Consider the following 115,343-nt stretch of genomic DNA (forward strand, 5'->3'; position numbering starts at 1 on the left):
CCAGCAGTTTGCCTCGGGCTTCCTTCAGATTCGCAGTCACCCGCGACACCCTTGCCTCTGGCTAACACTTCCCCTTGCCGGGTGTGTAGAGGACTTTCACCTCCAAGTCACCAGCGAGGCCACCACAGCCAAGCTGGTTGCGCTTACGCGCAACGCGCCATGCCTGGCGCACAAGCAGAACGCCCTTCTATATAGAAGAGCTTCCTCACAGGCAGCCACAACCCATAGCAGAGCCAAAAAACGAGACCACCGCGTACAGACGATTAGCCGGCCGCCAAAAAACAAAAAAGCACCCAAGGTGCTTTTTTGTTATCGCTATCAGCTGGACAAGGCCGCCACCCTCGCCCGCGCCGTGTGCAGCTTTTTATAGCTGTCGATCAGGCGAAGGTGCCTGTCGAGCCCTTCCAGTTTCATGCTCGTCGGCGTCAGACCATAGAAACGTACACTGCCATCCACGGACCCTATCGCCGCGTCCATCCGCTCGTTGCCGAACATCCGGCGGAAGTTGACCTCGTAGTCGCTCAGTTCCAGATCATCGTCCAGCTGCATTTCCAGCACGACGTTCACGGCCTGATAAAACAAGCCACGCTCGACGGTGTTGTCGTTGTATTGCAAGAAGGCTTCCACCAGATCCTTGGCCTGGTCAAACTTCTGCAAGGCGAGATAAATCAGCAGCCTCAGCTCCAGGATCGTCAACTTGCCCCACGGCGTGTTGTCGTCGAACTCGATGCCGATCAAGGTGGTGATGTCGGTGTAATCATCCAGCTCGCTGTTTTCCAGCCCCTTGGCCAGCGTTCTCAGGCCGACTTTGCTCAGGCTGTGCAGGTTCAGGATGTCAGCGCGGAACTGCAGCGCTTTGTTGGTGTTATCCCAGATCAAATCTTCTACCGGATAAATTTCCGAGTAATCCGGCACCAGAATGCGGCAGGCCTTGGCACCAATGTGCTCATAGACCGCCATATACACTTCTTTGCCCATGTCTTCGAGAATGCCGAACAAGGTCGCGGCCTCTTCGGTATTGGAGTTTTCACCTTGACCGGAGAAATCCCACTCAACGAATTCGAAATCAGGCTTGGCACTGAAGAAGCGCCACGAGACCACACCGCTGGAATCGATAAAGTGCTCGACGAAGTTGTTCGGCTCAGTCACCGCCTGACCTTCGAAGGTAGGCTGAGGCAGATCGTTCAGACCTTCGAAACTGCGGCCTTGCAGTAATTCCGTCAGGCTGCGCTCCAGTGCCACTTCCAGGCTTGGATGTGCGCCGAACGAGGCAAACACGCCACCGGTACGCGGGTTCATCAAGGTAACGCACATCACAGGGAACTCCCCGCCCAGCGATGCATCCTTGACCAGCACCGGGAAGCCCTGCTCTTCCAGGGCCTGGATACCGGCCAGGATGCCCGGGTATTTCGCCAGCACTTCCTGCGGCACATCCGGCAGAGCCATTTCACCTTCGAGGATTTCGCGCTTGACCGCGCGCTCGAAGATCTCCGACAGGCACTGCACCTGGGCTTCGGCCAGCGTGTTGCCGGCGCTCATGCCATTACTCAGGAACAGGTTTTCGATCAGGTTGGAGGGGAAATACACCACCTCATTGTCTGACTGGCGCACGAACGGCAGTGAACAAATGCCACGCTGGGTGTTGCCGGAATTGGTGTCGTACAGATGTGAGCCACGCAACTCGCCGTCCCGGTCGTAAACCTTCAGGCAGTACTCGTCGAGGATCTCAGTCGGCAGTTCGTCCTTCGGGCCAGGCTTGAACCAGCGCTCGTCCGGGTAATGCACAAACGCCGCATTGGCGATGTCCTCGCCCCAGAACTGATCGTTGTAGAAGAAGTTGCAGTTGAGCCGCTCGATAAACTCGCCCAATGCCGATGCCAGCGCGCCTTCCTTGGTCGCGCCCTTGCCATTGGTAAAACACATTGGCGAGTGCGCATCGCGGATGTGCAGCGACCACACATTGGGAACGATATTGCGCCACGAAGCGATTTCAATCTTCATGCCCAGGTCGGCCAGGATGCACGACATATTGGCGATGGTTTGCTCCAGCGGCAGGTCCTTGCCCACGATGTAGGTGCCCGCTTCGCCAGTCGAGTGCGGCATCAGCAACGCCTGGGCATCGGCGTCGAGGTTTTCGACCTCTTCAATCACAAACTCAGGCCCGGTTTGCACCACCTTCTTTACCGTACAACGGTCGATGGAGCGCAAGATCCCCTGGCGGTCCTTGGCGGAGATGTCCGCCGGCAATTCGACCTGAATCTTGAAAATCTGGTTGTAGCGGTTTTCCGGATCAACAATGTTGTTCTGCGACAGGCGGATATTTTCGGTAGGGATATTGCGAGTTTCGCAATACAACTTCACGAAGTACGCCGCACACAACGCCGACGAAGCCAGGAAGTAATCGAACGGACCCGGTGCCGAGCCATCGCCCTTGTAGCGAATGGGTTGATCGGCGATCACCGTGAAGTCGTCGAACTTGGCTTCAAGTCGAAGGTTGTCGAGAAAGTTGACCTTGATTTCCATGTGCGATTACCAGAATAACGAGCTAAACGATTTGGCCGCCATTATCCGGTTTTTCGGCACTGACCGTTAACTTTCCACTATTTATCGATCAACGCCACACCGCGCTCCTCAAGCAAGCGCACAAACATCGTCAGGCTCCGCGACACCGTCCCCCTGCGCCACACCAGCCAGGTGCGCAGATAGCGGAACGACTCCGACAACGGCCAGACGCTGACCGTCGTGCATCCAGGCATGCTTTCGAGCATGCTGCGGGGCATCAGCGCCAGGCCGGCACCGGCGCTGACGCAGGCCAGCATGCCGTGATAGGACTCCATTTCGAAAATCTTGCCGGGCACCGCCGCTCCATTGGCGAACCAGCTTTCGAAGTGATGGCGATAGGAGCAGTTGGAGCGGAAGGCATAGATGTTTTCGCCATTCACGTCCTTGGCCCGATGAATCGGCTCATGGTTGAGCGGTGCGATCAGAACCATTTCCTCCTCGAAAGCAGGCACGCCCTCCAGTGCCGGATGCAGCACCGGACCATCGACGAATGCAGCGGCCAGCCGCCCCGACAGCACCCCATCGATCATGGTCCCGGAGGGCCCGGTGGACAGGTCCAGTTCAACTTTGGCGTGCTTCTGGTTATAGGCGGCCAGTAGCTCTGGAATACGTACCGCTGCAGTACTTTCCAGCGAGCCCAGGGCGAAGGCTCCCTGGGGTTCTTCACCCGCCACTGTCGCGCGCGCCTCCTGAACCAGGTCGAGAATACGCCGAGCGTAATCCAGAAAGCTCCAGCCGGCCGGCGACAGGCGCAGACGACTCTTCTCGCGGATAAACAGATCCACACCCAGATCCAGTTCAAGCTGCTTGATTCGGGTCGTGAGATTCGATGGCACCCGGTGGATATGTTGGGCAGCCACGCTGATGCTGCCGTGCTCGGCGACAGCCTTGAAGATTTCGAGCTGAACCAGATCCAAGTCATTCTCCAAACGTGAACGTTATGCTCAGTATTATTCAGTTTCCAGAAAACATATAGCCCCATAACCTGAGCACATTCCTACCTTGCAGGACGGTGCCATGACCAACGTATCCAGCCTTACCCATGCCATTTCGATCAACCCGACCACGGGCGAGCAAATCGGCCATTACCCTTTCGAATCCGATTCGGCACTGCAGGCCGCACTGACGCGGGCCGCTACCGGATTTCGCGCCTGGCGCGGCAAACCGGTTGAACAGCGCGCGCAGCTGTTGATCAACCTCGGCCAAGCCTTGCGCAACAATGCCGAGGCCATGGCGAACATGATCACCCAGGAAATGGGCAAGCCGATTGCCCAGGCCCGCGGTGAAATTGAAAAATGTGCACAGCTCTGCGAGTGGTACGCCGAACACGGCCCCGCCATGCTGAGCCCGGAGCCTACCTCGGTGGACGGCGGCAAGGCGCGCATCGAATATCGCCCCCTGGGCCCGATTCTCGCCGTGATGCCGTGGAACTTCCCCATCTGGCAAGTCCTGCGCGGCGCGGTCCCCACCCTGCTCGCCGGTAATACCTATGTGCTCAAGCACGCGCCCAACGTCATGGGCAGCGCCTACCTGCTGCTGGAGACCTTCAAGCAAGCGGACTTCCCCGAAGGTGTTTTCGAGGTCATCAACGTCACTCCGGAAGGTGTATCCAAAGCTATTGCCGATCCACGCATCGCGGCCGTCACTCTCACCGGTAGCGTACGTGCGGGCATGGCCATCGGTGCTCAAGCCGGAGCCGCACTGAAGAAATGCGTATTGGAACTGGGTGGCTCCGACCCATTTATCGTGCTCGACGACGCCGACCTCGATGAGGCGGTGAAAGCCGCCGTGATCGGGCGTTATCAAAACACCGGACAAGTCTGCGCCGCCGCCAAACGCCTGATTGTCGAGCAGGGCGTTGTCGAGGAATTTACGCGCAAGTTCGTCGAAGCCACCCAACAATTGGTTGTCGGTGATCCACTGGCCACCACCACCTATATCGGCCCGATGGCTCGCTTCGATCTGCGTGACGAACTGGACCAACAGGTGCGCGACACACTGGAAGAAGGTGCGACGCTGCTGATGGGTGGAAAGAAGACGCAAGGCCCTGGCAACTACTATGAGCCCACCGTACTCGGCGAAGTGACCGATCAGATGACATCATTCAAACAGGAATTGTTTGGTCCTGTGGCCTCAATCATCACGGCCCGAGACGCCGCCCATGCGCTGGAGTTGGCCAATGACAGCGAGTTCGGCCTCACCGCCACCCTCTACACGCGCAATGCCGAACTTGCCCGGCAGATGACCAACGAACTTGAAACCGGCGGCGTGTTCATCAACGGCTATAGCGCCAGCGATCCGCGCGTCAGTTTTGGTGGCGTGAAGAAGAGCGGCTTTGGCCGGGAACTCTCGCACTTCGGAGTGCGCGAATTCTGTAATGCCCAAACGGTTTGGCTGGATCGGCGCTAAGGGGGCGTAGTGTTCCGAACTTGTTCAACTTGCCGACCGTTTCTCTGGAGTTCAGCCTGGCTGATCATTGCCTAGAGTGCACCGACCGCTCGCCTCAGCAATGCGATCCATTTCGGTAATTTATGGATATCGGCGGAACACTCGATAATCAGCTCAAGTGTCGCGACACGTTTTGCGGATCAACAAATCGTGTCGATCTCAATTAAGAACCCGGAACGGTGACCGGGTTCTGTTTTCATTCTTGAATGGGAAGGTCAGCTCGCAGCTCCTGCATGTTGAGCAATCCCTGTTTTCTGGGATTGCCGCACATCCAACAGGAACATACCTTCCCATGGTTTGCAAAAAGCCCGACGCTTTTCTCGCTGGTTGACCAGCTTTCATAAGCGCTTTGCTTTAAAGGAACCCAACTGAAACCTGAAGTCAGTTACTGCGGCTGAGTTGAACGTTCTGGGATGTACATTCGGTGGTGCTAACAGTACCCATGAAAGCATTCATCTTCACGGAGCACTTCTCGATATTCAAGCCATTACGTCCATCGCTTGAGATGTTGGTGACATATGGGCCCGCAGTTGTGCAGCCTGCCAAAACAGCGAGCAAGCCCAAGGCAACGATATTGAATTTCACATGAGTCCTTTCGAGCGGTGGCCTGAGCCAAATGGTTCGCCGAAAACGGCATTGAAACGTAGTCAAAAGCTTAGACCAACCCGAAAAAATCACCCACTCCTCTGTCTCATCCGGTTACGGTGAAGCCATGATTATCGCCATCGTAATGCCCCTCTACATGGCTTGGCTCATCTACAAGGGGTCGCGGCGATGACATCAGACTCGCTTCTTCCCCTTTGCCCAGCCAGCGACCATCAGGACCAACCCAGGAATCCAAAGGCCGGGCGCGGTGATCGCCAGACCGCAGACAACTAGCGGCAGTCCGGTTAAAAACAACGGATTTCGAAACGCCTTTTCCATAGCAACCACTCCATTAATAGTTCCTCTCATTAAACCATATGGCCTGCCGGCGAACTGCGAATAGTCAACGACACCGGAAAAGGCTCTTCAACGGTCGTCCCCTGCTACTCAAGCGACCAAGACACAGCGAGGCAGTCTTCTTGCGCCGTGACCTTGGGATGAGCTGAAGATTCCACCAGAAACGCGCCTACACTGAGATGCACAACGTTTGAGAGCACATGGAGCTCCACGCATGCGGACTAGCGCCCTTGTGATACTCCTTATCAGCTATGCCGTGCTGATGGTGGTTTTTTTCAAGCTAAATGCTCGAAACAATCGGCGCCGCAGAGAAGGTCTTTACGAAGCCTTTGAAACTACAATGCGACAGCATGGGATCAAGTCGTTCGAGATACTCAAGGAAAGTATTTATATCGGTAACAACTTTCGGCCATCAGAACTGTACCGAGTATTGTTGGACGATTCCGGGCACTACTTTCTTTACCAGCATGCCAGCAATAGGCAGCCAGTTTTCATGCCGCTGACCGAAGAGCGAGCGTTACAGGCTGCACAGGGTGACATAGGAATTCAGGCATAGATCATCGCAACTGTTGCCAAAATGTAGTGGATGCCGACCTGTGCCAGGGACACATGCAGCGTCTCGCTGGTGGCAGTAGGTGGCCGGATGAAGTGAACATTGCCCGCGAGCATCGCGTTACCGCCGATCGCGATTGAGGCATGGATGATCTTGCCCACCCATCGTGGACCTTTGCGCACAGCACGCGCAAGTTCGCCCACAAACCGTTCAGTCCGCAGGCGACTGCATTCCCCCCGAACCTCTTCACGCCATCAGTCACCTCTGGGGAGAGAGTGTGTGTAACGCAACTGGCGAGGCGAACCGCTAAATCATAGCTCACCTTCAAAGCGTCCCTACCACCTGTTGCTACTGATGCGACATTGACCCAGTTGCCGACGCAACGCTGACTCAATACCAATGGCAAAAATCCAGCACTGGTAACAGTTCACGAAGCATCAGCCTAGGTCAGTGAAATTTCGGCAACCAGGTCAATTTCGCATCAGCAGCAACAGGCAGCGGAGTGAATGCCGTCTGTGTGCACCCCGGCGGGATCAGTTCCAATATTGAGTAGGCCGGACGGCGGGTCAAGCAGGCGGGATTGGAGGAAGAACAGGTGTCGGCCAGCGCGGAAAAGATGCTACTCACCTCGCCGGAACATTGTGCTGCCGACATTCTAAAAGGTGTTCGACTCGGCGACCGCCGCATTCTCACAGGCAACAAATCAACCACTACGTTCTGGTTGGCAAGACTATTGCCAAACGCCTATCCAAAAGTATTGAGCTGGCTCAAATGCTTAGATCCGGACTGACCTGCGGTTAGCTTTCAGAGCCCTCCCCCTAGCAAATACTTTGACAATCCACACGGCATCTGCAACGATAATTTCGTCAGTGTACTGATCTAATTTGGCGCATTGGCACATGATTGATGGCACAGGCTGCATGTGCGACACGCTTCGTCTCCAGGGTCGATTGAAGGATCAGTTTGGTCAATGCACATAATCAGTATACTGACTAATATCATTGATCATCGAGCATGGGACGACAAAGCCGTGAGTTCTGAACCTTCCCAGAGGGCCTTACGATGGAAACGACACAAAACCGAAAAATAACCGTCGCAGAGCAAGCAGGCGCCCTGCTCTTGCTCACTACGAACCCGATGTTTGCCTTACCGGCATGAACCTCCCGGCCAGTGGAGGTGTTCCTGGTTGAGACCCGGCCAGTTGCTCCACGCCACAAGGATCAGGTTTCTAAAAACAACAACAAGAGTCAGATGCCATGCGAAAGATCGATATCAATCAATTGATAGACGGGGCACGTTTCAATCCCTTCCACTGGCGTGTGCTGTTCTGGTGCACGCTGATCCTTATATTTGACGGCTACGATTTGGTGATCTACGGCGTTGTACTGCCATCGCTGATGCAAGACTGGGGTTTGACACCCGTACAAGCTGGCACGCTAGGTAGTTTTGCGCTGTTCGGTATGATGTTTGGTGCGCTGATCTTGGGCCCACTTGCGGACAAGATCGGTCGTAAACCAATTATCGTAGGCGGAATCGCGCTATTCAGCACATTCACCGCGCTGACCGGTTTTTGCACGGACCCTACCCAGTTCGGTATCTGTCGTTTTATCGCAGGATTCGCCATCGGCGGCGTCATGCCCAATGCGGTAGCGCTAATGAGCGAGTACGCGCCGAAGAAACTTCGCAGCACTCTCGTGGCAATCATGTTCAGCGGCTACTCGGTGGGCGGGATGATCTCTGCCGGACTGGGCGTTGTGCTCTTGCCAAACTTCGGTTGGCAATCACTGTTCTACGTCGCTGCCATTCCATTGCTGTTGCTACCGATGATTTATCGATCATTGTCCGAATCCGTGGGATTCATGGTGCGTCAAGGTCGCACGACCGAGGCGAGCCGTGTCATACAACGGATTGAGCCAAGCTTTGTCCCACAGGCAAATGACGACTTCAGCACAGCGACGCCAAAAACTGCTGGAGCGCCAATGGTCCAACTGTTTCGCGAGGGCCGCGCGATTAGCACTCTGCTGCTCTGGACCTCGTGTTTCTGCTGCTTGTTGATGATTTACGCTCTGGGCTCCTGGCTGCCGAAACTGATGATTAATGCCGGTTATGGACTGGGATCAAGCATCATGTTTCTGTTGGTGCTCAATCTCGGCGCGATCGTTGGCGCAATCAGTGGCGGTTGGCTTGGAGACCGTTTCAACTTGCGAAATGTGGTGGTGGTGTTCTTCATCATTGCAGCGCTATCTATCAGTTCACTCGGCCTCCACCCGCCTACGGCCGTCCTCTACGCGCTGGTCGCGATAGCAGGTGCAAGCACCATTGGGACGCAGATTCTGGCGTGGGCCTTGGTTGCCCAGTTCTACCCGATGGGCATCCGTTCGACCGGCCTCGGCTGGGCGTCGGGCATCGGACGCACCGGAGCGATAGTGGGACCGATTTTGGGAGGCGTGCTGGTTGGTATTCAACTGCCACTGCAGTTTAACTTCATTGTCTTCGCCATCCCGGGAGCCGTTGCTGCATTAGCGATGTGCTTCGTTTACCAGCGCAAGTCCAAAGTTCAACCGCAGGCGTCAGCCCGTACTGCGCTGCAGGACTGAACCGCGACCTGGATGCCCTGTAGAAACTGCCGCCAGGCGGCTGTGCTCGACCACGTTTGCGGATCGATCACAGCCGTCTGACGGCAGTCAGTGGAGAGGACTGTTCTTGTAAAAGCGTGCACAAGAACGCCTCGCTAAAAGCCCCGGCAGTCGGCTTCATCACCCCAGTCGTCACTACGTAAAAACCCTTGCTGATTACTCTCTGCCGACAACGGTCGGCGGTCTACTGCATGGCGTGTGCCTGCAGACTTTGCATGATTTCCATAGACAGCGGGCGTGTTGAAGCGGACTTGGGCGCTACCCGAAAAACACCTGAACGCTAAAAAACATCTAATAAGAAGAAACCCCCATGAAAAAACGTGTCCAAAAAACATCCCCTCTGCTCCTGAGCATCGCCATTCTCCAGACGCCACTCTCGGCCCTGGCTGCCGGGGGTTTCATCGAGGGCTCCAGCGCGACCCTGCAGGCCCGTAACTATTACTTCAGCCGAGATTTCTCCGACCTCGTTGGCCCCAACAAACAGTCCAAAGCCCAGGAGTGGGGTCAAGGCTTTATCCTCAACGTCAAATCCGGTTATACCCCGGGTGTCGTGGGTTTCGGCGTGGACGCCATTGGCCTGCTGGGCCTCAAGCTGGACAGTAGCCCGGATCGCGTCAAGAGCGGATTACTGCCAGTGCATGGTGACGGCAAGGCCGCCGACGAATACAGCCGTCTGGGCCTGGCATTGAAGGCCAGGTTGTCGAACAGCGAATTGAAGATCGGTGAACTGCAACCCAACCTTCCCGTGCTTACCTTCAGCGATACCCGCCTGCTCCCGCCCTCCTATCAAGGTGCCAGCCTGGTCTCCAATGAGATCAACGGACTGACGCTGCAGGCCGGTCAACTGCATTCCACCAGTTTGCGCGACGAGGCAGGCGACGAAAAAATGCAGGCCATGGTCGGTTCAGTAGTGAAACGCCAAGCCAGCGCTGACCACTTCAACTACGCAGGTGTCGATTATGCATTCAATGATAAGCGCAGCAGTGTTGGCGCCTGGTACGCCCAATTGGAAGACCTCTACAACCAGCGTTTCTTTAGCCTCAAGCACAGCCTGCCTTTGGGTGACTGGACGCTGGGCGCCACCGTCGGTTACTACGACTCCAGCGCTGATGGCAAGAAACTGATAGGCGAAGTGGACAACCAGGCACTCCACTCTCTTCTATCGGCCAAGTACGGTGGGCACACAATCTCGCTGGGTTATCAGGCAATGTTCGGTGATCAAGGCTTCGCCCGGGTATTCGCCAACGTCAGCCCTCTGAGCAACGAGGTGATGACCTACGCGTTCGACTCCGCCGACGAGCGCTCCATGCAGGCGCGCTACGATTACAACTTCGCCGCGCTGGGCATTCCGGGCCTGACCACCATGGTGCGTTACGTCAAAGGTGACAACGTAAAGACTGTTGGCGACTTTGAAGGCCAGGAGTGGGAGCGCGATCTGGACATTGGCTATGTCATCCAGAGTGGCCCGCTGAAAAACGTCGGCATCCTGGCTCGCAATGCCACCGCGCGCTCCAACTACCGCTCCGATGTCAACGAGAATCGCCTGATCCTCAATTACACCCTGAGCCTGTTCTAAGAAACGCTGACGCGCCTCGTCACAGATGAGGCGCGTTGCTGACAGCTGCCCCCGTGTTTTTCGCAGAGTCCAAAAGCGCCCGGGGCAACAAGACCTTAGCGGACCCCACAGCCATGAACAAAAATCTGAGCTTCAGCCATAAAATCCTGCTGGCCGCCGCCCTCATCGTCATTACCGCCCTTGCCTCGTTCACGCTGTATAACGACTACTTTCAGCGCAATGCGATTCGCCGGGACCTGGACAATTACCTGCATGAGACGGGCAACATTGCCGCCAACAACATTCAGATCTGGTTGAGCGGACGCATTCTGCTGATCGAAAACCTCGCGCAGAACATCGCCCTCAACCCCGAACAGCCTGAAATTGCCAAATTACTTGAACAAAAGGCCATGAGTTCAACCTTCTTGTCTGCTTTCGTGGGCGATGCCCGCGGCAGTTTCATTATCCGCCCTGACGCGAAAATGCCTGACGACTTCGACCCGCGCGCTCGCCCCTGGTACAAGAGCGCTGAAAACAACGCCAGTAGCATCCTGACTGAACCTTATGTCGAAGCAGCGACACACCAGACGGTTATCACTATTGCCAGCGCGTCGAAAAAAGCCGGGCAAAGCGTTGGCGTGGTCGGCGGTGCCCTGAGCCTGCAAACCCTGATCGACAACCTCAAAGCGCTGAACTTCAGCGGCATGGGCTATGCCTTCCTGGTCAGCGCCGACGGCAAGATCCTGGTGCACCCGGACAAATCGTTGGTGATGAAGTCCCTGGGCGAGGCGTATCCGCAAAACACCCCGCGGATCAGCGGCGACTTCAGTGAAGTCGAAGTCGACGGCAAGACGCGCATCATGACCTTCGCCCACATCCAAGGGCTGCCATCGGTCAACTGGTACATCGGACTGTCCGTGGACAAGGACCAGGCGTTCTCGATGCTCAACGACTTCCGCGCCTCGGCGATCATTGCCACCACCATTGCGGTAGTGATTATCATCGCCTTGCTCGGCATGTTGATCCGCTTGCTGATCCAGCCATTGCACGCGATGACTCACGCGATGCAGGACATCGCCGATGGCGACGGTGACCTGACCCGTCGCCTGAACATCCAGAGCCAGGACGAGTTCGGCATTCTCGGCAATGCCTTCAACCGTTTCGTGGAGCGCATTCACCGCTCGATCCGCGAAGTGTCATCGGCCACCGAGCATGTCAATGAAGTCGCACAACGCGTTGTCAGTGCATCGAACGCGTCGATGTTCAACAGCGACGAACAGTCTAGCCGGACCAGCAGCGTTGCGGCCGCGATCAATCAGCTGGGCGCGGCCACCCAGGAAATTGCCCGCAACGCAGCGCACGCCTCGCACCAGGCCAGCGCTGCCCGCCATCTCGCCGAGGACGGTCAGCAAGTGGTGGATCGCAGTATCGCGTCGATGAACCAACTCTCGAGTCTGCTCAGCGCCTCCAGTACCCACATCGAATCGCTCAACAACAAGACCGTGAACATCGGGCAGATTCTCGAAGTGATCACCAGCATCTCCCAGCAGACCAACCTGCTGGCCCTGAATGCGGCCATCGAAGCGGCCCGCGCTGGCGAGGCCGGCAGAGGTTTCGCGGTGGTTGCCGATGAAGTGCGCAACCTGGCACACCGGACCCAGGAGTCGGCGCAACAAGTGCAGGCCATGATAGAAGAGCTGCAAGTGGGTGCCCGCGAATCAGTCAGCACCATGGATGAAAGCCAGCGTCACAGCCAGGACAGCGTAGAGATTGCCAACCTTGCCGGCAAGCGCCTGAGCAGCATGACCCTACGCATCGGCGAAATCGACGGTATGAACCAGTCGGTGGCCACCGCCACCGAGGAGCAAACCGCCGTGGTTGGTTCGATCAACATGGACATCACCGAGATCAACACACTGAATCGCGAAGGCGTGGAAAACCTTCAATCGACCTTACTGGCCTGCTCAGACCTTGAGCAGCAGGCCGCGCGTCTGAAGCAATTGGTTGGCAGTTTCCGGATCTAAGCCGCATGTGCCGGAAGAACCGGCGCGCAACAACCGCTGCGGCGCAAACAAGTCCCTGTAGCCGCTACGCTTCCATTTTCGCCTGCAGGCCGTCCACCGCTGGAGAGTGGACTGGCTCACAAGCTTGGTGAATGGTGGTCTTGCGGTATTTCAGCATCCCGCCACTGCGTTCATTGAGGTAGGCCGTGATCTCGCCAACAATGGCCAAGGCCACGCTCGCCGGGGTATCGCCCCCCAGATCCAGGCCGATCGGATAGTGAAGCCTGGGCAGGCTTTCTGGCAAACGGGCCAAAGCGCCCATCTCATCGAGCAGTCGTTCTGTTCGCTCTCGAGGGCCCAACTGCCCGACATAGGCAGGTGAACATTGCAGAACGTTTTCCAGCCAATGCCGATCCTGTCGGAAGCTATGGGTCATGACCACCACCGCGGCTCCGTCGACAGCGCTGGATAAGTTAAAAGGCTCGTGGATAGGTGCAACAATGACCTGGCTTGCTCCAGGGAACCGTTCCGGGCGAGCAAAGTGCGCACGCCCGTCCACCACCGTTACATGCCAGTTCAAATCCCTGGCGAACCGCACCAAAGGCTGGGCGTCATGACCCGCGCCAAAGATCATCAGTCGACGCTGTGGCGCGATGTATTCGAGAAAGACCTCGACTTCATCGGCACCGCTTCCGTAAATCATCAACTGAGACTTCCTGCGCGCAAGGGTACTGCGCAAATCACCCTGCAGGGCGTGTTGAAGCGCTTGGCAGCGGATGCCCTCACACGCGTTCATAAAGGCGTTCAGTCCCATTCGAGCACCGACTCGCACACGGGCTGTTCGGCCCGCGGCTATGACGGTCGCCAGTGCTGCCGGTTGACCGGTGGCCTTCACCCGTTGCAGCACATCGAGCAACAGACTCCGCTTGCCGGCATCATGCCGTTCCAGGAGTACATGCACGGTACCGTTGCAGCCCAGGCCAAACGTCAGCGCCGCGTCTTCATCATCGGCGTCCTCCTCTTCCTGGGCTGCCGTGCTGTAACGACGAACCACTGCCCCGCCGGACTCGGTCAACCACCAGGCCTTCCTGGCCAACTCCTGTTCCAGACAACCGCCGCTTATAGTTCCGACTGTCTGGCCAAACAGTGGAATCAGCATCCTCGCACCCGGACGCCGATAGGCCGAACCCTCGACCTTGACGACCGTGGCCAGTACAGCATCGATCTTTGTGCTGTTGGCTTGATCCAATGCATCGAGCAAGGAGTACAAATCAGACATGGCCACTCTCCCGGTTCAAATTCAGTTGATTGCTGCGCCATCGTCTTCAAGTGATCGGCCCCTCGTTTGCAGGGAAAAACAGCGTTGCCAACAACCCGCCTAACGCATTGAACGGGAGTACTATTCATTCCCTTGCATTCGTCGAAGAACAATGCGACATCGATCTAATGCATACGGTGAACGAGAAACCCCGGGGCGCCCAAAGAATCCCTTTGGCCGGAGTGCCCAGTTCAGAGACCGGTGGCGCACTACCACGGAATGTCATGTCATTTCCTAGCCATAAACATCGCTACGCATAATCGTCAAGGGCAACAGTTTGAACAAAAAAACAGGTATCAGAGCCCAGCAGGCCGACCAGACCAAGGCTCGTATTCTCAAGGCCGCGGTCAAGGTCTTCACCCGTGATGGTTATGCGGGCGGGCGGATCGAACAGATTTCCAGTGAAGCCGAGTCCAATGACCGGATGATCTATTACTATTTCGGCAGCAAGGAAAACCTCTTTGTACGGGTGCTTGAACACACTTATGAAGCATTCAACCATGCCGAAAGCATGCTGCGCCTGGACCTTTCGAACCCTGTGCAGGCCCTGCGTGAACGAGTGGCGTTCGTCTGGCATTACTACGTAAAGCATCCGGAATTCGTCGCTATCCTCAATATCGAAAACCTGCACGAGGGCAAGCACGCCAGGCAGTCCAGTGAGCTTCGTCGCTTGTCCGGTGCCACGCTGGGCGTGATCACACCGCTCATCGAAGCGGGTCAGCGGCAGGGGGTGTTTCGCCAGGACGTCGACATCAATCACGTTTACCTGATGATCGCCTCGCTCTGCTACTTCTATAACTCCAACCGGCACACCCTCACCTCATTTCTTGGTCAAGACCTGGCGGATCAAGGCCAGCAGCAGGACTGGCTGGCGTTCATCAGCGATCTGGTGGTGCGCGGTGTGCTGACACTGCCTGCGTCTCAGTGACTCTCTGATCAATGAGTTCCGGGATTGGCCCGCAAGTGCGCGACCTTCTGCTCCAGCCCTTGCCACGCAGGTTCAGCTGAGGCGAAGCGATTGCGCAGGTATGCCGTCAGTTCGGCGATCTGCCTGTTGGACAGGCTGTCCTTGAAACCTGGCATATAACCAAGGTCCGGCGTCGCCGGGTTGGAGATGCCTTGCAAAATGACCTTCAGCAGGTTGTCTGGCAGCGTACTGTGAAGGTTGGTATTAGTCGCCAACGAGGGACTGACACCAAACAGTTTCGGCCCAAGACCATCGGCGTGACAGCCTTGGCAGGAACCTTCAAACACCCGCCGACCATTGTTCAACGACACCTCTGTGACGCTGGGTTGCGCTACGGTTTCCGAGCTTGAGCGGGTCTGTGCTTGCACCGTGCCATCGAGCGACGCGAGGTAAACCGCCATCGCCCGTATGTCTGCTTTGGGCAGCTTCGCCAATTCGCTAACCACCGGCCCCATGGGGCCCGCCGCGACACCGTGGGCATCGGAATAACCACTGCTCAGGTAGGTGAACAATTGATCTTCAGTCCACGGCGTAGGCGATTTGGATAAGCCATTGAGCGCAGGTGCTTCCCAGCCATCGACCATGCCGCCCGCCAGGAAATTTTTACCGCCCTTCTCCGCGCCCATCAAGTTGCGCGGTGAATGACAAGCCGCGCAGTGACCCAGCCCATTGACCAGGTAGGCGCCACGATTCCACTGCTCGCTGCGTTGCGGCTGCACCTGGATTTCACCCTTGCGCAGGAACAACGCGTTCCAACCCGCCATCAGCGGCCGCATGTTGAATGGGAACTGCATGTCGTTGACCTTGGCTGGCTGGCTCACCGGGGCCTGTGACATCAGGTACGCGTACAGCGCCTGCATATCGGCGTCGTTGATATTTCGGAAGGCAGTGTAAGGAAATGCCGGATACAGATTCTTGCCATCGCGACTGATGCCATCGCGCATGGCCCGCTCGAACGCGGGATAGGACCAACTGCCAATCCCGGTTTTCGGGTCAGGTGTGATGTTGCTGCTGTACAGCGTTCCGAAAGGCGTCTGCATTGCCAACCCGCCTGCATTGGTCGCGCCGCCTGACGCTGTGTGGCACACCGCGCAATCGCCGACTGCCGCCAGCAAACGCCCTCGCTCCAGCGTCGCCGCAGACCAGGTGCCCGCGCTGGGTGGCGTGATCGGTGCGATTTCCGCACGCCAGGGCAAAGCCGTGGCAGCAACGCCAAGTATCGCGCCGAACGCTGCGAACAATGAGCCAAACAACCATTTCGAGCGCTTGGCCTTTGGCGAATCAGGGGGATTGGCATTCGCTTCGTCCGCCGAGCCTTTGAGCGCGGCCAGCACACGCTCAGCGGTGATCGGTAGTTCACGAAAGCGAATCCCGGTGGCGTCGTAGATCGCATTGGCTATCGCTGCCGCGCTCGGCACTGCCGCCGACTCACCCGCCCCCATGGGTGCTTCGTTCTGGCGCGGCATCATCAGCACATCGATTTCCGGCACCTGGGGGAATGTCAGGATCGGGTAACCGCCCCATTCCTTGCTGGCAACGGCGGACTCTTCAAAGGTCACGCGCTCCTTGAGCACGCGACTGGTGGACTGAATCACATTGCCGTGAATCTGATGCTGCACTCCGTCCGGGTTGATCATCATCCCGGCGTCATGACCGATCACGACCCGGGTGACTGACACTTCGCCGCTGCGCTTGTCCACCGCCACGTCCGCGACCCACGCAGCCCATGCAGCGCCAAAACCTGGAAATTTGCTGTGAATGTAACGGGCATAGGCAAAACCACGGCCGCGCAGGATGTTGTCTTGTTCCGGGATTTGCATCGGCTGCGTACGCGGCGTCCATTCGGCGCGGGCAGCCGTGGCCTTGACCAGATCCGAGGCGCGCTCATCATTCAGATAACGCAAGCGGTATTCGACAGGGTCGACGCCCGCAGCAAAGGCCAATTCATCGATATACGACTCATGGGCGAAAGTATTGGGCAGCGCCGACACGCCCCGCATCCACGAAGCCCGGACAATGGGTGCCATGTCATTTACGCTCACGCGCATGTGTTCAAAATCATACGGAGGGATCGAAGTGCGGTCGCCCATTTCGAACATCGCCGCTACCGGTTCGACACGCCCTGTCAGCAGCAGTGCCAGGGTCGGCGCACCGTTGGACGGGTAGCTGGTCTGGAAATCGTAACCGGCCACACCGCCATCGGCATTGATGCCTCCATCGACTTCCATCAGTTGCGCCGTGCCTTTGGGCTCCCAGACATGCTCCTGCTCGCGGGTCAGTTGCACCCGTACCGGCAGGCCGACGGCCCGGGACAGTAACACCGCATCGGCGCACACGTCGTCGGCGCAATTACGCCCGTAACAACCTGCCGCTTCCATGCGGATGATCTCGATCCGCTCTTCCGGATACTCCAGCAGCCATGCCAGGTCAGCGCGCAGTAAATGCGGGTTTTGCGTGCCGGACCAGACGCGAATGCCGTCCTCTTGATAGTCCGCCAGCCCGCAGGAAGGGCCGATGGAGGCGTGAAGTTGATACGGCCACAGGTAGGTGCGGGCCATGCGCTCGCTGGCCTGCTCCAGCGCTTGATCAACATTGCCCTTGTCCAGCACGACGCGCTGCACCCGGGGGTTGTCGCGAATGGCCTGCGCGATGTCATCCATGTTCGGCAATTTGTGGTTCCAGGCTTTCCAGGTGACTTTCAGTGCCTGGGCGGCCTTCGCGGCCTGCTCTTCACGCATGGCTACCACGCCGACAAAATCGCGAATCACCACCACCCGGACGATGCCGGGAATGTGCGCGATGGAGGACTCGTCCACCTCCAGCAGGCTGTTGCCGACAAAATCGCCGCTGTCGAGCCCGGCATAAGGCGGGCGAATCACCCGGCCATGCAGCATGTCTGGCAGCCGCATGTCATGCACGTAGGTCAGCTCACCGGTGGCTTTACCGGGAATGTCCACCCGCGCTGCGCCCTTGCCCACCAGCCGATAATCTTCCAGACGCTTGAGCGGCGCATCACCGGAAATCGTCAACTGGTCACGCTCGCCCTCCACCAGTTCGGCAAACGTGAGCTGGCGACCGTCTTCGCTGCTAACTACCCCGCTGTTTATCCGTATGGTGTCAGCTGCAACGGCAAAACGCTGGGCCGCCCGAGCCAGCAAAAATCGCCGGGCTTCAGCCGCGGCGTTACGCAAGGGGATGGCCGAAATCTGAATTGTCGCACTGGCGATGGTTGCGCCCTGGTTCGGCGCGCTATCGGTATCGCCAAGGACCATACAAACTTGATCCAGCGCCAGGTCCAGTTCTTCGGCGACGATTTGTGCCAGCGAAGTACGGATCCCGGTGCCCAGATCCACGTGGCCGTTGAACCCATAGACCTTGCCGTCGTCGTTGACCGCAATGAACAACGCCAGCTCCTGGGGTTTGATCACGGGTACGCCACCTTTGGCCACAGGACCGGACGGTGGCTGGATCTGATCGACGATCAACAAGACGCCGGACTTGGTCAACAGCTGAGCACGGGTGAGCGTTGCATGGGTCATGGTCATCAATCCGTTCAAGGCTTTTGACGGGCGGCACGCAGTACCGCACGAAGAATTTCGATATGGGTGCCGCAGCGGCAGAGATTGGCCGACAGTTCGTTGCGAATCTGTGCCTCGCTGGGGTGCGGGTTGCGATCGAGCAAGGCCTTGGCGGTCATGATCATGCCGTTCATGCAGTAGCCACACTGCGCCGCCTGCTCATCTATAAAGGCCTGCTGCACCGGGTGCGGATGCTCTCGGCTGCCAATGCCTTCGAGGGTGGTGATTTCCCGGCCCTCGGCGCCGGACAACGGAAACACACAAGCCCGCGCCGCAACGCCATCGATGATCACCGTGCAGGCGCCGCACTCGCCCAGGCCACAACCGTATTTCGGGCCGTTGAGCTGTAAATCATTGCGCAGCACCAGCAACAGCGGCGTGTCGGCCATGGCACAGACCGTAGTGGTCTGGCCATTGACGTGAAGCGTCACGGTCTTTTCCGGCGCCAGTGCTTGCTCACTCATGTCGCACTCTCCAGGTGTTACCGCTCGCTCTCTTGAGGTGCGGCTTTTTATTAAGTAATCACTACATGAAAAAGGCGTGACCGGTACCGCATGCGCAGGCTGCGCAGATCCTGCGCAGTGCCATGCGGGTTCTAGAGCTTGATGAGGGGGATGGCTACCCGACTCCTCACGTTACCCCTGACTACATTTTTTTCATGAAGCATCCACTTCATGAATCAGACGCAAGAAGAATGCCAGGGGCGGTTTCTTACTCGTCAATCGTCGGCGTCATCGATCATCTTGCGCAGCAGATACAGCATCGCGACACGCTCGGCCGGGTTGAGGTTACCCATGGTCAGTTCACTGACACGGGCAGCATGAGGCACGGTATCACGCACTAATTGATGGCCACTGTCGGACAGGCCAACGATGACTTTGCGCCGATCTTGAGGGTCTGGCTCCAGGGTGATCAGGTCACGCGCCTTGAGCCGCTCGACGATGCCTCGAATGGTTGCCTGATCCACCGCAGTGGCCTTGACCAGCTCGGTCAATGAGCTCGGCCCGCCATCACGCACGGCGCATAGCGTGATGAATTGCACGGCGGTCAGCTGCGAATCGTCGACGTTCTGCTGGAAGATCGCCATATTGCGTTGGTAAGCCTTGCGCAGCAAATGACCGACTTGCTCGGAAAAGGCATAGGGAGCGGTTGTCTGTGGGGTGTTGTCTGTCGTATCCGGCACGGCGGGCTCTATCAAAAAAAAATAAGTGGCGTTTACATTAACCTGCGAGGGGGATCAAGGTAACTCAATCGTGGTGGGTCACTGTCCCGCCCCCCTCTTTTATATCACCGCGCGATAGATGCCTGCGGCGCTACCACATCACCACCCAGGACCACCGCCTGATCATCGAGGTAGATATCGCAATGGCGTAGCGGGATGTCCAGGTGGCACGGGGTTTTTCGGGTACCGCCAACCTCGGTATTGGGCCCAGTGGAGAACAGGAAGTTGCCGTAGAACGCCCGGGCATCCATGCACATGCCGTCGTTTTTGTCATGCAAGCCCATGGCGGTCCACTGCGCACGCGGCTGCAAACCCCAGCCGATATGGGAGATGCCATACACCTCGGGGTCGTTGAAGTACTTCATGTAATCGCGCAGGTATTCGGCCTCGAAGCCACCATGAATCGAGGTAATGAAGCCCTTTTCGATTTCCAGGGTGATCTTCTCTCGCGAGTAATTCTTGAACGGCAACAGGATATCGCCGACGTCGATCACCAGTACGCCCTCGGCGGTTTCCTCGTTCGGCCAGGAGAATAGAAAACCGCTGGGCCAGTGATCCCAACGCCCCGGCTCATCGGCAAAACCGTACTCGGTGACCGCAGGGTATTGCCCGAGCAACGCCTTGAAATCACTGCCGGCCCGGGACTTCACGTGGATCGAGCGCGCCTGCTTCAGCAGCTTCTCGGCAGCCATCACCCGCTCTTTGTCCGCCAGCGTAGGCAGCATCCGCGCCAGCACTTCCGGTGGTTCGACTGCCAGCAGTATGCGCGTCCCGGTCTTGAGGATCTGCTCCTGCTCCGGCGAGTGCAGCAACATCATGGTGTCGACCACAAGGTCCGCTGCTTCCAGCGCCCGTTGCGCGGCGATATTGCCGGTCAGCGCGGTGTCGCCGCAGTAAGCGGTCATGTCATTGCCCATGGCCATAGGGTGATTGAATGACGGCAACTCGACCGCATAGACCTTGGCCCCAAGACGCTGCGCGGCGTCCATGGCCGCCCGCACGGTACGCGAGTCGGAGTAGTGGCTTTTCAGTACCGCGACGCTTTGAGTCGAGTCCACTTTCGACAGTTTCAACACGTGTTCAAACATCTGGGTCAGTTCGCAATCGCTTACCGGCATTTCTTGTCTTCCTCTTAACCTGTTGAGTTCGTTCGACGCCTCGCACCCTGTACACCAAAGCAAGGCGACGAGCCTGGCACCTGCGCGAATTTGAAGTGTATACGCTATTTATTGACGATAAAACATTAAATTGACGGACGTCTAAAGAGAAGAACAGAAACGTTACAAAGCAACACAACCCCACTAAATAATGGTTACTTAGCGTTACGCGCGCCGTTTATTGCTGATTTTATATTTTTCAAACGGGCTCTTCCAATTCAAAAACAATAGCGTATACACTTCAAATCGCGGCGAGACGACAACCCGATCTCACCAGCCACATATTCAAAACGAAGGAAAAGCCCCCATGCGAAACAAACAAAAAATCGCAATCGTCGGCGCCGGTCTAGGTGGCGCTGCTGCTGCCACGCTGTTACAGAAAGCCGGGTTCGAGGTCGATATCTATGAACAGGCCCCAGAGTTTTCCCGTATTGGTGCGGGCATTCACATGGGCCCGAACATCATGAAAATCTTCCGTCGCATGGGCATTGAACAGAAGCTGAGCGACATGGGTTCGCACCCCGACTTCTGGTTCAGCCGCGACGGTGCCAGCGGTGACTATCTGTCCCGCATCCCCTTGGGTGAATTCGCTCGCAAGGAATACGGCGCGGCTTACATCACCGTGCACCGCGGGGACCTGCATGCACTGCAAATGTCGACCATTGCGCCGGGCACTGTGCACTTCAACAAGCGCCTGACCGGGATCGAGGAAACCGATGAACTGGTGCGCCTGCACTTCGGCGACGGCAGCACCACAGAGGTCGATATTGTCATCGGCGCCGATGGCATCAACTCCAGAATTCGCGAAGAGTTGCTCGGTGCGGAAAGACCGCTGTACAGCGGCTGGGTTGCGCATCGCGCCTTGATTCGCGGCGAGGTGCTGGCCAAGTACAACATGGACTTTGAAAACTGCGTGAAGTGGTGGAGCGAAGATCGTCACATGATGGTCTACCACACCACCAGCAAGCGCGATGAGTACTACTACGTCACCGGCGTACCGCACCCGGCCTGGGACTTCCAGGGCAGCTTTGTCGATAGCAGCCGCGACGAAATGTACGACGCATTCCAGGGCTATCACCCCACCGTTCAAGCGTTGATCGAATCCAGTGAAAGCGTGACCAAATGGCCGCTGCTCAATCGCAACCCGCTGCCGCTCTGGAGCCGTGGACGGATGGTGTTGCTGGGTGATGCCTGCCACCCGATGAAACCGCACATGGCGCAAGGCGCGGGCATGGCCATCGAAGATGCCGCCATGTTGACCCGCTGCCTGCAGGAAACCGGGCTCACCGATTACCGCACCGCGTTCAAGCTATACGAAGCCAACCGCAAGGACCGCGCCTCGCGAGTACAGGCGGTGTCCAATGCCAACACCTGGCTGCGCACACAAGAAGATCCGGCCTGGGTCTACGGTTATGACCTCTACGGCCACCCACTGAAATCGGAAGTGGCCGCATGAGCACCTTCATTCAGGGCGGCAACGTTCAAGCCAATGGTATCCGCCAGCACTACCTGCGTTATGGCGGTCAGGGCAGCACCGGCAAACCGATAGTGTTGCTGATTCCCGGCATCACCAGCCCGGCTATCACCTGGGGGTTTGTCGCCGAGCGCCTGGGTCAGCATTTCGATACCTACGTACTGGACGCTCGTGGCCGCGGCCTGTCCTCCACCGGACCGGAACTGGATTACGGCACCGACGCCTGCGCCGATGACATCGGCGCATTCGCCAAGGCCATGGGCATCAATGCCTATCACTTGGTGGGACACTCTATGGGCGCGCGCTTTGCCGTGCGCAGCGCAGTGCGCAATCCAGCGGGCCTGCAAAGCCTGGTACTGATCGATCCACCCGTCTCCGGTCCCGGCCGGCGCGAGTACCCGAGCAAGCTGTCGTGGTACGTGGACTCGATCCGCCAATCACTGAGCGGGATGGACGCCGACGCCATGCGCGCCTTCTGCCCGACCTGGACCGAGGAGCAACTGCAAGTACGCGCCGAGTGGCTGCACACCTGCTACACACCTGCCATCGTCCGCGCCTTCAACGATTTTCATGACGTGGACTTTCATCAAGATCTGCCGCACCTGCCTGTCCCTGCCCTGCTGATCGTTGCCGGTCGCGGCGGCGTAATCCAGGCCGGGGACGAAGCGGAAATTCGCGACCTGCAACCCGCGATCCAGATTGCTCACGTTGAAAACGCCGGGCACATGATTCCGTGGGATGACCTCGAAGGATTTTTCGCGGCGTTTGGCAATTTTCTCGGCCAGCCCCTGACCTGAATTCAACGCACGTTGCAAAGGAGACAGCTTGTGATCAAGCCTTATCGTATCGGCCAGATTGTGCCGAGTTCCAACACCACCATGGAAACCGAGATCCCGGCGATGCTGGCAGCACGCCAATTGATCCGCCCCGAACGCTTCACCTTTCACTCCAGCCGCATGCGCATGAAGCAAGTGCGCAAGGAGGAACTGGCGGCCATGGACGGCGAGTCCGACCGCTGTGCCATTGAGCTGTCGGACGCCAAGGTCGATGTACTGGGTTATGCCTGCCTGGTCGCAATCATGGCCATGGGCCTGGGCTACCATCGCCAGTCCGAGAAACGCCTGCGCCAGGCCACCGCCGACAACGACGGTAACGCACCGGTCATCACCAGCGCCGGCGCCTTGATCGATGGCCTGAAGGTCATGGGCGCCAAGCGCATCGCCATTGTCGCGCCCTACATGAAGCCGCTGACCGAGCTGGTGGTCAACTACATCCGCGAGGAAGGCTTCGAGGTGGTGGATTGGCGCGCCCTGGAAATCCCCGACAACCTGGAAGTCGCTCGCCACAACCCGGACAACCTGCCCGCCATTGTGCGCGACATGAACCTTGAAGGCGTGGATGTGATCGTCCTGTCGGCCTGCGTGCAGATGCAATCGCTGGGAGTGGTCTCACAAGTCGAGGCCCAAACCGGCAAACCGGTACTCACCGCCGCCATCGCCACCACCTACGCAATGCTCAAGGCACTGGACCTGGAGCCCATAGTTCCGGGGGCGGGCGCGCTGCTGTCTGGCGCTTATAAATAGGAGCGTGTCATGAGCCAAGAACAAAGTGCCGACGCCAACTATCAGGGCGTGTGGGGCCAGCGCATCGGCTTTGGCAATAAGCCTGCGCTGTTGATGATCGATTTCATGCAGGGCTATACCCAAGAAGGCGCACCGCTGTACGCGCCAGGCGTGGTCAGCGCTGTAGCCGAGAGCGTCGAACTGCTAGCCTGCGCCCGGCAACATGAAATCCTGGTCGTGCATACAAACATTCGCTACCACCCAGGGCATTTTGCCGACGGCGGCATGTGGGTCAAAAAAGCACCCGTCATGAAAGACATGGTCGAGGGCAACCCACTGGCTGCTTTCTGCGAGCCAGTGCTGCCCAACCCCGATGAAGTGGTAATCAGCAAGCAGTACGCCAGCTCGTTTTTCGGTACCAGCCTGGCGTCGATGTTGCGCGCCCAAGGCATCGACACCGTGGTACTGGCCGGCTGCTCGACCAGTGGCTGCATTCGTGCGACAGCGGTGGATGCCGTGCAGCATGGATTGCGGACCATCGTTGTTCGCGAATGCGTCGGCGACCGCCACTCCGCACCCCACGAAGCCAACCTGTTCGACATTGATAGCAAGTATGGCGATGTGGTGAGCAAGCAGGAGGCCATGGAACACTTCAGAAAATGAGATGGCCATTGGTTTTCCCGGGCTGACTCAGTGTCTTCCCGGGCAAGCCTGCAACCTCCACGAATTCACGGTTTTACCGAATAACCGGCAGAAATGGATATCTGCCGTCGAACCAGGCCGTAGAGCACTGGTCGCCAAATACTGAGCAAGGGTCGACATCAAACCCTGCCCAGTCTTCTGACACTGCCTTTGGAAGCCGCCAACCGGTGCTACCAAAGCATTGATCCGCGGCTAAACAACAATCACAAAGTCACCGCCAGGAGACACCCATGCCCTCTGCAAATGTAGGTACATCCACTACGACCACCGTCGTAGACCCAGTCCAGGCGCTTTACCGCAAGATCACCTGGAAGCTTATTCCGTTCCTCTGCTTCTGCTATCTGGCCTCCTATCTGGACCGGATTAACGTCGGCTTCGCCAAACTGCAAATGCTCGAACAGCTGCAATTCAGCGAAACGGCTTTCGGCCTGGGCGCCGGTCTGTTTTTCGTCGGCTATATCATTTTCGAGGTCCCAAGTAATCTGGCCCTGGAAAAAGTCGGGGCGAAGATCTGGATCGCCCGGATCATGATCACCTGGGGGCTGCTCTCGGCCTGCACCATGCTGGTCACCTCTACCACGCAGTTCTACATCTTGCGCTTCCTGCTGGGCGCGGCGGAGGCCGGCTTCCTGCCTGGCGTGCTGTTCTACCTGACCACCTGGTTCCCGACCTACAGGCGTGGGCGCATCATTGCCCTGTTCATGATCGGTATGCCGCTGTCCAGCGTGATCGGCGGGCCCTTGTCCGGCTGGATCATGGGCCACTTCGACCACGCCGCCGGTCTTCGCGGCTGGCAATGGCTGTTCCTGATCGAGGCGGTACCTAGCGTGCTGCTGGGCATCCTGACGTTCTGGGCCCTGCCAAACAATCATCACTGCGCCAAATGGCTGAACGCCGATGAAAAAGCACTGCTGGAAAGCGAACTGCGCCTGGACGACGTCGAGGGCAAAGACAGCAAGCACAGCTTCCGTGACGGTTTCTTCAACCTGAAAGTGTGGATGCTCGGCGGTATCGACTTCTCGATCCTGCTCAGTGCCTACGCCATGGGCTTCTGGATGCCGACCTTCATTCGCAACGCGGGGGTGGCAGACAACTTCCATATCGGCCTGTTGACTGCCCTGCCCAGCGCTGCCGCCCTGATCGGCATGCTGCTGATCGGCGCCAGTTCGGACCGTCATCGCGAACGCCGCTGGCACATCATTGTCCCCTTCCTGATCGGCTCGGTGGCCATGGCCAGCAGCACCTTCTTCACCGATAACGTATTTGCCACGGTGGCGCTGTTTGCTATCGCGTCGGCGGCCATCATCGGTGCAGTACCGGTGTTCTTCAGCCTGCCAGCGACCTTTCTCAAAGGCCGTGCGGCCGCCACCGGCTTCGCCTTGGCCTGCTCGCTGGCGAACATCGCCGGCCTGGTCAGCAACTCCTTGATGGGTATCGCCATCGACCTGACCGGCAGCGGTGCCGGAGCACTGTGGTTCTTCGCCGGTTGCTTGATCCTCAGCAGCCTGCTGGTGATCGCCCTACCGGCCAAGCTGGTCAATCGCTAAGACACGTAAGCCAGGCGACTGCGTGTCCTGGCGTAAGTCGCAAGGGGGTCTCATACGGCCCCCTTGCGACTGATCCCACCGACGTGGTGCAGATCGAGCCCGGGCCGCGAGCCGCCGGCCAACCCCATGTTCAAGCCCTCCTTGCGGACAAGCCTTGGCTTCGTCTGACGGGAGACGCTATGCCCTGATTCCGGAGTATCAACAGCATGCACACTCCAGCACTGCGCAAAACCCATGCAATCAGCGGCGCCCTAGGCGGCTGCCTGACACTCGGCCTGGCTCCGCACCTGCTCGCCGAAGAAACAGGCTTCATCGAAGGCGCGACGGCCAACGTGCAACTGCGCAACTACTACTTCAGCCGCGACTTCTCGGACATCGTCGGCCCCAACAAGCAATCCAGGGTCGAGGAGTGGGCCCAGGGCTTTATCCTTGATGCCCGCTCAGGCTACACACAGGGCAGTATCGGTGTCGGCGTGGACGTGCTCGGCCTCTACGGTGTCAAGCTCGACAGCAGCCCGAGCCGGGCCAGGACCGGACTGCTGCCGACACACGACGACGGCAGATCCGCCGACGAGTACGGCCGCCTGGGTGCGGCGATGAAACTCAAGGTCTCCAGCACTGAGCTGAAGGTTGGTGAGCTGCGGCCCAACCTGCCGGTACTGGTCTACAGCGATCTGCGCCTGCTGCCGCCGACCTACCAGGGCGCTTCTCTGGTTTCCAACGAATTGTCCGGACTGACCGTAAACGCTGGCCAGCTGCACTCCACTAGCCTGCGCGACTCGAGTAACACCCAGGAGATGTATGCGCTGATCAATGACCCGATCAACCCGGCGCGTATCGCCAAATTCACCAGCGACCGCTTCAATTATCTGGGTGCCGACTACAGTTTCAACTCCAATCGCACCAGCGTCGGTCTCTGGCAGGCGCAACTGGAAGACATCTACCAGCAGCGTTACTACAGCTTCAAGCACGCCGAGCCAGTAGGTGACTGGACGCTAGGCATAAGTGTCGGCTACTTCGATGCCCGCGACGACGGCCGGAGCATCGCCGGCAAGCTCGATAACCATGCACTGTTCAACCTGTTGTCGGCGAAGCGCGGCGGCCATACCTTCTACCTGGGCTACCAGCAGATCGGCGGTGACGATGGTTTCATCCAGGTTGGCGCCAACACCAACCCGCTTGGCAATACCCTGCCTACCTACGAGTTCGCCGCACCGGATGAACGCTCCTGGCAAGTCCGGCACGACTACGACTTCGTCGCCCTCGGCATTCCCGGTCTGACCACCACTCTGCGCTACGTGACTGGAGACAACGTCACCACTGGGCGGGGGTTTGAAGGTCAGGACTGGGAGCGCGATCTGGATATTGGCTACGCTGTCCAGAGTGGAGTGCTGCGTGGAGTGGGTATCCGCATCCGCAACGTTACTGCGCGCTCCAACTACCGTAGCGATATTGATGAGAACCGGCTGATCCTCAGCTACAACATCAGCCTTTTCTGATAGCCGTACCCGCCGGAACTTTCAGGCAGAGTAAGCCAAGAACCTGGGCACCATCAGCGACGGTGCCCTGGAGCCGACGTGGCGAAGCAGAGCCTCAGCGAGCATCATCACCCACGGGAAGATCACCCCGTGGTGAACCGGCGGTTGAGGCGCCACTACGCAAGGACCCAACATAAATCAGTAGCACGCTTCGGGCAGACGCTACGCTTCCATTTTCGCCTGCAGGCCGCCCACCGCTGGAGAGTGGGCTGGCTCACAAGCTTGGTGAATGGTGGTCTTGCGGTATTTCAGCATCCCGCCACTGCGTTCATTGAGGTAGGCCGTGATCTCGCCAACTATGGCCAAGGCCACGCTCGCCGGGGTATCGCCCCCCAGATCCAGACCGATCGGATAGTGAAGCCTGGTCAGGCTTTCTGGCAAACGGGCCAAGGCGCCCATCTCATCGAGCAGTCGTTCTGTTCGCTCTCGAGGGCCCAACTGCCCGACATAGGCAGGTGAACATTGCAAAACGTTTTCCAGCCAATGCCGATCCTGTCGGAAGCTATGGGTCATGACCACCACCGCGGCTCCGTCGACAGCGCTGGATAAGTTAAAAGGCTCGTGGATAGGTGCAACAATGACCTGGCTTGCTCCAGGGAACCGTTCCGGGCGAGCAAAGTGCGCACGCCCGTCCACCACCGTTACATGCCAGTTCAAATCCCTGGCGAACCGCACCAAAGGCTGGGCGTCATGACCCGCGCCAAAGATCATCAGTCGGCGTTGTGGCGCGATGTATTCGAGAAAGACCTCGACTTCATCGGCACCGCTTCCGTAAATCATCAACTGAGACTTCCTGCGCGCAAGGGTACTGCGCAAATCACCCTGCAGGGCGTGTTGAAGCGCTTGGCAGCGGATGCCCTCACACGCGTTCATAAAGGCGTTCAGTCCCATTCGAGCACCGACTCGCACACGGGCTGTTCGGCCCGCGGCTATGACGGTCGCCAGTGCTGCCGGTTGACCGGTGGCCTTCACCCGTTGCAGCACATCGAGCAACAGACTCCGCTTGCCGGCATCATGCCGTTCCAGGAGTACATGCACGGTACCGTTGCAGCCCAGGCCAAACGTCAGCGCCGCGTCTTCATCATCGGCGTCCTCCTCTTCCTGGGCTGCCGTGCTGTAACGACGAACCACTGCCCCGCCGGACTCGGTCAACCACCAGGCCTTCCTGGCCAACTCCTGTTCCAGACAACCGCCGCTTATAGTTCCGACTGTCTGGCCAAACAGTGGAATCAGCATCCTCGCACCCGGACGCCGATAGGCCGAGCCCTCGACCTTGACGACCGTAGCCAGTACAGCATCGATCTTTGTGCTGTTGGCTTGATCCACTGCATCGAGCAAGGCGTACAAATCAGACATTGCCACTCTCCAAGGTCATGTTCAGTGGATGGCTGCGCCATCGTCTTCAAGGGATCGGCCCCGCGTTTCCGGTGCAAAAACCAACGTCACCCACAACCCGAATGCAATGATCGATACGGGAAACCACAGGCCAAAGTAAGGATCGCCATAGGCCACGTTCAGGGCCGAAACGATAAATGGCAACATGCCGCCAATCCAGCCCGCGCCCAGATGGAACGGCAGTGAGAGCGAGGTATAGCGGATGCGCGCGGGAAACAGCTCGACCATGAACGCCGCCATCGGCCCATAGATCATCGCCAGATAAACCACCAGCAAGAGCATCAACACGAACAGCATCGGCCTGTTGATCTGCGCCGGGTCCGCGGTCGCCGGCCAGCCAGCGCTCACCAATGCCCGATGCAGATCCTCAGCGCCAGGGTCTACCAGCCGTTGCTGGCCGATGGTCACGATGACCGTCCCGGTGACCTCGGCGGATTGAGCCCGATAACCTACCCCTTGATCGGTCAGGTAACTGCGGGTGCGATCGCAGGCGCTGACGGGTGCAGAGAACAAGCGAAACTCACAGCCATCGGCAGCAACACTGATGGGTGTTTCCAGAAAGGTCTCCAGGGCCGGATTGGCGTAATGGGTCAGGCCTTTGAAAATGGGATAAGTGGTCAGGGCTGCCAGCAGGCAAGCCGCCACCAGAATAGGCTTGCGCCCCCAGCGATCAGACAGCCAGCCAAAGAACAGGTAGAGCGGGGTCGCGCATAACAACACGCAGGCCAGAATCAAATGGACGGTCTCAAGTGGCAACTTGAGCGTGCGATTGAGAAAGAACATCGAGTAGAAATGCCCGGTGCCGAAAATCGCCCCCAGTGCGGCGGCCACACAAAACAGCATCAACACCAGGCGCAGGTTACTCCAGCGCAGGAAGCTCTCGCGGATCGGCGAGCGGGAAGTACGGCCAGTGGCTTTCATGCGCTGGAACGTAGGCGACTCCTCAAGTTTGCCACGCACATAGACCGAGATAGCCAACAGCACCAATGACAACACAAAGGGCAAGCGCCAGCCCCACGCGCGAAAATCCTCTTCATTGATAAACCCCTTGAGGCTGTAGACCACCGCCAGCGACAGCAACAACCCAACCCCTGCGGTAATTTGCAGACTGCTGGTGTACAACCCCCGACGAGCCATGGGCGAATGCTCGGCAACGTACGTCACCGCGCCGCCGACTTCTCCCCCCAAGGCCAGTCCTTGCAACAACCGCAACAGCACCAGGCAGATAGTCGCGGTGATACCGATGTGCTCAAAGCTCGGCAGCAAACCGATGCCGACGGTGGCCACCCCCATCAGTATGATGGTGACCATGAACGTACGTTTACGCCCCAGGCGGTCACCCATCTGCCCGAACAGCAAAGCCCCCAACGGGCGAACCAGAAAGCCCGCACCGAAGGTTGCCAGGCTGGCGAGAAACGCCGTCGTGGCGTTTCCGGGAGGAAAAAACAGCACGCTGAAGTAGCCGGCCAACGCCGCATAAATGTAGAAGTCATACCATTCAAGCAATGCCCCGAAGGAAGAGGCAAGAATGACCTTGCGCTCTTCACGGGTCATGCCGCGCGCCTGCGAAACCGTAGCATGGGTCGCATTGCTCATCGGCCGAACCAGCCTTTGATGCGATTCCAGATGATGCTCATCCCCAAGGCAAAGACATTCAATTTGGCCGGTTGCGTCGATGGCTTGGCATTGGGATCCATACGTCGTTCGACGTTGCGACCGAAGTCAAGAATCATCCGGGCCACGAAGTCCTTCACCAGGCCAGAGCGCGAAAATTGCGCCAAAGGCCCTTGCAACGAGTAGAGCATTTCGACTTCGACCAGCGTGGCCCCAGCGTTATCGGACAACACCCGGTAGGTAATCTCGCCATTGGCCCGCGATTGACTGATGGTGTCTTGGCCTCCTCCCTTGAGCATGCCCGAACGCTGTTCCTCGTTACGCGTCAAGCGTGCCGCCCCGGCGAATTTGGCAGCCATCGGGCCGAACTTGATGGCAATGAAGCCCTTGACCCGCTCGCCGTCGTTTTCTTCCAGGTTGGCACCGGGAAGACATCCGGCAACCGCTTCCAGGTCGGCCATGAAAGCCCAGACCTGTTCTGGCGGATAGCCGACACTGAAGCGTCCATCCATCCGGGTTCCGCCCTTGATTCCAGCAGGCGCACGCTCGCTCGAGGGTTCTGGCGCAGGGCTGGTGGAAGGCTCGACAGCAGGTGTCTGCGCGCTGTGCTCGGCGGTAAAAGAAGCGAAAGACCCGCCACTGGTTGGTATCGCAACGCCATGGCCCGCCAGGGCCTGTGCACGGGCGGACTCGATCACTGGATCGGGCTGTTCACGTAACTGCGCAAGGACGCTGCGAATGGCTTCGACGATGCCCATGTAGCCCGTACAACGACAGATGTTGCCGGACAGCTCGACACGAATCCGATGCTCATCGGCCTCGGGCAAGCGCAGCACAATGTCGCGGGCAGTGGTCAACATACCCGGCGTGCAGTAACCACACTGCAAGGCATGATGTTCGGAGAACGCCTCACGCAGGAGCGCCATCACCGGGTCTTGCTCAAAGCCCTCGACAGTTGTCACCTGCCGGCCTTCACAGGCCACCGCGAATGTCGTGCACGAACGTACCGGCTGGCCGTCGAGCAATACCGTGCAAGCACCACACACGCCATGTTCGCAACCCAGGTGAGTGCCGGTAAATCGACCCTCTTCGCGTACGAAGTCGCCCAGGTGCATTCTCGGCGCGACCTCACGCTCGAGCAGATTACCGTTGACGTTGATACGTACAGAAGTCATACCCGAGGTTCCTTGAATATTGAATCGAGACACCGGCGCAAGGCGGTGAGGCTTTGTTGTCGGTCTACTGCGTCTTTACCGGGTGTCACGCTTGCCACGGCTTTTGCCAACGCGGCAGGTTCAAGTGCTGCAGCTCCCTGTCGGGCGACCGCCACCGATAACTCCCCAAGCAGTGAAGGTGGGCCATCCAGCGCGCCGAGGACAATCCTGGCCAGGCCACGGTCCGGGTCAAACACCGCCGCGCAACTGGCTTCGGCGAACTCGCCGGTTTTTCGGCAAAGTTTGTGATAGGCCCAGGTGGCACGCGGCCCCAGACGCGGAATGCGCAGCCCGGTAATCAGCTCATCTTCAGCCAGCACCGTGGTATAGGCACCGAGCATGAACTCGGCCATGCTCAACCGACGTTTTGCGCGAACACTACGCAACTCCACTTCGGCGCCCAGGGTAAAAGCCACCAACACCCAGTCAGCCGCCGGGTCTGCATGGGCCAGGCTGCCGCCGAGGGTTCCGCGGTTGCGAATAGCCCTGTAGGCGATCTGAGGAGCCACTTCGGCAAGCAAGGTTCCACGCAGTGCGGCGAACACGCCATCTTCAATCTGCGAGTGAGTAATCGCTGCGCCGACCAGCAGCCACTCGCCGTCCTCGCTCACCTGTTGCATCTCGGTAAACCCGCTGACATCCACCACCTTGTTCGGACGTGCCAGACGCAGGTTGAGCATGGGGCCCAGCGACTGACTGCCGCCCATGACCTTGACGATACCCGCGGACTGATCGGCCAATGCCTGCAGCCCGGCCGACAGGGTTGCGGGGCGTAGATAATCGAACGCAACGGCTTTCATGCGGCCACCTCCTGCTTGTTGCTTGCTGCCCGGGCATTGGCCAGCGCCTGTAGCAGGCGGCGCGGCGTCAATGGGGTTTCGGCGACCTCAACACCAAGATCCGCGAGGGCATCATTGACCGCATTGAAGATGGCGGCAGGCGGGGCGATAGCACCACCCTCCCCCATGCCTTTGGCGCCAAATTCGGTATGAGGCGATGGCGTCTCCATGTGGTGAATCCGCAATCTGGGTACTTCGGTTGGACCTGGCAGGATGTAGTCCGCCAGCGTCGAAGCCAATGGCTGACCATTGACGTCATAAGGCGTTTCTTCGTACATGGCCGTGCCGATACCCTGGGCGATCCCGCCATAGGTCTGCCCCTCGACCAACATGGGGTTGATCATCGTGCCGCAATCCTCGACCACCACGTAGTCAAGGATTTCGACCTCACCGCTGTCGGTGTCGACGGCAACGAGTACCGCATGAGTGGCGTAAGTAAAGGCACCGGTATCGACGGCTGGCTTGAATCCCGTGGTGACTTCCAGCCCGGCAGGGTTAACGTCAGCCGGTAGCGTGTGGGGCCTGATGTACCAGGCCGCCCCTACGTCATCCAGCGACACCGAGCCTTGATCACACACCACCCTGCCGCCCTGCAGCTTGACCTGCGCATCGGGCACCCCCAGCAAAAAAGCGCCTATATGGGTCAGGCGCGGTAACAACTCACGACAGGCGCGCGCGATGGCGCCTCCCGCCATAACCATCGACCGCGACGCATAGGTACCGGTAGAGAACGGTGTCTGTCCCGTGTCGCCATGCAGCACTTTGATCCTTGCAATATCGATCCCCAGTACCTCGTGGGCCACCTGGGCGAAGCTTGTTTCCATGCCCTGACCGTGGGAATGCACGCCTACCCGCACTTCAAGACCGCCATCCGGCGTCATGCGCACAGTCGCCTGCTCGTGGCCGGGTATGACAGGCGTACCCCAGGTCGCGAACACCGAAGTACCGTGGGCCGACTGCTCGGTGTAGGTTGCGTAGCCAAGACCGATGCGGCGACCGTCCGCTTCGCCCAGACGCTGGCGCTCACGAATCGCCGACGCATCGATCAGCTCGGCAGCCTTGCGCAGGCTGGCCGGATAGTCACCACTGTCGAGATGCTTGTTGGCGACGTTGATGAAGGGCATTTGCTCAGGACGCACCAGGTTGTCCAGGCGCACGTCCAGGGGATCGCGCCCGACAGCTCGAGCCACCGCATCCATGGTCAGCTCCATGGCGAAGCAGACACCGGTACGAGCCACCCCGCGGTAAGGAACAAAGCCTGGTTTGTTGGTTGCCACGCATTCGGTGACGCAGCGGTAACCCTGAAAGGCATAGGGGCCTGGCAAATTGCCAACCGCCTGGCCCGGCTCCAGACCGATAGTGAACGGCCAGACCGAATACGCACCGCCATCGATGACGATCTTGGCATCGAGCGCCAACACCCGCCCCTTGGCATCCGCATGAGCGGTCATGACATATTCATGCTCGCGACTATTGGCCCCCGCCGTGAGGTGCTCCCGGCGATCTTCGATAAAACGGAACGGCTGCTTGAAGGTCATGGCCAGCCAGGCGATACATAGCTCTTCCTGCTGCAACACGCATTTGTAGCCAAAGGCACCGCCGACATCCGGCGAGATGACCCGCACCTGCCCCTGATCCAGCTTCAGGCACTGGGCCAGGATGGTGCGAATCATGTGCGGCACCTGGGTGGCAGTGACGACCACCAGTTGATCCAGGCTGTGATCCCAGTAAGCCAGAACCGCCTTGCCCTCCATCGGCACCATGCATTGACGTGCCAGCTTCATTCGGCGCGTGACCGTCACGCTCGCCGCCGCCGCACGCTCGGTAAATGCCTTGTCGGCATACAAGGTGACGAAGCGGTTGTCGTGCCAGTTGTCATGGATGAAGTCACCTGTAGCAGCGACGCTGCTGGCAGCGTCGGCGTACACGGGCAGGTCTTCGTAATCGACCATCACCTGTTCCACCAGGTCTTCGGCCTCGGCACGGGTCGCCGCGCAGGTCATTACCACGGGCTCGCCCACAAACCGCACCTTGCCACTGGCCAGCGGCGGCTGGACAGAGGGTTGATAAGTAGGGAGCGTCGAGTCGGCAACGATGTCGCTGGCACTGATCATGTCTGCGCGCACGAATGCCTGGCCCTTCAGGGCTGGCGGTACGTCTATCGAGGTGATCCGGGCATGGGCCAGAGGGCTGCGCAGAAAGGCCACTTCCCGAAGTCCTGGCATGTGGTAGTCGGCAACAAACTTCCCGCGACCGTGCAGGTGCCGTTCATCTTCCTTGCGCCTCACTCGGGCGCCCACACCCTGACCCGATTTGCCAGGGTACTCGTTCACTTCGCTCATACCTTACGGCCCCCTGAGTTTCCGATGTTCAACCGGTCGGCATGCGCCACGAAATGACGGGGGCACTGACACTCGGCACCCAGATTTTTCAGGAAACGGCGAAGCTGCATGATCAGTGTCCTTTAAGGCTGTTTTTATAATTTCGTCAGCTAACGTATGAATTTAATCAGTACACTTACATAATAATCATCCCCCCAGCCACGTCAACGACTAGCCGCTAAAAATTCACAGACGGGCGTTTCTTCCGTTCACGGGCTCAATGAGGATGTCGATCCGGGGCTCAAATCATTTGACATATTAGTCAGTACACTGAATATTATTTGTGGGCATACTGACAATGGACAACCTAATGAACTGGATAAAAATAACAACGGTGGACGTCCTTCAGGACGACCAGGTAATGGCCTTCAAACTACCCGAAGCACACCTGGCGCTGTATCGCTGCGATGGGGAGTTTTTTGCAACAGACAACATTTGCACCCACCAGCATGCCTTGCTCTCGGAGGGCTATCTGGAGGATGGCTGCATCGAATGCCCGCTGCATCAGGCGACATTCGATGTACGCACCGGCGCGGCCCAATGCGCGCCCGCCACCGAATCCCTGAAAACCTACGCCGTAAAGGTCGAAGGTGACGCTGTACTCGTGAACCTGGGTTAACGCCATGACCATTGAACGCATTCTTATCGTCGGTGCCGGTCAATGCGGCGCCATGGCCGCCGCCTCATTGCGCCAGCGTGGTTTCAGTGGACGGATTGTGCTGGTGGGCCGAGAGTCTCATCCGCCCTACGAGCGCCCCCCTTTGTCCAAATCGGTGCTGACAGAGTCCACGCAAACGGTCAGCGGCCTGCACAAAACCGACTTTTATCGCGAACATGAAATCGAACTGCACTTGGGGACCGCGGTCCAGTCACTGGACCCACTCAAGCGTACGGCTTTGCTGGACGATGGTACCTTGATCGAGTGGGATCGCTGCCTGCTGGCGACCGGTGGACAGCCGCGCATTCTGGAAAAATTCCCGCGAACGATGGCCAATGTCCATTATCTGAGAACGGCCGACGACGCCTTCAAACTGCGCCAGACCCTCCAGGAGTCTCAAGGTCGACTGTTAATTGTCGGCGCCGGCTTCCTTGGCCTGGAGGTCGCCTCTACCGCTCGTTCTCTGGGTATGGAGGTGACTCAACTGGAAGCCGGGGAGCATTTGCTCAAACGGGCACTGCCCTGCGAAATCTCGATCTGGCTGGCGGCGCGTGCGCGTCACTACGGCGTGGATTTGCGCCTGGCAACCAGCATCGATCAGCAGCACCCTGGCGAGCCAGGCGTATACCGCTTGAGCGACGGTACCGACATTACACCCAGCACTATTCTGGTCGCCGCTGGCATGCAACCTGAGACAACACTGGCCAAAGCCATTGGCCTGGAGATGGCTAACGACGGTGGCATCGCCGTAGACCCCCAATGCGCCACCAGCATCGGCGGCATTTATGCCGCGGGCGACTGTGCCACCCAGAAGGTCGCTCACTGCGGTCAACCCATGCGCCTTGAGTCCTGGCAGTACGCCAACGAGCAGGCACGCATCGCTGCGGCCGCCATACTGGGAGAGGACGACAGCCCCACCCCGCTGCCCTGGTTCTGGAGTGATCAATTCGATTGCAACCTGCAGATGCTCGGGCTTCCCGAACCAGACCTGACCTATGTCCAACGCACCCTGAGCACGACTCCCGAGGCACCGAAATGGGTGAGCTTTGGCCTGCGCAACGGTCAACTCAGGCATGTGGTGTGTGCCAACGCAGGCGGCGAGTTACGCCCGCTCAAGAGCCTCATGGAGGCTGGCATCGCGTGCTCTGCAGAGGCACTGGCAGACATCAACCAGCCGCTCAGGCAGCTGGAAAAACAATTCAAGACCTCGAACCAGTCCACCTATCCAGCCCCAGCTCAGGAGCCGCTCCATGTATAACTCGCAAGATGTCATTGCCCGCACCGGGGGCAACAAGGACCTGGCCCTGGCCGATTGTAAGTGGCCTAACGATGACCTTCACTATATCCCCGACTGGGTCTACACCAGCCATGCCGTCTATGATCGTGAAGTCGAACGCATCTTCCACGGCCGCACTTGGAACTTTGTCGCACTGGAAGCCGAGCTCCCCAACACCGGGGACTACAAGCGCTCCTTCGTTGGCCCGACCCCAGTGGTGGTGGCACGGGCAGAGGACGGCTCGGTCAATGTCTTCGAGAACCGTTGCGCGCACCGTGGTGCGGAGTTCTGCCGACACAGTCAAGGCAATGCCAAAGAGTTTGTCTGCCCGTACCATCAGTGGTCCTACGACCTCAAGGGCAACCTGCAGGGCGTGCCATTCAAGCGTGGCGTGAATCGACAGGGCGGCATGCCCAAGGATTTTCGCAACGAAGACCACGGCCTGAAAAAGCTCCACGTCACCACCTGGAACGGTGTCGTCTTTGCCTCCTACCACGCCGATGTCGAACCCATCGAAGAATACCTGACGCCGGAAATCATCGAAGATATGGGCAAGGTTTTCGATGGCCGCAAACTCAAAGTACTCGGTTACTACCGCAACGAGTTGCCCTGCAACTGGAAGATGTACCACGAAAACCTGAAAGACCCTTACCACGCAACCTTGTTGCATTCCTTTCTGGTGGTCTTCGGTCTGTTGGTGGCAGGCAACAAGTCCGCCATGATTGCCGACCCGGTTCACGGCCGTCACGGCACCATGGCCTCGGCCAAGAGTGAAGACAAATACGCAGCCGTCAGCGATGCCAACAAGGCCGAAATGCGCTCCTACCATGAGGGCATGCGCCTGCTCGACGAGCGCTTCCTGGATTACATCAAGGAATCCGACTCGCCATGGTCAGTGACCATGCAGACCATCTGGCCGAACCTGATCGTGCAGCGGGAAATGAACACCCTGGGCGTACGGCAGATCGTACCTAACGGCCCGAACAGCATGATCATGCAATGGACGATGTTCGGCTATGAAGACGACACCGAGAAGATGACGCGCCATCGATTGCGCCAAGGCAACCTGATGGGCCCTGCCGGATTCCTCGGCCTGGAAGATAATGAAGCGATGAAGTACGTCCAGGAAGGGCTGCGCCGCTCCAGCAGTGACGTCAACATCCTCAAACTTGACCACGGTCAGGTGGGTACCACCAACTCCCTTATTTCAGAAGCCGCGATCCGCGCCCTCTACCGCCACTACCGCGAAATCATGGAGCTGTAATGAACGCCTTCGCCAACGAACTGAACCGCCCCTACCCCCTTTATCGCCCCTGCCGGCTTGACCGGGCCACGGCCCTGCGCCTGCGACTGGAGATCGAGACCTTCAATGCCGACTACTGTGCCGTGCTGGACGACGGCCTGGTCGAGCAGTGGCCGAATTTCTTCACCAGCGATGCGTTGTATCGCGTGACGTCAAGGGAAAACGCCGAGATGGGCATGCCCGTCGGCCTGATCTACGCCGAGGGCCGTAACATGATGCATGACCGCGCGGTGGCCATCTCTCGCACGCAAATGTTCGCACCACGCTATCACCTGCACCTGCTGGGCAATACCCGCGTGATCGATGAATCAAGCAGCGGCATTATCACCGCCCAGGCCAACTTCATACTGCTGCAGACACTGGTGGAAGGCCCGACAACGACTCACATGGCCGGCACCTACCACGACCGTTTCCAGCGAGTCGACGGCGAGCTGCTACTGCTGGAGCGTCAGGTGATTTATGACAGCACTCTGATCGCCAACGACTTGGTGTACCCACTGTAATGTAGGAGCGAGCTTGCTCGCGAAAAACTCGAGGGCACCGCGTTCATCCCGGCAGCCCTCGTCATCGTTAACGTCCATCGTCGGAACGCCGCCCGGAGCAAGCTCGCTCCTACATGTTCCCGAGCCACCCATCAAAGCCCGCGCAATACCGTTCGACTGTACTGGTTGTTGGATTCCACCAGGATGGCCAGCAAACCCATGAACTGCTTCTTCTGCGCCGGACGCAATGGCTGGAGCATTCGCTCCTGAGCCCTTGCCATGCTTTCATGCATGACGGCCACAACCTCTCGACCCTGCGCAGTCAGAAAAACGTTGCGCGTACGCCGATCGTGGGGATCCGGCTGGCGATAAAGCAATTCGTTGGTTTCGAGACGCTTTACCACATCAGCGGTATTGGTCCGATCAAGACCGACCTCCTGGGCCAGCGCTGTCTGATCCAACCCGGGCATGACCGAAAGGGTCGTGAGAATGGCATATTGAACGGGGGTGATGTTCGTCCCTTTGCATTCTTCGAAGAACAATGCGACATGGATCTGATGCAGGCGGCGAACGAGAAAACCCGGACGCCCCCAAAGAAGCTCTTTGGCCGGATCGTCCAGCTCAGAGTCGGGTGTCGTACTACCAGGGGCTGTCATGAAATTTCCTTGTCATAAATGACGCAAGCATAACCGTACCATGGGGTTCTTGGCACGGTCACGTTGCTAGCAGGGTCTGTCATCAAGTCGTTTTGCACGTGGCAATGATAGATGACAGCCCCCTAGTTCGATCAGCCTACTGTCGCCAGCGCTTCCTCCAGCGTCATCACTGCCGCGTACTTTTGCGCCATGTCGAAGAGGTTGGCCTCATGGGGCTCCAGCGCCCGATCCCCGACGCAATCAGACACCACGAGCGGGCGAAAGCCATGGCTCATGGCGTCGACCACACTGGCGCGTACACAACCGCTGGTGACAGCCCCGGCCACCAGCAGCGTACGCACGCCATTAAAGTTGAGCCAGGCGGCCAGATCCGTACCGAAAAAGGCTGAAGGCAGGGTCTTGCGCACCACCAATTCGCCCTCGATCGGCGTCAACGACGGCACAATGGCACTTCGATGCGCGTGTTCGAGCAACGTCAGCATTGAAGGCACTTTCAGCGTAAATACATTGCGGTCGGCCCCATCATCGGCGAAGACAATGCGGCTGTGGGCTACCGGCCAGCCTTTATCGCGCGCGTAAGCCAATAGCGGCCGGGTACGCTCAATCGCCTCGGGAATATTGCCACCGCCGAAGATCGCGGGGTCGGCAAAGCCTTCAACCAGATCAATGATCAACAGCCCATAGGGTCCTGGCAGTTCCATCTGCGTGCCAAACCCCTGGCGTTCGTAGGTGTGTAGTTTTTCGCTCATTGCATGTCCTCTCGGTCCATTACCCGGCCTTTGTCGACGACCACCCGATCATCCAGGTGCACTGTGCAATTACGCAGCGGTATATCGATGTGACAAGCCGTGGTGCGCTTGCCGCCTGCTTCGTTGTTCGGGCCCATGGAGAACAGGAAGTTGCCTTCATAAGCACGGGCATCCATCCCGATATGGGCCTCCCGATCGAGCAGGCCCAGGGTCGACCAGCGTGCACGGGGTTGAAGGCCCCAGCCGATATGAGACAGCGCATAAGCCTCAGGGTCGTTGAACACTTCCATGTAGTCGCGCAACAACGCAGCCTCCACGCCACCCTCAATGCTGGTCACGTAGCCATTTTTAACCTGCAGCTCAATCGGATCCTGCACATAGGACTTATGGGGCAGCAGGATATCGCCGCGATCGATCACAATCCGCCCATTGGCGCCTAGTTCGTTGGGCCAGGTCAGCACGAAACCGCTGGGCCAGTGATCCCAGCGGCCGGGGGCATCGACAAAGCCATATTCACTGATCGCCGGAAACTCACCCAATGGACAGGTCAGTGCAGTACCGGCCGCCGAGGTAACGTGCATCTGACTGGCGCGCTCTATCAGCGCCGCCGCCGCCAGTACCCGTTGTCGATCTGCAACGCTAGGCAACAGGCGCACGAGGATTTCCGGCGGCTCCACCGCCAAAAGTATCCGAGTACCGCTGGCAAGAATTTCGTGTTGCTCGGGTGAGAACAGCAACGTCATCAGATCCACCACCAGATCGCTGGCTTTCAATGCCGCCAGTGCTGGCGCATTTCCAGTCAACGGAGTGACCCCCAGGTACGCCAGGGAATCCCGGCTAAGCGCCTTCTCCCCGTTTACCGGTGGCAGATCCAGCCGATTGACGATCGCCCCCAGGGCCTGACACGCCACTTGAGCCGTGCGCAACGTTTGCGGATGAGTATCGGCCCCCGTCAGGATGGTTACACTCTGACCGCGCTGCAGATCGCTGAGGGTAAGCACGTGCTTCCAGGCTTCGATCAAATCATAATCGCTGACAGCCATGTTTATTCTCCACTGACTGAGGGCAGCGAAGCCCCCAGAAAATTGTCGAACGCCCGATAGAAATACTCTTCGTTGTCCCAAGGGATCATATGACCGGCATCGGCCACCCGGACGACCGCCAGGTTGCTCATCAACCCCTGGATTTCAGCGATATCCTCATCCAGTATCACCCCACCTCTCTCGGCAACCATCAGCAGTGCCGGGCAGTTGACGTGGCGTAGATCGGCATGGAAATCTTCGGTATGAAAAGCCTCGAAGCTGGCTTTGATCGCGCGCTCGTCACAGGTGTGCAGCCACTCGGCGCGCAGTGACAATTGCTCATCGGTCCAGGTCGGGCAGAAGCTGCGCATGTCATCTGCGCTCATCCCGGCTTGAGACAAGCGAATCGAGTCGACATACCACGGCAACTGCGACGGGTAGGCGCGTCGACCAGGGCCCGAGACAGGTGGGTCGACCAACACCATGCGCGCCAGGCTAGCGCCACCTTTGCGCGCCATCCGCGCGGCAATGCGCGCGCCCATGGAGTGCCCGATCAAACTGAAGCGGGAAAAACCCATGGCTTCGGCGAAAGCGCTGACATCAGCAGCCTGCGCCTCCACGCTATAGTCCAGATCCGCACCGGACTCGGAAAGGCCCCGCCCCCGCACATCCAGCACATAGGTGTCGAATGCCTGGCCGAAGCGCTCGGCGACAAAAGCCCAGGTCACCGCCGGGCTGGTAATACCGGGAATGATGATGACCGGGTCACGCGTGGACCGCTCACCGCTGGCGCCGCCAAAGCGCAAGTAATGTTGACGGATATCATTGGCGCGGATGTTGGCGCCATATAGAAATTGGCTCATGACACTTCCTCAGTAGGCACCGGACAGTAGAGCACCGGCGCCTGGAACGATCGGTTCGAGGTTGAGCGCCTTGAGCATGGCGTAGGTCGTGGCGATGGCTGCGGTCAGCACCGGCTTTCCGGTTTGTGCCTCGACCGTAGCCACCGCGCTCAGCGAAGGCATTTGCACACAGGCCGACAGCACGATGGCATCCACACCCGTCAGATCCAGATCGGCAACGATGCCCGGAAGGTTGGCCGGATCATGGCGAGCGACCGCCAGGTTGTCCTGGATTTCCAGCGCGTGCCAGACTTTGACTTCGATGCCTTCATGCTCGATATAGTCGACCACCAGTTCCGTGAGTGGCCGCATGTAGGGCGCCACCAACGCGATGCGCTTGGCACCGAGCACTTTGATTGCGTCCACCAGGGCACCGGCACTGGTAATCACCGGTGCCGGCGCATCGTTATCCTGGGTCACTTTGCTCAAGCGTTGTTGAGACTCGCGATGGTAACCCTTGCCCATGGACATGATTGCCACCAGGCAGGCGTAGCCGAGGACATCGACACGGGCATCGGACAACTCAAGGGCGCAGCGGTCGGATTGAGCATCCATGGCCGCCAGCTCTTCCTTGCGCACATGCTTCATGCGCATACGACTGGAGTGAAAAGTGAAGCGCTCAGGCCGGATCAACTGGCGGGCGGCCAGCATCGCAGGGATTTCGGTTTCCATGGTGGTGTTGGAGCTGGGCACGATTTGCCCGATGCGCAGGAGCTTGGTCATGATTAAGGTCTCGGTATTGGCTGATTGACGTGGTCAGTGTGGCGTTGGCAGATTCAGAGCTTGAATAAGTGTTCGGCGTTGCCATGACAGATCTGGGCACGCACCTCTTCCTCAATATCAACCGAATCGATGAACTCGACGGCAACGGCCGTAGACTCATAGGGGTAATCGACGGAGAACATCACCGCTTCTGTACCCAACTCCGCCAGTGCACATTTCAAGGCAGACGGGGAGCAAACCCCTGATGTCGTAATCAGGATATTGCTGCCGATGTATTCAGAGGGCGCTCGCTCCAGATGTACGCCATGGGGGTAAACCGCGAAGCGATTGTCGAGGCGCCACGGGATAAATGGCAGGCCTTCGCCCATATGGCCCAGAATGACCTTGAGGCCAGGAAAACGATCGAACACCCCACCGAACAGCAGGCGTAAGGCATGACTGGCCGTTTCAACACCCCAGCCCCACGCCGCTCCACGCATTTCCGGATGGCCGTCGAACACTTGAGGGAAAACAAAGGCGTCTGCAGGATGCAGGTAAAAAGGTACGCCAAGCGCCTGCATGCACGCCCAGAACTCGTCATAAGAACGATCGTCGTAATACATGCCTTGGGTATGACCATTTACCAATGCACCCTTGAACCCCAGGTCCTTGACGGCACGGGTGAGCTCGGCTGCTGCCAGTTTCGGGTCGTGCATGGGCAAACTGGCGAAACCGCCAAAACGCGTAGGATGACGTTGTACCTGTTGAGCCAGGTAATCGTTGCTGCGCTGGGCTTGTGCCAACGCCTGCTTGAAATCCTGCTCGCCTTGAACCCCGGGACCGGTCTGCGACAAGATGCTGAAATCGATGCCGTAACGATCCATTTCACTCAGTCGAAGCTCATCGAAATCGCTCAGCTGCGCGCTCAACCTGGCGAGCATTTCAGGTTTCATATGTTGGATGAAGCTTTTGGAGTACCCCTCGAAGCCTGGGGTCATGAAATGCTCTTCGAAAGTTATCTTTCGGGGTTTAGTGCTTGTCATCGTAAGGCCCTGTCAGAAGGTTCAGAACTCACTGTTGCTTCGCTTCGCCTCTCGGCAGCCATAAGATCAGTATACTGATCATTTAACCCGACCGGACTTATCCATCAATCGACTCTGGAGGCGGAGCGTGCCCAGCTACATCACGTGCTTTTCACGAAATGCCAATGCGTCAAATTCAATCAGTACACTGACGAAATTATCGTTACAGATGACAGGGTGATTGTCAAAGTATTTGGGATCTTAGGGTGCTGGAAGACCTGGCTCTCGGGGCTGTCTTTAGACTTGAACCAGATGACGCGTCGCGGCAGGAATACGGTGTGAATAAATGGTGCGCAGCAACGGGGGCGGGAAATGCATCAACATCTAGATCCGCACCGTGGTCAACCGAGGCGCTCACCGGCAAGCCATTAGTTTCCTCGCCGACCTCACCCAGATGTTCAACTGGGCCAGAAAACGCCAGCCTTGGCGGGCTTTATTGGTCGAGGGCGATCCAACGGAACTGGTCGATATCGCCCCCCTGATCCCTGCCGACTACGAAGCGAAAAGAAGCCGCATCCTTTCCCCGGCTGAGCTGTTGGAATTGCACAACCGCTTCCAGCAAATGACCACCGATTACAACGCCCTCCCCGCTGGTCAAAAGTACGAGGGTATTCGTCCATTAAAGAAGGAGACTCAACTCGCGCTCTGGATCAGTCTGGGCACCCTGTGCCGGATTGGCGAGTTGCTGCAGGCCGAATGGAAAAATGTCGATCTTGACCGGCAAACCTGGTTCCTCCCAAGTGAAAACGTCAAAGGCTCCCGGGGCAAGAAACAGGACCACCATGTCTTACTCTCCCCCTTCGCCCTGCATTTCTTTCAGGAACTCAAAATCCTGACGGGACATTCGCAGTGGTGCTTTCCGAACAAGCAGGATGATCGGCATGTGGACGTAAAGGTAGTCAGCAAACAGATCGGCGATCATCAGGCCCGATTCAAAAACCGCAAGGCCCTCTCCAGGCGGCGTCACGACGATACCCTGGTCCTTGCCGACGGCCAAAACGGCGACTGGACGGCATGACCTGCGCCGTACCGGTGCGACCATGATGCAGGCTTTGGGGGTCAGCCTGGACGTCATCGACCGGGGCGGTGTATCTGATCGAACAAGTAGTTCGCGACCATCTGTGATACGCGGTCAAAGAGGGTGTAAGCGCTGGAGTTGGTTTCCAGATAACCAACGCCAAAAAGCGTTTGGTGCTTCGGGTTGAAGGCAGTCAGATTCAACCTTGGCCGACCGCCTTGCCAATCAAAATATGACTAGGGAACGAACGGGGTACTCATGTTGTAACCCGTGGCGTATAGCACCAGATCGATTTCCTCACGCGATCCATCGGTGAACACGACGTCGTCGCCGTCAAAGCAACTGACGTCTCCCTTAGCCTTAATGTCGCCATGCTGCAGGTAGTGCAGAAGCTGGAAGCTTTTTTTCGTGGTATTGGTTTGCCCATTATCAGGAAAGCTTCGCCCACTCGTCGCGCTGCATTACCTCGACAATGATGGGTACTGGCGTCATCAGATGGGTGCGCATCATGGTTGTCGCTCGAACGGTGTCGCGGGCCAGAATGGCTTCGACCAGCGCGGCATGTTCCTTGCGTTTCAACGCCAGGGCCTCTTCGGAGAACACCGTTTGCGTCAACCACAAGTGACGATAGCGCTCGGCCTGGTCGAACAGGTAAGTACGCGCCTGAAGTAATTGCCTGGAACCGCAACCCGCCGCGATGGCACTGTGGAAGGCCTTGTGCCGCTCATCCCAAACGTCGAGCACCTTCTCGCGGGTTGTCACGTCCATGACCTTTGACAAGGTATGAGACTGCGCCAGGATCTGGGCTTCCCAGGCGTCATCACCTCGCTCGATGGCCAGGCCCACGATCATGGCTTCAAGATTGGCGCGAGCATCATAGATGTCCTGCATCTCTGACAGCGACATGGGGGCTACGCGGTAGCCTTTCTGACTGATGACCACCACCAGGTGTTCTGCCACCAACTGCGAAAGTGCTTCGCGCAGCGGGCCGACACCCAGGTCATAGCGCTCCTTGAGCCCGCTCATGAGGAGTTTTTCACCGGGCTTGAATGTGCCACGGATGATGTCCAGCTTGAGCCGTTCATACCCGCTGAATGCAGAGTTGAGCCTGGGGGTGACGCTATCCAAGGTGCTGCTCCAGAACTTGCCAAACCCCAATCATACCCAAACATCTATCAGACGAAAAACATTCGACAATTTCATGTTTTGTCGCTCAATTATAAAAATGTAGACATTTTAGTTTTATGGCGATATTTTTCTTCTGCCAGATCCAGACCACTGCTGGAAGGCGCCAATCACTACCTTCGCCCGGGAGTTGCCATGAACGCCTTTACTCAAATTCAGGACCTTGTGATGCCGCTGCCATCGCAGAGCAAGGGCTTCACCCTTACCCCTTCCAGCCAGTCGCCGCGCCTGCTTGAGCTGAAATTCGCCAAGGAAACCGTCGACGCGTTCGTCAAGGCGGTGGCCGAGTGGCCGGTCCAGGCACTGGAGTACAAGTCGTTCCTGCGTTTCCGGGTCGCCCAGATCCTTGACGAGCTGTGCGAAGGCACCCTGCGCCCGGTACTGGTCAACACCATCCTGGACCGCGCCACCGGTGGCATGTTGATCACGCCTGAAGGATTGAACGACGTGTCCCAGGCCGATGACATGGTCAAGTTCTCCTCTGCAGTCGCCCACCTGATCGGTCGCTCCAACTTCGATGCCATGAGCGGCCAGTTCTACGCTCGCTTTGTGGTGCTCAACAGCGACAACTCCGACAGCTACCTGCGTCAGCCACACCGGGTCATGGAACTGCACAACGACGGCACCTTTGTCCAGGAGCGCACCGACTACGTGATGATGATGAAGATCGACGAGCAGAACATGGAAGGCGGCAACTCCCTGTTGCTGCACCTGGATGACTGGGAAGATCTGCACCACTACTACACTCACCCACTGGCTCGCCGTGAAATGCGCTTCACCGCACCACCGAGCAAGAACGTGCGCGAAGACGTGTTCCACGCAGTGTTCGACAACGACGCCGAAGGTCGCCCGACCATGCGCTACATCGACCAGTTCGTGCAGCCTAAAGACTTCGAGGAAGGAATCTGGCTGAACGCCCTGAGCGAATCGCTGGAAGGCAGCCCGCAGAAACTGTCGGTACCGGTGCCGGTCGGCAGCTTCGTGCTGGTCAACAACATGTTCTGGCTGCACGGCCGTGACCGCTTTATCGCCCACCAGGGCCTGCGTCGTGAACTGATGCGCCAGCGTGGCTACATCAGTTATCAGAAAACCCTGTACCAGCGCGGCCAATAAGGTTTGCCAAGGGTTGAACCGGTGAGGGCCGCCACGCGTGGTGGTGTTTCCAACAAGAACGTAATTCAGGTGGGTGCAGGCTAATGGCTGTGTACGACTTCATCATCATCGGTGCCGGCATCGTGGGCATGTCCACGGCCATGCAACTGGCCCAGGTTTACCCGGACGCCAAAATCCTCCTGCTGGAGAAAGAGTCCGGCCCGGCCAGGCACCAGACCGGCCACAACAGTGGCGTGATCCACGCCGGTGTCTACTACACCCCGGGCAGCCTGAAGGCGCGTTTCTGCCTGGAAGGCAATAAGGCCACCAAGGCCTTCTGCAACAAGCACAGCATCCCTTATGACGAGTGCGGCAAGCTGCTGGTGGCCACCAACGAGCTGGAAATGGAGCGCATGCGCGCGCTGTGGGAACGCACCGCAGCCAATGGCATCAAGCGTGACTGGCTGACGGCCGCCGAGCTGCGTGAGCGCGAGCCGAACATCGTCGGCCTGGGCGGGATCTTCGTGCCTTCAAGCGGCATCGTGAACTACGCCCAGGTCACTGCGGCCATGGGCGGCGAATTCGAAGCCGCCGGTGGCGAGATCCGCTACAACAGCGAAGTAGTCGCCATCGATGAGCGTCCCGATGAAGTGGTGGTGCGCTGCAGCGACCAGGAGCACCACGGGCGCTTCCTGATCACCTGCTCGGGCCTGATGGCCGACCGCGTTGTGCGCATGCTCGGGATAAAGCCGAACTTCATCATCTGCCCGTTCCGGGGCGAGTACTACCTGCTGCCCAAGCAGCACAACCAGATCGTCAACCACCTGATCTACCCGATCCCGGATCCGTCCATGCCGTTCCTCGGCGTACACCTGACCCGCATGATCGACGGCACCGTCACCGTCGGCCCCAACGCGGTGCTTGCGATGAAGCGCGAAGGTTATCGCAAGACCGATGTCTCGCTGTCCGATATGTTCGAAACCCTGACCACCCCGGGCATTCTCAAGGTGCTGAAGAAGAACCTGCGCCCCGGACTGATCGAGATGAAAAACTCGTTGTTCAAGGGCGGCTACCTCAAGCAAGTGCAGAAGTACTGCCCGAGCCTCACCAAGAGCGATCTCACCGCCTACCCGGCGGGTGTCCGCGCCCAGGCTGTCTCGCTGGACGGCAAGTTGATCGACGACTTCCTGTTCGTCAACACCGCTCGCAGCGTCAGCGTCTGCAACGCTCCGTCACCTGCCGCGACCTCCGCCATCCCGATCGGCGCGTACATCGTCGACAAGGTCCGCGAACAGCTTACCCGCAATGGCGCCAGTTTCGTCAAACCCGACAGCTCCGTCCAACCCGCCCCTATGGCGGCCTCCATCGCAGCCCCCCATTAACGATAACCAAGCAGCGAGGAATCACGCGTGCAACTCAACGATCCGAAACTGTTCCGCCAGCAAGCCTATATCGACGGTGTATGGGTAGATGCCGACAACGGCCAGACCCTCAAGGTCAACAACCCGGCCACCGGTGAAATCATCGGCAGCGTGCCGAAGATGGGCGCTACCGAGACCCGGCGCGCCATCGAGGCCGCCGACAAGGCATTACCGGCCTGGCGCGCCCTGACCGCCAAGGAACGCGCCAACAAACTGCGCAAGTGGTTCGACCTGATGATGGCCAACCAGGAAGACCTGGCCCGCTTGATGACCCTCGAACAAGGCAAGCCGCTGACCGAGTCCCGTGGCGAAATCGCTTATGCAGCCTCCTTCCTGGAGTGGTTCGGCGAAGAAGCCAAGCGCGTCTATGGCGACATGATCCCCGGTCACCAGGTCGACAAGCGCCTGATGGTGCTCAAGCAACCGATCGGTGTCACTGCCGCCATCACCCCGTGGAACTTCCCTTCGGCGATGATTACCCGCAAGGCCGGCCCGGCCCTGGCCGCCGGTTGCACCATGGTCCTCAAGCCGGCCTCGCAAACGCCCTACTCGGCCCTGGCCCTGGCGGAACTGGCCGAGCGCGCCGGTATTCCGAAGGGTGTGTTCAGCGTGGTCACCGGCAGTGCCGGCGAAGTCGGCGCCGAGCTGACCGGTAACCCGATCGTGCGCAAGCTGACCTTCACCGGCTCCACCGAAATCGGCCGCCAGCTGATGGTCGAGTGCGCCAAGGACATCAAGAAAGTCTCGCTGGAACTGGGCGGCAATGCACCCTTCATCGTGTTCGATGACGCCGACCTGGACGCCGCCGTCGAGGGCGCGCTGATCTCCAAGTATCGCAACAACGGCCAGACCTGCGTCTGCGCCAACCGCCTGTACATCCAGGACGGTGTCTACGATGCCTTCGTCGAAAAACTCACCGCCGCCGTGGCCAGGTTGAACATCGGCAACGGCCTGGAAAACGGCATCACCACAGGTCCCCTGATCGACGCCAAGGCCATGGCCAAGGTCCAGGAGCACATTGACGATGCCGTGAGCAAAGGGGCTCGTGTGGTCGCCGGCGGCAAGCCGCACGCCCTGGGCGGGACCTTCTTCGAGCCGACTGTGCTGGTCGATGTACCGCGCAACGCTGCTGTCGCCAAAGAAGAAACCTTCGGCCCGCTGGCACCGCTGTTCCGCTTCAAGGATGAAGCCGAGGTGATCGCCATGGCCAATGACACCGAATTCGGCCTGGCCTCGTACTTCTATGCTCGCGACTTGAGCCGTGTGTTCCGTGTGGGCGAAGCGCTGGAATACGGCATTGTCGGCGTCAACACCGGGATCATCTCCAACGAAGTGGCGCCGTTCGGCGGCATCAAGGCCTCGGGCCTGGGCCGCGAAGGCTCCAAGTACGGCATCGAGGACTACCTGGAAATCAAATACCTGTGCATCGGTATCTGAGCCGCCACGCCGCCTGCGCTGCGTAACACCTGACGCCCCGCTTGCGGGGCGTCGCTTTGTTCGCGGTTCAAGGGCTCGGGTCCGTCAACATTGCGTGCAGCATGCGCGCCATCAACTTGGGCGTGTCCTCGTCAGTGAGGTAGCCCGGTCTTTCCAACAGCATGGCCCGAGGTAGCACCGACCAGGTCTGGTAAACCAGAAACTCGGCCTTTTCCCGGTCCTTGACCCGGATTTCGCTGGCGAAGCGTTTCATCAAGGCCGAACTCGCAGTGGCGGTCCAAAGCTGCTTGGCCTTGACCACATCCAGTCGCACCAGCTCGTCATAATGAGTGGAGCGCACGCTGAACGCAGGATCGTAGAGGGTTTTCTTGTGATGGGCGGCCAGTACGGCCCGCAGGGCCAGCAAAATCCCGTCTAACAACGTGGTGCCAGACGGCAGCGCCATAATGTCGGCGTACAGTCCGATGCGGGCTTCAGTCCGGTAATCATCAAACACTGCAGCGATCAACGACTCCATCGTCGGGAAGTACTCGTAGATCGAACTGATCGCCACCCCTGAGTCTTCGGCCAGGCGCATGGCGTTCAAGGCTTCCCGCCCCTCGCTTTCGAGAATCTGCCGACCGGCCTGTTTCACGGCCGTGACCAGCGCGATCGAGCGTGCCTGCCGCGGTTCCTTGCGCGGCTGGGCAGGTATTTCGACCTGCACGCCCGGCTTGTCAGGGGTTGGTTTGATCATGGTGTCCTCTCCAGAATGCTGCTCATTGCCACCGTGGCAAAACCGACAAGCAGCAAACTGGAGTATGACCGAGCCGACTCGCTTAGTCAGCGAGTCTCGCGAGTACACAACGCACCGTTTCCGGGATGGGCACCGAGGTGTTGCTGGCGCGGTCGACGTACACATAGACGATATGGGCCGCTGCGGCCGCTTCATGCTCATCGTTGCGAAACAGTGCCAGCTCGTAGCGTGCGCTGCTGTTACCCAGACGGGATATTTTCATTGCGACATTGATCTGGTCGGGGAAGCCGATGGACGCAAAGTAGGTGCAACCGGAATTGACGATCAACCCGATCACCGGGCTGTTGGCAATGTCCAGGGTGCCCTGTTCGACCAGGAACGCCGTGATCGCCGACTCACAGTACGAGTAGTAGACCACGTTGTTCACATGCCCAAAGGAGTCATTGTCACCAAAGCGCGTCGGCACTTTGGTGAAATGGCGAAACTCGTCCCGGCACGGCCGTTTGAGTTTGTTGCTCATAGGATTTCCCTGTAGATCGAGCGCACATCTTCCAGGCACAGCTGCCGCGGATTGTTGCCGAGCAGGCGCTGCTGCTTCATCGCATCGATAGCCAGCGCCTCGATGTCGGACTCGACGATGCCCAGGTCACGCAAGCGGGTCGACAGGCCCAGTTCACCGGCCAGGGTGCCAAGGTAGTTGGCCAGCGTAGCGGCTTTTTCTGTATCGGTACCCAGGGTGCCAGGCAGGACGATATCGGCCAGTTGCGCATACAGCGGCGCCACCGCCTCGAGATTGAAGCGCATCACCGGCCCCAGCACCAGCGCATTGGAAAGTCCGTGCGGTATATGGAAACGTGCGCCGAGGGGATACGCCAGGGCATGCACCGCCGCCACTGGCGCGTTGGCGAACGCCATGCCCGCCAGGCAGGCACCCAGCAACATGTTCTCCCGCGCTTGCAGGTTGCTGCCATCCAGGCAGGCCTGGAACAGACTGCCGGACAACAGACGCAGCGCCTCTCGTGCCAGGCAATCGGAAATCGGATTCTTCAGGTTCCTGGTGGTGTAGGCCTCGATGGCATGGACCATGGCATCGATACCGGTCGCTGCAGTGACGTGGGGCGGCAGGCCAAGGGTCAGCTCCGCATCCAGCACCGCCAGGTCGGGCAACAGCATTGGCGAATAAACCACGTTCTTCTCACCGGCACCGGTGGTCACGACCGAGACCGAAGTCACCTCCGAACCGGTCCCTGCCGTGGTCGGCACCAGAATCAGCGGCAGGCGCGGGCCCTTGGTCTGGTTGATGCCATAGACTTGACTCAACGACTCGCCACTGCTCGCCAACAGCGCAGCCAGCTTGGCGGCATCCAGCGAACTGCCGCCGCCCAGCCCCACCACGCAATCGGCGCCACAGCTTTTCGCGGCATCCACCGCCGCCAGGATCACCGACTCCGGCGGGTCGGCCTGTACCTGGGAAAACACGCTGACGGCTATGTCCTGGCCCTCGAAACCGGCGAGCACCGCATCCAGAAGCCGAGCCGCAATAACCCCCGCATCGGTCACCAGCAAAACCGATTTGCAGCCCCTGGCGCGAACATGATCGGCGAGCCGGGTCGACGCACCGCGTTCGATGATCATTGATGGAGTGGTTTGAAATACCATTTTCAACATGGAAGCCTCACGAATAGGTGTGTGTTGCGCTGAGTTTTCATGGCGATTGCAAAGCCCATACGCCAACCGGAAACCCCTCACGAATAGCCGTCTGAGTGGCAGCGCTCCCCTCATTGACAGGAGTGAGCGAGACAGAGTGTATGCCAGCCCACTTCCTGATCCCGCCTGAAATCCGGTCACCCACCCCGAATCCGGAACGGCCTGCACGGGCACCTCGATACGCTTATTTTTTTCCTTGTTTATCAGCTACTTGTGTCATATCGACCGGCACATGAATCCGGAACAAATTCCGAAGCGGCATCCCCATACTTGAGCCGCACCCTTCCCCGGCCTCGCCGGTTCCCACTAGTCGAGTAGCGAGCCAGAAAATGCCCACTGCACAACTGTCGATAGAACAAAAAACCCAGCAGCTGCTGAACAACCCGGCAGAATTGGTCAACTATTCCCAGCAAGCCTGGAACCATTTGCCCCGCGCCGAAATCGACGCGCTACAACTCAACGCCCTGAAGCAACGCTTCGAAGAACTCCGCGAGCGCATACCGGTACTGAAGAAACTCGCCGACGCCCAAGGCGTGGAAAAGATCGAGCAACTCGACGACGTAGTGCCGCTGCTGTTCGAACACACCGTTTACAAGTCCTACCCGCCATCGTTGCTGGAGAAGCGCAGCTTCGGCCAGATCAACAAATGGCTGGGCAAACTGGTGACGCCAGAGGTTGCCGAAGCCATCGCCGCGGTCAACGTCAGCGATTGCCAAGGCCTGGATGACTGGTTCGAGACCATGGACGAAGGCGTGCCGCAGCTGCGCATCAGTCACACCTCGGGCACTTCCGGCACCCTGTCGTTCCTGCCCCAGGGTGTACATGAGTGGGAAAAATTCGCTCAACTGCGCAAGATGATGGTGTGGAACATGGAGGGTCCGGACACCCCGGAGCCCAACTTGCACACGATCTACCCTTACTACCGCAAGGGTTACCTGAGCCATGTGCGCGTCCATGCCGCCATGATTCCAGCACTGTTGCCGGACGAATCGCATTTCCATGCCGCTTACCCGACCACCCTCAGCACCGACGTGCTGCACCTGGGGGCCAAGCTGCGCGCGGCACAGTCCAAAGGCACCCTCGACCGCCTGGTGATCAGCCCGGAACTGCTGGAAAAGAAGAAGGCTTTCGACCAGTTGCAAGCCGACATGCCACAGCACCTGGCGACCTTCTTCGATCATATGTCCACCAAGCTCAATGGTCAGCGCGTGTACATCGGCGCGACCTGGAACCTGCTGCACAGCATGGCCAAGGCCGGCCTTGCGCGGGGCCTGGAAGGTGTCTTCCACCCTGACTCGTTCGTGCACACCGCCGGCGGCGGCAAGGGTGTCGTACAACCCGAGGGCTGGCGTGAAGACGTGCTGCGTTTCACCGGTGCCAAGACGCTCAACGAATCCTACGCAATGTCCGAAATCGTCGGCGGCGCCCACGCGCGGTGCGAAGCAGGCCACTTCCACTTCGCCCCCACCGTCGTCCCCTACCTGCTCGATCCAGAGACCAGCAAGCCACTGCCGCGCAAAGGCCGCGTGACCGGTCGTGCAGCCTTCTTCGACCTCGGCGCCGAGATCCGTTGGGGCGGTTTTATCACCGGCGATGAAATCACCGTCGAATGGGACAAGCCTTGCGCATGCGGCCGGCCGAGTTGCTACGTCGTCGGGCCGATCCAGCGCTACAGCGAACTCAATGGTGGCGACGACAAGATCACTTGTGCAGCAACAGAAGACTCCCATCGCCAGGCGATGGATTTCCTGAACACTTTAGAGGGCTAACCCCATGAGCAAACCTATTGCGCCAATGATCATCCGCGGCAAAGTCATCACCGACAACCTGATCGACGTGGGTGGCCGCGGCGGTGACCTGGTGTTCCAGACCCCGGATGCGCACAAGTATATCGACCAGTTGCCGCTGGGTAATCCGGCCAGGCTGGCCGACCTGTACACCCTCAGTTTCAACGACATCCTCGACTACGCCGAAGCCCTCGGTGAACGTCTTGAATTCGACAAAAACCCCTACTTGCAGGAAGCCTGCGAGCTGTCGTACCTGACTGCGCCGGTCACTCCGAGCATGGTCAAGGGCAGCTACATGGGGCTGCGCCACATGCTCACCCGTGAGTCAGTCACCGAACAGGTGGAGAACTCAGTGGGCGTCAAGTACCTGGAAGGCTGGGTCAAGCAGCGCTTGATCGACGGCACCGAACTCGATGTGCGCTGCTTCGGCGCCCGCACCCTGCATATCGTCGCCGGCAACGCGACCGGGTTGTCCCTGCTGACCATCCTGCGCAACATGGTGCTGCGCAGCGACGCGATCATCAAGGCGCCGTCCAACGACCCGTTCACGGCCCTGGCCATCGCCCGCACCATGGTTGAGATGGCGCCGGACCACCCGCTGACCAAACACCTCAGCGTCGCCTACTGGAAAGGTGGCGACCAGGCCTTCGAAGAACGCCTGTACCAGCCGCAGAACCTGGAGAAGATCGTTGCCTGGGGCGGTTTCAATTCGATGAAGCATGTCACCCGCTACATCCAACCGGGCCTGGAGCTGATCTCCCTCGACCCGAAACGCAGCGCCAGCATCATCGGCAAGGGTGCCTTCGACAGTGAAGCGACCATGCGCGAGGCCGCCCTGCGCCTGGCCAGCGACATTGGCGCACTGAACCAGAAGGCCTGTGTGTGCGCCCGGGTGGTCTATGTGCAGAGCGGCACCGATGAGGCCGGCCTGGCGAATCTGAATACCTTCGGCCGTTATGTCTACGACGCCATGCAGACCCTGCCCAACACCCTCAGCACCGTGCCCAAACGCTACGACCAGGGCCTCAAGGCCGAAGTCGACGCGCTGCGCCTGGATGATGAGTGGTACCAGGTGATTGGCGGCCAGGACGGTGAAGGCGCCGTCATCTGCTCACAGATTCCGGAGTCGGTGTCGTTTGCCACCCGGCTCGACGACCGCACCGCCAACCTGGTGCCGGTCGATGACCTGACCGAGATGATGGATGCCGTGGATGCCTACACCCAGACCGTCGGTGTCTATCCGGAAAGCATCAAGGAAGATCTCAAGGACATTCTGCCCCTGTATGGCGCTCAGCGAATCGTCTCGCTGGGCTACGCGGCGGGGCTGAAATGGGCGGGTCCGCAAGACTCCATCGAGCCACTGCGGCGCATGGGCAAGTGGATCGTCAACCAGATCGCCTCGCCGGAAACGACCCCGGCGCCATGGTTGCGCCCGTCGATCTAACCCCTCCTGTACCCCTGGCCATTGCCGGGGGTACGCGTTGATTCCTACAGGACTTACCCATGACCACTTGCCTGGGATTTGCCGCCTTCGAGCCCCACTCCGCCCTCACGCCGTTTCGTTTCGAGCGTCGCGACTTGCGTGCCGATGACGTCGCTATCGATATCGCCTATTGCGGCGTCTGCCATTCCGATGCCCATCAGGTGCACAACGACTGGAACAACACGGTCTACCCCATCGTGCCAGGCCACGAGATCGTCGGGCATGTCACTGCCGTCGGCAGTAACGTCAGCCGCTTCAAAGTCGGCGACCGGGTTGCCGTCGGTTGCCAGGTCGATAGCTGCCTGCAGTGCGCACCTTGCCACGAGCATCAGGAACAACTCTGTGCCCATGGTCCGACGCCTACCTATAACGGCAAGGATCGTCACACCGGCGAGATCACCTATGGCGGTTACTCCGAGCATATTGTCGTGCGTGAACAGTTCGTACTGCGCATGCCCGAAAGCCTCGATCCGCGTTTCGCCGCACCATTGCTATGCGCCGGCATTACCGTGTGGAACCCGATGCGCCGCTACGGTGTGGGCAAGGACTCGAAAGTCGCGGTGGTCGGCCTCGGCGGGCTCGGGCACATGGCGGTGAAGCTGGCCGTGGCGCTCGGTGCCGAGGTGACCGTGATTACCACCTCACCGGGCAAGGCCGACGATGCCCGCGCCCTGGGTGCCAAACACGTACTGCTGTCCAACGATTCGCCGGCCATGACGGCGGCGGCCAATGCCTTCGAATTCATCATCGACACCATTCCCAGCCGGCACAACGTCAACCCCTACCTGATGCTGCTGGGTCGCGAAGGCGTACTGGTGCTGGTCGGTGCCATCGAACCACTGGAACCCATCCATGGCGGCTTGCTGATCCGCAACAACCGTACCATCGCCGGCTCGCTCATCGGTGGCATCCAGGCAATCCAGGAACTGCTGGATTTCTGCGCCGAACATCAGGTATTGCCCAGCTGCGAAATGATTGATATCAAGGACATCAACACGGCCTTTGACCGCCTGCAGCGCAACGACGTGAAGTACCGCTTTGTGATCGACATGACCAGCATGCGTGACGTAGCGCTTTAAACGAGTCCTACGCTGCGGTGCTAATCACCGCAGCGCCCTCTTGCTAGAACCGAACACCGCCCCGCCTCTGTGCAACCGCACACACAGTGCTCGACCCGTTCACTGGAACACCTCGAAGAGTCCGGCCGCGCCCATCCCGCCGCCGACGCACATGGTCACCACCACGTACTTCACACCGCGTCGACGGCCTTCCAGCAAAGCATGCCCGACCATCCGCGCACCACTCATTCCATAAGGGTGGCCGATGGCAATGGAGCCGCCATTGACGTTCAATCGGGCGTCGTCGATGCCCAAGGTGTCGCGGCAATAAAGCACCTGGCAGGCAAACGCTTCGTTGAGCTCCCACAGGCCGATATCGTCGACCTTCAGGCCGTGTTGCTTGAGCAACTTGGGAACCGCCAGCACCGGGCCGATGCCCATTTCTTCCGGAGCCAGGCCGGCTACCGCGATGCCGCGGTACAGGCCCAGCGGCTTGAGGTTGCGCTGCTCGGCCAGACGCGCATCCATCAGCACGCAGGCGCTGGCGCCGTCCGACAGTTGACTGGCGTTACCGGCAGTGATGCAGCCGCCCTCGATCACCGGCTTGAGGTTGATCAGGTCTTCCAGCCGGGTCTGCGGACGGTTGCCTTCATCCTGACGCAGGGTGACTTGCTCCAGGCGCGCCTCGCCTGTGGCTTTGTCGATTACCTGCCGAATGCTGCTGACCGGAACGATTTCGCCGTCGAACAGCCCTGCCTGCTGCGCCGCTGCGGTGCGTTGCTGCGATTGCAGGGCGTAGGCGTCCTGCGCCTCACGACTGATGCCATAGCGTTGAGCAACCAGCTCGGCGGTTTGCAGCATGGGCATGTAGGCGTGGATGGCGTTGCGCTCCACCTGCGGGTCGCGCTCGGCGTAGGCCCATTCCATGTTGCGATTCTGCACCGCGCTGATGTTTTCCTGACCAGCACCGATCGTCGCCGGCATGCCGTCGACGATAATCTGCTTGGCGGCCGTGGCGATGGCCATCAGGCCCGAGGCGCATTGGCGATCCAGGGTCTGCCCGCTGACCGACAACGGCAGGCCCGAGGCCAGTGCCGCCATGCGTGCGAGGTTCAAACCGGCAGTGCCGCTGGTCAGTGCGGTGCCCATGACCAGGTCTTCGATCTCCCCGGCTTCGATACCGGCACGTTCGACCGCCGCACGGATCGCGTGGCTGGCCATGGTCGGTGACTTGATGGTGTTGAACGCGCCCCGGAAAGCCTTGGCGATGGGGGTACGGGCGGTGGAGAGAATGACGGCTTCTTTCATGTTGCAATTCCTTGCGTGACGGGTCGGGGCGGCCAATGTGCAGTGGCCGCCGAAAAGTCAGATGCGTTCGATGCGGGTCTTGCCGCTGGCCACCAGGTGCTCAAGCAGTGCTGCCGGCTGGAACCACATCGCTCCGTATGCGCCGAGTGTCTGGCGGTAATGGCCGATACGTTCCAGCACTTGTGCCAGCCCCAGCCCTTCGGCGTAGTGCAGCGGACCGCCGCGCCAGGCCGGGAAGCCATAGCCGTTGATCCAGACCAGGTCGATGTCGCTGCTGCGCTGGGCGATGCCTTCGTCGAGCAACTGGATGCCTTCGTTGACCAGCATCAACAGACAACGGTCGTGAATTTCCTGATCGCTGATGACGCGGCGCTGGATGCCCAGTTCGCCTGCGATGCGCTCGGCCAAGGCGACCACTTCAGGGTCATCCTTGCGCTCACGGCCTTCGTAGCGGTAATAGCCGCGACTGCTCTTCTGGCCAAAACGGCCCAGGGCGTAAAGCGCATCGGCAAGCTTGCAGTAGCCGGGATCGTGGGCGATGACGTCACGGCGCGACTCGCGCACCAGGAAACTGACATCGATGCCCGCCAGATCGTGCATGGCCATGACCCCCATCGCCATGCCAAGGCCGGTGAGCACACTGTCAATCTGCGCCGGCGTGGCGCCTTCCAGCAGCAGACGGTGCGCTTCGCGGGAATAGAGTTCGAGCATACGGTTGCCGATGAAGCCGAAGCACACCCCGGACACCACCGGGATCTTGCCGATGCGCTTGGCGATTTTCAGCGTGGTGGCCAGGACATCGGCGGCCGTGGCCGTGCCGCGTACCACTTCGAGCAGGCGCATGACGTTGGCCGGACTGAAGAAATGCAGGCCGACGACGTCCTGCGGCCGGCGCGTGACGGCGGCAATGGCGTCGACATCCAGGGTGGAGGTATTGCTGGCGAGGATCGCCCCGACCTTGCACACCTCGTCCAGGGTGCGAAACACCTGCTGCTTGATCGACAAGTTCTCGAACACGGCTTCGATCACCAGGTCCGCGTCGGCGATATCGGCGTAGTCCAGGGTGCCGTGGATCAGCGCCAGACGCTCGTCCATCTGCCCGGCTGCGAGCTTGCCGCGCTGGACACTGGTTTCGTAATTTTTGCGAATCAGCTCAAGGCCACGTGCCAGGGCATCGGCCTTGAGCTCCAGTAGCGTCACCGCCATGCCCGCATTGGCGAAGTTCATGGCAATCCCGCCGCCCATGGTGCCGGCGCCGATCACCGCAACCTGAGTGACAGGACGGATCGGCGTGCCGGCATCCAGACCCGGCAATTTGCCGACTTCACGCTCGGCGAAAAATACATGGCGCAGGGCCTCGGACTCGCTGGAAGCCTCGGCCTCCTTGAACAGCTCGCCCTCCTTGGCAAGGCCCTCGGCCAACGGCAGGTTGCAGGCTGCTTCGATCGCCGTCACCACTCGCTGCGGCGCACTCTGGCCTTTCCAGCGAGCCTGATTGGCGGCGCGATAGTCGGCGAAATAATTCGCCGGCAGGGCTGCGCCCGGGTTCGCTTGTGGCCAGGTCGGGCGAGCCGGCGCCTGCCCGGCAATCAGTTCTGCGGCCAACGCCTTGGCCGTGTCGAGCAAGCTGTCAGCGCTTTGTGCCACGCGATCAAGCAGTCCTAGCGTCAGTGCTCGATTAGCGTTAATCGGCTGGCCGGAGGCAATCATCTCCAGCGCCGCCTCGGCACCGATCAGACGCGGCAAGCGCTGAGTACCACCGGCACCGGGTAGCAAGCCAAGCTTGATTTCCGGCAGGCCAAGCCGAGCCCCGGCTTCAGCCACGCGGTAGCCGCAGGCCAGGGCTAGCTCCAGTCCACCGCCGAACGCCAGACCACCGATGGCGGCGATCAGTGGTTTGTCCAGCTCGGTCAAACGGATCAGCAGGCCTGGCAGGTCTGGCCTGGCGAACGACGCCGGGCTGCCGAACTCGGAAATATCCGCGCCCGCGCTAAACGGCAAACCCTCGCCGTAGAGCACAATCGCTTTCACGCTGGCATCGGCGGCGGCGCGGTCACAGGCCTCCAGCAATTGTTCGCGCAAAGCCTGGCCCAGGGCGTTGACGGGGGCACGGGCGAGGCCGATCAGGGCCAGAGGACCTTCGTTTTGATAATGGATCAGGTCATTCATGGATGTTTTCTCGTTCGGAAAAAGGAGTGGGTGCCGTGGAATAGCTCGATTCCCTCAGCTCAACTCGCTTTCCCGAATCAGCTTCTTGTTGATCTTGCCGACGCTGGTCTTGGGAATTTCCGCGACGAACTTGAACTGCTTGGGGATTGCCCATTTGTTGATGCGGCCACTGGCCACGAACTGTTGCAGGTGGGCTTCGAGCATCTGTTTGTCGACGAACTGCCCCGGCTCACACACCACCAGAGCCATGGGCCGTTCGCCCCATTGCTCATCGGCAATACCCACCACGGCAACAGAGGTGACCGACACGTGCTCGCTGATCAGGTTCTCCAGGTCCAGCGAACTGATCCACTCGCCACCCGTCTTGATCACGTCCTTGATGCGGTCCTTGATTTCCACCCTGCCTTGCGAATCGATGGAAGCCAGGTCGCCGGTGTGCAGCCAGCCGCCGTGCCACAGTTCTGCACCCTTTTCCGGGGCCTTCAGATAGCCTTGGGTCAGCCATGGCGCGCGGACGACGATTTCGCCCAGGGCTTCGCCGTCATGGGCGACCGCATGGCCGTTGGCATCAATGATGTTCAGGTCGACCATGGGTATTGGCATACCCGTCTTGATGCGAGTGGGTAACTGCGCCGGCATGGACTGTTCAAGTTCCTCGCCCCGCTGGAAGCTCAGGCAAAGCATCGGACAGGTCTCGGACATGCCGTAGCCACTGTGGACCTGAACGCCTTTGGCACTTGCCTGACTGGCGATGCCCAACGTCAACGCACTGCCGCCCAAGAGCATTTTCCAGCCGTCGAACCGGGTCGCCTTGCCTTCCTCACAGTTGAGGACCATTTGCAGGACGGTCGGTACGCAATGAGAAAAGGTGACCTTCTCTTCACGAAAAAGCCGGACCAGGCTATTGGGCTCGTAACGGCCGGGGTACACCTGCTTGATGCCCATCAGGGTCGCGACATAGGGCACGCCCCAGGCATGCACGTGGAACATCGGTGTGATCGGCATGTACACATCATTCGAACGCAGCAATGGCAGGCTTTGGTAAACGCCCAGGGTGCCCACGGCATTCAGGGTATGCAGCACCAGTTGGCGATGACTGAAGTACACCCCTTTCGGCTCGCCAGTGGTGCCGGTGGTGTAGAACAGCGTCGCCACCGAGTTTTCATCAAAATCGGCAAAGTCATAGTGGCTAGCTGCCTGGGACAACAGGCTTTCATACTCACCCAACACAGGAAGCCCGGTGTCGGTTGCGGCATCGTCAGTCAAGCGGATATAGCCTTTGACGGTGCTCAGGCCCTGATGAATCTGCTCGATCATCGGCAGGAAATCATCATGCACCAGCACCAGGTCATCCTCGGCGTGGTTCATGGTGTAGAGCACCTGCTCCGGTGACAGGCGAATATTCACCGTGTGCAGCACCGCGCCGATCATTGGCACGGCGAAGAAACATTCCAGGTAGCGATGGCTGTCCCAGTCGAGCATGGCCACCGTGTCCCCGGCCCTGACCCCGGCCGCCGTCAGCGCATTGGCCAGCCGATGGATTCGTTCGATGAGGGTCCTGTAGCTGTATCGAAGCTTGTCGGCGTAGACGATCTCATTGGCAGGTTCGTATCGCACCCCTGACAGCAACAAGCTCTTGATCAACAGCGGGTAGGTGTATGCGCCTTGTGCCGGTGGAATTATTTTTGTCTTCAGCATGGTTGTACCTTCCTGATTCAGAACTGCGCCGCATCCAGCGAGTAGAGGCTGTGGCTACCGGCCTTGACCGAAGTGCTCAGTGAGTGGATACGCGGCAGCAGGCGGGCGAAGTAGAAGCGTGCGGTGCCCAGTTTGCTGGCGTAGAAATCGTCTTCACCTTGCTTGCCCAAAGCCGCTTTGGCCATCAGGGCCCACATGTAGGCATAGGTGGTGTAACCGAATACCTGCAGGTACTCGACCGAGGCCGCGCCGATTTCATTCGGGTTGCCCTGGGCCCGGTCGAGCAGCCACGCCGTCAGTTCGTCAAGGGTGTCCATGGCGGCGTTCAACGGTTGGGTGAACTCGCCAAGCTCTACGCTGGCGTTGGCCGTGAAGTGGCGAACTTCAGCGGCAAACAAACGGTAAAGCGCCCCGCCGCTGCCGACGATCTTGCGCCCGGCCAGGTCCAGGGACTGGATACCATTGGTGCCTTCGTAAATCTGGGTAATGCGCACATCGCGCACCAACTGCTCCTGACCCCACTCACGAATGTAGCCATGGCCGCCGAAAATCATCTGCCCGTGCAGGGTGGTTTCCAGGCCCATGTCGGTGAGAAACGCCTTGGCGATCGGGGTCAGCAAGGCCACCAACTCTTGGGCGCGGGTGCGCGCCGTCGGGTCTTCGCTGTACTTGGCGGTGTCCAGTTGCAGGGCCACGTAGCTGGAGAACGCCCGCCCGCCCTCGTTCAAGGCTTTCATGGTCAACAGCATGCGGCGCACGTCCGGATGCACGATGATCGGGTCGGCGGCCTGATCCTGGTGCTGCGCACCGGTTGGCGCACGGCTCTGCAGACGATCACGGGCATACTCGACGGCGCTCTGGTAGGAGCGTTCGCCCTGCGCCAGGCCCTGGATACCTACGCCCAAACGCTCGTAGTTCATCATGGTGAACATCGCGGCCAGGCCCTTGTTCGGCGCGTCGACGATCCAGCCCGTCGCCCCGTCAAAGTTCATCACGCAGGTGGCGGATGCCTTGATGCCCATCTTGTGTTCGATGGACCCGCAGGACAGCGAATTTCGCTCGCCCAGCGAACCGTCGTCATTGACCATCACCTTGGGCACCAGGAACAGCGAAATGCCTTTGGGCCCTGCGGGTGCGTCCGGCAGTCGGGCCAGCACCAGGTGGATGATGTTCCCGGTCAGATCGTGTTCGCCACCGGTGATGAAAATCTTGCTGCCACTGACCTTGTAGCTACCGTCGGACTGGGGCTCGGCCCGGGTGCGAATCAGCCCCAGGTCAGTGCCGGCATGGGCCTCGGTCAGGCACATGGAGCCGCTCCAGACCCCGGCATACATATTGGGCAGGTACTTCTTTTTCAGGCCTTCGCAGGCATGCGCATCGAGCGACAGGCAGGCACCGGCGGTCAGCATCGGGTACTGGCCGAACGACAGGTTGGCCGAGGTGACCATTTCCTCGACCTGGGCGCAGATCACCTTGGGCATGCCCATGCCACCGAACTGCGAGTTGCCACCGACACCGACCCAACCGCCGTCGGCGAAGGCTTGATACGCCTCGGCAAAACCCTCCGGGACTTTCACCGCGCCATTGCTCCAGGAGCAACCTTGCTCGTCGCCACTGCGGCGCAGCGGTGCGATGCTGCCAGCACTGATCTTGCCGGCCTCTTCGAGGATGGCGGTAGCCGTTGCTTCGTCGACTGCCTCGGCCAGACCGGGCAGTTGTGCCCAAAGCCTGGACACCTCGAAGACTTCATTGAGTACGAAGCGCATGTCGCGCAAAGGGGCTTTGTAATCAGACATGGTGGGCTTGCTCGGTCAATGTGAGGGCATGAGGCATGCCTGTTTTTTGCGGATGGCCGGTCTCACTGACGGGCAGCAGCGACTCATGCACCACTGGCTCATCCGAGGCCGTACGACGGTTCAGCGAGGGCCCGCGCAACAGGAAGTACGACAGGGCCGGAATCAGGATCAGCGCCCCCAGCATGTTCCACAGGAACATGAAGGTCAGCAGGATGCCCATGTCGGCCTGGAACTTGATCGGCGACCAGACCCAGCACACCACCCCGGCAGCCAGGGTGATGCCCACCAGCCCGACCACCCGACCGGTGAACGACACCGCTTTTCGGTAGGCATCCGCCAGCGACAGACCCTGGCGCTGGTGGTACAGCTGAACGCTGAGCAAATACAGCGCGTAATCCACACCGATCCCGACGCCGAGGGCGATCACCGGCAAGGTCGCGACTTTCACACCGATGCCCATCACCACCATCAAGGCTTCGCAGAGGATCGAGGTCAGCACCAGCGGTAACAGGGCCACCAGCGTGGCGCGCCAGCTACGAAAGGTGATCAGACAGAACAGCGTCACCGCGGCATACACGTAAAACAGCATGGTGCGATTGGCTTCGCGCACCACGATGTTGGTCGCGGCTTCGATGCCGGCACTGCCGGCGGCGAGCAGGAACTGACGATCCTTGGTGCTGTTTTCCTTGGCGAACTTGTCGGCAATCTCCACCACGGCATTCAGCGTCTCAGCCTTGTGGTCAGTGAGAAAGGCAATCACCGGCATCAGCGAGCAGTCGTTGTTGAACAACTCAGGCGAGTTGACCGAGGCTTGTTGCGCGGCATAGTTCAGCACGTCCTGGTTGCGCTGGATGCTGTTGAGCTTTGGATTGCCTTCATAGGTGCCGGCCGTGATCTGGCGCACCGCGTTGACCAGCGAAGACGTGGCCTGCACGCCCGGATACTGTTGCAGCTCCCAGGCCAGACGGTCGGCGAGGACCAGGGTCTGGTAGTTCAGGCAGCCTTCCGGCGCGGTCTTGATCATCACCGCGAACATATCGCTGGACAGTGCGTAGTGGCTGGTGATGTAGGCGTTGTCGCGGTTATAGCGCGAATCGGCACGCAACTCCGGCGCTCCGCTGTCGAGGTCGCCGATTTTCAGTTGCAGGCTGATCATGAAGCCGCCGATGCCCATCAGCGTGGCCACCAATACCGCCCCCGTGGCCCACTTGCGCGTGGTGAAGCGATCGAGCGCGTCCCACAGTTTGCCGAAGCCTTTATGCTTTTCTGCACGAGTGTCGATTTTCAGCGCACGCTCGGCGGCCTTGGCGCCGACACCGATGTAAGACAGCGCCACCGGCATCAGCAGCAACGAGGTAAAAATCAGTACCGCGACACCGATACTGGCGGTGATCGCCAGATCCTGGATCACCGGGATATCGATCAGCATCAGCACGGCGAAACCCACGGCGTCGGCCAGCAGCGCGGTGACACCGGCAATGAACAGGCGGCGAAAGGTGTAGCGCGCGGCGATCAGTTTGTGGGTGCCACGGGCGATGTCCTGCATGATCCCGTTCATCTTCTGTGCGGCGTGGGACACGCCGATGGCGAAGATCAGGAACGGCACCAGCACCGAGTACGGATCGATGGCATAACCCAGCCAGGCGACGATGCCCAGTTGCCAGACCACCGCGATCAGCGAACAGCCAACCACCAGCAGGGTGCTGCGCACGCAACGGGTGTAGGCATAGATAATCACCAGTGAAGTGACGACCGCCAGACCGAAGAACATCATCACCTGGATCAGGCCGTCGATCAGGTCACCCATGAGTTTGGCGAAGCCGATCACCCGCACCTTGTACTGGCCCGTACCCTCTGCCCCGGCCTTGCGCGCGGCGCTGTCGCCAGAGAACTCGATCTTGTCGCGCAACTGCTCTTCGAGTAACCGCGAGAACTGGTGGTAGTTGATGCTCTGGCCAGTGGCCGAGGCCTTGTCCAGCAATGGCACGATCAGCATGCTCGACTTGTAGTCGCTGGCCACCAGGCTGCCGACGATGCCGGCGCGGGAAATGTTCTGGCGCAACTGCTCGATTTGCTCGGGCTTGCCCTGGTAGGCATCGGGCATCACCGGGCCGCCCTGGAAGCCTTCCTGAGTGACTTCAGTCCAGCGCACCCCAGGACTCCATAGCGACTTCATCCAGGAGCGGTCGACGCCTTCGGTGAGGAACAACTGGTCGTTGACCTGCTTGAGTACGTCCAGGTAACCGGGGTCGAAAATATCGCCCTGGGTGTTTTCGACCACCACCCGCACCGAGTTGCCCAGGCCGCGCAGTGACTGGCGGTTCTCCAGGAAATTCTGGATGTACGGCTGGCTCTGCGGAATCATCTTCTCGAAGCTGGGCCGCAGTTCCAGACGGGTCAGCGCCATGTAGCCCAGCACCACGGTGGCCAGTGCCATCAGCAGCATGAACAGCGGGCGGAAGTTGAACACCAGCCGCTCCAACCGGTTGCCAGAGCACCGATCGAAGTCACGCAGCTCGCGGATCACCGGCATGGCGTCTTGTTTGATATTGCCCATGTCTGGGTTCTCGCTCTTAGGGTTCGAGGGCTGGGTCGACGGACAACGTCCGCGCACCACGGCTGCCGGCCAGCACCAAGGCGCCAGCGGCGGACTGGGTGGCGCCGGCTATCGGCGTCGGCGTCGGCGCCGGTTGCTGCACCAGATGCAGTTGCGCGCCAGTGCCCTGGCTGACCAGCAACTGCCCGCCCTGGGTGAACAGGCGGTAATGGCCACGGGCATCGATCAGGCCGGCGGTGATGCTGACGTGCAGGCCGGTGTCCAGCGCGGTCCAGCTCTGGCCACCGTCGGTGCTGCGCAGCACATTGCCGCGCAAGCCGAAGACCAACACTTCCCCGGGCTTGCCGAGCACGCCGAAGAAGCTGCCCTGATAGGGCGTCGGAACGGCGGCGAAGCGTTGGCTGTTGTCATCCCATTTGAGCAACAGGCCTTGCTCGCCGGCGATGTACACACTGTCACCGGTGGAGGCGATGGCGTTGAGGTGGAAACCCTGGGGGTTGTCGGTGCGATCCTGAAACGGCATCCAGCTCTGGCCACCGTCGTCGGTGCGCAGGATCAGGTTGAACACCCCGACCACATAGCCGGTCTTGTCGTTGGCGAACCAGACGCCGAGCAGCGGTTTGTCCGCGCCCTGCTCGACCAGGCGCTGACCCTCGGCGACCAGCAGTGGCCACTGCTCGTTGGCCGGCTCGGCACTGGCCAGCGCTTCATAATGCTTGACCAGCAAGGCGCCGATCTGACGACCGTCGAGCTGCTTGCGCCAGGTGGTGCCGGCATCGCTGCTATGCAGCACGACACCGTCGTTACCGACCGCCCAGCCCTGTTTGGCAGAAGGAAAAAACACCGCGGTCAGATCGCTGCTGACCGGGACGCCAGCCTGCAGCCAGTGCTTGCCAGCGTCATCGGAATAAAGAATATGGCCACGCTGGCCAACGGTGACCAGGCGCTCACCGGCGCGAGCGATGCCGATCAAGGGGCTACGCACGGCCAAAGGACTCGGCTTGGCGGGCAGATCCAGCACATCAACATAACCGGCCGCCTGAGCAACACCCTGCAATAGCGCCAGCATCGAACACAGCAGTACCAGTACGAAATTTTTCAAGGAACCCATACCGCACCTTCCAGGAAAACGGCACCGCACAGCACACGAGGTGCAGTCCGGCGCCGGAGTCGGTAACCGGGGGATCTCTACCGATCACCCCGGACTTCTGTCGCCTGACGCTTAGCGGATGCCGGACGCTGCCAGCGCATCCGGAGCCCACTGCGCCTTTGAGAGAGACTCGATGTACTTGATGCCGCCGTACGCGCCCGTGATGCCGTTGATGTTGTAGGAGCCGCCCACCAGGTCGTAGATCATGAAAGGCGAGACATCGGGGATGTTTTTGTCGTAACTCTGGCTGAGGAAGGCGAAGGAGCCACGGTAGAGCTTGCCGCTGGAGTCATACTGGTCAGAAGCCAAAGCGATCCAGCTGTCTTCATCCAGGTACATGCGGCGCTTCTGGTAGATGTGCCGCGCGCCGGATTTGAGCGTGCCTTCCACTACCCAGACGCGGTGTTTCTCCCAGCGCACAAAGTCAGACGCGATGTGGTTGGGGGTCGTCAGTTGCTTGGCGTCCACAGCGTAAGTCAGCTTGTAGGTGTTGTAGGGCACGACCATTTCCTGCTTGCCCACCAGCTTCCAGTCGAAGCGGTCCAACGCACCGTTGAACACGAACACGTCGTCGTAAGTACCGGCACCGCCCGTACCAGGGTTAGGCGTGTCATAGGCCAGGTCCGGCGCCAGCTTCACTCGACGCTGGCCAGGCAGGTACTGCCAGCTGCGGCGTGGCTGCTCCAATGGGTTGGCAGTGTCCTTGAGCATGATTGCCTCTCCCGCACGGCGCGCGGGACCGGTGTAATACAGCTTCATCTGAAAGAACACGTCAGTGCTCTTGAACGGCTTCGACATGTCGTCGTAGATCGGATAGTTCGAGAACGACAGCGCCGTGGTGGACAGTGTCGGTACACCCGCCGAGTCAACGTTCCAGGAGTCATATTTGACATTTCGATTGCCCCCTACGCGCAGCAGGTGGTTCCACATGGCTTCACTGCCCGAGGTCGGGATCGGGAACGGCACGCCGGGCAGCAGGTTATCGATGGACAGACCGCCATTGATGGACTGGGTACCGGTGGCATTTTTCACGCTGTTGTCCAGCACCGCCTGAGGCAGGGCGACAGTGCGATGGGTCGGATACACATTGATGTGGTAAGTGGGATAGCGCCTGGCAAGCTCTGCCGTGGTGGCCGTCAACTGACTCTTGTACTGTTCAACGTTCTTGCCATCGATGACCAACAGCGGCTTCTCGTCGGCAAACGGGTCCGGACGCATGCCGTCGCCCGCCTTGAAGCCGGCTGGCGGGGTGGTCAGACCGCCTTTGTAGGCTGGAATCGAACCATCGGCATTAGCTGCCATCTCGGCGCCCACATTGGTCAGGCTGGTGCCCAACCTGGCTGCTTCCTGAGCCGATACAGCCGCTTGGGCCTGACCGGCAATGACAGCCGCCAGGGAAGCTGCCAACACGCTATTTAGCAATTTCATCTGAATTCTCTCCACTTGTTTTTGTGATCTGAGCGTCAATCAGAAGGTGGTTTTGAACGAGGCCGTGAGCATCCCGCGATCCTTGAGCAGCGGCGCCAGGCCGGCCTGCGAAGTGATCTGGCCGGGAATGCAGCGGTACTGCCCACTACTGCCGGGGGTGTTGTTATCGAGCCCGGTTTCACAGGTATTGAAAGGACCAAAAGAATCCACGTACTTCAGGTCGAATTTGTACTTTTGATAGACGTCCGCGGCGATGCCTACGGAGTAGCTGCCGGCGTTCTCGCTGCCACCCAACTGGACAGCCGAGTTGCCCTTGAGGCCGACGTTGTAGGAAACGGGCATGGACATATCCACACCCGGGAACACCTGGAACCAGGTCGGGGTGAAGTTGGTCGCGATGGAGTAGGCATTGGTGTCGACTTTGTCGACGCCCTGGTAACTGGAGTTGCCCTTGAAGGACTGCTGGCCCTTGTCGACGCTGACCAGATGGGTCATGGCACCTTCTACCGCCAACGAAGACGAGTCCCACAACGGGGTATTGCCAAAGCTCACCAGACCGTTGAGTACCACGTGGAAAGTCTTGCCACGGGCCGTTCCGGTGTCACCTCTGCCCGGCACGGCACCGATAAGGTTGTCGCCGTTGACCAGACCCTGCGCAGCCTGTGCACTCAAGGTCGGGTTGATGGTAGTGAAATTGCTCAGCAGCGGCATGTTCTCGCGATAGTTCACATCAAGCCCGACGCTGACCGGACCCACATTTTTCGACAGGCTGATGCCGTAGATGTCGATGTCATCGGCATAAGCGGCCAGGTATTCGGCACCCGCGAGCCCCGGCAGACCTGGCTGTTGCAGGTTGGGCGCATTGACCAGCACCACTGGCATCGGGTCCGAGGTGTTGCGGTAGTAGAAGCCCAAGGTGCCGTCCAGCCACTCCGGACTCCACTTGGCCATCAGCCCGAAGTCGCCGGAGTTGTTTGGCTTGACGTCATGCCCGCGCGGCGTACCAAAAAAAGCACCGGCCCCGCCCAGCGCCGTCGGCACTGGCAGCCAGAACACCTCCCCGCCTTCGCCGAACATGTCATAGCCGCCCATGTAGGTCCCACCCTCAGGCAGACGGGTGTTGCGGAACTCCAGGAAGTACTGCGCGCCCAAGGTCAGCTCCGGATTGACCGTGAAAGACATGGAAAGCTGGTTGCGCGGGAGGAACAGTTCCTTGGTTTCGGTGCCCGGCACGTTGTACAACTTGGCCAGGTCCAGGGCCGACTGACCATAGTTGATACCGTTGGCCGCATTGAACAGGGTCTCGCCCCAGAACATGTTGTGCCTGCCGAGCTTGCTGCTGAACATCGACTCCTCGCCGACTTCGGTGCTGTAGAACACAAAGGCATCAAGGATCTCACCGGAGGGACCGTTGTAATAACGGTCGCTGTAGTTGCTCAGCCCATGCTTGCGTGCAACGTGGCCGTTCAGCGAGTCGCCAGGCTGAATAGAGCCGGACTGACGAGCCGCTACCAGGTTACCCGCATTGCCGGCCTGCCCTGGAAAAGGGTTGGAGTTGGAACCGACATCGTCATAGGCATGGTCATACCAGCTCGCGGCGCTGACACGAAAACCCATCTTGCGCTGGTAAACCACATCGAGCTCGGTCAGCAGATCGACCCGCTGGGTCACAGCACTGCCGACACTGAAGTTTTTGTCGCCGTCGTTATAGTTGGCGGCGTTGGCAATCTTCGAATTCTGACCTTGCACCCGTTGACCGTAACTGGCCTTGAGGGTGTTATCGAAGCGCACGGTCCAATCTTCACTGGCATTGCTCAGTTCAAAGGCATGGGCAGCCGGCATGGAGGCGAGCAGCAGGGCGTTAGCCAGCAGACTGCGACGCAAAGGGCTATGCCCTGTCGTGGTGTGCATTACGTTGTCTCCGTTTTTTGTTGTTTTTGTTTTTTGGCTCTAACAACGGCTCACATCAGGTCCGGCAGTGATGCGAGCTTCTTCAGGCGGTTCTGTTCAGGCGTTTGCGTCTAGCGATCCAGCGTGCGGATAAAGTCTTCTGCCTGCGGCCACTCGCCGTAGCCGGAGGCTGGATTGAGGTGGCCTACGGCGCCGAGGTTGACCAGTTCGCTGCCCCACTGACGGGCCATTTGGGTCACCGACTCCAGGCGAGCAAGGTGATCGTTGGTACTGGCCGCGACAATCGTCGGGAACGGCAGCGGCCCTTTTGGCAGCGGGTCCCAGCCATTGGCCCGCAGGCTCTCAGCGGTCGGATAACCGATTGGCCATTTGGCCTCGAGGTCCGGTGGTGCGGCCAGCAAAGCGCCCTTGATCGGGCGGTCATGACAGGCGGCCCAGTGCACCACCATCAGCACACCGGCACTGTGGGCCACCAGGATCACCGGACCGGAAATCTGCTCCAGCTCGCGCTGGATCGCATCCACTCGTGCCGCCAGACTGAGCTTGTTGTCTTCCAGAGGTGGTACTGAGCGGACCTTGTCCAACCTGGCTTCCAGCAGCGTTTGCCAATGCGCTGGCACGTGATCGCGCAAGCCCGGAACTATCAAAATCGTGGTGTCATTCATCGCGCTATTCACCCTTGAACAATCCATCGAGCGGGTCCGCGAATGTTTCGAACCCTGCCAGCAGCACAGTAGGATTCGCCTTGTCGGAGCGGGTTACATTTAGCGTCAGCCACTTCCCTTTTGATGACAGCGTCCGTGAGTCGGCCCGGTTGGATTTACCGCACCCGGCGCTTTTCATTTCACGATCAAGTCTCTATAACTGGCAGGTAACTGCGACAGCGAGATCTCATTTGTCACAACGTGGAATGTATGCACGCCATGCCCGTACAAGCACGAACCGCCGTACTGACCAACTACCTGGATGTGGCTCACCATCTACGGCTGAACGCGATCACGCTGTTAGCCGAGGTGGGTTTGAGTCCCGCACTTCTGAGCGATCCGAGCCAACGCATCCCGGCCACCGCCAGCATCATCCTGCTGGAGAAGTCGGCGCGCCTGAGTGGTTGTGAAACCCTCGGCCTGCGTATGGCCGAGCTGCGTCAACTCGCGGACTTTGGTGAAGTGAGCCTGCTGCTCAGTCACCAGAACACGCTTCGCGATGCGCTGAATGTGATCGTGCATTACCGTCAGCAGATCAATGAGTCACTGGCGATTTTCGTAGAGGAAAGCGGCAGTACGGTGATCATTCGCGAAGAACTGGTTACCGACATGGGCACGAACAACCGCCAATCCATCGAACTGGCCATCGCCGTGATGCACCGCTTTTGCGCCGCCATGCTCGGCGCGCACTGGCACCCGATCAATGTCTGTTTCTCCCACGACGCTCCGGCAGATCTCTCCGTGCATCGACGGATCTTCGGTTGCAAGGTGGAGTTCGGCTGCGAGTTCAACGGCATCGTTTGTCCCGCCACCAACCTCGACACCGCCAATCCTCTGGCCAATGCGGCCATGGCCCGACATGCGCAGCGCTACATGGATTCGCTGCTGGGCAAAAACGACCATTCCGTGGCGTTTGAGGTGCGCAAATCCATTTACCTGTTGCTCCCCATGGGTCGCGCGACCATTGCGCAGATTGCTCAAAGCCAGGGCATGAACGTGCGCACCCTGCAGCGCCGCCTGGACGAAGAAGGGGCCAGTTTCAGCGAGTTGATCAATAGCGTGCGCCGCGACCTGGTGATTCGCTACCTGGAGAACCCCGGGTACTCGCTGGGGCGGATCGCCGACATGCTTGGCTACTCCATGCCCAACTCATTCACTCGCTGGTTCGTTTCCCAGTTCAACATGCCGCCAGCCGCCTGGCGCAGCGAACACAATATCGTGCCGCGCAAAGACAGTTGATACGCCCCGCAGCAAAAAAACGGTCATCTGCTGAAACAGACGACCGCAAAAGGAGCACATCCGGGGTACGACACTTGACTCACGCTCGCGCTGTCCAGTGAGTCGCGCAGTCCTCGATAGCGCGTCTGTTTACAAACCCCAGCGCATCAGTAACAGCACCAGAACAATCAGGAAGACTGTCTCCCCCACCATCAGCAGAATGGGCTTGATACCCACCGCGGCAAGCTCCTTGAGCTGGGTCTTCATGCCCAGGGCGCTGATGGCGATGACCAGGCACCAGCGCGATAGTTCGTTGGTGAACCCCTGCACTGCCGGGACGACCCAGCCAGTACTGTTGACGCACGCGAGAATCAGAAAGCCCACCGCGAACCAGGGTAACAACGGCGGTCGTTTACCCGTCGGGTCGACGCCCTGCGTGCGGGAAATCATCGCCGCGCAAACGATCACCGGCAAGAGCATGGCCACTCGCATCAACTTGACCACAGTGGCGGTATCGCCAGTCTCGGTAGACATGCTGTAGCCGGCACCCACCACCTGGGCAACATCGTGAATGGTGGCGCCGAGGAACACCCCGGCCAACTGGGGATTCAGCTCGAGCCAGTTGGCGATCATCGGGTAGACGATCATGGCCAGGGTCGACAGTGCCGACACGCCAATCACAGTGAACAGCGTGGCGCGCTCTTTCTGCGGATGGCTGGGAAAAGACGCCGCCAGCGCGAGCGCCGCGGAGGCACCGCAAATGGCCGTAGCGCCACCGGTGAGCATGCCGAACAGACGCTGGAACCCCATGGCCTTGGCCGCCACCATCGAGACGAGGATGGTCACCACGACCGAGATCACCACCAGGGCCGCCGGTTTCCAGCCCAGCGCGGCGATCTGTTCGAGGGTGATACGCATACCCAGCAACGCTACGCCGATGCGTAGCACGGTTCGTGAGGTGAACTCGATACCGGCCTTGCACTTGCCATCGCTGGCGAGAAAATTCAGTGCCATACCGAGCAGCAGCGCGAACAGCATGACCGGCGCACCATAGTGCTCGGATAGAAAACTCGCCGCTGCAGCAACAATCAGGCTGACGATAAAACCGGGAACCCGTTCTTGTACGCGGCCATGGACATAGGCCAGAGCAATGGCACTCATAACGCGGTCTCCCTGGAAGTGATGACAATGAACACCTGGCCGTCGACCACCTCGACCGGGTAGTTGCCGACCTTCACGCTGTTTGAATTGAGCAGGTAGCCGCTCGCCAGGTCGAAGCGCAGGCCATGGGCACAGCACTGGATCACCCGGCCCTCAAGTCGGCCACCACACAGTGAAGCCCCCTGATGCGGACAGCTGTCGTCGATGGCGTAGAGCTGGCCGGCGACATTGAACAATGCCAGGCTGCTGCCCGCCGGCTCGAACAGCGTGCGCATGCCAAGTGCCGGGACCTTCTCGGGCGGCACCGCAATGCGCCGGCTCATGCCGATTGACTCCCGGTCACGTCCTGCGCAAGGGCTTGGTGCATGGCCTGCAACAGCACCTCGGCCGGCTGCGCACCGGACACCACCTGGCGCCGGTTGAAGATGAAATAAGGCACCCCCCGGGCGCCCATCCCGTCATCATCGAAGGGGCAGTGAGCACCCAGCAGACAGTCGGCCAGGGCCGCGCGCGGATAGCCACAGGACTCGGCGATCGCCAACAGGGTGGCACTGTCTGCGAGATCCTTGCCACGATGAAAATAGGCGGCGAACAGCTGCTCCAGCAAGGCGTCGCGCTGCGCCACACTCCCCAGTTCAGTGGCGCACTCAAACAGCCGATGAGCATCGGCAGTATTGGGCATCGTCTTGATGCTACTGAAGTCGATGCTCAAGCCTACGGCGGCTGCGGCCTGCCGGACTTGCGCCTGGCGCGCTCGCACGGCCTCGGCGCTGCCCAGACGCTTTTGGTAGAACTCGACAAAAGGCACACCCTGCGCCGGCAGGTGCGGCAGCAACTGCACGCCATGCCAGACCAGCTCCAACTCGATCTCCGGGTGGCTGGCGCGCAACTTCGTGAGTGCGCGATTGAGCTGACGCTTGCCAATCAGGCACCAGGGGCAAATGAAGTCGAAGAACGCATCAACACGCAATACCCTCGTCACGGTGACACCTCCATCACCGCTTTAGCGGGCGCTTGATCGACCGCCTCACCCTGCACACGGGACATGTCATCGAGATAGTGACAGCGGATATAGAAGAACACCGCCGCTGCCGCGATGCTCATCAGCGGCACCAGCTGGAAGGCCCCGTGCAGGCCGATAAGATCGGACACTCTGCCGGTGACGAAAGGCCCCGGGGCCAGGCCGAGCAAATTATTGACCAGGGTCAGGGTGGCAAAAGCAGTGCCATGCACTTTGTAGTGGGTCAGGTTCGCGATCGTGGCAATGGTCGGGCCGTTGACGCCAGTCACCAATAGCATGGCCAGGCCGATCAGCCCCAACTGCACAGGACCGGTCGACTGAACCAACGCCAGCGACATCAGCAGGCAACTGCCCAGGCAGAACACCATGGACATCTCGATCTTGCGCAATGGAGATTGACGGCACAGGCGATCACTGAGCATGCCGCAGAGAATCGCGCCGGCGCCGCAGCACAGCACCATGACGCCTGCCACAACCCCGGCCTTGCCCTCGCCCATCCCGTAATAGCGGTTGAAAAAGCTCGGCATCCACACAATCATGCTACCGGCAACGAACGTCTGCAGGCCGCTGGCGACATAAGCGGCGATCACCGAACGCGTGCCGTACAAGGTGCGCAGCGGACGCTTGACCGCCGTTTTGGCATTGCTCCCGACCGTGGCTAGGCGCTGCGGGGCAATACGCGCCTCCTTGACGATGATCGGGTAAAGCGCCGCCAGCAGCAGGCCAAACAGCGCCATGCTGGCGAACGACCAACGCCAGCCCAGCTTGACCGCAATCGCCCCGCCGATGGAGATACCCAACACCGAGCCGAACATGGCGCCCGCCATGAAGGCACTGGCGAGGGTCGCACGCATGCTTTTGGGAAACACCGACACCACCACGGCGATGCCGACGCTACCGTAGGCCGCCTCGCCGACGCCCACCATGAAGCGCGCAAACAACATTTCCGGGTAGTTCTGTGCCAGGGCGCAGCCCAGGGTGGCCAGGCTCCACAGCATGGCCATCAGCGCCAGGCTCTTGACCCGGCCAAAGCGGTCGGCCAGCAGCGACAGGGGAATGGTCAGTAGGCCCACCATCAGCGCGACAATGCCGCTCAGCAGACCGAGTTGGCCGTCGCTCAGCGTCCACTCGTTCTTGAGAATCGGGAACACGGCATTGAGTACCTGCCGTGACATGTAATCGGAAATCAACAAGCCAAAGGTCAGCACAAACACAATCCAGGCGTACCGTCGCGGAATGCCAATCGAAGTATCCATTTCATCGGCCACAGTACTGTGATGAAACGCCATGCTGCCTCCTCGGTGTCTAGCACCCGTTTTGTTATTGTTTTTGGTCTTGCTCACGCGTTCAGGTGGGCAGGGGCAGAACGCCATTGGCTTCCTGCCCCGCCATCTGGATTACCCGCGCTGTGGTACGCCCTTCTGACTCGGCTTGCGGTTCGGTGCCATGCCGTTGGCCAACAGGGTTTCTTCAACAGTCTTGTACTGCACTCCGATACGGTAGATGTCGCGCGCCTCTTTACCGGTGGCGATTTCACGCCCCAGCTCGTGAGCGATACGCACCGTCTGCTTGACCTGCTCTACGGAAGAGAAGCGCTTGCCGTGTTGATCGATAATGGTGTCTTCATTACCGAGTCGTGGGTGCAAGCCCATGGCCAGGGCAATGGTGTTAAGTGGCAGGACGTTCTTGAGCAGCGACTCGGCAGTCAAGGTACAACGATCCGGTACGCGATTGATGAAGTTCATCAGGTTCATCGGGTTCGGGCCGTCGAATCCACCGCCAATGCCGATCCAGGTCAGGTTCAAAGGGCCCTTGTAGACGCCCTTGCGCACCAGGCGCTCGAGGGTTTCGTAGGCATGAATGCCGGTCAGCTGGAAGTGCGGCTGGATATTGCTGGCTTGCAGGCGCTTGAGGTGTTCGGCGACCCAGGCAGGGCCTGCCGGTACGGTCATTTCGCTATACGCGGCATTGGTCACCGGATCAAGCAGGGAGGTGCCTTCAATGCCTTGCGGGAACAGCAGCTCCGCGATATTCATCTGAATGGTGTTGATGGCGATGGTGACCTGATCCGGCTTCGGCGTCAGTTCCGCCAGCATGTGCCGGGTATCATCTGAGAGCCAAAGGGCTTCCGCGCCTTCGCCTTCAGGGGCAAAGGAAATCGAGCCGCCGACCTGGATGATCATGTCCGGTACGGCTTCACGCACACCGGCGATCAACTCGTTGAACTTGGACAGGCGCTTGGAGCCTTTACCGTCCAGTTCGCGCACATGCAAGTGCAGCACAGTGGCGCCTGCTTCATAGCAGTCGACAGCCGCCTGCACGTGCTCGTCCATGGTCATCGGAATGTCTTCAGGGAAGTCTCCCGGCATCCACTGTGGGGCGTAAGGGGCGACAGTAATCACCACTTTTTCCATGTTTTCCGGGTGCAGGGAATCGTCGAAAAACTGCATGCTTATCTCCTGTTTTTATTGTTGCCCGCCCGACGGGCTGTACAGAGCGGGCGCTGGCACGGGTGTCGGTGAGGTTGCTCAGTAGGTCTTTTCGCCAATGATCCCGGCACGCTCCATCTTGCGATGGCAGGGTGGGTAATCCATCACGGCGTAGTGCTGTGTGCTGCGGTTGTCCCAGATGGCGATGCTGTTAGGCTTCCAGCGCCAGCGCACCTGATACTCCGGAATGTGGGCCTGGCTGGTCAGGTGACGCAGTAGCTCGGACGAGCCCTGGGTGAAATCCTGGCCGACACGCACACGTTCGGCCGTGTGGAAGTTGGTGAAGTGAGTCGTGAAGGAATTGACGAACAGCACCTTCTCGCCAGTCTCTGGATGAGTGCGCACCACGGGGTGCTCAGCGTCCGGGTACTGGGCCTTGAGCGCCAGGCGCCGTTCGATCGGCATCACCGCACCGAAGGTCGCCTCGATACTATGACGGGCACGAAGGCCTTCGATCTTCGCTTTTATCTCGTCTGGCAGATGCTTGTAAGCCTCCACCATGTTGGCCCACATGGTGTCACCACCAACTGGCGGGCACTCCAGGCAACGCAGCACGCTGCCCAGCGGCGGCGCCTCGCGCCAGGTGGCGTCGGTGTGCCAGGAGTTCTCGTAACGGTCGATCGGGCTGTCCGGATTCTTGTAAACCTGCACCAGGCCAGGATAATCCGGGTGGCTGCCGATGACCGGGTGATCCTCCAGTTCGCCGAAGCGTTGGGCAAAGGCCACATGCTCGGCGCGACTGATGTCCTGGTCGCGCAAAAACAGTACGCGATGCTTGAGCAACTGGACGCGGATCTCGGCGAACAGACCGTCGTCATGGACGGCATCGGCAAGGTTGACGCCCGTCAGCTCTGCGCCAATGCTGCAGGTTAGTTGTTCGACTTGCATGGCGGCAGACCTCCTCAGATGACGAAAATCGATGAGCCAGTGGTCTTGCGCGACTCCAGATCACGGTGAGCCTGCACGGCGTCCTGCAAGCAGTAATGCTGGTTGATCCCGATCTTGATCTTGCCGCTCCCGACCAGGCCGAACAGCTCACCGGCCAGGTCAGCCTTTTCTGCCGGGTCGGCGATGTAATCTGCCAGTGCCGGACGCGTCATGAACAGCGAGCCTTTCATCGCCAGTTGCGCTGGACTAAACGGCGGAATCGGACCGGATGCCGTGCCGACGCAGACCATCAGGCCACGACGTTTGAGAGAGTCCAGCGAGCCTTCGAACGTGCTTTTGCCAACACTATCGAACACCACATTGACGCCGACACCGCTGGTCAATTCACGCACGCGCTTGGCCACATCTTCGTGGCTGTAATTGATCACATGATCGCAACCATGAGCACGGGCGAGTTCAGCCTTGGCCTCGCTGGACACGGTGCCGATTACGTTCAGGCCCTGTAGCTTGGCCCATTGCGAGACAATCAGGCCGACACCACCGGCGGCAGCGTGCAGCAGGATGCTGTCGCCGGCCTTGAAGTCATAGATGCGACGCATCAGGTACGCCGAGGTAAGCCCCCGCATGGTCATGGCCGCTGCGGTCTCAAACGAAATATCTTCCGGCAGCTTTATCAACGGCGCGGCCGGGATCAGGCGCTCGGTGCTGTAGGCGCCGAGGGTGTTGGTAAAGCCGGTATAGGTGACCCGATCGCCGACCACCACATTGCTCACGCCCTCGCCCACTGCCTCCACCACACCGGCGGCTTCAACGCCGATGCCATTGGGCATCGGGATCGGGTAAGTGCCATTGCGAAAATAGGTGTCGGCATAGTTGAGGCCGACCGCTACGTGGCGAAGTCGAACCTCACCAGGACCTGGGTCGCCGACCTCTACCTCTTCAAAGCGAAGAACCTCGGGACCACCGGTTTCGTAAAATCGTACGACTTGGGCCATGCTTTTTTTCTCCAATCAGCGTTCTGGGTGCACTACGGCGATGACGTTGAGTGGAATGTAAGCTGCAGGCCTTTTGAGCGCGTCTCATCAGACGACACCGTCGGCACATTTCATGACAAACGGCGTCGTTGGGCACCTTCCTCCCCCGGTGACGTCCCTATCTGCATATTTGACTCAGGCGTGACGCTCGATAGCGGCGGCTTCACCGACTGGAGGCTGGCCCGACCACCCACATGTACGCATGCCGCATCAGAACAGGTCGTCGTTCTCATCCAGGGGTGATGATTGACGCGCGCATTCTCTTAGCCAGTTCATGAAAACCAGCAATCGCTTGGGGATAGTGCCGAGCGACGGGTGAACCAGATAGTAATCGTAGTGGCCTGAGCGGCTGAATTCAGCGAGCGGCAGAACGAGCTCGCCGCGATCAACCCGCTTCTGCACAAGCTGTTGGCGGCCAATTGCAATGCCGGCGTGGTTCATGGCTGCGGTCACACATAAATCAGAACGATCGAAGGTCAAGCTACGTTTGGGAAGTGCCGTGAGCAGGTTGTGTTGCTCTGCCCAAAGCGTCCACTCGGCATCATAGGCCGCATGATCCCAGGCCAGGGAGTCATGCAAGGTTGTGCAGTTCCTTAAGTTATCCGGATTCTCCTCCAGGCGATGGCGTCGCGCATACTCGGGACTGCACACCGGGGCCAGTCGCTCGCGCATCAACCGATGGCTCGTCAGCCCGGGAAACTCGCCATTGGCATAGTACAGGGCCAAGTCGATTTTACGGGTTCGAAAGTCGACATTGTCATTGCCTACCCGCAGGTCCAAAGACACCAAGGGATATCGCTCGATAAAGTCCGCCAGCCTTGGAACCAGCCAGCATTGGGCAATGGAAGGCCTGACATAGAGCGCGATCGAGCCGGCAATTTCCACCTGTGACGATTGCTCGAGTGCCTCGGACAATTCTCCCATCGCATTCTGGAGTATATCGAAGATACGTTCGCCCTCGTCCGTCAGGCTGACCTGCCGGGTCAGGCGCTGGAACAGCTTCATGGATAAGGCGGTTTCCAGCCGACTTATACGGTGGCTCACGGCGCTTGCGGTCAAACACAGTTCCTCTGCTGCACGGGCGAAGCTCAGATGACGAGCGGCAACCAAAAAGGTGTGAAGGTTCGCGAACTGGCTGCTGTTGAGCCTGGAACTGATACGCGGAGGAAGGTTGAGCACGACAGTTTTCCCTCAAACCCAAAAGCCGCCTTGCGTTGTACGCATTTCCAGCGGGTAAACGTAAAGAATGTGGCAAGACGTTCATCTTGCCACATTCGGTTTACGCTTAAATCAGCGAGAACTCTGTCGAGTCCAGGCAATTCGGGTCCATCCAGGCCCGATTAACCTTTAGCGAGCAATTCACGGCCCTTGGCCAAATAAGCTTCCATCTCGTCGCAAGGCACCATATTGCCGCCCGTTGCCCACACCAGATGGGTGGCTTGCATCATGGCCTGGCTGTCCAGGCGCGCGCGCGCCAAGTAGCCCTGCTGGTCGGCCAGGACTCTGGCAATGCCGGGCACGCCGGCGAGCGCGGATGGCTCGAGGCGCACACCTTCGCTGCGCTCCATCAGTGCCAGCAAACTGTACATTTCCTCGTCGCTGACCGTGTAGAAACCATCAAGCAAGCGCTGCATGGCCTTGCCGACAAAACCTGAAGCGCGTCCGACGGCGAGGCCGTCAGCAGCCGTCACGTTGTCAATGCCGAAGTCTTGCACGCTCACTTCGTCGTGCAGGCCGGTGTAGACGCCCAGCATCATGCACGGCGAGTGTGTGGGCTCGGCGAAGATGCAATGGACAGCATCGCCGAAGGCTAGCTTCAGGCCGAAGGCCACGCCGCCAGGCGCGCCACCCACCCCACAGGGCAGATAAACAAACAATGGATGTTGCGCATCCACAGTGATGTCAGCCACTGCCAATTGCTTTTTCAGGCGCTCGGCAGCCACCGAGTAGCCGAGGAACAAGTTGACCGAGTTTTCATCGTCCACAAAATGGCAGGCTGGATCGGACTCCGCTTGTTGGCGGCCTTGCGCAACGGCCACGCTGTAATCGGAGGAATACTCAATAACGGTAACGCCGTGTGAGCGTAACTTGTCTTTCTTCCATTGCCGCGCATCCGCCGACATATGCACGGTCACCTGGAAACCCAATGCCGCCCCCATGATACCGATGGACATTCCAAGGTTGCCGGTCGAGCCGACCGCTATTTTGTATTGGCCGAAAAAGGCACGGGCCTTATCGCTGTCCAGCACTGCGTAGTCGTCGTCAACCGTCAACAGATTCGCGGCCAACGCCAGGTCTTCGGCATGCTTGAGTACTTCATAGATTCCACCGCGCGCCTTGATGGAACCCGAAATCGGCAGATGGCTGTCCCGTTTGAGCCACAGCGCCCCTTCCAACGCCTGACCGTATCGCTCGCCGAGCAATTGCTGCAGGTGTGGCACGGGCAGAATGTCCGATTCGATAATGCCGCCACTGCTTTCCGTTTCCGGAAATGCACGCCGCAGGTAAGAAGCAAAACGCGTCAGTCGCGCGCTGGCATCGGCGACGTCTGCGGCCGTCAACCCCACATCGCCAATCGATTCCGCGACCGGCGCCACGGCAGGGTTGAACCAAGTGGTTTCTTGCAGCGTGACCAGATCGCGAATCAAAGGATAACTGGAGTACCAGCTTTCAAGGGGTCTTCCCAAAATCATGACGTGGTCCCTTTAAATAATCAGGATGAAAATACGGGTGAGATCAAACAAATTGCGACAGCAGCAGGGTCAGCCCCAGCGCAATCAATGAAGCCAACACGGTGGCCGAGGTGAACTTCTTCAACGCCTCGGCGAGCGAGACACCCAGGTACTCCTTGACCACCCAGAAGGCAGAGTCCGTCACATGGGTCCAGCCAATGGCGCCGGCACCGATGGCAATACAGATAATTTCTTTACTTACGGTTGGATGAGCACTCAGCATCGGCATCACCATGCCGGCGGCGCTGATCATTGCCACCGTCGCTGAACCGACCGCGAAATGCATCAACCCGGCCACCAACCACGCCAGGACGATGGGATTCATGTTCAATTGCGTCAACGAACCGGACAGCGCGTTACCCACACCGCTGTCGACCAGGATGCCGTTGAATGCCCCACCGGCACCGATAATCAGCAGAATGCTGGCCAGCGGAGGAAAGCTCTTCTGAGTGTGCGCGAGCAAGTCAGGCATTGATAAACCGCGGCGCAAACCCAACGCCCAGTAAGCGAACACCACAGCAATGAACAGTGCTATCAGCGGCGTCCCCAGAAACGAAACTATGCTGAAGAGCACGGAGTCATGGGGCAGTCCGGCTGCAAGACTTTTGCCGACCATCAGCAGAAGTGGCAACAGGATGGTCATCAGCGTCAAGCCAAGGCCTGGCAAGTCCCGGGTCGCGCTGTCAACGCAATGTTCGTCCAGAAAAGCTTCTTGAGCGTCGGGCGCTTCACTCTTGCAGACCAGCTTGATCCACAGCGGCCCGGCAATGATGGCGGTAGGCAGCGCGATAATGAGGCCATACACAATCACCTTGCCGACATCGGCTCCCAGCAGCCCGGTGATGGCCATGGCGGCAGGATGCGGGGGCAACATGCAATGAACCGCCATTAGCGACACCGCCAAGGGCACGCCCAGGTATAGAAGGTTGATCCGGGTCTCTTTGGCGACCACATAGATCAGGGGAATCAGCAGAACGAATCCAACCTCGAAGAACACAGGTATGCCCGCGATAAACCCAACAAGCATCATGGCCCATGAGGCGCGCTCTTTACCCAAGGCGCTCAATAGCGTCTGGGCAATGCGCTCCGCGCCACCGGACTCTTCCAGCATCTTGCCGAGTATGCCGCCAAGGCCAATGATCGTTGCCAGGAACCCGAGTGTTCCACCGACACCTTTTTCATAGGAAGAGGCCATTTGCGCCAGTGGCATGCCTGAACCGATACCCACCACAAAGCTCGCTGCGGTCAAGGCCAGGAATGCATGGACACGCACTTTGACGATTAGAAAAACGATCAGAATGATGGCGCAAAACAACACCAGCAAAAGAGTGGGACCACTGTGCATACAATCTCCTGAAGAGCTTTTATTGTTGAAATGAGTGATCTGGGTCACTCAGCTTTTCGGCATTAGAGAGCGCTACACCTGGACCTGACAAAGGATGGATTTTCAAGGGATGGATGACATGAGGTCATCTATGGTGAGTGCATGGCGTGAAGTGATGAAAGTTCGAGCCTGCTGTCCCATCACACCTCAAGCCAGACCTTACGATTTACGAAAGTCGGCAATGGTTTTGAGAGCGGGAGCCAAACACCCCGTCAGCCACATCAACTCGATGTTTGCGCCCGACCTCATGCTTAAGCCGGCGGCTGGACTGAGTTCGATTGAGATAGCCGTAGATATAGAACTTCAGCAAGACTGCTGTGCGATAGACCGGATGACCTGTTGCGGCAGGTTCGACGCCCTCAAACCCAAGTCCCCCCCACGCCGAATTCATCGACAAAAATGTCGCCCCCCTCGCACTGGATTTTCCTCGGCTAAATGAGCGAGTGCTGAAGAACATCGGATAGTGGAATGCAAAGCGGCCGGCATGACTCGGTACAAGGCCAGCAAGCACCTCGGAATCCTTCAGCTGCAAGGATCATGGCGCCGATGCCGGAGCGATATCACCAACGCTACGAGCAATGAACCACTCGAACAGTCACGCCAACGCCGGCGGCCAGGTAGCCGTGTGCGTCACAGGCGAAGTCACCCACACTACAAGGCAATCGGGAACAGCAAGGCGGTCACCGTCGTTCGCTGGATCGGGATGCGGATTCTGCGACAGCTTTGATCCTACCTAACACCAGCCCATCGCACGGTTTTAAGGTCGATCTTGGGGCTTACACGTCCGACAACGTATTGCCCCTGAATCCACATCTGCGTCCTGTCTACATCGATTCGATAATGATTTTTCGCCGAAAGAGCCAAAACCTCACCGGTGATTTCGTAGCGACCACATTCCCGGCAAGCCACTGCTCGACCACCATCCTCAGTAGCACGGATATTAGCTTCGTCCCCACAAACTAAACACTTCATGTCCAGCCCTCCCAGTTCGTAAACATTCAACTGTAGCTGATCACAAACAACCTTCACCGCTCGGGCATGCCCCGGCCAAGGACGCCCCATGCCCACAGAAAACAAACCGGCCGAGCCGATTCCGAGCTTGGCGAGCGGCGCCGACCTCAATGCAGCGACCTGGACCGACTTCGTAGAACGCCTGCGCTACGACTGCAAAGGCCCGCGGGTCGACGACCATTGCACCAGCGGCGCAATCTTCATTGTTGAAGAACGCAAGATCATCTGCGGCCTGGATACCGACTACACCGACAAAAAGCTGGTGTATTTCAACAGTGGCGAATCGGTCTGCTACAGCCCTACCGAGTACTGGCAGAACTGTGACCGCGACCAGAAACGCAAGCTAAACCAGTTGATGCAGGACGAGTGCGGCGTGCAGTTCATGAAAGCTCGTGAATGGCAGCAATGGGACGTGTTGGACGGGCTGCCCGAGCACACTGTCACCGGTTGGGTCGACCACTGGGATTATGTCAACGCGCACTTCACCCATGCCGCTGCCGAAGCCTTTATCCAGCGCAAGAAACACGACTATCGCGACGGTCTGCGCATCTACGTCGACAGTCAGTACTGGTGCTGGGAATTCGAGGCGATCAAAGCGGCGATCCTCGACGGCACGCTGACATATGATGCGTCACCATCATATTGTCCACCCAAGGGGTGACAGTTAAAAAAATTCAGGTCATCCTCTATGGCTTTTGGCCATTAAGGTTTTTTTCGTGATCACGTTAGGAATGAATAAAGGATTGATGCTGAGTATCAGCATTGCAGCTTTGCTATCCGGTTGTGCTACTACGCCTAAACCAATCATGCCAAATTCCGTGTATGACGATTTTGCTAGGGGATATGCGGTTGTCCAGATTTGTGGCATCTCAGGTCAGATGTCACCTGATACAGCTTTATGGGCAAAGCGAATGCTCAATAGCAGGGCTGGATCATATAGCTTTGACCCCGTCTTTTTGGAGAGTAGATATCAGGCAATATATCATCCAGGCCTAACAACGCCACCAGCAGAGGTCTGTAATCAATACGCTATGGCGTCGGAGGAATATAAACAAGTGGTACAAGCGAACAACGCCCAAGTTGAGGCTAATACACGCGCTATTCAGACTCAGATACAAAACAATAGGCCTGTTAATACCTACTGCAACAAGATAGGGACGCAGACCTTATGCAACTCTTACTAAGCAAAGCAAAGCAAAGCAAAGCAAATGCAAGGGCAGGCAACTAGATCGTCGCGGAAAGTCGTTGATGCGGCACAGGAAAGAATCAGTGAGCTGAGCGAGGCCTCCGTGACTGCAGCTCTACGATCTTCAGTTGCGTCTCGCAGTGCATGATCAGCGGATTGATGAGCTGACCGCGCAAGACCATGTCGGTGCTCCCAACGAAATGGTCGTGCAGCGCCAAGTCGAGCTGGTAGTACTGTCTGAGCGCAAGAGTGAATCGACGCGCGGAAACGGCTGGAAGGCCTGCATCGACGAAGTTTGCAAACTCAACACCCCTCTGTAACTCCCTCCCCCTTCAAAGTCAGCCGCTATAGCGGCAAGGACGAAGTCATGCCTGAAGAAAATGTTTTGCCCGCCGTCTCGGCCCGCATTGAATACGCCTATTCCAACAATGGTGAGGAATGGACTGCTGACTGGTGTTCGTTCCTCAGTCAAAACGAGGAGCTCGCACCTGGTGCTGAGTGCCAACGAGGCGAAGTCCACTATACAGATCCTGCCGAGTTCGTCGATTCGGACGCTGTGATTGATGCCATGGCAAATAACGCAGCATCGAGCGACCTCGGCGAATGGGCCGATGACTTTCCGAACGTCAGCGCCGATGCCAAGCAAGAACTGGAAGACCTTCTCAACGCCTGGGCTCGCAAAAACTGCGACTGCACGTTCTACCGCGTCAAGAACATCGAGACGTTCACGATCAGCGCTGAAGACCTGGATCAGGAAACAGCGACGCCATGATCATTCCTATAGATGCGCCACTTTACATGCTCTGGCTCATCTACAAGGGGCCGCATCGGTAAGGGTTCACCCCGCCAGCCACCTCAGGGGAGAAAGCGTGTACGCCGCTGGCGAGGCGAACCGCTAAATCTTAGTTCACCTTCTTAGCCTGCCTGACTTCCCTCATCTGATTTCACAATCCACCTACCGGCCTGCCGATGAACGGCGGGCGACGGTGGCATTCGCCTAAGGAATCCCACCATGGGTAACGCAACAGCAGTAAAGACTTCAAGCATCCCGCCGAGGTTCATCCGGTTCATGGATGCACCAGGCTATCTCGGCATGTGCCGGGACGAATTCAACAAAACAGTCAGGCCGAACGTACGTGAATTCCCTATCGGAAAACAGGGCGTGGCGTTTGATCGTATCGAGCTGGATGAGTGGGCAGACGCCTACATCGAGAGCAAGTCGATTGAAAAGACCGTGAATCAGGACAACAATCGCCCTCGCAGCGAGCGCCAGGGTGAAGCCAAAGGAGGTAAACCATGGCGAGAAAAGCGATCTCTGGCCTCTACCAGAAAAGTGGAGTCTGGCAAATCGACAAAGTGTTCCGAGGCGAGCGCCTTCGAGAGAGCACTGGAACAGGTGACCGGCAAGAAGCCGAGCAGTACCTGATTCATCGGCTGGAGCAGCTTCGACAGCAGAAGGTATACGGCGTACGCCGCACTCGAACCTGGGAGGAAGCGGCGACTCGGTTCCTGATAGAGAGCAAGGATCAGCCCTCTATCAAGCTGACGGCGCATCACCTGAAGCAGCTCCACCCATACCTCAAGGATCTGCCATTGACGCACATCGATGACCAGGCACTTGAGCCGTTCGTGAGAGATCGTTTGAAGGGAATGGTGTTGCCAGGCGGGAAGCAGTTGAAGCCGGTAGCGCCTCGCACGATCAACATCTCGATCGAGCGGGTAATACGGGTTCTTTCGCTTTGTGCAAGGAAGTGGCGGGATGAAGAGCGCAGGCCCTAGCTTGATTCGGTGCCAATGCTGGCCAAGCTGGATCTAAAGAAAAAGGTTCGTGAGCCCTACCCCATGACATGGGAAGAGCAATCGATCCTTTTCGGAGAATTGCCGGCGCACCTGCAGACGATGGCCCTGTTCAAGGTGAACACGGGTTGCCGCGAGCAGGAGGTTTGCAAATTGAGATGGGATTGGGAAATCTCGGTACCGGAACTGGGCACCAGCGTATTCCTGATACCGTCCGACTTTGGCGGCCGAAACGAGCGGTCAGGTGTGAAAAGTGGTGATGAGCGACTGGTCGTGCTGAATAGCGTGGCGAAATCGATCATCGACAGACAGCGCGGTCAGAGCAAGGACTGGGTGTTTCCTTTCAATGGCAACGCGATGCACCGCATGAATGATTCAGCCAGGAAGAAAGCGCGGGTGAGAGCGGCGAAACTCTGGCAGGAGGAAAACCTTCGCCCCGCTCACCCTGGATACGCATCCATCAGGGTGCATGACTTGAAACATACGTTTGGCCGTCGCCTTCGGGCGGCAGGTGTCACACAGGTAGACCGAAAGGCCTTGCTAGGGCACAAGAACGGCAGCATCACCAGTCACTACTCGGGCGCTGCGCTCGGGCATCTGATTGAAGCTGCAAATATGGTATCAGCAACTGATTCGCGGGGGCCGGTGCTGACGATCTTGAAGAGGAAAGCTGGATGAAGTCCCGAAAAACTCCCCACCAATGAAAAAGCCCAACGGGCTAAAGTTTTGCTAAGTCATTGAAAAATATGGTCGGAACGGAGTGATTCGAACACTCGCCCCCTAGCACCCCATCTCCTTTTTCGTGCCTCTTGAAAGATTTAAAAATTTCACCCTGGACTCTACGAAGCTAGTATTTACTTGGCCTATGGCGTGCTGGGCCTCCTGGTGATGATTGCCCGGGTAGTGCTTCAGCCGAATTTGGCCAAATGAGCAGCGTCACCCGGCTACATCACGCATTGCCACTGAGCCGAGCCATCAACAAGGCCATCACTGATCTGGATAGCGCCATTGTCAATGCGATCGATGCCGCAAAGGCTGCTGGTCTGCCTCAGGGCCTGGTCGTATCTCTCTTGCACGGGCACGCCCAGGTACAGACCAACATCATGGTGAGCTGAACTGTTCAATGCTCTGGATTGATCTGTCAGTACCAGCTACTTTGAGATTTCACGCAAGGAGTTCGGACATGGCAGATAAATATGTTGGAAAAATAGTTGGGGTTGGCACGGATAACTTGCACTACGTGATTAACATCTATCAGGACGAGACCATTGAGCGCTCGCCAAACGGCATGGTTCGACATGAAGGCCTGAAGCATTTCGAAATGCAATCTGGTGGTGACGTGAAAAAGATTTCTGAGACTGAGTACGAGATTGTGGCTACGGGAGTGAGGGTGACCGTGCATGATGCTCAAAGCTAAGAAAGTCTGTCTGTCATGTGAGCACTTGAATGAGAGTGCCGCATGGTAGGTCGAAGCAATCTCCCGTTCGCCACCATATGAAAACAAGTGTGGCCAAGGGGGATCGGCTCTGAGGATTCGCCTAAACCTTTGCCTCAAACCGCTGCGTTAATTCTTAACCTGCGGGGAATGAGCGAGCTGGAATTCAGATTTTCTGCGGATAACTCCGTCGACCATGGTTATCATCTCTGCACCGTCAGCAGAGGTGAAGAAATGACATCTGAGATTGAAAGAACCGCCCAATACTCCATCGACTATTTAGAGTCTTTCCTTTCACCGGTAGGACGGGGCGTGGGTACGTCGGACAGTCTGCCATTTGAGATTGAATCGGAGAGTGGTCAAAGAGCTGCCTTCGAAACCATTCGCAAGCACTTTGAGATCCACCACCCTTGGCTGAGTTTAAGGCTCGCTGAAAAAGGTCGATTCGGATTTTCAGGCATAAGGCCTTAAACCTTTAACACTGAATGAAACCTCGCCATCGAGCGGTTTTTTTTGTATCTGCATGCAGGGCCTGCATCCTCGTCTCTGTGAGACAACGCTAAGCTGCTCCGTGAACGTGTCGTTGTTTCGTGATCGTTGACTGAGGGAAAGGATCTGCATATACAGTCCGTTCTTTCATTTTTGTTTCGGTAAGTCATGAGCGAAGAACGAGATATTCCCGAGCCTGAGCACGACCACCTGCTCGATCATGAATTCCATGATGACGAGTCATGGGTTGAAGAAGACGCTCAGGCAATTGTTGACGAAGAAGATGATGACGTTGATTTTCTTGATCAGATAGATCAAGACGACTGACACGGAAAAATTTAACACCCAAAAGGTCCGCCCCTTCGCACGGGCCTACATGCTTTGAATCAAGCCCTGGCAGCCGCCGGTTTTTTTTATGCCAACGATTTACACAGGCCTCGTCAATGACGGGGCTTTTTCATATCTGCAGGCAGGGCCTGCAAATAGTCTCTGGGAGACAACCAATGCTGAAGTTCCAACTGGACAGCCTGGACGGTGTCGATGAATCCGTGCGCGCTCTTTACGCCGTGGGTGTCTGGAATCAGCAGAGGGCAGCATGAGGCGCATCAACAACCAGGTGCGCCAGCGCCGACGACAGATATGGCTGGATCTACCGGCCCACGGAAATGAAGAGGCAGGCCATGTCCGAAGAACAGCAGGAGCTGACGGCGGAAGCCATCAAGCAGCGCAAGACAAGCCAATGGCAGTGAACACCATGCGCCGCGTGGCCAAGGGTTGCTGGCGGCACGTGCTGACCAGCGCGAAGCCATTCATTGTGCCGATGCGCGGAACATCGGAAGCGCACACCAGCACTCACGGTGTCGACGAAGCACTATCGACCATCAGTGCCGGCGGCACGCATCACGCACTGGTGCAGCCGGTAGCGGCGCCGTTCCTCACCGAGTGCGCCAACGGCTCGTCGCAGCGCAACTTCAGTGCGCTGGAGCCACTGCGCACCCAGGTCGCACAAGTCAAAGGCGGCCACTTCGCGATGGCCGCAGCAAACATGGTGACATTGCGGAAAGGCTCGATCGGCGCCGACGTCACCAGCCCACTCGGTGTGGTCGCCACGAGTACCGGACATCACGCGGTATCGGCTGCATTCTTCGAACAAGCAAACGGTGGGTTCTACGACGGTGACGGCCGCGCCGCAGACTCGCCGCTCTCGACCATCTGCCAATCCGGCGCCAACCAGCGACTGGCGAACGCCTACCTGGTGAAGTACTACGGCAACGAGAAGGACGGCATATCGCTCACCGAACCAATGCACACGCTGCCGACGAAGGATCGCGTCGCGCTGGTTGAGGTAGTGCAGGTGCCGGACACCCTGACACCTGAGCAGTTGGAAGGCGCCCGCCGCTGCGCCGCGTTCATGCATGAGCATCTGCCGGAGTACTTCAAAGACCCGGCGGACCTGGTCATGGTCGGCGGCTATGTGCTGGTGGATATCACGCTGCGCATGCTTCAGCCGCCAGAGTTGAAGGCAGCGCAAGGCTTCGACAAGGCCTACATCATCGACCGCGGCCTGTTTGTCGACCCGGTCACTGGTGCCGAAGAGTGGCGTGACATCAACAAAACGGACCAAGTCCGGCTGATTGGCAACAGTGTCTGCCCGGATGAGGCCGAAGCACTGGTCAGCGCCAACGCCGCCGACATCATCGAACTTTACCAGCGCCTCGCGGCGTGACTCATCCTCACCTATTGAACTGAACCAAACAAAAAAAGGCACCCGCTAAGCAGGTGCCTCTCACCGGATTAAGCAGGGGTAGGGCCCCGCTCCGGCAGTTCAGTAATACCCCACTTCTACGAATCACGCCAGCTGGCGAGAAAGGAAGATGATAGAGGCATGGCGGCAGCTTAAACCAGGATCAGAACGCTAGCCTGCTGCGAATCAATAGTAGGGATCAGCCCCGAGCCCTGTTGATGTGCGAGCCAGGCCCGAGTCATCTTCACGTCGAATCGCCAGCCATGGGTTTCCATCCAAACAAGCGCTGTATGGGTAATTCGATATTGTCCGCACTTTACGCATGATCGTTCCTGGTAATCATCACCAGCAGCGACGTCCGAGGCAGGCTCATCGCAAATTAGGCATTCCATATCTACCTCCATTGGCTGAACTCTTAACTATAGACGACTCCCCCCCACCACCGCCCGGGCATGCCCCGGCATAGGACGCCCCATGCCCACAGAAAACCAATCCAACACAGTCACCACGCCTCGCCAGGGCATGGAGTTCTGGGACAAGTTGAATGCTCTGCCGCGCTATGCCTTTTTACTTTCCCCGTCAGGCACCTCGGTTCAGAAGTTCGAGGACAAAGCCATGGGCAACTGGATCGATGTGCACGAAGCACAGCAGGTCGTGGACCAGGCGCAGGAGCGAATCAGCGAACTGCGTGACGAACTGGGTGCAGCGAAGGGTGAATATGATCGGGCAGTGAATAAGGTTGACTCGCTGCAGCAACGCCTGAACGCAGCGGATCAGCGGATTGGTGACTGCTCCGGTACCTGCGAGTGGAGTCGGGAAGACGACAGCGGCATCTGGCATAGCAGCTGTGGCGTGACCTGGTCATTCCATGATGACGGTCCGGAAGAGAACAGCATGCACTTCTGCCATTCCTGCGGGAAGACGTTGGTGGTTGAAGCCACCGCGTCGGAACCCGAGCTGGATGATGACTGGCATATGAACCCCTGCAAGCAAGGTCATCGCGATGTCGGCGCGGCCGGCGGCGTAGCGCACTGCTACACCTGCGACGAGAAGATCACGGCGGCCACCACTCAGGAAGCGTTTGAACTCTGGAACGCAACTCATCCAGCAGGCGCGCAGTCAGCCGAATCCCGATAGGAGTACATCTGTACTCCACCCCCTCTGCCCCCCCCTTTAAAGTCAGCCGCTATAGCGGCAAGGACGAAGTCATGCCTATTGAAAACCACCCCCCTGAGTTCGAGCTCAACGGCAGCCAGCCCGCCCTGCACTGCTGTGCTTCCAGGTTGGCGAACAAGACTGGGGCGCCGCTACCGATGAAGCAGAAGCCCGCCGCGTGCTCGCTGAAATGAACGGTGATGACCCTGCCGACTACGCGGACTGGGAGGTCGAGTTGACCAGCGAGGACATGCTCGACAAGCAATGGGTTGATGAAGACCCGCCACATGCGTAGTGCGGCTGCCTACGTCAGTGGCTGGCGGAAGCCAACGAGCCTACCTACCTCATCGGGACGGAGTAAACGCCATGCTCATCCCTATAGCAGCCCCGCTCTACATGCTCTGGCTCATCTACAAGGGGCCGCGCCGGTAAGGGTTCACCCCGCCAGTCACCTCAGGGGAGAAAGCGTGTACGCAACTGGCGAGGTGAACCAATAAACCGTAGCTCACCTTCAAAGCGTGCCTCACGCCCTTCATCAGAATTCCACATACCCACCCTGCCGCCGCGCGCGGCATGGAGCATCCAATGTCGCCACGGCAGCGCAACACTGCGAACAAGAGCCTTCCGCAGAACCTCTACTTCGACGCGCGGCGCTCGACTTATCGCTACCGCCGGCCAACCGACGGGAAGTGGTTCCAGTTTGGTACCGACCGCATCAAGGCCATCGACGCTGCGAAGCAGTTGAACCTAGAGTTTATGCGCGGTGCCGATCTGGTCGGTGCTGTGTTGAACAACTCTGTCGAATCGTTTGCCGGATTCCTCGATACATACGAGCACGACGTCCTGCCGCCGCGGGAACTGGCCAAGGGCACGCTCAACCTGTACGCGGTGCACTTCCGGCGCTTTTGTAAGCAGTTCGAAGGCAAGGCCGTCGACCAGATCACGATCCGCATGGTCGCGGAGATGCTGGATGCCCTCACCTCCCGGACGGCAAACCAATGCCGGGCACTGCTGATCGATGTTTTCAATCACGCTGCCGCCAAAGGCCTGTGCCCAGACAACCCGGCGGCGAGCACAATCAACCGCATTGAGAAGAAACAACGCAAACGCCATACCGTCGAAGGCTTGAAAGCCATCCGGGAGAAAGCGCCAGCCTGGCTACAGAGTGCAATTGACCTCGCCCTCATCACTGCCCAGCGCCGGACGGACATCCTGGATATGCGATTCGACGGTGTTCGAGAGGGCTTCCTGTACTTGGTGCAGAAGAAGACGGCCAAGGCCAGTGACGCAGCGTGGATTCGCTTTCGAGTGACGCCCGAGCTACAGGCTGTAATCAGCCAATGCCGTGACGACATAGCCTCGCCATACCTGGTGCATCGCAAGCCCGAACGCCGGAAACAGAAACAGGCGCAGCACAAGGACCACTGGACGAAGATTGAAGAGCGGTATTTGACGCGAGCATTCAAGGACGCCAGGGAGGCGGCAAACTGCTACGCAGGATGGAAGGAAGAAGAGATGCCGGGCTTCCACGAAGTGCGAGCACTATCGCTGCACCTGTATAAGAAAGCCGGAAAGGACGGGCAGAAAATCGCAGGCCATGCGAGCGAAGGCATGACCAAGAACTACCAGCGGGACCACGAGAAAATCATCTGGTCCGAGGCAGTTCCGGACCTGAATATCAGCGAAATCACCGGGTAGTTTTGCGCAGGCACAAAAAAGCCGATCTGTCTGATCGACTTAAGTATCTGATTTTACTCAGTAAATATGGTCGGGACGGAGTGATTCGAACACTCGACCCCTAGCACCCCATCTCCTTTTTCATACTTCTTGAAAGCTTCCAAAAATTTACTCTGGATTTTTCCAAGCTAGTATTTACTTGAGCTCCAGCGGTGTTCTGCTCTACGAGAGTCCAGTAACGTCCATCAAGAGCCGGCGTTTTTGTGGGGGGAAAAGTAGGGGGAGTCCATTTTATGGCCAAAAGCACCATCAAGGAACTCGAGTCGCTGACCGCCAATGATGCCGGCCGCATCCTCAGGGAGGATGGCAGTCTCGCCGGTCGAATCTCAGTGCGTAAGGACGGTGTGTCGGTCAGTTTTTTCTACCGGTATCGGTGGGGTGTTAGCTACGCTGAAAAAGTAGTGAGCTCACGGGGCCAGCACGTTTAACGGGATGAATGCATTTTGCAGCACCAGCGAGCCCCCAGTGCCTGAACTCAAGTTGTTCGTGGATCTGCCGCTAAGCAGGATGTACTTACACGTTTTACGAGCAGTTACAACATGAGGGGTAACACGATGACAAAATCAACCCATCAGCTGACTTGTTTAGCCTTCGTTCTTGGTTTCTCAATGCTCGCCTCTGTTCAGGCAACCGATGGCAGCATTCAATTTTCGGGAGGACTTTATGCCCCACCTTGCAAGGTCAGCATAGACACTCAAACGACACTAAATGAACGACAGTTTGTGCAAGTTCATCTTTCTGACTGCGATAACCCTGTCAGGGCCTCCTTGAGTACTCCTGGCACTACAAGCGCATCGGCCAAAATGCGTGTAGTTCACTCGCAGGCAGTGATCTCCTTGCCACTGGCCGCACAATCCCCCCGTGCCATGATTGTAACGTTGGAATACATCTGAGCCGGAGCTCTGGCGTACCTCCCTACCTAACACCATGGTTATCAACTTTTTCGAGTTCTACGGCATGAGCATCAAGGTGACGCAATGGACCAACGAACTGCAGACAGCCATAGGCCTGGTGGACGCCGACATTGGTGTCACGCTGGTACCGGCCACGGTGGAGTTGCTGCACCGCGACGACATCGGGTTCACCCCGGTGCTGGAAACCAACGCCGCTTCGCCGATCATCCTCAGTCGCCGCGTCGGCGATGTGTCACCGGGGGAGAGTCATTGCCTGAAAATGATCGAAGAGTTGCGCATGCGCAGACTCTGAAAACAGAGTACGTCACGGATAATGCCCTGCAGCGTTGCGGGCAATCATAAAGTCAAAACGACGGCCTGACTCAGGATCAGTGGAACGATGCCTGTCAAAGCAGGCCGTTTCGTAACGCGTATTCGTACAGCTCCTTGTCATTGGCGATCCCCAGCTTTTGCTGAGCTGATATTTTCTGATGACTGATGGTCTTCACGCTCCGATTGAGCATATTGGCTATTTCAGAAACCGTGTGCCCGCCCACGAACAGTCGCATGACCTCCGACTCTTTACTCGATAGCACCTTTTGCCCTGGGTCTCCACGCGAGTTCAAGTTATTGGCCTTGGCATCATTGAGCATGGCCTTGACTGCAGCATCGATGTACTTTTTGCCTTGGACAACAGCCCGAATCGCATCAACCAGGTTATCGTGCCCTCCACTTTTGAGCAGAACACCATCCGTGCCGGCATTGACGATATTTTCCAGTAATGATGGATTGGTCAACATAGTGAGAATGATCAGCTTGACGTCCGGATAGCGTCGTTTGACAAACGAAACCAGTGTCAAGCCGTCCCCATGTTTACCGCCAGGCATGTAGAAATCACTGATCAGCACATGGGGTTTTACTTTATCCATCAGCTCGACCAGTGCAGTCGAGTCTTGCGCCTCCCCGCAGATCTCAATTCCGGGCTCTCTTTCAAGAGCCATACGAACCCCGAACAAAACAATCGGATGATCGTCTGCCAGAACCACCTTAAGGGTCATGATGACGCCTCCAATATAGGATCCAAATATTCCTTCAAACTACTCAGGCACTCGTCAATTCTGGACAGGTGGCCAGAAGCGGCGATCTCTTCAAGGTGCGAGCAAAAATCCGCTGCGTCCATTGCACCGATCGTCACAAGTGCACCTTTGAGTCGATGTGCATACTGAGTGACTGCCGTAGCATTACCCTCTGACAACGAGTTCATCATGGCCGCCCAATCGTGCCTCGTTGTCGAAACAAACAAATCGCGCATCGCCGGATTAATTTCGTCCAGCTTTGCAATCACATTGACCTTTGAGACACCCGCAACAGAAACACCCACTGCCTGCAATGCCTCTCGTAGTCGCGCAAGAGAAACGGGTTTGGCCAGATAACCGTCCATGCCGGCCTGCACGCAGCGCTCTCCTTCCTCTGCCTGGGCATTGGCGGTTACCCCGACGATAGGCACTTTGATCCCCTCTGCCCGTAATCGGCGGGTCAACTGGTAACCATCCAGTTCTGGCATGTTCACATCCGTCACCACCATGTCGAAGTGCTCTCCACGTTGCCAGCGTTGCAAGGCTTCACGACCATCCGAAGCCATTGTTACCTGACAGCCCAGTTGCTGCAGTTGTTCGGTCAGTACTAACTGGTTGATGGGATGATCTTCAACCGCCAACACGTGCAACGTCTTGAGCACCGAGGGCACAATGACAGCCGATGTCCCGAGCCCGTCCGGTTCGTTCTCGTCAGCCAGTTGCAAGGCTTGCAGAATGCCCTGCTGGCTCAGGCTGCTCACATGCCAACCGTCTTCGCGCCACTCAGGTGTTGGCGAACCTTGCGGGTCAAGCCAGACGATGCCTGCAAACCTGTTGCCGAATGTCATTTCTGGCCGGTGCGACCAGGCAACCAACAGCAAGTCATTGTGTACTGACGCGGGTAGCGTTTCCGGCAGGGGCAACGCCTGACCGCCTGCATGTTCGACTAACGCGAGTAACGTTTCACGCTGCTCATTGGCGCCGGCAAACACCTGGACGGTCGGTAGCCCCGCCAGACTGATCGGTTTCAGCTTCCCGGCGATGGGTAGTTCAAGCAATACGATAAAGCTGCTACCCAGGCCCAACTCGCTGACCAGTTCGATTTTTCCGCCCATCAACTCCGTAAGTTTGCGGCAAATCGATAGCCCCAACCCTGTACCGCCAAAACGCCGTGCCGTCGAATTGTCAGCCTGAGTAAACGGTTCAAACAGATTGGCCTGCGACGCTTTACGGATGCCAATGCCCGAGTCCGAAACCTGTATCCGTATATCGAACCGGCCAGCGGCATTTTCAGTGCCACCGATTCGAATGACGATCTTGCCGCTGTCAGTGAACTTCACCGCGTTACTCAACAGATTACTCAGCACTTGCTGCAGACGGTTGCGATCCCCAGCGAGCAGAGGCAGATCCGGTTGCAGGCAGCAGTACAGTTCCACGCCTTTTTTTTGCGCCAGCGATACGAAGCTCCTCGCCACGCCCTCAGCCAACTCAACAAGATTGAACGGTTCGGACTCCAGGGTCAGCTGGTTCGCTTCAATCCTGGAGAAATCCAGAATGTCATCAATGATATTCAGCAGGTTACTGGAGGAATGCTCAATGGTGTTCAGATAGCCCCGCTGCTGTTGTAGCAACGTAGTGTTTGCCAGCAGTTCCAGTGTGCCCAGTACGCCGTACAGCGGGGTGCGAATTTCATGACTCATCATCGCCAGGAACGTGGATTTGGCCGCATTTGCCTCGTCGGCAGATGCTTTGGCCGAGACCAGTATCAACTCTGCATTCCTGCGCTCATTGTCATCGCCAAACGAACAAAAAAGCGCAGGCTCATCGTAATAATTAACCTTGACCAAGTGGGCCAAAACACGCATGCGCTCCCCGGTGTCTGGCGTCTGTGCATCAATTTCAAGGGGCCCGGTTTCAGGCATTTCCTTGTCTGACATCATCAAAAAATACTCGCGCAATCCCCAACGCCGTCCATCGTGCTCAACGTCGACTGTTATCAGTTCCCGAGACTGCTCATTCTGAATCAATACTTCGCCATCGCTCATGCGCAATAAGCACAACCCCACCAGAGAGTGGTCCATCACTGTCTGGACCAGATTACGCCCTTCAAACACTTTCGTTGCTTTTTGCTGTGCCGAAGTATGCATACGACGCCGAATGCTTCTTGCTATCCAAACGGTACCCGCTAGCCCTAACACCAGCACACATGACGAAAAAACAATCGCTAGCCAATGGGTTAAAAGCACCTTGGTTAAAGGAACGCCATAAACAACACGCCAATGTACTTGTGGGGCTTCAACAAAAATCAGCAGCCAGGTTCCGTCAATTTCGAAGTTAAAACCGGAGCTATCCTGCACTGCCCGCTGATGAGTCCTCAAGGCACGAGTCCCTTCCAGGGCAGCATCTGCGACAACCAGTCTTTCTTTGGAGTCGAACAACGCCAGGCTCATGCCATATTGCTGTAACCACTCCCGTCCTTCTAACGCTGATATCGCAACCTCACCCATCAAATACGATGCAAGCCTTCCATGTTGATCATAGATGGGCACATAGCACGTAATAACCTGAGTACCATCAACGACACTGGCATGTGCGGCCGTCCAGACACTCCCTTTATTAACCCCCGCACTGCCGGCTAAATCAGCGTCGTCATGAAAAATCGGGGCTCTGACTTCCTCAATATAATCGCCAAGCTCAATCGAGCTCTGACGGGAGCCGTTTTTCCAGTCCTCGGCAGTGTCAAATGAATTGAAAAGCAACGCGTCTTCTGCGGAGATCAGCAATCGCCGTCTGTCTTTATATTTTTCCTGCGCAAATACACCGCCCATATTGGAAAGGATCTTCGCTTGCCGAAAAAACTCATACTCCGTTCCCTTTGGGCTTTTTCCCCCTCCCCGGAGTATGATGCCCCTCCCACTATCATTTATCCCTTCAACGCCGCTGTTAGTAATCACAGGTAGTTCAGCCAGGCTATCCAGCCTGGAAGCATCACTTCTCACCAGCACATCCGACTGAAGTATCCGTGCAGTACTCTCGACAAAAAGTTCTTCTGCATCTGCACGTAAAAACAGAGCTCTGGCGTGCTCACGACTCCATCTGTCGTATTGGCCAACCGCGTGGAGAAAAACGCCGTGGAGATAAAAAACGAACAGAGCACACAGTACTAACGATGCCAGCGCGGTTGCGCAGCCTGGCAACAGTTCAGAACGCTGAATTTGCCGCTTTTCCACTGCGCCCTCCTCAATGAGTGTGACCAGATCACACGCTGCTCAAAATTCTTGGCGCGGACAACATTTTTCTGTTGTTTCTCGCGACTCACCTGCTAGCACAGCCCTCCAATTCGCAGAAGCTCCCGCTTGAGTCCAGCCAGAGAAACGGGTTTGGCCAGGTAGCCATCCATACCGGCCTGAAAACAGCGCTCTCCTTCATCGGCCTGGGCATTGGCGGTCACCCCGACGATAGGCACTTTGATTCCCTCTGCGCGTAGTCGCCGGGTCAATTGGTAACCATCCAGCTCTGGCATGTTCACGTCAGTTAAGACCACATCGAAGGATTCACCATGCTGCCAGCGTTGCAAGGCTTCACGACCATCCGAAGCCATTGTTACCTGACAGCCCAGTTGCTGCAGTTGTTCGGTCAGTACTAACTGGTTGATGGGATGATCTTCAACGGCCAACACGTGCAACGCCTTGAGTACCGTGGGCGCAAAGACAAGTGATGTACTGCCTCCCAATGGGTCGTTCCCCTCAGCCAGTTGCAAGGCTTGCAGAATGCCCTGCTGGCTCAGGCTGCTCACATGCCAACCGTCTTCGCGCCACTCAGGTGTTGGCGAACCTTGCGGGTCAAGCCAAACGATGCCTGCAAACCTGTTGCCGAATGTCATTTCTGGCCGGTGCGACCAGGCAACCAACAGCAAGTCATTGTGTACTGACGCGGGTAGCGTTTCCGGCAGGGGCAACGCCTGACCGCCTGCATGTTCGACTAACGCGAGTAACGTTTCACGCTGCTCATTGGCGCCGGCAAACACCTGGACGGTCGGTAGCCCCGCCAGACTGATCGGTTTCAGCTTCCCGGCGATGGGTAGTTCAAGCAATACGATAAAGCTGCTACCCAGGCCCAACTCGCTGACCAGTTCGATTTTTCCGCCCATCAACTCCGTAAGTTTGCGGCAAATCGATAGCCCCAACCCTGTACCGCCAAAACGCCGTGCCGTCGAATTGTCAGCCTGAGTAAACGGTTCAAACAGATTGGCCTGCGACGCTTTACGGATGCCAATGCCCGAGTCCGAAACCTGTATCCGTATATCGAACCGGCCAGCGGCATTTTCAGTGCCACCGATTCGAATGACGATCTTGCCGCTGTCGGTGAACTTCACCGCGTTACTCAACAGGTTATTCAGCACTTGCTGCAGACGATTGCGATCACCGAGCAGCAGAGGTAGATCCGGTTGCGGACAACAGTAGAGTTCCACGCCTTTTTTTCGCGCCAGCGATACAAAACTTCTGGCCACGTCTTGTGCCAGTTCAATCAGGTTGAATTGCCCTGACTCCAATGCGAGCTGACTTGCCTCAATCTTGGAGAAATCCAGAATGTCATCGATGATGTGCAACAGGTTACTGGAGGAGTGCTCGATGGTGTTCAGATAGCCCCGCTGAGGCGGTAGCAACGTAGTGTTTGCCAGCAGCTCCAGCGTGCCCAGTACGCCGTACAGCGGGGTGCGAATTTCATGACTCATCATCGCCAGGAACGTGGATTTGGCCGCATTTGCCTCGTCGGCGGCTTCTTTCGCAGAGGCCAGCATTAACTCTGCATTCCTGCGCTCGCTGTCATCGACAAACGAACAAAACAGAACAGGCTGCTCGTTATATTGCAACTCCGCCAACGAAACATGAATGTACCGAGGTGTATTTTCATTGGTGGTGAAGGTGGTCACTCCCGTACGGTAGGGAACTTCACCGTCTGTAAACTGTATGCTCATGAAGAAGTCGCGCAGGGTTGCACGGCACCCACCCATTTCAACATACGATGCAAGCATGGCCTTGGCTTTTTCACTCTGAACCAATAATTCCCCACTTTTCCGACTGAACACACAAATACCCACCGGGGCCAACTTCAGCATCGTACGATTAAATTCTTCTCTCTCCAGGAGTTGCACTGCCTGCTCTTGCGCAGGAAGAAAAACCGCACGTCTCACATACCGCATGATAATATAGGCCGACACGACCGAGGCTAAAAAAACCAAACAACCAAACACCACCGAATAACGCATCCGCCATAACACATCATCATAGCTTGCATAATAAACAATCCAGCGCTGACCGCCGCCCAATTCTTTCTTCAGGGACAGTTTAAATACAGGGGCACCATAACTCTCAAACCCATCACCCTTACTACTCAGCGCATTCAAAAAATCACTACTACCACGCTTGCCCGGATCCGGTTCTGGAACACCACTCACGACTCGCCCGCCTTTATCCAGAATAAGGTATTTGACACCCAACTCCGGCGCCGCGGTCATTTCGCTCATTATTGATTCCTGAACTCGCGCATGAGGGATCTCTAATCCAAGCCAGGCATTGGGCATCAATCGAGGCGAAAACGATTCAAATATATATGATTTTTTCTCGCTGCCAGTCCCTAACTGAAAGACCTGCAACCCACTGCCCACATTCTTGGCCCAGTCAACACCCTGCAACTGTTCAAACACTTCCTTTAACTTATTGCCCCTGTTTGTGCCAGAGTTTAATACATAACGTGCCACACCCGCTGCCCTGTCCATATAAATGATATTGACATTCGACTCACGAAGTTCCTGACGCATCTGCGCAGACAGGTTCAAAATGCCCTTGCGACCATCAAGCGCTGAAAGGGACTCCAAATAGAAACTCTTTCTTTCCGAGGCTGAAGCGGGAGCAGCCGAACCGGGTACAAAATCGACTCCCTTAATCATTCCTGCAAGCAGCATCTCGTTTTTTTCAAAGAAGTCTCGGCTTTGGGTGTAACCATTGTTAAAATTCTTACGATACTCTGATGTTTCGGACATCACGGATGCATAAAAGTACATCGCGACAGCACCCAGCACACCGAGTACAAATGCAATAGACAAGCAACCAATCAGTTTATAAGCAAATTCTGGATCTAGAATCCAATTATTCGAAAGACATTGAGTATGCGTATGCTTGGTCATGACGAAATACTATCCGTCACACCAATCGCCTTATATGAGAGGATTCTTATAATCGGCCAAATAACAAACAGCCTGCTTTCGACACAGCCTCACCCAAGCAATAGCTGCTCCAATGCAGACTCCGCCATGGGTTTGCTGAATAGGTAGCCTTGCACGGTACTGCAACCCAGTTTTTTAAGTAACGTCAAGTCCCGAGCATCTTCCACGCCCTCTGCAACCACTTTTATATTTAGCTGCTTGGCCAGGGAAATGCTACTTTCAAGCGCGACCTGAGCCACAGGGCTTTTATGTGCACCATGAACAAAAACACGATCGATCTTGATTTCATCGAAGGGAACCGACATCAAATTCAACAACGACGAATAACCTGTCCCGTAATCGTCAATGGATAATTTGAAACCCTTTAACTTGAGCCGTGCAGCCCCCGCCAGGTAATCACTGTAGTCGTCGGTCTCGGTCGTCTCGGTCAACTCCAGCATCAGTGTCCCCGGGTCGCCTCCACAGCGCTCGACAATAGCCAGCAAACGCTCAGGAAGCGACTCCTCTGAAAGGAGTGAAACCGGAATGTTAAACGACAAGGTCAGCGGCCACCCCATCTTGCGCCACGCAGCCTGGGCCCTCAGTGCTTTCTCCAACAGCATCGAGTTCAGGTGATTGATCCAGCCCGACGAGATGATCGTGCTCAAAAATACCGAAGGCAACAAAATGCCTCTCGAAGGATGATTCCAGCGCGCAAGCACCTCGACTCCAACGATCCTGGAAGTCTCAATATCATGTTGCGGCTGATACCACGCGGTGAACTGCTTGCCGATCAACCCTTCCAGCACATCGACAGCGTCAGCGGACATTGGTGATGACGCACTGTCATGCGAAACCACTTCCAACGGGCTACGCGTGCTATCGAAACGACGCATGGCCGCACTGAGCTCGCCCGTATTGAGCGGTTTGCTCAACGCACTCAATTGCCGGAAGCCCAATGAGGTCGCCAGACGCTCTACCAACTGAATAAGCGAAGCCGGTTGCGACGAAAGCACGACGAGGTCAGGCTTTTCGTTCAGTTCCGCCAGGCGTTTGATAAACACAATCCCGTCCATGTCGGGCATGGCCAGATCGCAGATAACCAGGTCGTAGCGCTTGACCCTCAACATCTCCAATGCCTGAATACCATTCGAAGCACACTCCACCTCAACACCGATGTCTGTGCGCAGTTGTTGCGCCACGTACTCACGCTGGAAAACATGATCTTCGACCAAAAGCACGGAGGTCGACTCTGCCCTATGCAAGATGTTTGTTACATTGTCCTGACTCATTCATTGCACCTTCTGGGTACCCGTTACTGGTTAAGAATTCCCGCATGTGCCGTATCAGTGTCATGCATGCAAGATCAACATTCCCCCCAGCCTAAGCTGTGGTCTGACGGGTAAAAATGAGACAGTTCGCAATCTGGGTGGCGCCACCACCCAAGGCAGGCCCGAGCCTGCACCCTCTATTGATACTGGATGGTGAATTCGATCAGTGAATTGGCACTTCCCGCAGTGACACTGGCCTGTGTCTGGTAGTAGGCCGCGTCCAGCCCGATCTGATAATTGCCAGCCATACCGGTATAACCGGCAAAGCGTGTGTTCACGTCAAACCCCACCACCGTCCCCGTTCCCGTCGTCGTGATTTGCAACCCGATGCCAGTGGCCACACCCGTCCCCGGGGTCAACTGTGCGACACCATTCGTGCTCGCCCCGACGCTGCCACTGACCGGGTGCAATGAGAACATGATCGCGCCCATGCCCGCCGGACAACCGGTCAACGGGAGGGTGAAGCTGTGTTTTCCGGTAATGCTGCCGATTCCCTTAAACTCCGACGCTGCATGAATGCCCATGTTCACGGGCACGCTGGTCGTGGGTGTACAACCGAGTACTGGAAACGTGGATTTGAGTTGAGTCAATACAATGTTGTTAGTACCGAATACGGCCCCGTTGTATTGGATCGTAGCGGTGCCAATGGTCACACCACCTTGCGCCACGAGGGTGCTTCCCGCAGCGATGGTGCCGATCTTGACGTAGCGCGCACTGATGGCAATACCGATATCCGTTGGTTGATACGCCAGGGAGAAGTTCCAGGCCGGCGCCGAATTGTTATACGCGTTGGTCAATGGCACATCGGTGACCGGCTCATAGACCGTACCGGTGTAGTTGCCCGAGGTATCTGCAGTCCCGTAGATCGGGTGCCACTGAAACACGATACCGAGCCCGGCAACCCCGGTCTTGAAGACACTGTAAGTGACACCATCAAGTGTCAGTGATGACGGCGAAGCCAGTTGCCCGGTGCCCATGAGCTGCGGTCGCAGCACATCGCCCGTGGAGGCATAGCACCACCAGTTTCGGTAAGTTTTGCTGTACGCGGACCAATCGCCGATCCAGCCGTTGACAGGCACATCCGCAGACGTGGTGATGACGCCGCCGCCCGCGGTAATGGGAATGTTAGGGTCCAGCGCATAGCCGCCCCCGCACTGATAAGCCTGTGCGACGCCACAACTGAGGATCAACAATACCGCGAGGATCCAGCGTTGAAGATGAGTGCGAATAGCCAGTGCCTGTTTCGGCAATCTGTCAGCGGTCTGATTCATATCGGTGGTCTGCATAAGCATGATCTACCCCTTCACTGGTTCGGTTGAGTAGCCAACGCAACGTCGGCCTCTGCTGCGATGGGCTCGCACATCGCGCTGATGGCGACAGCGCTCGGCTCGTCGCTCTTGACCACTGCCGGCAATTGATAATCCACTCGACAGGCGTGCGGACTCGCGTCGCTCCACTTGACGTTCAACACGCCCTTGTCGGCTTTCAGGCCTCTCGCGAGGAGGCGACCGCCCTGGGCAACCGTACCGACGGCGCTGCCATCTGCCGCGAACACTTGCGCACCGAATGGCAGCGACTTGCCTTGCGGTGTGGTCAAGCGCAGGAACACCGCGCGACCGCTGTTGGCGGTTTCAAACTTGAGCTTGACCACCGCCCCTGCGGTCGGCGCCACTTGCTCCATGGTTGACTTCATCTCTACGTTGACGGATAAGCCTTTCGGATCGATCTCCACCTGATTGCGCGCAAAAGGCGTCAGGCTCGACACCACCGCATGGCCCCATGGGTCTACGCGCAAACCGCTGGCGTTGGTGATGCGTGCACCGACCGCATCGTCGGCCTCCACGATGGCACTGGTCTCTCCCAGGCTCGGCGTAAACACCACGCCGCCCTCGTAGGCGACGATCCCGCCAGATACGTTGGCCCCCACCTGGTTGTAGTTGTTGCTTTGGCTGACGCTGCCACTGACCCGAGCCATCGATGAGGTGTAGCTGGCATTGCCGCCCACATTGGTACTGCTCGAAGCACCATCACTGCTGCTGCGGTTGGCGTTCACCCCGTAGCTGAAATTGTTGTCCTTGCCCAAGGTGCCGCTGACCCCTTCCTGGATGCTGCTACTGCCGGTGGAGCTCTTCTGTACGGAGGTTGTCGAGTACGGCTGGTGCTCACCGGACCCGAGTGCAAAACCGACCGTCAACATCAGGGTGTTGTCCCATTTGGCATTGGTGACATCCAGCTGCCGCGAGGCCGAAACGCTGTAACTGACCTGCTTGTAATTGTTGCTGTAGCCGAATTGGTACTGCACATCACGACCGCTACGGTCCCAGTAGTCCTGGCTGCTACCTGAGGCATAGAAGCTTCCGTAGCCCTCTGGCAGACTCTGATTGACCGTGACTTGCATCTGCCCTCGACGACGCATCAGCGTGTCCCAGGTCTGGGCTGTACCCTTGCCTTCGGCATCGTTCATCATCACCGCGTCCTGCAAACCGAGATAACCACTGCTTGAATAGCGGTAGGCGGCGACGGCAATGTTGGTATTGGTAGGTGCCAGGAGTTTGCTGTAGCTCAAGCGCACGCTTCTGCCGGCCTGGTCAGGCTGATTGTTCAGTTGAGCCGCGGCATGTGTGATGTCCACGCCGAACGCGCCCAGACTGGTATTGAGCGCCATGCCACCCAGAACCGCCGAGTAACCGTCTGCCGCCTGCACACCGCCATACCCCGTGAGCATGTTGGTAAAGCCGTGCTGGAGCGTGCCTTGCATCAGCCAGGGCGCTTCGTCAACGCCCGGGTTGTCGTACTTGCCACTGGTGACGCTGTAGCGTGTGACGCCCTCGCGAACCGAGTTGACCGGTGCGGCATAAGGCACTTTGGATATGTGCACGCTGCCATCCGCTTCGGTCACCACAACCTCAAGGTCGCCACCGTAGCCAGTGGGATAAAGATCGTTGATTTCAAAAGCGCCGGGGGCAACATTGGTTTCGTAGATGAGATTGCCATTCTGGCGGATCTGTACCACGGCGTTGCTGCGGGCAATACCGTGGATGATCGGAGCGTACCCGCGCTGGGAATCGGGACGCATGCGATCGTCGGTCGCCAGTTGCACACCACGGAAACCGACGCTATCGAACATGGAACCATCGGTGTATGCCTGCCCGATCACCAACTGGCTATCGAGCGGCGCAACCGAGCGCTGTAGATTGGTCTGGATACTTTGATACTTGCCACCCAGATAAGGGCTCTTGCTATAGCTGCCATTATGGCGAAGCCGCCAGGCACCCACGTTCACGCCACCATTCAAACCCACATAGCTTTGTGTCGATGACTTGCCTGCTGAATCACTGCGATACAGGTTCGCGTTGTAACCAAGACGCGCCGCCGTCACGCCCTCATCCCAGAACTGTGGGTCGACATAACCGCGCGCACTGCGACTCATGGCGACCTGAGGCACGCTGACATCCAGCCTTTGCTCACCGAAGTCAAAGACCGCCGTCGCGTCCTGGATCAACGCCGGCAACGCCACGCATGCAGTTCCTTGGGCCAGGAGCGCGTTGGCTTGCGGGCTGAGTTTGCCGAGGTCTACGTGGATACGGTCAAGCAAATCACGGTCGAAACACGGCTGCACATCGCTCTTGTCCTCGCCCACCGCACGCAGGGTAATGTCGACCTTCGCCAGCCAGCTCTTGTTGATGTACAAATCAACCCGGTACTGCCCCGGCGGTGCGACGTTGCCCTTGGTAAAACGGCTGGTGTCGATCGCCTGCTTCCCGGTACGCAGAAAGTCATCGCTGAACTGGACTTCCTTCGCCGTGTTTGCAGGCTCGGCGGCCATTACCAGGCCACTGGTGCAAAGGGACAGCGTCAGAAGGCTGATCGAGCCTTGGCGAACGAACAAACGAGGACTCACACGGATGTGCATCGCAGTACTACCGAAATGGCAGGAACAGCAAAGCCGTCACAGCGCAACACGCTGCTAGCGTTCAGCAATTCCTTGGGTGCTTGGGAAGGCTCAGTCAGCAGCCAGTGGCTGCACGACGTCCATTGTCACTTGGCCGGGTTGGCCGCGCTGCTCAGGGTTGCATCACCCTCGGTGATACCGCCGTAATCATTGATCGCGCGGTAATGAACCTTGGCATCGACCCCCGGGGTGATCTGCCCTTTCAACGGGAAACTGCGAGTCTCGCCGGGCGCGACCATGCCACCGTCTTCAAACGTGGCCGTCTTGCCTCCACTGGAGACATCAACACTGGCGAACGATGCGTGGAAAACGGTTGGGTTGCGCACTTCAAGGGCTGCGCCACCGGCATCCCGAATCAATCGCCACGTGATGCTGGTCAGCGTGTCCCCGACATTGCCTTTGAGACCGACAGGACGGAAAAACAGTTTGATCCGCGAACGGATTGCAAGCTGAAGGAAGTTTTTATCCTCTTTATCTGCCGCAGGCTTGGGCGGAACCTCCAGAACGTTGAGCCAGAAGACCGACTCTTTATCCTTGGGCAGTGCTTCACCCGTGTAGAAAATACGCAACGTCTGGTTCCTCTGAGAGTCGAGGCGGGCCAACGGTGGAGTCACCGTAAAAGGCACGTCGATTTCGGAAGGGTCCGCATTGGCCTCTCCTTTGTCCACCCACGCCTGAATGAGTGCCGGTTCCTTGCCTTTATTGCTGATTTTCAGCGTGGTTTCGTGCTCTTGTGCGTTGTAAATAACCCGGGTTCCAGCAATCACCACCGACGCGTTTGCAGCAGTACCTGCCACCAGACCCAGCACCAACAAGCTGGCACCCAGAACGACGTGAAATTTGCTTTTGATATTCATGACCTGTCACTGATATTGCCTGAGAAGGCTGGATGAACGCGGCGACAAAAACCGCGATCATCCGGATCGATACAACGTTGGCCAGTTGCGGGCCTTAGTTGTAAACAATCTCGTACATCACGCTGGAGTTCACCGAACCTGCACCAGTGGCGCCGCTTGCGAAGTAGCGAGCGGTGTAGCTCAGCGTGGCAGCACCCGTTGCATTGGTGGTTTTCAGCGTATCGCCCTGGGCGGTGGCATTTGCACCATTGAGTGCAATCGGCGCGCTCGCGCTGTTGAGCAACTGCACCTCTACGTTAGTGGCCAGGCCGGTATTTTTCAGTCGACCGGTGGCGCCATCAATGCCGCTGCTTGCCGAACTGAAGAATGCGCGCACAGGAACCGAAGGCGAGCAACCGGTCAGCTCTATGCTGAAAGGCGTGTCGCCAGCGGTTGCTCCAGCCGCCACCAAGCTGGAGGTATGAGTCGATGGCAGGGTCACGCTAAAGTCGTTGCTACCACCGCCGTTGACGATGCAGGTATCGGCAATGAGCGCACCATTGAATGTGATCGTGCCGGTCGTTGGCGTGGCCGACGCGAACTGGGAGGCCATGGCGCTGACGGCAAAGATCGACGCGGTGAGGATTTTTGAGTTTTTCATGATGAGTTCCGCTAGAAAGAAATCGTGTCCTCGTGGACAACGAAGCCAATTTAGTCGGAGCGCTCCGATGAAAGTATCAGAGGAATCTCAAAAATGCTCATGCGAAGAAGATCATTCACCATCGACGAAATCAAAGCCATTCGCCCTGAGGGACAGGGGTGAGTCAAATGAAGGCTGGCTGTATTTGGCCGTGGTGCTCGATCTGATTTCACGCCAAGTCGTTGGCTGGTCAATGAAGTCACAAATGACTAGCGACTTGGCCATTGATGCACTGCTGATAGCAGTGTGAAGGCGTAAGCCGAAGCAGGAGGTAATGGTTCACTCTGATCAGGGCAGCCAGTACAGCAGCTCTGATTGGCGCAGCTTTTTAAAGGCCAACAACCTGGTCGCCAGCATGAGCCGTCGAGGTAACTGCCACGACAACGCCGTAGCTGAGAGTTTTTCCAGCTGCTGAAACGGGAACGAATCAAGAGAAAAATCTACACCACGCGGCAAGATGCTCGTAGTGATGTATTCGATTACATCGAGATGTTTTACAATCCAAAACGACGTCATAGTTTCAACAATCAGCTGTCACCGGTAGAGTTTGAAAAGCGTTACACAGCGAGCTTGGATCGTGTCTAGAAAACCCGGGGCGATTCAGAGTGACAAAACTCACTGTAAAAAAACGTAAAAATTTTTACGGCCGTCCTCATGAAGCGTCTGCCAAATAAGGCATGAACTCCTACGAATACAGTGAGGATTCCACTGAAAGTCAGTCTTTTTGTAGGGGTAAAAACGCCTAAAAATAAAAAGGGGTCGCGAGATAAAATCTCGCAACCCCTTGAATTATATGGTCGGGACGGAGTGATTCGAACACTCGACCCCTAGCACCCCATGCATGCGGAGATCGCTGGAACCCGCCAAATACAAGGCTTCGCGCTTGGCGCTCGCTGCAACGATGCCCAACAGTGCGCAACCGTGTTTTACAAAGTCACTCGAAAAGTCACTGAGCCTTTTTCGACCCCTCCCCGGCGTCCTGCCGACTGCCCCCTCCCCACACGATTGACCACTGCTACGCTGAAATCTCCACGGAGGATTCTCGATGCCAAACTCTGATCTGCTCCCTTCCCTACTGTACAAGCTCAACGAAAACCAGCTCGCCCTGGAGGCCGCCATCCTGGAACTGTCGAACTGGGTCGAGCAGCGCGGATCGGCGGACGTCGCCGACAACGTGCGCGGTGCCCTGGAAGCTATCGACAGGAATGAGGAATTTATCAGGATGACCCTCGCAGTGATGATGGCGCCCGAGTGAGTGCAGTCACACCAACCTGCGCACACTCAGCGTTTGAATGCGAATGATCTATTTCGCCTCCGCACTCAATGCGATAGGTAGATCAAGGGGCGCAGGGACCAGAATGGAGGGGGATAGACTCTGTACGAAAAGTAATGACTCACACACCGCACTACCCCGCCCCTTATCGCCACTTAGACTAGATCCCTTCAGAAGGGTGTGCCAAAGTCCTTATCTAAACTATCTAGTTCACGCTCAAAATCATATTCATCTATGTCTTTTATTTCAACCACATGCGCGGAAATTGAGATACCGCTGAGGTCTTTTTTGCTAGCGTCGAGTGTGAGCACACCAACGTAATATGCCACATCATTAATGCCAAACCACGCATTTATACCTTTGTGGTTAGCGAAATATTCTATGGAGGCTTCTTGCTTTATCACAAAGTCAACAAACGCACCGTACTGTAGGTTCGGGCACTCGCAGCTGGAAATATCACTTCTTGAGGACTTTATAATTAATTCTTTGAAGACGTCGTCGCAGCCGAGCCCCGGATAATTAAATGTCAATTTTTTTGGGTCGCTGACAAGGATAGCTTCAAGATCATGAGCGCTTAAAGTGTCCGGATCTATGCCCGGCGCCGCCTTTATGAATACAGTGTTTCTCGTACCCGCTCGCGGAATGTATCCAAATCGAACGGAAAAACTCTGATTACTATTGATCATCGGGTGCCGCAATACCCCCCAATAAAGCGTAGCCCCTCCATTGCTTAAACTTTTAACCGCTGGGGGTGCATCGGAAAATCGTGTGAACACTTTATGAATGGCAGCCCGATTTATGTGATATCGCTCTTGGCTTACTTCTTCGCGCATCGCCGTAACGGCTACGCCCAGCAGTGAGCTCATAGCTTTGTTGTCAAACCAGTTTTTAACAAAGAAGAAAAATAGCAGCGAGACACCAAAGGTTGGTATCGCTAGAGCCACGCTTATTGCTAGAAAAATTAGTAGGTACATGGTTGTGGCTCCCTTTAGTGTTGGGGTGACTGTAGCACGGATGATATGTGGAATGCCGGCAGCAAATGTACCCAGATCCTTGGTTGAGATTTTTTCTTCGAGCTGGTTCACTTACCCCGAGACTTGTCGCCTTTGAGGTAAGAGTTTGGTCTGCCGGATTAAAAAATTGCTCACCACGAATTAAACTGCCTGGTTAGTTGCAGCGCATTTGGGTGGTCATGTGCGATGCAAGTACGCACGGGGGTGGAGTTGGGTGAGAGGTGCCGTAGTGAAGAAAAGGGACCGTAGATGGCCCCTCCAATCTCTGAACCGCCTTAGCTATTGAACGGTTGTCGCTGCAGGCGAGCACAACGGCAAGGAGTAGTGAAAGTCAAGGGCATCTCACCAACACCGCCCGCGCCCGCGCCCATATCTCCAGGCGATCCTGCAAACCATTCAGCCCGCCATTGATACGCCGGGTGATCGCTTCAAACTGGCCTGCATCCGCCAGTTCATTCAAGCCATTGCTCGACCAGAACCACGCGGCAGACAGCGCGGCATAGGCCGGTTGCTCCAGCAGTTCGGGTTTGGTCAGCAGGTCCAGGCTCAGGGCCGAGCCGCATGCCTGATAGTTGACCCAGCCGGTGACCTGAATCAGCCCCCTGCCCCGGTACCGCCAGCCGTCACCCGTAACAGCAGGCCCGTTGCCCAGCCGTGAGGCGTAGACGATGTTCGCGATCTGCTCGGGCTTGCGGGCAACTGAGGTTGCCGTCAGCAGGTTGAACCGCTTCGGCCAAGTCCTGATCAAGCCCTCGGCGCTGTAATTCAAATTCTCGACCAAGGTGCGCAGCTGGCCGGACTCATGCCCGACCTGAGCCAGGAACGCGGCGACGCGCAGCCGGCCTTCGATCTTGAACCGCGCCATCGCGTCGTTTAGCGCGGACACAAAAACGCCGGCAACTGGGCCGGCGCTCGGGAGGATCTGCAGCAGCTGCTGCTGGGTGATCGGCATCACTTTTCTCCAGGCAAAAAAAATCCCGCTCGATGGCGGGAATGGTTTGTGGTGCTGGTACGATGCTCGCCGCCCAAGCACGGCGTTTTAATCAAACGGACCACGCATCAAAAATGACTGCCTTATCTGAAGCGCCGGTGCCGGCGATCGAAAAACAACTCAGCCACCCCAAGTACCGCCCTGACATCGACGGGCTGCGCGCAATCGCGGTTCTGTCTGTGGTTGCGTTCCACGCCTTCCCGTCCCTGATTCAAGGTGGGTTCGTTGGCGTAGACGTGTTTTTCGTTATCTCCGGCTTCCTGATTTCCAGCATCATCTTTGGTAGCCTTGAAAAAAACAGCTTCAGCTTCGTGGATTTCTACTGCCGCCGTGTTAACCGAATTTTCCCCGCGCTCTTGCTCATGTTGGCGGTCACATGGTCGTTTGGATGGTTCAGCCTGCTCGCTGACGAATACACTCAGTTAGGCAAATACATTGCCGGTGGTGCCGCGTTTGTATCGAACTTCGTGTTGCTGGGTGAGGCGGGCTACTTCGACAATAGCGCTGAAACCAAACTGCTCTTGCACCTGTGGTCGCTCGGCATCGAGGAACAGTTCTACCTAATCTGGCCCCTGATAGTCTGGGCGGCTTGGAAAGCCAGACTTAACGCACTGATCTTGATTCTTCTGGTCGGAGGTACTTCGTTTGCGCTCAACATCATGAGCGTACACGCCGATCCTGTGGCGACGTTCTATTCGCCACAAACCCGATTTTGGGAGCTGTTGGTAGGCTCATTCCTTGCCTACATAATAATGCACAAGCAACAGATTTTCCCCGCTTGGAGAGAATCTACCGGTCCGGTAGTTCGAAATATCCAATCGTTGGCCGGCTTGACACTCCTTGCCGCAGCCTTTGCTCTGACCACAAAGAGCAATCAGTTTCCGGGATGGTGGGCTCTACTACCGACCGTTGGTGCGGCCCTGATCATCTCTGCAGGTCCGTTTGCCTGGTTCAACAGGACCATACTGTCCCGCAGACCGCTCGTCTGGTTTGGTCTTATCAGCTTTCCGCTATACCTCTGGCACTGGCCGCTTTTAACGTTCCAAAGGATCTTGAACAACGAGCCACCGAGCGTGTTGGCGAGAGGACTCGCGGTCGCTGCCAGCATCCTATTAGCATGGATCACATATCGTTACGTCGAGAAGTTTATTCGGCGCAGAACCAATCCTCGAAAAACAGCAGCAATTCTGTCTTTAGCAATGGCAGGAATAGCTGCCGCAGGCTTAGCAACATTAAAGCTGGATGGAATACCATCTAGATTTCCTACTGAAATAAAAGAAATTGCAGATTTCAAATATGAATTCTTAAAGGATGCGCGCAACCCTGAATGCTGGATATCGATTACTGCACCATATAACGGTTTCGCCCCAAAATGCTTGGACGCTGGTGACAGCAGTGGAAGTGAAAGAATACTCATCTGGGGTGATTCACACGCCGCGAGACTATATCCAGGATTAGCATCGGTTGTTGATCGGCGCGCTACCCTACTACAAGCGACAAGAAGCTCCTGCCCCCCTATACTTGATTTCGCTGGCCCGGTATGCACGGACAGCAATAATTACGTACTTTCTAGACTTAAAGACTCGCATCCTAGCACCGTAATATTGTTCGGCGCTTGGGGCCGTTACGGGGTGGATTGGCCCACCGGATCCGATGCCCAGAAAAAGCTGCTCCATACAATTGAGGCGATATCGGAAGCCGGAGTAAAAAATATAATCGTTCTTGGCCCATCGCCAGAATGGACGCTCCCACTACCAAATCTCGTTTTCAACGCTTGGAAGAGCGACTTTATTCACCGCATCCCTCGCAGAATGTCAGAGGGGTTGAATCCTACGACAAAGACCATTGACGATCAGTTCAAAGAATTCATCCCTCAAACTAAAGCATCACTTATTCCAGTTTATGATGCACTTTGCGATAGCGACGGATGTATTACGTATACAGGAGAGACGCTCTCTAATCTAACGACTTGGGATTACGGTCATTTGACAACTGAGGGCGCCAAGGTCGTAGCAAAGAAAATAATTGATTCAGGACTGATTCAATAACCAGGGATCTCCGGCCAGCTTATGGTGGCCGGAAACCCGGACTGCTGTCCAATTTTGCTCAATGCGAGTTTATACGCTGCAAACAATTTGAATCTTGCCGTGTCGGCCTCGTTTAGAATCCCAGCAATATAGGCGTCAGCCATTCCCATAGTGGCTTCATTGGCCGCCATTATGTAAGCGTCTCGTTGGGCCAGTACCTCTGCTTTTAACTGAGCGTCAGTTGGCGGTGGCGGTACAAATTCCGAGAATGCCCAAGCTCCATCACTCTCAACAGCCAGGCTTGAGCCCGCCGATGACCTGCTCCGCAGCGAGTCGGCACATCACGAACTCAGCGGCCGGGATCGGCTTCGCGCCACTCAGAAACGGATAGTTCGGATCGTTCTTGTTCCAGCAACTGAACTGGCAAGGCTTCTGGCACACACCGGCATAACCCTCCCCCCACCACGACTTGGCCTTGCCGTCGTTCACGCGGTTGCAGATGGTCCAGGCCACTGCGATTTGGCCGGCCAGGGATTCGCCGCGGGCCTCGCCCCACAACGTGCGGGCGAGGATGTCGCGGTCTTTCTCGGATACGGTCATCACTTTTCTCCAGGCAAAAAAAATCCCGCTCGATGGCGGGTGCGTTGTGCAAGATGCGCGCGTTACATCGTTTCGGCGGTATTGGTTTCAGGGTTTGCAGCAATTACGGGGATTGGAGGCTCGGCAGGCCACAACGGAGCGGCGTGCCAGGTCGGCTGCGTCGTCACTTTGCCCAATGCGAACTTGTAGGTTTTCCAGGCCTTGAGCGTGACAATGAGCGATGCTTGCTCAGCCTCGTCCTCTTCAGTCGCTACGCCGGCGTCGACGCCGTAACCAATCGT

91 protein-coding genes and 9 pseudogenes (1 of these 100 running past the window's edge) are annotated in these 115,343 nt (G+C 58.0%); 43 read left to right on the plus strand and 57 right to left on the minus strand.

Annotation, left to right across the window (positions count from 1 at the left end; translation table 11 throughout):
• Window positions 1–318: 318 nt before the first annotated feature.
• Both KGB07_RS04965 and ptrR read right to left on the minus strand, forming a co-directional pair.
• On the minus strand, window positions 319–2,523 hold the full coding sequence (locus tag KGB07_RS04965; RefSeq protein ID WP_046042976.1) for an OsmC domain/YcaO domain-containing protein: 2,205 nt from the start codon (window positions 2,521–2,523) through the stop codon (window positions 319–321).
• 77 nt (window positions 2,524–2,600) lie between these two features.
• The gene (gene ptrR, locus KGB07_RS04970; RefSeq protein WP_046042975.1) at window positions 2,601–3,479 is read right to left on the minus strand and encodes a putrescine utilization regulator PtrR; all 879 of its coding nucleotides are present in this window, start codon (window positions 3,477–3,479) and stop codon (window positions 2,601–2,603) included.
• Window positions 3,480–3,579: 100 nt separating this feature from the next.
• Between ptrR and KGB07_RS04975 the strand changes: the two genes are divergently transcribed.
• The gene (locus KGB07_RS04975; protein ID WP_046042974.1) at window positions 3,580–4,971 is read left to right on the plus strand and encodes an aldehyde dehydrogenase family protein; all 1,392 of its coding nucleotides are present in this window, start codon (window positions 3,580–3,582) and stop codon (window positions 4,969–4,971) included.
• 1,195 nt (window positions 4,972–6,166) lie between these two features.
• Window positions 6,167–6,508, plus strand: a complete 342-nt coding sequence (locus KGB07_RS04980) for a hypothetical protein (RefSeq protein WP_046042973.1) — start codon at window positions 6,167–6,169, stop codon at window positions 6,506–6,508.
• Here KGB07_RS04980 and KGB07_RS04985 read toward each other — a convergent pair.
• Window positions 6,499–6,666, minus strand: a complete 168-nt coding sequence (locus tag KGB07_RS04985) for a hypothetical protein (RefSeq protein WP_185754845.1) — start codon at window positions 6,664–6,666, stop codon at window positions 6,499–6,501. The two genes, KGB07_RS04980 and KGB07_RS04985, sit on opposite strands and share 10 nt — an antisense overlap.
• A gap of 419 nt (window positions 6,667–7,085) precedes the next feature.
• On the opposite strand from KGB07_RS04985, the gene KGB07_RS04990 reads away from it, so the two are divergent.
• From KGB07_RS04990 to KGB07_RS29650, 5 genes and pseudogenes are all read left to right on the plus strand, one after another.
• Complete coding sequence (locus tag KGB07_RS04990) at window positions 7,086–7,295, plus strand: hypothetical protein (protein ID WP_223464779.1); 210 nt, start codon at window positions 7,086–7,088, stop codon at window positions 7,293–7,295.
• A 466-nt stretch (window positions 7,296–7,761) separates the two neighbouring features.
• Window positions 7,762–9,102: an MFS transporter gene (locus KGB07_RS04995; protein ID WP_046042970.1), complete on the plus strand. Its 1,341-nt coding sequence runs from the start codon at window positions 7,762–7,764 to the stop codon at window positions 9,100–9,102.
• 349 nt (window positions 9,103–9,451) lie between these two features.
• A complete protein-coding gene (locus KGB07_RS05000; protein ID WP_223464784.1) occupies window positions 9,452–10,717 on the plus strand; it encodes an OprD family porin in 1,266 nt (421 codons plus the stop codon).
• A 113-nt stretch (window positions 10,718–10,830) separates the two neighbouring features.
• A pseudogene (locus KGB07_RS29645) lies at window positions 10,831–11,862 on the plus strand (cache domain-containing protein); the annotation flags it as partial.
• 93 nt (window positions 11,863–11,955) lie between these two features.
• Window positions 11,956–12,720 (plus strand): methyl-accepting chemotaxis protein, encoded by a 765-nt coding sequence (locus KGB07_RS29650; protein WP_404942372.1) that lies wholly within the window; start codon window positions 11,956–11,958, stop codon window positions 12,718–12,720.
• 64 nt (window positions 12,721–12,784) lie between these two features.
• Here the strand turns inward: KGB07_RS29650 and KGB07_RS05010 are convergent, their stop codons facing one another.
• The gene (locus KGB07_RS05010) at window positions 12,785–13,978 is read right to left on the minus strand and encodes an XdhC family protein (RefSeq protein WP_223464785.1); all 1,194 of its coding nucleotides are present in this window, start codon (window positions 13,976–13,978) and stop codon (window positions 12,785–12,787) included.
• Between the two features lie 316 nt (window positions 13,979–14,294).
• Here KGB07_RS05010 and KGB07_RS05015 point away from each other — a divergent pair, with 316 nt between their 5' ends.
• A complete protein-coding gene (locus KGB07_RS05015) occupies window positions 14,295–14,945 on the plus strand; it encodes a TetR/AcrR family transcriptional regulator (RefSeq protein WP_223464786.1) in 651 nt (216 codons plus the stop codon).
• A gap of 8 nt (window positions 14,946–14,953) precedes the next feature.
• Here the strand turns inward: KGB07_RS05015 and KGB07_RS05020 are convergent, their stop codons facing one another.
• From KGB07_RS05020 to KGB07_RS05035, 4 genes are all read right to left on the minus strand, one after another.
• Window positions 14,954–18,523, minus strand: coding sequence for a molybdopterin cofactor-binding domain-containing protein (locus KGB07_RS05020; RefSeq protein WP_046043582.1), 3,570 nt, complete (start codon window positions 18,521–18,523; stop codon window positions 14,954–14,956).
• Window positions 18,524–18,537: 14 nt separating this feature from the next.
• Entirely contained in the window at window positions 18,538–19,026 is a 489-nt protein-coding gene (locus KGB07_RS05025) for a (2Fe-2S)-binding protein (protein WP_046043577.1), read from the minus strand.
• Window positions 19,027–19,280: 254 nt separating this feature from the next.
• Complete coding sequence (locus tag KGB07_RS05030; protein ID WP_046043576.1) at window positions 19,281–19,745, minus strand: MarR family winged helix-turn-helix transcriptional regulator; 465 nt, start codon at window positions 19,743–19,745, stop codon at window positions 19,281–19,283.
• Window positions 19,746–19,849: 104 nt separating this feature from the next.
• Window positions 19,850–20,902, minus strand: coding sequence for a 2,5-dihydroxypyridine 5,6-dioxygenase (locus KGB07_RS05035; RefSeq protein ID WP_046043574.1), 1,053 nt, complete (start codon window positions 20,900–20,902; stop codon window positions 19,850–19,852).
• 346 nt (window positions 20,903–21,248) lie between these two features.
• Here KGB07_RS05035 and KGB07_RS05040 point away from each other — a divergent pair, with 346 nt between their 5' ends.
• From KGB07_RS05040 to KGB07_RS05065, 6 genes are all read left to right on the plus strand, one after another.
• Entirely contained in the window at window positions 21,249–22,397 is a 1,149-nt protein-coding gene (locus KGB07_RS05040) for an FAD-dependent monooxygenase (RefSeq protein ID WP_046043572.1), read from the plus strand.
• Entirely contained in the window at window positions 22,394–23,212 is an 819-nt protein-coding gene (locus tag KGB07_RS05045; RefSeq protein ID WP_046043571.1) for an alpha/beta fold hydrolase, read from the plus strand. Before KGB07_RS05040 ends, KGB07_RS05045 begins: the two co-directional genes overlap by 4 nt.
• A 30-nt stretch (window positions 23,213–23,242) precedes the next feature.
• Window positions 23,243–23,998, plus strand: coding sequence for an Asp/Glu racemase (locus tag KGB07_RS05050; RefSeq protein WP_046043570.1), 756 nt, complete (start codon window positions 23,243–23,245; stop codon window positions 23,996–23,998).
• A 9-nt stretch (window positions 23,999–24,007) separates the two neighbouring features.
• The gene (locus tag KGB07_RS05055) at window positions 24,008–24,640 is read left to right on the plus strand and encodes an N-carbamoylsarcosine amidohydrolase (protein ID WP_046043569.1); all 633 of its coding nucleotides are present in this window, start codon (window positions 24,008–24,010) and stop codon (window positions 24,638–24,640) included.
• Between the two features lie 269 nt (window positions 24,641–24,909).
• Complete coding sequence (locus tag KGB07_RS05060; RefSeq protein ID WP_046043567.1) at window positions 24,910–26,226, plus strand: MFS transporter; 1,317 nt, start codon at window positions 24,910–24,912, stop codon at window positions 26,224–26,226.
• Window positions 26,227–26,432: 206 nt separating this feature from the next.
• Complete coding sequence (locus KGB07_RS05065) at window positions 26,433–27,725, plus strand: OprD family porin (RefSeq protein ID WP_185754866.1); 1,293 nt, start codon at window positions 26,433–26,435, stop codon at window positions 27,723–27,725.
• Window positions 27,726–27,926: 201 nt separating this feature from the next.
• Here the strand turns inward: KGB07_RS05065 and KGB07_RS05070 are convergent, their stop codons facing one another.
• The 5 genes from KGB07_RS05070 to KGB07_RS05090 are packed head-to-tail and all read right to left on the minus strand — an operon-like array spanning window position 27,927 to window position 35,168.
• Complete coding sequence (locus KGB07_RS05070) at window positions 27,927–29,120, minus strand: XdhC family protein (protein ID WP_223464787.1); 1,194 nt, start codon at window positions 29,118–29,120, stop codon at window positions 27,927–27,929.
• Window positions 29,121–29,141: 21 nt separating this feature from the next.
• On the minus strand, window positions 29,142–30,755 hold the full coding sequence (locus KGB07_RS05075; protein ID WP_223464788.1) for an MFS transporter: 1,614 nt from the start codon (window positions 30,753–30,755) through the stop codon (window positions 29,142–29,144).
• Window positions 30,752–31,948: a xanthine dehydrogenase family Fe-S subunit gene (locus tag KGB07_RS05080; protein WP_223464789.1), complete on the minus strand. Its 1,197-nt coding sequence runs from the start codon at window positions 31,946–31,948 to the stop codon at window positions 30,752–30,754. The genes KGB07_RS05075 and KGB07_RS05080 overlap by 4 nt, the downstream gene beginning before the upstream one ends.
• Entirely contained in the window at window positions 31,945–32,787 is an 843-nt protein-coding gene (locus KGB07_RS05085; RefSeq protein ID WP_046037986.1) for an FAD binding domain-containing protein, read from the minus strand. Before KGB07_RS05085 ends, KGB07_RS05080 begins: the two co-directional genes overlap by 4 nt.
• Window positions 32,784–35,168, minus strand: coding sequence for a xanthine dehydrogenase family protein molybdopterin-binding subunit (locus tag KGB07_RS05090; RefSeq protein ID WP_223464790.1), 2,385 nt, complete (start codon window positions 35,166–35,168; stop codon window positions 32,784–32,786). The genes KGB07_RS05085 and KGB07_RS05090 overlap by 4 nt, the downstream gene beginning before the upstream one ends.
• A gap of 349 nt (window positions 35,169–35,517) precedes the next feature.
• On the opposite strand from KGB07_RS05090, the gene KGB07_RS05095 reads away from it, so the two are divergent.
• From KGB07_RS05095 to KGB07_RS05110, 4 genes are read left to right on the plus strand one after another with little or no spacing between them, the layout of a single operon-like run.
• Window positions 35,518–35,826 carry a non-heme iron oxygenase ferredoxin subunit gene (locus KGB07_RS05095; RefSeq protein ID WP_223464791.1) on the plus strand — a complete coding sequence of 103 codons (309 nt, stop codon included), beginning with the start codon at window positions 35,518–35,520 and terminating at the stop codon, window positions 35,824–35,826.
• 4 nt (window positions 35,827–35,830) lie between these two features.
• The gene (locus tag KGB07_RS05100) at window positions 35,831–37,123 is read left to right on the plus strand and encodes an NAD(P)/FAD-dependent oxidoreductase (RefSeq protein ID WP_223464793.1); all 1,293 of its coding nucleotides are present in this window, start codon (window positions 35,831–35,833) and stop codon (window positions 37,121–37,123) included.
• Entirely contained in the window at window positions 37,116–38,405 is a 1,290-nt protein-coding gene (locus KGB07_RS05105; RefSeq protein WP_223464794.1) for an aromatic ring-hydroxylating dioxygenase subunit alpha, read from the plus strand. The genes KGB07_RS05100 and KGB07_RS05105 overlap by 8 nt, the downstream gene beginning before the upstream one ends.
• On the plus strand, window positions 38,405–38,947 hold the full coding sequence (locus tag KGB07_RS05110; RefSeq protein ID WP_046037997.1) for an aromatic-ring-hydroxylating dioxygenase subunit beta: 543 nt from the start codon (window positions 38,405–38,407) through the stop codon (window positions 38,945–38,947). The genes KGB07_RS05105 and KGB07_RS05110 overlap by 1 nt, the downstream gene beginning before the upstream one ends.
• A 131-nt stretch (window positions 38,948–39,078) precedes the next feature.
• Here the strand turns inward: KGB07_RS05110 and KGB07_RS05115 are convergent, their stop codons facing one another.
• The 6 genes from KGB07_RS05115 to KGB07_RS05140 all read right to left on the minus strand — a co-directional run bounded on the left by KGB07_RS05115 (window position 39,079) and on the right by KGB07_RS05140 (window position 43,955).
• A complete protein-coding gene (locus KGB07_RS05115) occupies window positions 39,079–39,582 on the minus strand; it encodes a MarR family winged helix-turn-helix transcriptional regulator (protein WP_046037999.1) in 504 nt (167 codons plus the stop codon).
• Between the two features lie 131 nt (window positions 39,583–39,713).
• Complete coding sequence (locus KGB07_RS05120; protein WP_046038000.1) at window positions 39,714–40,331, minus strand: N-carbamoylsarcosine amidohydrolase; 618 nt, start codon at window positions 40,329–40,331, stop codon at window positions 39,714–39,716.
• Entirely contained in the window at window positions 40,328–41,374 is a 1,047-nt protein-coding gene (locus tag KGB07_RS05125; RefSeq protein ID WP_223464797.1) for a 2,5-dihydroxypyridine 5,6-dioxygenase, read from the minus strand. Before KGB07_RS05125 ends, KGB07_RS05120 begins: the two co-directional genes overlap by 4 nt.
• Window positions 41,375–41,376: 2 nt before the next feature.
• Window positions 41,377–42,216, minus strand: coding sequence for an alpha/beta fold hydrolase (locus KGB07_RS05130; protein ID WP_046038002.1), 840 nt, complete (start codon window positions 42,214–42,216; stop codon window positions 41,377–41,379).
• Between the two features lie 9 nt (window positions 42,217–42,225).
• Complete coding sequence (locus tag KGB07_RS05135; RefSeq protein ID WP_046038003.1) at window positions 42,226–42,978, minus strand: Asp/Glu racemase; 753 nt, start codon at window positions 42,976–42,978, stop codon at window positions 42,226–42,228.
• 53 nt (window positions 42,979–43,031) lie between these two features.
• Window positions 43,032–43,955, minus strand: a complete 924-nt coding sequence (locus KGB07_RS05140; protein ID WP_223464798.1) for an amidohydrolase family protein — start codon at window positions 43,953–43,955, stop codon at window positions 43,032–43,034.
• Window positions 43,956–44,367: 412 nt separating this feature from the next.
• Here KGB07_RS05140 and KGB07_RS05145 point away from each other — a divergent pair.
• Window positions 44,368–45,121 (plus strand): annotated as a pseudogene (locus KGB07_RS05145) (tyrosine-type recombinase/integrase); the annotation flags it as partial.
• Between the two features lie 172 nt (window positions 45,122–45,293).
• Here KGB07_RS05145 and KGB07_RS05150 read toward each other — a convergent pair.
• Both KGB07_RS05150 and csiR read right to left on the minus strand, forming a co-directional pair.
• The gene (locus KGB07_RS05150; RefSeq protein WP_311132821.1) at window positions 45,294–45,446 is read right to left on the minus strand and encodes a hypothetical protein; all 153 of its coding nucleotides are present in this window, start codon (window positions 45,444–45,446) and stop codon (window positions 45,294–45,296) included.
• A gap of 40 nt (window positions 45,447–45,486) precedes the next feature.
• On the minus strand, window positions 45,487–46,185 hold the full coding sequence (gene csiR / locus KGB07_RS05155; RefSeq protein ID WP_046038007.1) for a DNA-binding transcriptional regulator CsiR: 699 nt from the start codon (window positions 46,183–46,185) through the stop codon (window positions 45,487–45,489).
• Window positions 46,186–46,377: 192 nt separating this feature from the next.
• On the opposite strand from csiR, the gene glaH reads away from it, so the two are divergent.
• The 3 genes from glaH to gabD all read left to right on the plus strand — a co-directional run bounded on the left by glaH (window position 46,378) and on the right by gabD (window position 50,192).
• A complete protein-coding gene (glaH, locus tag KGB07_RS05160; RefSeq protein WP_046038008.1) occupies window positions 46,378–47,355 on the plus strand; it encodes a glutarate dioxygenase GlaH in 978 nt (325 codons plus the stop codon).
• Window positions 47,356–47,444: 89 nt separating this feature from the next.
• Window positions 47,445–48,716: an L-2-hydroxyglutarate oxidase gene (lhgO, locus tag KGB07_RS05165; protein WP_223464869.1), complete on the plus strand. Its 1,272-nt coding sequence runs from the start codon at window positions 47,445–47,447 to the stop codon at window positions 48,714–48,716.
• A gap of 27 nt (window positions 48,717–48,743) precedes the next feature.
• Window positions 48,744–50,192 (plus strand): NADP-dependent succinate-semialdehyde dehydrogenase, encoded by a 1,449-nt coding sequence (gene gabD, locus KGB07_RS05170; RefSeq protein ID WP_046038009.1) that lies wholly within the window; start codon window positions 48,744–48,746, stop codon window positions 50,190–50,192.
• Window positions 50,193–50,259: 67 nt separating this feature from the next.
• Here gabD and KGB07_RS05175 read toward each other — a convergent pair whose 3' ends face one another.
• The 3 genes from KGB07_RS05175 to KGB07_RS05185 all read right to left on the minus strand — a co-directional run bounded on the left by KGB07_RS05175 (window position 50,260) and on the right by KGB07_RS05185 (window position 52,596).
• A complete protein-coding gene (locus tag KGB07_RS05175; protein WP_046038010.1) occupies window positions 50,260–50,928 on the minus strand; it encodes a TetR/AcrR family transcriptional regulator in 669 nt (222 codons plus the stop codon).
• Window positions 50,929–51,010: 82 nt separating this feature from the next.
• On the minus strand, window positions 51,011–51,448 hold the full coding sequence (locus KGB07_RS05180) for an acyl-CoA thioesterase (RefSeq protein ID WP_046038011.1): 438 nt from the start codon (window positions 51,446–51,448) through the stop codon (window positions 51,011–51,013).
• Window positions 51,445–52,596 (minus strand): iron-containing alcohol dehydrogenase, encoded by a 1,152-nt coding sequence (locus KGB07_RS05185; protein ID WP_223464799.1) that lies wholly within the window; start codon window positions 52,594–52,596, stop codon window positions 51,445–51,447. Before KGB07_RS05185 ends, KGB07_RS05180 begins: the two co-directional genes overlap by 4 nt.
• 368 nt (window positions 52,597–52,964) lie before the next feature.
• On the opposite strand from KGB07_RS05185, the gene KGB07_RS05190 reads away from it, so the two are divergent.
• Genes KGB07_RS05190 through KGB07_RS05200 form a run of 3 tightly spaced genes read left to right on the plus strand, consistent with a single transcriptional unit; the run spans window position 52,965 to window position 56,984 of the window.
• On the plus strand, window positions 52,965–54,404 hold the full coding sequence (locus tag KGB07_RS05190) for a hypothetical protein (protein WP_046038013.1): 1,440 nt from the start codon (window positions 52,965–52,967) through the stop codon (window positions 54,402–54,404).
• A gap of 4 nt (window positions 54,405–54,408) precedes the next feature.
• Window positions 54,409–55,866, plus strand: coding sequence for an acyl-CoA reductase (locus KGB07_RS05195; protein WP_046038015.1), 1,458 nt, complete (start codon window positions 54,409–54,411; stop codon window positions 55,864–55,866).
• A 59-nt stretch (window positions 55,867–55,925) separates the two neighbouring features.
• Entirely contained in the window at window positions 55,926–56,984 is a 1,059-nt protein-coding gene (locus tag KGB07_RS05200) for an NAD(P)-dependent alcohol dehydrogenase (protein ID WP_046038017.1), read from the plus strand.
• Between the two features lie 99 nt (window positions 56,985–57,083).
• Here the strand turns inward: KGB07_RS05200 and KGB07_RS05205 are convergent, their stop codons facing one another.
• From KGB07_RS05205 to KGB07_RS05245, 9 genes are all read right to left on the minus strand, one after another.
• On the minus strand, window positions 57,084–58,271 hold the full coding sequence (locus KGB07_RS05205; protein WP_046038019.1) for an acetyl-CoA C-acyltransferase: 1,188 nt from the start codon (window positions 58,269–58,271) through the stop codon (window positions 57,084–57,086).
• 57 nt (window positions 58,272–58,328) lie between these two features.
• Window positions 58,329–60,440, minus strand: coding sequence for a 3-hydroxyacyl-CoA dehydrogenase NAD-binding domain-containing protein (locus KGB07_RS05210; RefSeq protein WP_223464800.1), 2,112 nt, complete (start codon window positions 60,438–60,440; stop codon window positions 58,329–58,331).
• Window positions 60,441–60,494: 54 nt separating this feature from the next.
• Window positions 60,495–62,138, minus strand: coding sequence for a fatty acid--CoA ligase (locus KGB07_RS05215; protein WP_046038021.1), 1,644 nt, complete (start codon window positions 62,136–62,138; stop codon window positions 60,495–60,497).
• A gap of 17 nt (window positions 62,139–62,155) precedes the next feature.
• The gene (locus KGB07_RS05220; protein ID WP_046038022.1) at window positions 62,156–63,934 is read right to left on the minus strand and encodes an acyl-CoA dehydrogenase C-terminal domain-containing protein; all 1,779 of its coding nucleotides are present in this window, start codon (window positions 63,932–63,934) and stop codon (window positions 62,156–62,158) included.
• Window positions 63,927–66,491: an efflux RND transporter permease subunit gene (locus KGB07_RS05225; protein ID WP_046038023.1), complete on the minus strand. Its 2,565-nt coding sequence runs from the start codon at window positions 66,489–66,491 to the stop codon at window positions 63,927–63,929. Before KGB07_RS05225 ends, KGB07_RS05220 begins: the two co-directional genes overlap by 8 nt.
• A gap of 16 nt (window positions 66,492–66,507) precedes the next feature.
• A complete protein-coding gene (locus tag KGB07_RS05230; protein WP_223464802.1) occupies window positions 66,508–67,602 on the minus strand; it encodes a WD40/YVTN/BNR-like repeat-containing protein in 1,095 nt (364 codons plus the stop codon).
• A gap of 111 nt (window positions 67,603–67,713) precedes the next feature.
• Window positions 67,714–69,069, minus strand: coding sequence for a DUF1329 domain-containing protein (locus tag KGB07_RS05235; protein ID WP_046038025.1), 1,356 nt, complete (start codon window positions 69,067–69,069; stop codon window positions 67,714–67,716).
• Between the two features lie 39 nt (window positions 69,070–69,108).
• Window positions 69,109–70,980 carry a DUF1302 domain-containing protein gene (locus KGB07_RS05240; protein ID WP_046038026.1) on the minus strand — a complete coding sequence of 624 codons (1,872 nt, stop codon included), beginning with the start codon at window positions 70,978–70,980 and terminating at the stop codon, window positions 69,109–69,111.
• A 110-nt stretch (window positions 70,981–71,090) separates the two neighbouring features.
• Complete coding sequence (locus tag KGB07_RS05245; RefSeq protein ID WP_223464804.1) at window positions 71,091–71,645, minus strand: RBBP9/YdeN family alpha/beta hydrolase; 555 nt, start codon at window positions 71,643–71,645, stop codon at window positions 71,091–71,093.
• A 258-nt stretch (window positions 71,646–71,903) separates the two neighbouring features.
• On the opposite strand from KGB07_RS05245, the gene KGB07_RS05250 reads away from it, so the two are divergent.
• On the plus strand, window positions 71,904–72,923 hold the full coding sequence (locus tag KGB07_RS05250; RefSeq protein WP_046038057.1) for an AraC family transcriptional regulator: 1,020 nt from the start codon (window positions 71,904–71,906) through the stop codon (window positions 72,921–72,923).
• Between the two features lie 129 nt (window positions 72,924–73,052).
• On the opposite strand, the gene KGB07_RS05255 is transcribed toward KGB07_RS05250, so the two are convergent.
• The 11 genes and pseudogenes from KGB07_RS05255 to KGB07_RS05305 form a co-directional block, all read right to left on the minus strand.
• Window positions 73,053–74,063 carry a YeiH family protein gene (locus KGB07_RS05255; protein ID WP_223464806.1) on the minus strand — a complete coding sequence of 337 codons (1,011 nt, stop codon included), beginning with the start codon at window positions 74,061–74,063 and terminating at the stop codon, window positions 73,053–73,055.
• Window positions 74,060–74,386, minus strand: coding sequence for a Rieske (2Fe-2S) protein (locus tag KGB07_RS05260; RefSeq protein WP_046038033.1), 327 nt, complete (start codon window positions 74,384–74,386; stop codon window positions 74,060–74,062). Before KGB07_RS05260 ends, KGB07_RS05255 begins: the two co-directional genes overlap by 4 nt.
• Window positions 74,383–75,045: a DsbA family oxidoreductase gene (locus KGB07_RS05265; RefSeq protein ID WP_046038034.1), complete on the minus strand. Its 663-nt coding sequence runs from the start codon at window positions 75,043–75,045 to the stop codon at window positions 74,383–74,385. The genes KGB07_RS05260 and KGB07_RS05265 overlap by 4 nt, the downstream gene beginning before the upstream one ends.
• Window positions 75,042–76,373, minus strand: coding sequence for an MFS transporter (locus tag KGB07_RS05270; protein ID WP_046038035.1), 1,332 nt, complete (start codon window positions 76,371–76,373; stop codon window positions 75,042–75,044). Before KGB07_RS05270 ends, KGB07_RS05265 begins: the two co-directional genes overlap by 4 nt.
• Before the next feature lie 108 nt (window positions 76,374–76,481).
• Window positions 76,482–77,534 (minus strand): 3-keto-5-aminohexanoate cleavage protein, encoded by a 1,053-nt coding sequence (locus KGB07_RS05275; protein ID WP_046038036.1) that lies wholly within the window; start codon window positions 77,532–77,534, stop codon window positions 76,482–76,484.
• 78 nt (window positions 77,535–77,612) lie between these two features.
• Complete coding sequence (locus KGB07_RS05280; protein WP_046038037.1) at window positions 77,613–78,461, minus strand: TauD/TfdA dioxygenase family protein; 849 nt, start codon at window positions 78,459–78,461, stop codon at window positions 77,613–77,615.
• 14 nt (window positions 78,462–78,475) lie between these two features.
• Window positions 78,476–79,456, minus strand: coding sequence for a quinone oxidoreductase family protein (locus KGB07_RS05285; RefSeq protein WP_046038039.1), 981 nt, complete (start codon window positions 79,454–79,456; stop codon window positions 78,476–78,478).
• Window positions 79,457–79,705: 249 nt separating this feature from the next.
• On the minus strand, window positions 79,706–80,674 hold the full coding sequence (gene dsdC, locus KGB07_RS05290) for a DNA-binding transcriptional regulator DsdC (RefSeq protein ID WP_046038041.1): 969 nt from the start codon (window positions 80,672–80,674) through the stop codon (window positions 79,706–79,708).
• 161 nt (window positions 80,675–80,835) lie between these two features.
• Window positions 80,836–82,188: a D-serine ammonia-lyase gene (gene dsdA / locus KGB07_RS05295; RefSeq protein WP_223464807.1), complete on the minus strand. Its 1,353-nt coding sequence runs from the start codon at window positions 82,186–82,188 to the stop codon at window positions 80,836–80,838.
• A 43-nt stretch (window positions 82,189–82,231) separates the two neighbouring features.
• A complete protein-coding gene (locus KGB07_RS05300) occupies window positions 82,232–83,572 on the minus strand; it encodes a gluconate:H+ symporter (protein ID WP_223464813.1) in 1,341 nt (446 codons plus the stop codon).
• Window positions 83,573–83,776: 204 nt separating this feature from the next.
• Window positions 83,777–84,097: pseudogene (locus tag KGB07_RS05305) on the minus strand (transposase); the annotation flags it as partial.
• Window positions 84,098–84,671: 574 nt separating this feature from the next.
• Here KGB07_RS05305 and KGB07_RS05310 point away from each other — a divergent pair.
• The 14 genes and pseudogenes from KGB07_RS05310 to KGB07_RS05375 form a co-directional block, all read left to right on the plus strand.
• Entirely contained in the window at window positions 84,672–85,283 is a 612-nt protein-coding gene (locus KGB07_RS05310) for a hypothetical protein (protein ID WP_223464814.1), read from the plus strand.
• A gap of 653 nt (window positions 85,284–85,936) precedes the next feature.
• On the plus strand, window positions 85,937–86,128 hold the full coding sequence (locus KGB07_RS05315; RefSeq protein WP_223464815.1) for a hypothetical protein: 192 nt from the start codon (window positions 85,937–85,939) through the stop codon (window positions 86,126–86,128).
• 47 nt (window positions 86,129–86,175) lie between these two features.
• A complete protein-coding gene (locus KGB07_RS05320) occupies window positions 86,176–86,580 on the plus strand; it encodes a hypothetical protein (protein WP_223464816.1) in 405 nt (134 codons plus the stop codon).
• Window positions 86,581–86,820: 240 nt separating this feature from the next.
• Window positions 86,821–87,234, plus strand: coding sequence for a hypothetical protein (locus tag KGB07_RS05325; protein WP_223464817.1), 414 nt, complete (start codon window positions 86,821–86,823; stop codon window positions 87,232–87,234).
• Window positions 87,120–88,283, plus strand: a pseudogene (locus tag KGB07_RS29575) (tyrosine-type recombinase/integrase). Before KGB07_RS05325 ends, KGB07_RS29575 begins: the two are co-directional and overlap by 115 nt.
• A gap of 248 nt (window positions 88,284–88,531) precedes the next feature.
• Window positions 88,532–88,720 (plus strand): hypothetical protein, encoded by a 189-nt coding sequence (locus tag KGB07_RS05335; protein ID WP_046038048.1) that lies wholly within the window; start codon window positions 88,532–88,534, stop codon window positions 88,718–88,720.
• 68 nt (window positions 88,721–88,788) lie between these two features.
• Window positions 88,789–89,022, plus strand: coding sequence for a hypothetical protein (locus tag KGB07_RS05340; RefSeq protein ID WP_046038049.1), 234 nt, complete (start codon window positions 88,789–88,791; stop codon window positions 89,020–89,022).
• Window positions 89,023–89,697: 675 nt separating this feature from the next.
• On the plus strand, window positions 89,698–89,856 hold the full coding sequence (locus KGB07_RS05345; protein WP_172435756.1) for a hypothetical protein: 159 nt from the start codon (window positions 89,698–89,700) through the stop codon (window positions 89,854–89,856).
• Between the two features lie 400 nt (window positions 89,857–90,256).
• Window positions 90,257–91,255: pseudogene (locus KGB07_RS05350) on the plus strand (DNA cytosine methyltransferase); the annotation flags it as partial.
• A gap of 492 nt (window positions 91,256–91,747) precedes the next feature.
• Window positions 91,748–92,410 carry a hypothetical protein gene (locus KGB07_RS05355; RefSeq protein WP_052960538.1) on the plus strand — a complete coding sequence of 221 codons (663 nt, stop codon included), beginning with the start codon at window positions 91,748–91,750 and terminating at the stop codon, window positions 92,408–92,410.
• Window positions 92,411–92,481: 71 nt separating this feature from the next.
• Entirely contained in the window at window positions 92,482–92,622 is a 141-nt protein-coding gene (locus KGB07_RS05360) for a hypothetical protein (RefSeq protein ID WP_223464821.1), read from the plus strand.
• Between the two features lie 391 nt (window positions 92,623–93,013).
• Window positions 93,014–94,126, plus strand: coding sequence for a phage integrase Arm DNA-binding domain-containing protein (locus KGB07_RS05365; RefSeq protein WP_046038051.1), 1,113 nt, complete (start codon window positions 93,014–93,016; stop codon window positions 94,124–94,126).
• A 272-nt stretch (window positions 94,127–94,398) separates the two neighbouring features.
• A pseudogene (locus KGB07_RS05370) lies at window positions 94,399–94,545 on the plus strand (site-specific integrase); the annotation flags it as partial.
• Window positions 94,546–95,095: 550 nt separating this feature from the next.
• Window positions 95,096–95,371: pseudogene (locus KGB07_RS05375) on the plus strand (LysR family transcriptional regulator); the annotation flags it as partial.
• A gap of 94 nt (window positions 95,372–95,465) precedes the next feature.
• Here the strand turns inward: KGB07_RS05375 and KGB07_RS05380 are convergent.
• The 8 genes from KGB07_RS05380 to KGB07_RS05415 all read right to left on the minus strand — a co-directional run bounded on the left by KGB07_RS05380 (window position 95,466) and on the right by KGB07_RS05415 (window position 109,119).
• A complete protein-coding gene (locus tag KGB07_RS05380) occupies window positions 95,466–96,116 on the minus strand; it encodes a response regulator (protein WP_046038054.1) in 651 nt (216 codons plus the stop codon).
• Window positions 96,113–99,364: a hybrid sensor histidine kinase/response regulator gene (locus tag KGB07_RS29580; RefSeq protein WP_223464822.1), complete on the minus strand. Its 3,252-nt coding sequence runs from the start codon at window positions 99,362–99,364 to the stop codon at window positions 96,113–96,115. Before KGB07_RS29580 ends, KGB07_RS05380 begins: the two co-directional genes overlap by 4 nt.
• A gap of 92 nt (window positions 99,365–99,456) precedes the next feature.
• Window positions 99,457–102,321 carry an ATP-binding protein gene (locus KGB07_RS05390; RefSeq protein ID WP_223464823.1) on the minus strand — a complete coding sequence of 955 codons (2,865 nt, stop codon included), beginning with the start codon at window positions 102,319–102,321 and terminating at the stop codon, window positions 99,457–99,459.
• An 89-nt stretch (window positions 102,322–102,410) separates the two neighbouring features.
• Complete coding sequence (locus KGB07_RS05395) at window positions 102,411–103,631, minus strand: EAL domain-containing protein (protein ID WP_046041575.1); 1,221 nt, start codon at window positions 103,629–103,631, stop codon at window positions 102,411–102,413.
• A gap of 176 nt (window positions 103,632–103,807) precedes the next feature.
• Entirely contained in the window at window positions 103,808–104,962 is a 1,155-nt protein-coding gene (locus KGB07_RS05400; RefSeq protein WP_185754803.1) for a fimbrial protein, read from the minus strand.
• A gap of 11 nt (window positions 104,963–104,973) precedes the next feature.
• Entirely contained in the window at window positions 104,974–107,559 is a 2,586-nt protein-coding gene (locus tag KGB07_RS05405) for a fimbria/pilus outer membrane usher protein (RefSeq protein ID WP_221174491.1), read from the minus strand.
• Between the two features lie 149 nt (window positions 107,560–107,708).
• On the minus strand, window positions 107,709–108,479 hold the full coding sequence (locus tag KGB07_RS05410) for a fimbria/pilus periplasmic chaperone (protein WP_046041578.1): 771 nt from the start codon (window positions 108,477–108,479) through the stop codon (window positions 107,709–107,711).
• 94 nt (window positions 108,480–108,573) lie between these two features.
• Window positions 108,574–109,119, minus strand: a complete 546-nt coding sequence (locus KGB07_RS05415; RefSeq protein ID WP_046041579.1) for a fimbrial protein — start codon at window positions 109,117–109,119, stop codon at window positions 108,574–108,576.
• Window positions 109,120–109,288: 169 nt separating this feature from the next.
• Between KGB07_RS05415 and KGB07_RS05420 the strand changes: the two are divergent.
• Window positions 109,289–109,743 (plus strand): annotated as a pseudogene (locus KGB07_RS05420) (IS3 family transposase); the annotation flags it as partial.
• Window positions 109,744–110,203: 460 nt separating this feature from the next.
• Entirely contained in the window at window positions 110,204–110,413 is a 210-nt protein-coding gene (locus KGB07_RS05425) for a hypothetical protein (protein ID WP_223464824.1), read from the plus strand.
• 188 nt (window positions 110,414–110,601) lie between these two features.
• On the opposite strand, the gene KGB07_RS05430 is transcribed toward KGB07_RS05425, so the two are convergent.
• Both KGB07_RS05430 and KGB07_RS05435 read right to left on the minus strand, forming a co-directional pair.
• A complete protein-coding gene (locus KGB07_RS05430) occupies window positions 110,602–111,516 on the minus strand; it encodes a hypothetical protein (RefSeq protein WP_223464825.1) in 915 nt (304 codons plus the stop codon).
• A gap of 259 nt (window positions 111,517–111,775) precedes the next feature.
• Window positions 111,776–112,396, minus strand: coding sequence for a glycoside hydrolase family 19 protein (locus KGB07_RS05435; protein ID WP_223464827.1), 621 nt, complete (start codon window positions 112,394–112,396; stop codon window positions 111,776–111,778).
• Window positions 112,397–112,458: 62 nt separating this feature from the next.
• Between KGB07_RS05435 and KGB07_RS05440 the strand changes: the two genes are divergently transcribed.
• Entirely contained in the window at window positions 112,459–114,483 is a 2,025-nt protein-coding gene (locus KGB07_RS05440) for an acyltransferase family protein (RefSeq protein ID WP_223464829.1), read from the plus strand.
• Here KGB07_RS05440 and KGB07_RS29655 read toward each other — a convergent pair.
• From KGB07_RS29655 to KGB07_RS05455, 3 genes and pseudogenes are all read right to left on the minus strand, one after another.
• Window positions 114,477–114,791, minus strand: coding sequence for a phage tail assembly chaperone (locus tag KGB07_RS29655; RefSeq protein ID WP_411741527.1), 315 nt, complete (start codon window positions 114,789–114,791; stop codon window positions 114,477–114,479). The two genes, KGB07_RS05440 and KGB07_RS29655, sit on opposite strands and share 7 nt — an antisense overlap.
• Window positions 114,760–115,062, minus strand: a pseudogene (locus tag KGB07_RS05450) (cell wall hydrolase); the annotation flags it as partial. The gene KGB07_RS29655 and the pseudogene KGB07_RS05450, both read right to left, overlap by 32 nt.
• Window positions 115,063–115,124: 62 nt before the next feature.
• Window positions 115,125–115,343 carry the 3' portion of a phage tail protein gene (locus KGB07_RS05455; protein WP_223464831.1) on the minus strand. Its footprint extends 150 nt past the window's final position, so the window shows 219 of its 369 coding nt (coding positions 151–369); its start codon lies off the right edge, out of view — the gene reads right to left on this strand; its stop codon occupies window positions 115,125–115,127.

This window comes from Pseudomonas sp. GL-RE-26 (assembly GCF_019956275.1).
GTDB classification, from domain to species: Bacteria; Pseudomonadota; Gammaproteobacteria; order Pseudomonadales; family Pseudomonadaceae; genus Aquipseudomonas; species Aquipseudomonas grandcourensis.

What these genes read in the sequence shown, in the direction of transcription:
- KGB07_RS04965 (WP_046042976.1), bottom strand. Translation starts at nt 2,523, where the DNA reads ATGGAAATCAAGGTCAACTTTCTCGACAACCTTCGACTTGAAGCCAAG.
- KGB07_RS04975 (WP_046042974.1), top strand. Translation starts at nt 3,580, where the DNA reads ATGACCAACGTATCCAGCCTTACCCATGCCATTTCGATCAACCCGACC.
- KGB07_RS04980 (WP_046042973.1), top strand. Translation starts at nt 6,167, where the DNA reads ATGCGGACTAGCGCCCTTGTGATACTCCTTATCAGCTATGCCGTGCTG.
- KGB07_RS04995 (WP_046042970.1), top strand. Translation starts at nt 7,762, where the DNA reads ATGCGAAAGATCGATATCAATCAATTGATAGACGGGGCACGTTTCAAT.
- KGB07_RS05000 (WP_223464784.1), top strand. Translation starts at nt 9,452, where the DNA reads ATGAAAAAACGTGTCCAAAAAACATCCCCTCTGCTCCTGAGCATCGCC.
- KGB07_RS29650 (WP_404942372.1), top strand. Translation starts at nt 11,956, where the DNA reads ATGTTCAACAGCGACGAACAGTCTAGCCGGACCAGCAGCGTTGCGGCC.
- KGB07_RS05010 (WP_223464785.1), bottom strand. Translation starts at nt 13,978, where the DNA reads ATGTCTGATTTGTACTCCTTGCTCGATGCATTGGATCAAGCCAACAGC.
- KGB07_RS05020 (WP_046043582.1), bottom strand. Translation starts at nt 18,523, where the DNA reads ATGACCCATGCAACGCTCACCCGTGCTCAGCTGTTGACCAAGTCCGGC.
- KGB07_RS05025 (WP_046043577.1), bottom strand. Translation starts at nt 19,026, where the DNA reads ATGAGTGAGCAAGCACTGGCGCCGGAAAAGACCGTGACGCTTCACGTC.
- KGB07_RS05035 (WP_046043574.1), bottom strand. Translation starts at nt 20,902, where the DNA reads ATGCCGGTAAGCGATTGCGAACTGACCCAGATGTTTGAACACGTGTTG.
- KGB07_RS05040 (WP_046043572.1), top strand. Translation starts at nt 21,249, where the DNA reads ATGCGAAACAAACAAAAAATCGCAATCGTCGGCGCCGGTCTAGGTGGC.
- KGB07_RS05045 (WP_046043571.1), top strand. Translation starts at nt 22,394, where the DNA reads ATGAGCACCTTCATTCAGGGCGGCAACGTTCAAGCCAATGGTATCCGC.
- KGB07_RS05055 (WP_046043569.1), top strand. Translation starts at nt 24,008, where the DNA reads ATGAGCCAAGAACAAAGTGCCGACGCCAACTATCAGGGCGTGTGGGGC.
- KGB07_RS05060 (WP_046043567.1), top strand. Translation starts at nt 24,910, where the DNA reads ATGCCCTCTGCAAATGTAGGTACATCCACTACGACCACCGTCGTAGAC.
- KGB07_RS05065 (WP_185754866.1), top strand. Translation starts at nt 26,433, where the DNA reads ATGCACACTCCAGCACTGCGCAAAACCCATGCAATCAGCGGCGCCCTA.
- KGB07_RS05070 (WP_223464787.1), bottom strand. Translation starts at nt 29,120, where the DNA reads ATGTCTGATTTGTACGCCTTGCTCGATGCAGTGGATCAAGCCAACAGC.
- KGB07_RS05075 (WP_223464788.1), bottom strand. Translation starts at nt 30,755, where the DNA reads ATGAGCAATGCGACCCATGCTACGGTTTCGCAGGCGCGCGGCATGACC.
- KGB07_RS05080 (WP_223464789.1), bottom strand. Translation starts at nt 31,948, where the DNA reads ATGACTTCTGTACGTATCAACGTCAACGGTAATCTGCTCGAGCGTGAG.
- KGB07_RS05085 (WP_046037986.1), bottom strand. Translation starts at nt 32,787, where the DNA reads ATGAAAGCCGTTGCGTTCGATTATCTACGCCCCGCAACCCTGTCGGCC.
- KGB07_RS05090 (WP_223464790.1), bottom strand. Translation starts at nt 35,168, where the DNA reads ATGAGCGAAGTGAACGAGTACCCTGGCAAATCGGGTCAGGGTGTGGGC.
- KGB07_RS05095 (WP_223464791.1), top strand. Translation starts at nt 35,518, where the DNA reads ATGAACTGGATAAAAATAACAACGGTGGACGTCCTTCAGGACGACCAG.
- KGB07_RS05100 (WP_223464793.1), top strand. Translation starts at nt 35,831, where the DNA reads ATGACCATTGAACGCATTCTTATCGTCGGTGCCGGTCAATGCGGCGCC.
- KGB07_RS05105 (WP_223464794.1), top strand. Translation starts at nt 37,116, where the DNA reads ATGTATAACTCGCAAGATGTCATTGCCCGCACCGGGGGCAACAAGGAC.
- KGB07_RS05110 (WP_046037997.1), top strand. Translation starts at nt 38,405, where the DNA reads ATGAACGCCTTCGCCAACGAACTGAACCGCCCCTACCCCCTTTATCGC.
- KGB07_RS05115 (WP_046037999.1), bottom strand. Translation starts at nt 39,582, where the DNA reads ATGACAGCCCCTGGTAGTACGACACCCGACTCTGAGCTGGACGATCCG.
- KGB07_RS05120 (WP_046038000.1), bottom strand. Translation starts at nt 40,331, where the DNA reads ATGAGCGAAAAACTACACACCTACGAACGCCAGGGGTTTGGCACGCAG.
- KGB07_RS05125 (WP_223464797.1), bottom strand. Translation starts at nt 41,374, where the DNA reads ATGGCTGTCAGCGATTATGATTTGATCGAAGCCTGGAAGCACGTGCTT.
- KGB07_RS05130 (WP_046038002.1), bottom strand. Translation starts at nt 42,216, where the DNA reads ATGAGCCAATTTCTATATGGCGCCAACATCCGCGCCAATGATATCCGT.
- KGB07_RS05135 (WP_046038003.1), bottom strand. Translation starts at nt 42,978, where the DNA reads ATGACCAAGCTCCTGCGCATCGGGCAAATCGTGCCCAGCTCCAACACC.
- KGB07_RS05140 (WP_223464798.1), bottom strand. Translation starts at nt 43,955, where the DNA reads ATGACCCCAGGCTTCGAGGGGTACTCCAAAAGCTTCATCCAACATATG.
- glaH (WP_046038008.1), top strand. Translation starts at nt 46,378, where the DNA reads ATGAACGCCTTTACTCAAATTCAGGACCTTGTGATGCCGCTGCCATCG.
- KGB07_RS05175 (WP_046038010.1), bottom strand. Translation starts at nt 50,928, where the DNA reads ATGATCAAACCAACCCCTGACAAGCCGGGCGTGCAGGTCGAAATACCT.
- KGB07_RS05180 (WP_046038011.1), bottom strand. Translation starts at nt 51,448, where the DNA reads ATGAGCAACAAACTCAAACGGCCGTGCCGGGACGAGTTTCGCCATTTC.
- KGB07_RS05185 (WP_223464799.1), bottom strand. Translation starts at nt 52,596, where the DNA reads ATGTTGAAAATGGTATTTCAAACCACTCCATCAATGATCATCGAACGC.
- KGB07_RS05190 (WP_046038013.1), top strand. Translation starts at nt 52,965, where the DNA reads ATGCCCACTGCACAACTGTCGATAGAACAAAAAACCCAGCAGCTGCTG.
- KGB07_RS05195 (WP_046038015.1), top strand. Translation starts at nt 54,409, where the DNA reads ATGAGCAAACCTATTGCGCCAATGATCATCCGCGGCAAAGTCATCACC.
- KGB07_RS05200 (WP_046038017.1), top strand. Translation starts at nt 55,926, where the DNA reads ATGACCACTTGCCTGGGATTTGCCGCCTTCGAGCCCCACTCCGCCCTC.
- KGB07_RS05205 (WP_046038019.1), bottom strand. Translation starts at nt 58,271, where the DNA reads ATGAAAGAAGCCGTCATTCTCTCCACCGCCCGTACCCCCATCGCCAAG.
- KGB07_RS05210 (WP_223464800.1), bottom strand. Translation starts at nt 60,440, where the DNA reads ATGAATGACCTGATCCATTATCAAAACGAAGGTCCTCTGGCCCTGATC.
- KGB07_RS05215 (WP_046038021.1), bottom strand. Translation starts at nt 62,138, where the DNA reads ATGCTGAAGACAAAAATAATTCCACCGGCACAAGGCGCATACACCTAC.
- KGB07_RS05220 (WP_046038022.1), bottom strand. Translation starts at nt 63,934, where the DNA reads ATGTCTGATTACAAAGCCCCTTTGCGCGACATGCGCTTCGTACTCAAT.
- KGB07_RS05225 (WP_046038023.1), bottom strand. Translation starts at nt 66,491, where the DNA reads ATGGGCAATATCAAACAAGACGCCATGCCGGTGATCCGCGAGCTGCGT.
- KGB07_RS05230 (WP_223464802.1), bottom strand. Translation starts at nt 67,602, where the DNA reads ATGGGTTCCTTGAAAAATTTCGTACTGGTACTGCTGTGTTCGATGCTG.
- KGB07_RS05235 (WP_046038025.1), bottom strand. Translation starts at nt 69,069, where the DNA reads ATGAAATTGCTAAATAGCGTGTTGGCAGCTTCCCTGGCGGCTGTCATT.
- KGB07_RS05240 (WP_046038026.1), bottom strand. Translation starts at nt 70,980, where the DNA reads ATGCACACCACGACAGGGCATAGCCCTTTGCGTCGCAGTCTGCTGGCT.
- KGB07_RS05245 (WP_223464804.1), bottom strand. Translation starts at nt 71,645, where the DNA reads ATGAATGACACCACGATTTTGATAGTTCCGGGCTTGCGCGATCACGTG.
- KGB07_RS05250 (WP_046038057.1), top strand. Translation starts at nt 71,904, where the DNA reads ATGCCCGTACAAGCACGAACCGCCGTACTGACCAACTACCTGGATGTG.
- KGB07_RS05255 (WP_223464806.1), bottom strand. Translation starts at nt 74,063, where the DNA reads ATGAGTGCCATTGCTCTGGCCTATGTCCATGGCCGCGTACAAGAACGG.
- KGB07_RS05260 (WP_046038033.1), bottom strand. Translation starts at nt 74,386, where the DNA reads ATGAGCCGGCGCATTGCGGTGCCGCCCGAGAAGGTCCCGGCACTTGGC.
- KGB07_RS05270 (WP_046038035.1), bottom strand. Translation starts at nt 76,373, where the DNA reads ATGGCGTTTCATCACAGTACTGTGGCCGATGAAATGGATACTTCGATT.
- KGB07_RS05275 (WP_046038036.1), bottom strand. Translation starts at nt 77,534, where the DNA reads ATGCAGTTTTTCGACGATTCCCTGCACCCGGAAAACATGGAAAAAGTG.
- KGB07_RS05280 (WP_046038037.1), bottom strand. Translation starts at nt 78,461, where the DNA reads ATGCAAGTCGAACAACTAACCTGCAGCATTGGCGCAGAGCTGACGGGC.
- KGB07_RS05285 (WP_046038039.1), bottom strand. Translation starts at nt 79,456, where the DNA reads ATGGCCCAAGTCGTACGATTTTACGAAACCGGTGGTCCCGAGGTTCTT.
- dsdA (WP_223464807.1), bottom strand. Translation starts at nt 82,188, where the DNA reads ATGATTTTGGGAAGACCCCTTGAAAGCTGGTACTCCAGTTATCCTTTG.
- KGB07_RS05300 (WP_223464813.1), bottom strand. Translation starts at nt 83,572, where the DNA reads ATGCACAGTGGTCCCACTCTTTTGCTGGTGTTGTTTTGCGCCATCATT.
- KGB07_RS05310 (WP_223464814.1), top strand. Translation starts at nt 84,672, where the DNA reads ATGCCCACAGAAAACAAACCGGCCGAGCCGATTCCGAGCTTGGCGAGC.
- KGB07_RS05320 (WP_223464816.1), top strand. Translation starts at nt 86,176, where the DNA reads ATGCCTGAAGAAAATGTTTTGCCCGCCGTCTCGGCCCGCATTGAATAC.
- KGB07_RS05325 (WP_223464817.1), top strand. Translation starts at nt 86,821, where the DNA reads ATGGGTAACGCAACAGCAGTAAAGACTTCAAGCATCCCGCCGAGGTTC.
- KGB07_RS05335 (WP_046038048.1), top strand. Translation starts at nt 88,532, where the DNA reads ATGAGCAGCGTCACCCGGCTACATCACGCATTGCCACTGAGCCGAGCC.
- KGB07_RS05340 (WP_046038049.1), top strand. Translation starts at nt 88,789, where the DNA reads ATGGCAGATAAATATGTTGGAAAAATAGTTGGGGTTGGCACGGATAAC.
- KGB07_RS05345 (WP_172435756.1), top strand. Translation starts at nt 89,698, where the DNA reads ATGAGCGAAGAACGAGATATTCCCGAGCCTGAGCACGACCACCTGCTC.
- KGB07_RS05355 (WP_052960538.1), top strand. Translation starts at nt 91,748, where the DNA reads ATGCCCACAGAAAACCAATCCAACACAGTCACCACGCCTCGCCAGGGC.
- KGB07_RS05360 (WP_223464821.1), top strand. Translation starts at nt 92,482, where the DNA reads ATGCCTATTGAAAACCACCCCCCTGAGTTCGAGCTCAACGGCAGCCAG.
- KGB07_RS05365 (WP_046038051.1), top strand. Translation starts at nt 93,014, where the DNA reads ATGTCGCCACGGCAGCGCAACACTGCGAACAAGAGCCTTCCGCAGAAC.
- KGB07_RS05380 (WP_046038054.1), bottom strand. Translation starts at nt 96,116, where the DNA reads ATGACCCTTAAGGTGGTTCTGGCAGACGATCATCCGATTGTTTTGTTC.
- KGB07_RS05390 (WP_223464823.1), bottom strand. Translation starts at nt 102,321, where the DNA reads ATGACCAAGCATACGCATACTCAATGTCTTTCGAATAATTGGATTCTA.
- KGB07_RS05395 (WP_046041575.1), bottom strand. Translation starts at nt 103,631, where the DNA reads ATGAGTCAGGACAATGTAACAAACATCTTGCATAGGGCAGAGTCGACC.
- KGB07_RS05400 (WP_185754803.1), bottom strand. Translation starts at nt 104,962, where the DNA reads ATGCTTATGCAGACCACCGATATGAATCAGACCGCTGACAGATTGCCG.
- KGB07_RS05410 (WP_046041578.1), bottom strand. Translation starts at nt 108,479, where the DNA reads ATGAATATCAAAAGCAAATTTCACGTCGTTCTGGGTGCCAGCTTGTTG.
- KGB07_RS05415 (WP_046041579.1), bottom strand. Translation starts at nt 109,119, where the DNA reads ATGAAAAACTCAAAAATCCTCACCGCGTCGATCTTTGCCGTCAGCGCC.
- KGB07_RS05425 (WP_223464824.1), top strand. Translation starts at nt 110,204, where the DNA reads ATGCCAAACTCTGATCTGCTCCCTTCCCTACTGTACAAGCTCAACGAA.
- KGB07_RS05435 (WP_223464827.1), bottom strand. Translation starts at nt 112,396, where the DNA reads ATGCCGATCACCCAGCAGCAGCTGCTGCAGATCCTCCCGAGCGCCGGC.
- KGB07_RS05440 (WP_223464829.1), top strand. Translation starts at nt 112,459, where the DNA reads ATGCTCGCCGCCCAAGCACGGCGTTTTAATCAAACGGACCACGCATCA.